Raw genomic sequence first — 115343 nt, 5'->3', positions numbered from 1 at the left:
TGACAGTCTTTTTTTGTTTCACCTGCTGCCTTTCAACATACTTCAGCTGTTCTCGCAGTTTCGCTTGCTCCTGATGATGCCCCTGTGCTTCATCATATGCTTTTAGGGCGGCTTCTTTCTCTTTTCTATCGCTGTTTTCTAGGATGGCGGATGAAGCGGCATGAACGGCCTTTTCCGCATCCTCCAGCTCTTGGCGGGCAAGCTCAAACGTCTCATCAAGCTGCCGTTTTCTGTCTCTTGCCTGCACATATTGCTGCGCCGCCTGCTGAAGCTGCCATTCATAGTCATATGACGTGTTCATATTCAGGAGCTCATTTTCATCCGTTTGATTGAGCTGTTCCAGTCCGGCCGCTGTCTGTGCGGACGACTGGCGCAACTGTGCCTGAATGGCGGCGAGCTGTTCTCCGTAGGATTGATACAGATGGAACGCTGCCGAAAGTTCTTGTATCAGCGCTTCTTTCGCCAACATTTCTTGATCTGGGTTAAGCTTTTGCATCTGTTTGTCCAGTTCCGCCATCTTCACCCGAAGCGCCTCAAGCTGCGCGGATTTCGGGTGAAGGTGGGATTCATATTTTTCAAGCTGATGCAGTCCGTCAGCAGGAAATTGTCCCGCATGCTCCGGATATTGTGCCATCGCCTGTTCGAGAGCCGCTTTTTCATCTAGCAACGGTTTCAGCTCAACCGCTCCCTCAATGGTTCGGATATGTCCTGCCGCTTCTTTCCATTCGGTTTCTGCAGCTGCAAGACGGGCTTCGAGCGTTCTTTTTTTCTCAAGGAGCTGATGATAGCCCGCTTCCTCTGCTTCAGCCTGTTTTAGCTTCGCTGCCAGCTGCTTAAGCGTTTCCAGCTCCTGATTTAATTGAGGATTCCGCCCGTTTGGTTTATAGAGCCTTTCGCTTTCCTTTGTCAGCTTTGAATCAAGCTTAGATACAGCTTCAGCGCCAAACAAACTGGAAAACAGCAAAAACTCCCCAATCTTGTCCCGATTAAAAGCGTGAATTTCCTGCAGCCCGAATACATCAAATGAATAAATGGCTTTGTACAGCGCCCTGTCCGTGCCCAGAAACAACTGCTTTAAAACATCTCCCTGCTTCACTTCGCCCTTTTCTGTGTACACTCTTAGCTTTTCGGCGGTCCCTTTCGTCCTTTCGATCTTCAACACCCCATATTCTGGATGTTCAGTTTCAAGAAAACCTCCGTAGACACCGCCTGTTTTCGGTTCATATTTTTTCGTTTTCGGAAAACCAAACAGCATGCTTTCAATAAATGACATGATCGTCGTTTTTCCTGCCTCATTTAATCCGTAGATTAATTGGACAGGTGAGGCGGAAAAGTGAAAGGTGCGGTTGGAAAATTTCCCGTATTGGTAGATATGTAAAGATTTAATTCGCAAAGCGTTCACCGCCTCATGTTTCAAGCACCTTAAGCTGTCTTTTCAATAAAATCTGTGCCTGCTCTTTTATTTCCTTTACCTCCTCTTGGCTAAACCGGTCCGCATGCCTTCTATACACAGGATGCCGCTCAAGCCCTTCCAGCACAGCTGACAGATCGCCGCGGTCAATATCTGCAAATAAATCGCCAAAAAAAGGATCAAGGTTTGTAAGGTTTGTTTCATGCTCTGTCTCGTCTTCCAATGAGAGTGGCCAAATGAAGTGTTCCTCCTCGGCCTCTTGCTCCTGAAACGCTTCAAGAAGCTCATCCAAAGTGCCTCTTGGCGCCTCCAGCAGCCATTGTGGCGCGGTCCCTTGCAACACAAGCCTGACACAAACAGGGCTGCCCTTTGTCCGCAGCTTCGAAAACGCGTCTTCAACCATTTGGAAAAGGACGGTCATATTCTTAGCCTCCGTCACATCAACTGCCGCTTTTTCCCACAGGACATCGTGCGCTTGCTGAAAGTCATACGATATGTCTCCGTTTGCCACACGAACGAGATAATAGCCTTTATCCCCGGCCTCCTTCATATGGCGTGCTTGCGTGTTTCCCGGATAGATGACCGCGGGGTGCTCGGCAGAAAGAATCTGGCGTTTATGAATATGGCCAAGCGCCCAATAATCCATTCCGCTCTTCACGAGATCGTCATGTGTAAACGGGCAATACGGATCATGTCCTTCAGCTCCTGATAGCGTACCGTGAAGCATACCGATATGAAAAGGCGCGTCAGTCGACCTCCGATAGCGGGCGGCTTGGTTTTCCGTCACGGCTCTTTCCTGATAACTGAAGCCGTAAATGCTTGCTAAGCGCCTGCCTTCATTATAAAACGATTTTTCTTCTGGAACAGCGGACGAAAAGATGTGGACATTCTCAGGCCATTCAATCGGCGTCCACTCCCCGCCCAGATGATCGTGGTTCCCAAAGATCACATAAACTGAAATCCCGCTTTCTCTCAGTCTTTCAAACTGTTTCTTCAAAAAGAGCTGCGCCTTTAAGCTACGATTGGCTTCATCAAACAAATCCCCCGCAAGCAAAATGAAATCAACGTTTTCTCTCACTGCGGCGTCCATGATATGTCTCACGCTTGCAAACGTGCTTTCTTTAATCCGGGCAAAAATCGGTTCCGGCAGATGCGATATTCCGTAAAACGGGCTGTCGAGATGAAGATCTGCCGCATGAATAAAGGTTAGATCAGTCAACATTCTGCTCCTTTCCAGGATGAAGTACCCTTATTTTAGCACCGAATTCTTACGAATGCACGTTCTGTCAAAAAAGAAACAGCCTGAGGATTCCCAGGCTGTTTTTTAATCAATTTTTCGCTAAACGAAGCGCTTGTTTGATTGCTTTGAATGCGCTTGAATTGCTGTAAACCAACACACCGCCTTTGTAAATTCTGGCGCCGATGACGGCCAGTATGACGATGGTAAGCAGTGTGATTCCAATTCCAGTAGCTGCCTGCCAAAACGGAATATCAAGCATGCCAACGCGTAAGAACATAATCATTGGCGTAAAGAAAGGAATAAACGAGGTTACCGTAATAAATCCTGCGTCAGGTGTACTCAAGCCAAACATCGCGATCATAAAACCGGCGACAACCAAAAGCGTCATCGGCGTGATCGTTTGCTGCACGTCCTCTATTCTGCTGACGACACTGCCAAGAAATGCGGCGAGTGTCGCGTATAAAAAGTATCCGAGCAAAAAGAAAATCACAGCATAGACAACAGTGGTTGCGGAAACGTCGGTCAGATTAAGAAAACCGCCGACAGATGAAGCTGTTTCACCCGTTTTGTTCAGCTTAAGGGACAGAGAGCCGACAGCAATAATGACAGCAAGCTGCGTAATTCCGACAAGCCCGATGCCAAGCAGCTTTGCAAACATCTGCTGAATCGGCGGCATGCTTGAGATCAATATTTCCATGACGCGCGAGGATTTTTCGGTTGCGACCTCCACCGCAATCATGCTGGCATACATAATGACTGAGAAATAAATGACAAACAGCATAATGTAAACAAGCCCTACTGTCTGGCCAAGCTCTTCCTCAGACTTCGCCCCCTCTTTCAGTACCTCCTGCCCGACAGCAACAGGCGCATAAAGGTTGCTGATCGTTTCCTGCGAAACGCCGAGCTCCGCTGTTCCGACAGCTGTTTTGGTTTGCGTCAGCGCCTGCTGCAACGTTTGATACGTGCTATCATCAGAAATCGTTAACGCTTTATATGTTCCTGTAATAGCACCTTTTTCATCTCGTTTGATGATCAGCATGCCATCAAGCGTTTCATCTTTGACTTGCTTTGTGACCTCGTCAGCCGATTGCTTCGACTGCTTCACATCAAGATCACCGTTTGTATCCACCGCTTTCAGCTGCTTTGAGAAAATTGGATATAATTCGTTTGTTTCATCAACAACGGCGATTTTTTCTTTCGCATCATTACCTTGAAACGAAGAAATGATCGACTCCAGATTCGTTACAACTAATACAAGCAGTACCGTGATGACAGTCGAGATAATAAAAGATTTTGACATTATTTTATTTTTGTATGTATGAGAAAGCATGAGCCAAAATTTATTCATAGACGGCGCCCACCTTTTCTATAAAAATATCGTGCAGTGACGGCTCTTCAAGCTCAAACTTTCTGATAAACCCTTTTCCTTGGAGCATAGCAAAGATCTCTTGAGACATGTCTTCATTAGCGATCTGCAGCTTGACGCCGCCAGCCGTTTCCTTCCATTGGAGAATGCCTTCATGAGACTGCAAAAAACGCAGATCGTCATCGGAGTGAATGGTAACATTCTTTTTTCCGAAGGAACGCTTAATCTCCTTCAGTTTGCCTTGCACAACCGGCTTTCCTTTCTGCAGGATGCAAAGATTTTCACAAAGCTCCTCCACATGCTCCATCCGGTGGCTGGAAAACAAAATAGAAACGCCGCTGTTTTTCAGTGAAATCACAGCCTCTTTTAACAGCTCAACATTGACAGGGTCCAGGCCGCTGAACGGTTCATCAAGAATCAATAGCTCCGGCTTATGCAAAACAGCCGAAATAAACTGGATTTTTTGCTGGTTTCCCTTCGAAAGCTCTTCCACCTTCTTGTTCTCGTAATCTGTTATATTGAATCGTTCAAGCCATGTGCCGAGCTCTCTAACAGCCTCCTGCTTCTCCATTCCTTTTAATCTGGAAAGGTAGACAAGCTGATCCTTTACCTTCATTTTCGGATAAAGGCCCCGTTCTTCCGGCAAATAACCGATTTTGTTGCTGATATTGTAATTCACAGGACGGCCTTTCCAGCTGATTGAGCCCTCCGTAATGCTTAATAAACCAAGAATCATGCGAAACGTCGTCGTTTTTCCCGCTCCGTTTGCGCCTAAAAGACCGAACATTTGCTGTTCCGGGATGTCTAAGTTCAGTCCGTCAACAGCTTTATCAGCTCCAAATGTCTTTGTTACGTGATCAATCTTAAGCACCGTATCTCCTCCTTCCTTGACCCATTATATACTAGTTTTGGATCAAATTTAATAAAGGATTTTCATTTCCTTATTAGAATATAAATGTAGATAGATTGATAAACCTTAAAATGGAGGGGAGACCCGATGGCTGATTATTTCCTTACAGCTTTTGATCCTTCTGGGGACATACTGATGAACGAGCAGTTCGAGGCGGAAAATGAAGAAGCGGCTAAATGGCGTGGTGAAGCCCTGCTAAAAGAAAAAGACCTTTACAGTCATACCCATCGTGTGGTCAATGCAGCCGGAAAGCTGATTTTGTTTCAAAGATGATCAGCTTTCCGGCTGATCTGTTACGCTTGAAACCTCGGCTCTCGTTTTTCCAAAAAGGCACGGATTCCTTCCTGATGATCCTTGGTTCTTCTCATTTTCTCTTGAGCGCTGCGTTCAAGGGCAAGCACCATTTTCAGTTCTTCAAGCTGGAGGCTTTGAAAAATCGCTTTCGTTTCGATCATCGCCAATAAAGGAGAGGCCAACAGGGTTTCGATAAATGGTCTTGCACCTTCCGCTGGGTCTCCGGCAAATGTTCCGTCAAGGAGCCCCATATCGGCGGCTTCCGCGGCGGAACATTTTTTCCCGCTCCAAATCAGCTTTTTCGCCTTCGCTTCCCCTATTCTTTTCTTCAGCAAATAATGCCCTCCGCCGTCTGGAACAAGCCCAATGCCGATAAAATTCATCGCGAGAACGGCGTTTTTTTCCGCGAGCACAATATCAGCGCAGAGCGCCAAACTCAAGCCCAGTCCCGCAGCAGCGCCGTGAATAGCTGCAATTGTCACTTTCTTCATCTGATATAACGACAGCGTGACAGCTTCAATCGTATCCATCAGCCGCTTAAATTGATCAGGGTCATGCTCTGATGTCATCATCCGGATATCTCCTCCGGCCGAAAAACCTTTCCCGCTTCCTCTCAGAAGGACGATGAGCGCCTCGCTTGCACCCGCCTTTTCAACTGCCTCTTTCAGTTCAGACAGCATCTGTTCATTCAAGGCATGGTGGGCATCAGGGCGATTCAGGATAATCTCCGCAACGGCTCCATTCACTTCATACTGAATAAACTCCATATGAAACACCTCCATGTATGCGTTTGCTTTTTTCTTTCTCCTATACATTCCCCGCCATCCTCAAATAAACCTTTTTATTTTTCAAGATCAATAGATACTGAAAAACGCATATTATTTGAGTGGAAACATAAAGTTTTATATAGTGAAAGAAAGGATATGAGGATAAGAAAAGGAGGAGAGGAAGCATGGATAAATTGATAGTCAGTTTCCTGTTAAGTTTATTTGTGGTGTACTTTCCCCCTTCGGACGTGGTTCTGCCTTCCCAGCTTGAAGAAACCACCGACAGCTATGTGCCTATGTCCTCATATCCTCAGGAAACACAGTCGGCCAAAACACCTTCGCCGGGCAGCCTGTCCATCGCAGAGCTGAACAAAGAGTACAGTTCGCTGGCGCATTCTATCCGGCAGCTGTCTGTGAAGCCTCTTGACGAACCGCTGATAAACAGGCTGGAAAAGGTTTGCGCCGTCCCTGTCAAATACCACTCTAATTACCTCCGACTATAAATGATCAAGTTTTGTTTGTAACAGACCCACTTGGCCAACACTACATTCGGAGGGATTTTCATTGAATATTAAAGAAAACGATCTGCCGGGCATCGGCAAAAAATTTGAAATCGAAACGAGAAGCCACGAAAAGATGACCATTATCATTCACGATGACGGAAGAAGAGAAATTTATCGCTTTCATGACCGCGACCCGGATGAGCTTCTTTCCAATATCTCATTGGATGATTCTGAAGCAAGGCAAGTTGCCGCTATTCTAGGTGGCATGGTCTATAAACCGCAAACACTGGAGTCCATTGAAATGGCTTTCAGCGATCTCATTATTGAATGGTTTAAGGTCGAAAAAGGCGCCAAATCGATCGGGCGCACACTCGGGGAGCTTGATATCCGCCAAAATTGCGATGTCACTGTCATCGCCATCATCAAGCACAGCCAAGAAAAGCTTTTGCACCCCGGAGCCGATTCGGTCATAGAAGAAAATGACACCCTTGTCCTCTCAGGTGAAAGAAAGCATCTGAAGAAGCTGATTCACGATTTTCTTTCTGGAGAGGGCGTGTGAACGGCCGATGGACCATCTTGTATTTGAAGTCGGGACAGCGCTTGTGCTTGTGGCGATTGCCAGTGTGATCGCCAATAAAATTAAATTTTCGATTATTCCGTTTCTGATTGTGCTGGGCATGCTGCTTGGACCGCATGCGCCCAAAGCGGGGATTATTGACCTTACATTTATAGAAAGCAGTGAAATCATCGCGTTTTTCGGGCGAATGGGCGTGCTGTTCCTGCTGTTCTATCTCGGACTCGAATTCTCCGTCGGAAAGTTGGTTAAGTCGGGAAAATCAATCGCGGTCGGCGGAACGATTTATATCTTGATCAATTTCAGCCTCGGACTGCTTTACGGGTTTATCACCGGGTTCTCTTTTCTGGAAGTCCTCGTCCTCGCAGGCGTCATTACGATCTCATCAAGTGCGATTGTCGCAAAAGTGCTCGTCGATTTAAAAAGAACGGCCAATCCGGAAACCGAGCTGATCCTCGGCATCATTATGTTTGAAGATATCTTCCTTGCCGTATATTTGTCCGTTGTTTCCGGCCTTGTGTTAGGTGATGCGACTTCAGTCGGGAGTGCGCTCTTGTCCATTTTGATCGCCTTCGGTTATATGATGCTGTTTTTTATCGCAGCAAGAAAGCTCCCGCCGCTGTTGAATAAACTGTTGGACATTCGCTCAAACGAAGTGTTTATTATCGTCATTTTCGCCGCGCTCTTTTTTATCGCCGGGTTTTCAGAGACGATTCATGTAGCGGAAGCGATTGGCGCGCTGCTGCTCGGATTGGTTTTTTCGGAAACAGAGCATTCTGATCGAATTGAGCATCTTGTCGTTCCGTTTCGTGACTTCTTCGGCGCGATGTTCTTTTTCAGCTTCGGCCTCAGCATTGACCCGTTTTCACTTGGTGACGCGGTTTGGCTTGCATTGGGTGCAGTGATTCTGACCATTCTCGGAAACTTTATTGCCGGAATGGCGGCAGGACGACGCGCAGGGCTTTCTCATAAGGCTTCGTCCAATATCGGACTGACGATCGTATCACGGGGAGAGTTTTCGATTATCGTTGCAAACCTCGGAATAGCCGGCGGCCTGTCAGCCACATTAAAGCCGTTTGCCGCCTTATATGTCCTCATTCTTGCGATTTTAGGACCGCTTTTAACAAAGGAATCAAAACGAATCTACCGCCTGCTGAACAAAGTATTTAAATGGAAGCCCGATGTTCAGCCTGCAAGAAAACAGGGATAAAAAAAGCAGCACTGTGATCAGTGCTGCTTTGTCGTTTTCACAAAAATCTGCTCTAAATAGTTGATTTTTTCGTCCGTGTAGTGCTCAAATCGCTCATTGTACGATTTCGGATCTTTCGGATTGGCAAAGTGCGTGATCTTCCCTGTACCGCGGTCAATAAATTTACTTGCCGCACCGCAGCCGATTCCGATAATCGTCTGCACCTCTTCCATAATCATGATGTTGTAGATGCTTTCTTGTCCCGGCAAAGAGTATCCGACGTTTTCAAGGTTTCCAAGGATGTTTTTCTGGCGGTATAAATAATAAGGCATGTATCCATGTGCTTTCGTCCAGGCTACCGCGTCATCCATCATTTGAGAAACCTCTTCCCTGCCGGCGACCTTGTACTTATGCTTGTTTCTCGTCATTTCTGACGCCCGTTTAAAGGAAAGCGTATGAACGGTAAGAGATTCCGGCATCAGCTTTTCCGATTCTGCAAGGCTGTGTCTGAACTCCTTCACGCCTTCTCCAGGCAATCCGATAATCAAGTCCATGTTGATATTATTCATGCCGTGCCGGCGGGACAGATGATATTTCTCAATGGTCTCTTCCACCGTATGATGCCGTCCGATCGCCTTTAGCGTTTCGTTTTCATAGGATTGCGGATTGATGCTGATTCGGTCAATGTCATATTTGTTTAAAACGGCGAGTTTTTCTTCTGTAATCGTGTCAGGGCGGCCAGCTTCCACCGTAATCTCGCGAATGTGTTTCACATCCGGGAAGGAGCGGACCATTTCTTCATACAGCAGATCCATTTCCTCCGCAGTAATGCTTGTCGGCGTCCCGCCGCCAAAATAAATGGTTGTTACCTTCACATCATGCTTCTTCAGCCATTCGCCGATTTTCTGCATTTCGTAATGCAGCCCCCATAAGAATGAGCCGACTCTGCCCGCCTGCCCTTGGATGGCATACGCAGGGAATGTGCAATACGCGCATTTTGTCGGACAAAACGGAATGCCAATATAAATACTGACTTCATCTTTCACTTGATACAAATCAGGCACTGCCGCCAGCTGCCGGTCAACAATGTCCTGCATTAATTCAATTTTCTCATCGTGAATTAAATAGTCTTTTCTCAATTCTGCATGCGCTTGCTCCTTCGGCATTCCGCTTTGCAGCTTTTTATGAAGCAGCTTTGTCGGCCGGATTCCTGTAAGGATTCCCCACTTTTGCGTGATGCCTGTGTGCGCTTGAAGAAGGTTGAGATACACATACGAAATCGTGTTTTTCACTTGCTTAAAGGCTTCTTTTTCAATCATGTCGGGAGAGAAAATTTTTGTATGCTGTTCCGTGATGCCAGTTTCCTTCACCTCTCCCAAAACCGTCACACGCTCTTCTGTTTGTAAGCAGTCTAAAGAAATGACAACATCTGCGTGCTCCTCTCCGCCGTACACAAGCTCGCACTCTTCATAAAACAAATTTGCAATATTTTGCAGAGGCCGATGCAGGCGGTCATCATGTATGCCTTCTATTTTAATTTGCAACTTCATCACCTAATTTATCAAATTCAAAACTTTCTTTAGTGTACAGAAATAAACCGCTAAAATCAATCCGGCAAAAAAGCCGCCGCACCTGTCAGAGCGCGAGCGGCTTTTTTTACACACGTTTCATGTGGAACTTATCAAGAAATCCTTTTCGCTGCTGCATTCGGAAGTATTCCTTCATCATGTAAGCGACACCCTGCTCATCATTGGATCTTGTGACCCAATCGGCCTTTCTCTTGATCTCCGGAGCGGCGTTTCCCATCGCTACCCCAAGACCGGCAAGTTCAATCATCGGAAGATCGTCATACTGATGCCCAATGACCACGACATCATCCATGGTCAGCCCAAGTTCAGAAGCGACAAGGGCCAACCCCGCTTCCTTCGAGACACCTTTCGGGACGATATTCACCTTCTCGTCGCTTACACGGATCACGTCAACCGCCGAAAAAGCTTTCGTAATCGTTTCTGTCATATCATGCTGAATATCGTGCTCCGTATACACCTCGATGACGGGCGCACTCACCGGCTCATCCATGAGAAGATCGCTTAATGATTCAACAAACTGGACGGGATAAAAGATCGGATCAGAGGGATGAATCAGTGCTTTCCCCAATAAATTAGAATTCACCTTTTTCTTGTTTCCAATGGAATACTTCTCGTGAAGAAGCCGAATATTGCATTGATAGCTCTCCAGCACTTGAACAATATTAAAGGTATGATCATCAGAAATTCTTTTCTCGAAAAACGGGGCGTCTATTTTCTCAGCGATGTATGCTCCGCTATGGGTGATCAGCTTGGCATCCAGCTTAAGCGATTTCGCTATTTTCTGTGCTGAACGAAAATGGCGGTTGGTCACGAGTGTGACGTAAATCCCTTTTTTCTTTACATATTCTATCGCGTCTTTCGTTGCCTGATGAATCTTCCCGTTCGACCTAAGCAGCGCTCCATCTATGTTTAAGGCAAGCAATTGTTTTGACACAGAGATGTCCCCCTCCTTGATGACTGTACTTGTGTATAGGATATGACCCTGTCTCTGTGTTTAGAACAACCTTTTCCGCCAAGCAAAAAAAGCCTGGCTCAGCAGACTTTATGTATGGCATGATGATAGGATACGATCGAAGCTGCCATTCTCCCTAATATCGTTATTTCGATTTACGAAAAATCATGTATCAGGAACCCCTTGTTTGACCAATGACGCGCTCCGAACACTTACTCTCTGTTGCTTATCCCCTCTATATAACGGCATGATATGCGACCGTATCCAATTGAAATCAGGTAAGTGTAGGCGCTTTCAATGCTATTATCTCAGTTTTTCTTGCTGATGACAAGGGTTTTTTTAACTAAAAAAAGTAACCAAGTGATGTATACTAAGGTAGGATTTGTTGTTAATTTTTAGGATTAGCCACTTGATGCAGAACTTATATTCTCGTACGATATAAACAATTAAACGAAAAAGCGGTGATCAGATGGCTGATTTAAAAGAAATTTACAATGAAAAACTGATATCTCAATTGATACACCATATAAAGGCATCTTGCCCTGATTTTGATCAAGGCCGCTTCGAGGAACAGTTGCTGAAGGAAGACTGGCCTGAACTCGCTTTAAAAGAGCGGATACGCCGCATTACAGCTTCCTTATACGAAACACTGCCAAAACCGTACAATGAAGCACTCGCTATTTTACGGGATGCAGCCCCTCATTTTAAAGGGCTCAGCGGCATTCTATTCCCTGATTATGTGGAACAGTACGGGTTAGCGCATTGGGACGAATCCATAAAGGCATTGGAATACTTTACACAATATTCCACCTCAGAATTTGCTGTAAGACCTTTTTTGCTTTTAGATCAAGAAAAAATGATGGCGCAATTGCTAAAATGGTCTGAGCATGAAAATGAACACGTGAGAAGATTAGCGAGCGAAGGAAGCAGACCCCGCCTGCCATGGGGAAAATCGATTCCCGCTTTGAAATTGGACCCTTCCCCCGTTCTGCCAATTCTTGAAAAGCTGATGCAGGACGAGTCCTTGTATGTGAGGAAAAGCGTGGCCAACAACCTTAACGATATATCAAAAACGCACCCTCACTTGCTGAGAAAAGTCGCAGACCAATGGTACGGAACACACCCTTATACCGATTGGATTATCAAACACGCCTGTCGAACCTTATTAAAAAAGGGTGATCAACAGGCCTTAGCGCTTTTTGGTTATGAACATGCTGATTCGATACAGTTACATGATTTCACATGTCAACCCAGCCGTATAGCCATTGGCGAAAGCCTTGAATTTTCACTCTCTATTCATTCAGACAGGGATCAAAAAGTAAGAATTGAATACGCAATTGATTTTGTAAAAGCAAAAGGCCAGCGTCATCAAAAAGTATTTAAAATAACAGAAACAACGATCAGAAAAAACGAAACGAAGTCATACACAAAAGTTCAATCCTTTAAGGATCTAACCACCAGAAAACATTACAAAGGAATTCATACATTATCAGTAATCATCAATGGAGAGGCAAAAGATTCATTGGATTTCCAAGTTTGCTGACTGCATAAAAAATCCCTTCTTTTCCAAGAAGGGATTTCAGATTGTTGACAAAATCCTAAAACGGTTTTTGTTTTAGGATTTTGTCATCTTTTCAGCGTGATTGAAAACCCTTGAAGTCTAGGAAGGACGAGCATTGGAGCACAGCGAATGTAGTCATTCGTGAGCACCAACGCGCAGGACTGACAACGAATGCGAGGGTTTGTCGACACGCTGAAATCCCTTCTTTTCCAAGAAGGGATTTTGCTGATTAGCCTTCGACACTGCCGTAAAGCTCTTCCAAAGGCTTCATAATGATTTTGTTCAATTCGCCGATCAGCATGCTCATGCGCTGCTCCGCTTCCATCAGCTGAGAAATTTTTTCGTGCTGCTGTACAAGCGCAACTGTTTTTTGAGCCTGCGTCACTTCTTCTTCTGTAATTTCTTCTCCTGCCATTTGTTTTTGCTGGAGTCTAAGCTGCACATCACGGAAGTTTTCGAACATGCGCTTTGCAGATTCATCTGCGTTTACTTCATCATAAAGATTTTTTAAACGGGTGAACTCTTCGCTCCCGCGTAATGATTTTTCCAGGTCATATGCTACATCATAAAAATTACCAGCCATTGTAAATAGCTCCTTTCATCATTGCCATTTGACATACCACTCCACTATAACAGACTATGGAGCTCCTTTCATTAATCAAGGGCCATTTCTTCTTAAAAAAGAGTGACAAACAACGCTTGAACCGCACCTATGATTCCGCCGAGAAGGCCTCCTAAATAGGTAATCATTTTAAATTCTTTTTTTGAAATAGACAGCACCATTTCTTCAAGACGCTGCACCGGGAATTGATCCACCTGCTCCTTGACGATTTCCTCAAGGCGCATCCGTTTTAAGACGCTTTCAAGATTGGCTGAAACGCCTTCAAGCAATTTGTCTAACAGTGCCGGCAGCATTTGCTGGGTCAATTCAGATTCATACCGGAGAGTAAGCGTTCCGATCGTCTTATCGAAGAAAGGGGCAGTCGAAAATGTTTGCAGCACTCTTCGTTTCAGGCTGAAAATGAGCGTCTTGGCATTCCATTTTTCGTCTGCTTCATAAAACGTATACTCCTTCAGCTTGCCCCATTCGTTTTTCAAAAGGTCAGAAAGCAGCCTTTTTGTCTCGTCATTCCGCAAAAACTTCAGCAGCTCCGGCAACACGCGATCCGCGAGGCTGGTATTGCCCAAAAACATTTGCACCATGCTTCCAAGCATGCCGCGCTCTTTTAAAAAGTCATCAATCATATGGCCGAGACGGATTTTCCCTTCATCACTTTCAAAATAATTGATGCCGCGTGACAATATATATTCTGAAATCATCGGAATCTTCTCCTCAAGCTTTTCCTGCACCTCCAAAGGCACCAGCTCTTTTAACGATCGGTGTTCGTATTGGCGGAAAAGCTCATTCAGCTTATCATCCGTCCAGCTGCTGATCCATGCGTCTGCCGCTTCATCGGGACGCTTGATCCCAGCTCTTTCAAGCGCTTCTTTTACTGTCATTTCAGAAAGTGACAGCTTTTGAATCAGCTGTTCACCGACTTGAAGAGCCTGCTTTTTGGCTGTATCAGAGACGAGCCGCTTTTTAATGCCTTCAGGGGTTAAGAGATGATTGACGACCATCAGTCCCATTTGTTTTGCAAGCTCATCCCGTCTTCTCGGAATCAGTCCAGGAGTAAAAGGGACTCGTTTCCCAAACAAATAGTGCGCTTTATATGGCCTAAATAGCATTTGAATTGCTAAATGATTCGTCACCGCACCAATGGCAGCGCCGATCACGATCATAAAAATAAAGGTTCCTGCAATACCCATTCCTATTCATCTTCCTCCATCTGTGCTTCATCTTTTTTCATATCGTTCATCATGTACCTATTCGTATTATAGAGGCTGATGCAATCACTTAGCAAACGAGGAGACAAATTCCTGTTGTCAGAAAATCAGCTTGTCTATCTGGAATAGGGCAAGGTGAAGAATCGTAATCTGTAAAGTAGAATACCGTCAGCCGCGTTCGTCCTGAATGATTTTACCGTAAAGCTGCTGACACCCGCCGGCAGCTTTTGAATAAAAGGGGGAGTCTCATCATGATAACACTCGGTTTTATGTCCTTATCCCGCCAGCATGAAGCGGATTATTCCGCAGAATTGGCCAAAAGAGCACCCGAATTCGGCATCCGCTTCATCCGATTTACACCGTTCGATATTTCACCTGACACGTTGCGTGTCAAAGCCTCGGTCTATCATTCGACCAGCAGCACTTGGAACGAAACTGAATTAGCCATTCCAGAATATATTTATGACCGCTGTTTTTATGGCAAGGATTCACAATCCCAAAAAGCAAAGCCGATCGTTGAATGGCTCAAAAAATATCCGAAAACAGAATTCATCGGCCGAGGGCTTCCTGATAAATGGACTGTCCTTCATGATTTGCAGCAGCACGCTGTAATCAATCCTTATATTCCGGAGACGATGAAGGTAAGCCGCTATGAGCAAATCCATTCCTTTTTATCCAAGGAAAAAGCCTGCATCTTAAAACCGGCGTTCGGCGCAGGAGGCAGAGGCGTTATTCTATTGGAGCTCGGCAAGAAACACATAACCGCCACGTATCACATCGGAAAGGATAAGCAGACAAAAACCTTTTCCAACCATGCTTCTTTTAAAACATGGTGCAAAAAAGTGCTACAGCATCACTATTTGCTTCAGCCTTATTTAAATATTCAAGATAAAGAGCAATACCCATGTGATATCCGCCTGTTCATGGAAAAAAACGAAGCAGATGAATGGAATACAGTTGGAAAGGCCGTGAGACGCGGATATAAACACGGACTGCTAGCCAATTTGTCAGGCGGGTCTGATGTGCTGACATTCGATTCTTGGTTTGAAGATATACCGAAAAAACAGCAAGTGGTCTTACTTGATGACGTATTCTCGATTACCCAGTCGGTTCCGTATTATCTTGATGAGCGCTATGGGCCTCTGTTTGAACTAGGCCTCGATATATGCCTTGCGAAGGACGGGAGAATCTGGATATTGGATATTAATTCCAAACCGGGCAGAAAGTCAATTTTACGAGTCTCTCCCGAGCAAAAAGAACAAATGTACACTTGTCCCCTAAAGCGCTGCCAATATCTGTTTTCTGAGCAAAGCCGGAAAGGAGTTCTTCCGCGTGAATCATAAACGGTTTTTGATCGGCATAGACAAAACCAGTGAAAACACCTTATTTTTGCCCTTTTCGCTGAAAAGAGACGGTCTCTTGCATGCCGCGTTTGGAACGAAGGTTGTCAGATGCCACGTTTCTTACAGACGGCATTTAGAACAAACCGTCCTTCTCTCTGAAAATCTGTTTCACGAGCTTTTTCTTCCCCATCGAAGCAGAGCTGACATTCTGATTCATGATCATACGGTACATATCGGGCCGTTAATCGGCATCTTTACGGCGGGGTTTACCGTATCACTTGAACGCCCATTTAAGGATCGCTCCCTCTTTTTTTCTAAGCTTGTCACATTACACGAGCAAGCAGGAGGCTACTGCTTCGTGTTTGGCGCTCACCAAATCAATTGGGCGGAAGGTACGATTGAGGGGCTCCTTTACAGGGAAAACGGCTGGGAGAAAAAAGTCGTTCCGCTGCCGAACGTCGTTTATGACCGTTTGCCAAACCGAAAAATTGAAGATTCGCTTCTCTTGCAACATACAAAAAAAAGGCTGATCGATGAATACCAGATTCCATGGTTTAATAAAACGTTTTTTAATAAATGGAGCGTTCATCAATTGCTCGAAAAAGATCCGAGAACAGCCCCTTTTCTGCCGAAATCCGCGCTGGCACCGTCTGAGGAGCGGATCGATGAGCTTTGTGACGCATACAAAAAAGTTTATATAAAACCGGCCAACGGAGCACTCGGAACCGGCATTTATCAGCTGACAAAAACAGACGATGGCCTGACGGTGAAACATACGAATGATGCTAAAACGTTTTCTTCAGTTGAATATTCCGATGCCGCTTCATTTCTGCAAGAATTTCAAAAACATCACAATCTGTCTGATTTTCTCATTCAGCAAGGTGTCGATTTGATTGAGTTTCAAGGCAAACCAGCGGATTTCCGTGTCCATACCAATAAAAACAGAAAAGGAAAATGGACCGTGACAGCAATCGCCGTGAAAATTTCCGGAGAAAACAGCATTACAACACATCTTTCTAATGGCGGAATCGTCAAAACACTTGCAGAAGTATACGATGATCCCGCTGAAAGAATTGAGGTCATTAATAAGCTTTCTGCTGCAGCACTGACAGCAAGCCATGTTCTTCACGACCATATCGAAGGGTTTATCGGTGAGATCGGTTTCGATTTTGGCATAGATCAGAACGGTAAAGTATGGATGTTTGAAGCGAATTCACGTCCGGGTCGCAGTATTTTTTCTCATCCGAATTTGCATCATGTTGATTCTCTGACAAAACGAAGAAGCTTTGAATACGCGTCATATCTCTCCGAGAAGGCGATTATCTCCCCTGAAGGGCTATGGCCTTCGTAATCTGCCCGCTTTTTGATAAGCGGGCTTATCTTTATCCAGCGCTGGGACAAACTGCCTCACAATTAGGCCTACAATGATGTTCTGAAACAGTGGTACAATAAAAATAATTCGTTCGTCACCAGGTCATTTGATATCAATAGTAAGGAGCGTGGCCGCCATGATTTCTCATTTCAGCTGGAAACCGTTGTTCCAAAAAGAAAAGCTGCCCGGATGGAGAATTTCGTTTTATTATAAAGGAACTCATTATGAAGGCATCTATCATAAAAGCGGTGAAATTGAATGGGGAGATTTGTTTCCCGCCCGCGCTGATGAGCCTGCTCTTACAAACGAAATACATGAACTGATGCTTTTTCATATCTATGACTAGCTTAGCCTGGACGGCTAAGCTTTTTTTATGCCTTCTCAACATTTACCACTCAATTTTCCGCATGCGTACCCGGCCATTTTAACATAATACTAGTAACAAGCCGGCAAAGCATTGGGTTACGCCGAGGCGGCAGTGACACCCGAGACGGGTCCACAGACTGGTGCAACTCCAGTTAACCCAACCATACTAAACAAAAAGGAGATTTTACACATGGCTAACCAAAACTCTTCAAACCAATTAGTAGTTCCTGGCGCAGCTCAGGCTATCGATCAAATGAAACTTGAAATCGCTTCTGAGTTCGGCGTTAACCTTGGAGCGGATACAACTTCCCGCGCTAACGGTTCTGTCGGTGGAGAAATCACTAAACGTTTAGTCTCTTTTGCTCAGCAGCATATGGGCGGCAACGTACAATAACAACTCAATATCTGGCTATAGAGGGCGCGGTTTCCGCGCTCTCTTTCTATTTGTCACCCTTTTTTCCCGCTTCACATATCCTAGAAAAAAAGGGAGGGAATGAGGGTGGCATTCATCGCCTTTGTGAATTGGGAGCTGGTTCAGTTCGTCAGTATATCCATGCTTCATGAATATGTTTCCCATCGGTCTGCCTATATGTACAGGTATTCTTTCCCGCGCTGTTCAAACTGAAAGCATCCTTTTATAATGAGGGGCAAGGAGGTTTTTTGATGAGAATCGCTTTATTAGGAGCCAGCGGGCGCGTCGGACAAGCTTTTTTGAAACAAGCGGCCGCAGATGGACAATTTGATATGTACGCTCTACTCAGAGCTCAGCATTCTGGGCTTCCCCTTCCAGAAGACCGGCTCGTCATGGGAAATGCGCGCCGCCGGGAAGATGTGGAAAAAGTTGTGAAGGATGCTGAAATCGTGATCAGCTGTCTCGGCACAGATGGTGATGATACCTTGTCTGTAGCGATGGCAAATATAATCGCCATTATGAAAGAACAGCATATCAAACGGGTGATTACGATCGGTACCGCAGGCATTCTTCATTCCCGATATGAACCGGGAAAGTACCGGTTTGAAACAAGTGAATCAAAACGAAGGCTAACCCGAGCAGCCAAGGAGCATGCAAAAGTATACGAAATGCTAAACGAATCATCTTTAGACTGGACAATCATCTGCCCCACTTACCTCCCGGACGGAGCAGCAACCGGCGAGTACCGTGTGGAGCGTAACGTTTTGCCGGAGGGCGGCACAAGCATTACGGTCGGCGATACAGCTGATTTTTTATATCATGAGCTCATTACAGGCGAGTATGCCGGATATCGTGCCGGACTGGCCTATTAACTACATAACAACCCCAAAACACGATTGTTTTGGGGTTGTGAGCATTATGCGATGGAATCTTTCTTGCCTTTTTGCAGCTCATACATTTGATAATATTGTCCTTTGACCGCCATTAATTCCTCATGGTTCCCTCTCTCAACAATTTCTCCTTTATCAAGGACCAAAATCTGATCTGCGTTTCTGATTGTTGAAAGCCGATGGGCGATGACGAAGGTGGTGCGTCCTTGTTTCACGACATCGAGCGCCTTCTGGATCACGGCCTCTGTCTCTGTATCAATATGCGCCGTTGCTTCATCTAAGATCAAAATAGCAGGATCAAAGGCCAGAGCTCTTGCGAAAGATATTAATTGCCGCTCTCCAGAAGATAGCGTGCTCCCTTTTTCAATCACCGGTTCATTGATGCCTTGGGACAGCTTTTCCAAAAGGTTCTCGGCCCCGACTTGCCGCAGCGCTTTTTTGATCTTTTCATCGGTTATTTTTTCATCATCAAGGCTTACGTTAGAACCGATCGTGCCCGAGAATAGGTAAGGGTCCTGAAGGACAATGCCCATGTGGGATCTCAGTTCCTGTCTTGACATGTTGTAAATGCTTTTTCCATCAATCAGAACATCTCCTTTTTGCGCATCATAAAAACGAAACAAAAGATTCAAAATCGAGCTTTTTCCTGATCCTGTATGGCCAACAAGCGCTACAGTTTCGCCTTTTTGCGCAGTAAAGGAAATATGTTTTAATACCTCTTCACCGTCATGATATGCAAATGACACATTACGAAATTCAACCCGCCCCAGCGCGCGCTCCTTCGCCGGTTCACCCGCTTCTTCCGTATTCTTTTCTTCAAGCAGTTCGAAAACACGCCCGGCGGAAACCCGTGCCAGCTCCAGCTTTGAAAACTGGTTGACGATGCCTGTGATCGGCTGAAATAACCGGTTTAAATAATCAACAAACGCGTACAGCACGCCGACAGAAACAATTCCGGCCGCATTCAGGCTCGCACCGCCAAAGTGCCAGATCAGACTGACAAACGCAAGGTTTCGGATCACATTGACAAGGTTATGGGACATTAAGGAGTTTAAATTCAGCATCCTATTTTGAAAATAAAAATGAGATTCATTTAATTTCTCAAATTCTCTCATCGTTTCCTTCTGGTGGCGGAAAGCCTGAATAATGGTCATGCCTTGAATGGACTCATTCATCTTTGCGTTAATGTCACTGTTGATCGAGCGGATTTTTCGATTGTAATAAGACGCGTATTTTCGGTAGATAACTGACCACAGACAGATGATCGGCACAATGGCCAGGCACACTAACGCGAGCTTCACATCAAGCAGAAACAAAGCTGCGAATATGCCGACCATATAGATTCCGCTTGTCACAAATGTTGACAGCACTGTGACATATAAATCCCTGACGGCTTCCGTATCATTCGTAATCCGCGCAACCACTTTGCCTGCGGGAAGGTTATCAAAATAGCGTATCGGCATTTTCTGTATATGCGAAAACACGTCCTGCCTCATCCTCTGAATAATCCGATTGGCGCTCATCTGCAGCAAATAATGCTGTCCGTATTGAAAAAATAAAGAAAAGACGAGCAAGCCTCCATAAAGATAGATCAGAAACATCATTCCCTTTATTTCCGGCTGATAGAACTGGAAAACTTCCTCTTTTGTCAGCTTTTCGGCAGCATATGTCCGGCTCTTGTCTCCGTTTGTGATTGTCAGCTTTCCGTCAGAAACCGTTCTGTTCCCGTCAAAGCTGACAGCCTGATCAACAAAATAGAACGCCATCCCCACTTGATAAATATGCGCTTCTTTTTCTTGAGAAACAGGTTCCTGCATACGGTCCTCTCTCACATAAGAGGTGCCGTGGAACTGAACGGCGTTTTTATCTTTTTCCGCAGCTTCATACCAAGTTTTCTCAATACCGAGGATATGATCGTCAATCATTTTTTTGCCGATAAACGGCCCAGTCAGTTCTGCTCCGACGGCGACAGCTAGCAAAACGACGGCTATGATCAGCAATTTCCGATAAAGGAGTGCGTATCTCCATAACGTTTTTCCTGTTTTCATGCCCCTGCTCCCCCTTCTTCCGCAGTGAACAGCTGCTGTCTTTCATATTGTTCCCGGTACCACCCATTATTGGCCATCAGCTCTTGATGGGTGCCTCTCTCAGCAATCACGCCGCCGTCCATCACAAGGATCAAGTCAGCATGCTCTACCGCGGATAAACGGTGCGTCAAAATAAATGTCGTTTTTCCTTTGCGGTTTTCTCTGATATTGCTGATAATCGCCGCCTCTGTTTTGGCATCCACAGCAGAAAGCGAATCATCCAGGATCAAAATCTCCGGATTCGCCATAAGGGCTCTCGCAATCGAAATTCTTTGTTTCTGCCCGCCGGACAGCGCCACGCTTTTTTCGCCGACCATTGTCTCCAAGCCGGACGGAAGCATGTGTACATCCTTTTCAAAATGTGCTTCGGCAATGGCTTGCCGAACCTCTTCATCACTCGCATCCTGTTTTCCGTATAGAATATTTTCTTTTACCGTCCGCGAGAACAGCAAATGATCCTGCGGCACATATCCGATCCACCCGCGGAGCCGGTCAAGGGGAATCTGCTGAATCGGTACACCTGAAAATGTAATGCTTCCTTCACCAGCGGGATACTGGCGCAAAAGCTGCTTAATAATCGTCGTTTTTCCGCTCCCGGTTTTCCCGGCAATCCCGACAGTCTGCCCTTTTTGCACCGCAAATGAAACATCTTGAATATTGCTGTTTGTTGAGCTTGGATATGTAAAGCTGACATGGCTGAAAACAATATCTCCAGGCTCTTTCAGTTCAGCGGGCTGCTTTGGATCTGTCACGTCCGGCTCATAAGAAAGAGTTTCATTTACCCTGTCTAATGACGCATTGCCGCGTTGCATCACATTAATGAGTTCACCGATTGCAAACATCGGCCAAATCATCATGCCGAGATAAACGTTAAAGGAAACAAGCTCGCCAAGCGTCAGTTCATTCCGAAACACAAGAAACGCTCCATAACCGAGCCCGATCAGATAGCTGGCGCCGACAAGCAGCTTCACTGTCGGCTCAAACAGCGAATCTATAAATGCCACTTTCATATTTTTCTGGTAAACATCTGCGGTCATTTCATGAAACCGGCGGACATCGTTTGTTTCCTGTACATACGCGCGAATCACCCGCACGCCTGAAACGGATTCAAGCACCTTATCATTCAGCGCCCCGAACGCATTTTGGGCCTCCGTAAACCGCTCATGAATTTTACTTCCGTATAGACTGATGGCAATCGCCATAATGGGAAGCGGGAGAATGGCGGCAAAGGTCAGCTTCCAGCTGATCAGAAATCCCATCGTCAAAAAGATCGTCATCATAAACATCGTAGAATCGACTAATGTCAAGATGCCAAACCCCGTCGTTAAACTGACAGCCTGAAGGTCATTCGTCCCCCGCGCCATCAAATCGCCTGTCCGGTTCTTTTCATAAAACGGCGGAGACATGGCCAGCAGATGCCCCATCAGCTTCGTACGAAGAATTCTCTCCATCACATTCGCTCCGCCAAACAGCTGGTGCATCCAAAAATAAGACATGATATACACGACCGCCGTCAGCACAATAAAGATACCGATATAAAACAGCAGCCCGTCCGCAGTAAACGCCCCAGATTTCATATCATCTATGGCGTTTCCCAAGAGCTTCGGCGGAAACATTTCAATGACATTGACTCCTAATAAAAGCACAATCGCAATCGTATAGCGCAGCCAGTATGCTTTAAAAAACCAGCCAAGCTTTTTCAATACTGAGAACATCAATCCTCATCTCCTTTATCTCATCAGCCGCCTTCTATTTTTTCCTTGCTTCCTTTTTCGTTCAGTTTGGTACAAGTTGGTCTTGTCTCTGTATTTTTCTTCACATCCCATACACCTGTCCTTCCTTGATTTTGTATATAAAAAAGGCATGAAGCGTCAGCTCCATGCCTTTTTTAACCAATATGATATGCACAGCGCTTTTCAGCGCGCGGCTAGACTTAAAAAACCGTTCAATCAAACAGAACATGGGGTTTGCCGCGCCAATATAAAGCTGTCTTGTAAACACGCAAATTCCTTGGCATAGCAAACCCTCCTTCCATTTTTCGTCTTTTTTTCATCATATAAACAAAACCTTTTTTTGTCAATCATTTCTTCATAAGAAAAAGGTTAATTGTACTTGGATCCGGGTATTGTCTTGTAAGACGTTTTTGAAAGGGTGAGAATGATGTTTCATGCTGAACGTATTATTGTTGCGTTTGACGGAAGTGAAAACAGTAAGAGAGCGCTTCAGACAGCCATTGATTTTGCTAAAACCGTAAATGCCGCCATTACCATCGCCCATTCACATGATGTGAAGGACACTCAGACCATCATCGACCCGCCAAGGCCCGAAGCGGGAGCAAGCTATATTGGCGGTGGCATGACGAATGTTCCTGATCCTCTTATATCAGATGTCGCACCAACTCAGCCAGTCATCTACGAAGACCGGACGGAAGAAGTCATCGCCGAAGCCAGAATGATGCTCAATGACCAGCAGGCCGATGGAGATATTGATATAGTAGAAGGCGATGCGGCAGAGTCCATTATTGAGCATGCAAACCGCGTTTCCGCAGATTTGATCGTAACCGGAAGCAGAGACCAAAACAAGCTGAAAAAGTTATTATTTGGAAGTGTAAGTGAAAAACTTTCATCGAAATCAGATATACCCGTCCTGATTGTAAAGTGAGCACGCCCTGTGCTCACTTTTTTAAATTCAAAATTGTGAAAAAACATAGATTTTCGGTTTTTTCTGTTATAATACTTTCGTGCCCAAAAGCACAAAAGCATTAAAGATCATATGGGGTGTTATTTTGGATTCTCAAAAAAAGCTGACGTTTCCGTTAGCCGTCGGTTTATTTATATTGATGTTAGGCATTATTATTTCTTGCTTGTTTTTGCTTCATATAGAACCGCATATCCCGCTGTTTTTATGTGTTATCACGCTTTCAGCAGCCGGTTTATGGTTCGGGTTCCCTTGGAAGACCATAGAAAAAGGAATGGCCGATGGGATCAAGAACGGCGTACAGCCGATTATCGTTCTGGCGCTGATCGGCATCTTAATCGGCGCTTGGATGTACAGCGGTGCCATACCGTCCGTGACAGTTTATGTCCTGTCCTTTATTGAACCCAGCCATCTTCTTTTGACTGCTTTGTTTTCCTGCATGATCATCAGCACGCTTGTCGGCTCAAGCCTGACAACTGTGAGCACGATTGGAGTCGCACTGATCGGCGTGGCGAGCGCGGCCGGTGTTCCGCTTGAATGGGTGGCAGGCGCGGTCATATGCGGCGCATGCTTTGGTGATAAAATGTCGCCGATGTCGGATACAACCAATTTTGCCGCCGGTATAGGCGAAATACCGATTTTTGAACACATTCGCCATATGATGGGCACTACTATTCCAGCTTTGCTTATCACCGTCGTGCTGTTTTACTTTCTCGGTCTATCCGTTTCCGCGGACACTGCATCTACCGATGATATTCAACATGTCATAACCGGAATCAAGGATGCTGCGAATGTGACGCCATGGGCGCTTCTTTCACCGCTCTTAGTCGTTTTGCTGGCGGTTAAGCGTGTCCCCGTCATTCCCGTTCTGACTGCCGGAATTATTTCCTCGGGAATGTTAACGGCTATATTTGTCCCTGACAGCAGCATACAAGGGTTTATGACAGCTTTGCAACATGGCACGGCGTTCGAAACTGACAATGAGGCTGCCGCTAAAATCATCAACAGAGGCGGACTGCAATCCATGATGGGCTCAGTTTCGCTCATTATCATCGCTTTTGCACTCGGCGGATTGATGGAGAAAATCGGATTGATTTCCGCGCTGTTGGAGGGTGTCATGAAAGGCATCCGCTCAAAAGGCCAGCTGATTGCGGCAACTGTCTGTTCAAGCATCGGCATCAATTTGGCAACCGGTGAACAATATTTATCGATACTAATACCGGGACAATCATTTAAAACCTTATACGACAAACAAAACATCCAGCGAAAATTTCTTTCCAGATCCTTAGAGGACGGCGGGACATTAATGAATCCATTGATCCCTTGGGGCGTATGCGGAGCCTTTATGGCAAGCGCGCTTGGCGTTCCCGTCATAGACTATATCCCGTTTGCATTCTTCCTTTATATATCTCCGATGCTCTCAATTCTGGTTGGATTTATTAAAAAATAAAAAGAGCCCCGCTTGCAAAAAGCGGGCTCTTTTTTATGCTTCATTCCGGAATGATCTCTGCCTGCTGAATGCTTTCTTGAAAAGCAGCCTGAAGCTGTTTTGTCACCGGTCCGGGTATGCCGCTTCCGACCGATTCTCCATCGAGCGTCACAACCGGAATGATCTCTGCCGTCGTTGATGAAATAAAGATCTCTTCCGCCTGTTTCAGTTCTTCCTCACTGACAGGCTTCTCATCAAACTTGATGCCGTTCTTTTCAATCAGCCCTAAAATATTCATCCGTGTAATGCCATTAAGAATGAGCCTGTTAGCCGGATGCGTTCGCACCGTCCCGTTGATAACGGCGTAAACGTTAGAGGATGTACCTTCCGTAACAACACCGTCTCTAATTAAAATGGCCTCAAATGCTCCCGCTTCATACGCCTTTTGCTTCGTCATCACATTATACAGTAAATTCAGACTTTTAATGTCACATCTCAGCCAGCGAAGATCCTCATCAGTAATGGCTGCCACTCCGTATGCCTGTTCTTGCTGGGGGTTTTTCACAGAAAATGTGTAAGCAGTCGTCTGCGGCTCAAGTCCAGCTTCATACTGATGCTTTCGCGGCGCCACACCTCTTGTCGTCTGAATGTATACCGCTCCCTCACTGACCGCATTCTCCTGTACAAGCTTTTGCAGGTCCCACTCGAGGTCTTCTCTACTAAACGGCAATGATATTCCAATTTCAGCCGCACTTCTGAAAAAACGCTCAGCATGCTCACGCAAGCCGAACAAAACTCCTTTGTACACCCTGATAACCTCATAGATCCCATCGCCAAACTGATAACCGCGATCTTCCAAATCGATCGAAGCTTCGTTGCGCCCAACCAGCTGGCCATTGACTAAAACCTTCATAAAAGCACTCCCTTTGCGAGATTTCCCTAGTGTTTTTCAAGCTGCCATTGTCACTTATTCTACCATATTGGATGAGCTGAAAAACAGAAAGATCAAGAGATCTATAGCGGGAAGGCGTTTAATTTTTCCTTAAAATCTGACATTTCGACAATTTTTCTATGTTCTTTCCATTTTTGTTCCTGTATACTTGATTGGTAATACATAGGTTGTAAACATATGGCATCTTTCTAAACTGCCTGTTGTACAGCGATATGTAGAGATTTTATGCCAACGGAGAGATTGTTATGCGACAAACGAGAGGAGACACTTCTCCATCTGCAGTTTCGCTTGCTTTTAAATTTGCAAGTTTAGCAGTTTTATGTGTACTGCTTTTGGTGATGGTGATGTTGGGTTATTCCAACAGCTCAACGAAAGCAAAGGAAGTCACTGTCACAACAAACGGCCAGCTTCGCAATGAGAAGGAAAGCTTGAAGCTGAAAAGCGACTCCCCCGATCTGCTGATCAAACATCTGCAGACGAAACAGAACATGGGAGACAAAACGGTTTACCTCACCTTCGATGACGGCCCGTCAGCCTATACAATCCGCTTACTCGACGTACTGAAACAAGCTGATGTCAAAGCGACATTTTTTATGCTGTCACCGCGGATGATTGAATTCAAACAAGCTGTGAAAAGGTCGGAAAAGGAAGGCCATGCACTCGGTTTACACGGCGTCACCCATAATAATAAATTATTCTATCAAACACCGACGTCTCCGTTAAAGGAAATGCAGGCGGCGCGTGACACGCTGCAAGACATTACAGGATATAAAACCGATCTTGTCAGAACGCCATACGGCAGCAAGCCGTCACTGACCGCCTCACAAGTCCGCAATCTTGAGAAAGGCGGTTTTGTGTACTGGGATTGGACCATTGACAGCATGGACTGGAAATACCGGAATTCAAAATATGTGACGGCCGTACTACAGCAGCTGGAGAATATGGAGCATAGCCATTCAAGCCGGCCATATGTCATTCTCATGCATGATCTTCCGGCTACTGTGAACGCGCTGCCGGCACTAATCCATAAGCTAAAAGAAAAAGGCTATTCCTTTGGAGTGTTAGAGGACACAATGGTTCCTGTTCACGAATAAAAAAGTGAGGCGCGATCACGCAGCCTCACTTTTTTATTCCCAAACTTCGGGCAAACTCTCCAATTTTTTGATGAATGACCATGTCAAACAAGCTGTCGCAATACGTCGGTTCTAGGTTAATGATAACTTTCTTCATGCCGGGAATCCGGCTTGCGTCCTCAGGCACAAACCTTGCCGGAGCGACTTCGAGAGACGTGCCGATGACCAATAAAAGATCTGCTTGATCCAGCTTTTCATAAAGGGCCTCAAAGTGCAAGACGGCATCGCCAAAGAGAACCACATCGGTTTTTAATACCGTTCCGCAAATCCCACCATCTTTTCCGGCCGCCGTACACTCCGGCACCTCCCGCTCCAGCAAATGAGGCAACTCATACTGTGCCCCGCATGCCCGGCAGGCTCCTGTCTGAATAGAACCATGCAATTCGTACACATGTCTGCTTCCGGCTTTTTTATGAAGTCCATCAATGTTTTGCGTAAAGATATCGACCTGCTTCCCTTGCTTATCCAGCTCAGCTAAAAGCAAGTGCCCTTCATTCGGTTCAAAGCTGCCGCTCATTTTCATCTGGAACAATTCTTTAAATTTGGGCCAAAACAGACGCGGGTGGCTCAAAAAATACTCAAGGCTCATCGCTTCCATTCTTGAGGCATCCTCCGTCCAAATCCCCCCTGCTGAACGAAAGTCTGGAATTCCTGATTCTGTACTCATTCCAGCTCCGGTCAGCACGACAATTCGCTGTGCTTCATTTAGAATATGTTTGAATGCTTCCAACTCAACACCGCCTTTTTCTCTTATTTTACCACGAAAAAAACTCCGCCTCTGTCAGACGAAGTCTTTCCCTTTTTAAGCCCGTTCCTTTTCTTCTTTACTACCATTCACTTGGAACGGATCATTTTGATGTTTTTGCTTTACAAAAACCATTTGGCCGGGATATGCGAACTCGACGCCTTCTGCGGCGAGGATTTCAATGATTTTATAGTTAATATCCTCTCTAACATCGAGGTTTTCAGCCCAAACTGCTGTTTTTGTATAGAAGTTGAAAAATAAATTGTAGTAGCTGTCGGCAAACATATCAAAGTTGACCATGATCGTTTCATTATCAACGCCCTCATGTTCTAAAAGCATGGTTCTGAGAGAACGAATGGAGCGATCGAGGTTCTCAATCGGCGTTGCGTAAGACACATGGATGGAAAACGTGATCTGGCGTTTGGTCATTCTTGTCCAGTTCGTGATCGCTTCCATCGACAGCGTAGAGTTCGGCACCGTTACAAGCGCCCCCTGTGCGGTTCTGAATCTCGTGCTTCTGAAGGTAATATCCTCTACTGAGCCCGTTACCGTCGACGTCTCCACCCAGTCACCGATGGTAAACGGCTTTTCGGTAATAATAATGATTCCGCCGAAGAAGTTGCTGATGGTATCCTTCGCTGCAAGCGCAAAAGCAAGTCCGCCAAGGCCGAGCCCTGCCACAAATCCATTGACATCATAATTGAATTCCTGAGCGATCACACTGACACTGAGCGCAATGATGACAAAACGAAGCAATTTGGACAAAAACGGCGCCAGAATATCATCCATGTCCAGCTCGAAGCGCTGATTCACCTTATGGAAGATAAACGACGACGCTGCGGTCAAATTACAAAGCCCCCAGCACAAAAGCGCCACAATTAGTGAGCGGTATATGTTGCTGATGAGAGGCATTTGTTCGTCTAAAAACGGTGAATACCGGATCGCTAAAAACATCCCTAATGCCACAAAAAACCATCTGGCCGGCTTTTCAAATGCCACAACCACCTGTTTGAAAATTTCTGTTTTCCGCCGATTCGTGAGGTTAAAAAGCAACTGAAAGAAATATCTTGTAAACAGTTTTCTTAGTATAAGAAACACCAGCAAAATCGCTAAGCTGATGCCGATTTGTATCATTTTATCGAGTGTGAAGTATTGCTGCAGATCATCTAGCATAAGAGTCTCCCTTCTATTGAAATCAAATGTTTATTATACTAAAAGATTCGTAAAGATGCTCATCTAAATGTCTATTTTTCAGCACAAAACCCCGGCATTCCGCCGGGGCCATTTCTCAAATGATCTATTCAGCCAGATTCAATAGGGACAGTCACTTACTTTTTTTCGTTTGTGTCTGATCAAGGAGAGTTGCTTTTTGCATTTCAGCGTCCGTTTCGGCTTTGATTCTTTCCTCCACTCTGATTCTCCCTTTTCCCATGATCTCGCCTCCTTTTTTGCTATTATAAAGTAACAGAGTGTTTTGTGAAGATGTCGAAAGCCCCAAATTCTTGACGAAAAAGGTTCTGATACGCTGAGTGTCTTTTTTTTAGTTATACGCGATTTCCAGCCCGGACCATTCCGATATGGCAGAAAAAATTCACCAGTTTGTATCGCTCCGCATATATGGATTTGATACAATAACAGAAATGCCCATATGAGGAGCTGACTTAGCGTGTACACCATTGCCCACCGCGGAGCATCAGGTTACGCTCCGGAAAATACGTTTTCCGCTTTTGACCTTGCGGCGGAAATGAATGCAGATATGATCGAACTGGATGTCCAGCTTACAAAAGACAGGCAGATTGTTGTGATACACGATGACAGGGTTGACCGAACAACAAACGGATCGGGCTTTGTTAAGGATTTTACATTGGAGGAATTGAGAAAGCTAGATGCAGGAAGCTGGTACGGCCCCGCTTTTCAGGGAGAGCGCATTCCAACCTTGGAAGAGGTCCTCAAGCGCTATCACAAAAAAATCGGCCTACTAATTGAATTAAAAGGCCATCCATCTCAAATCGGAATTGAAGAAGAAGCGGGACAGCTGTTACGGCAATATTCTTTTTCTGTCGATAATATTGTTCAATCCTTTCAGTTCCGCTCCGTCCAGAGGTTCCGTGAGCTTTATCCATCATTTCCGACAGCTGTTATTACAAGGCCCAACTTTGGCATGCTGCCCAGAAATCAGCTGAAGGCCTGCCAATCTATCGCAAACTATGTCAATATTAAATACACACGACTCAATCGTCTGATGATCGCTTCTGCCCATAAACATGGCTTAAAAGTATTTGCATGGACTGTTAAAAACCAAAAAACAGCAGCGAAATTACAAGCCATGGGCGTGGACGGTATCGTAACAGACTACCCGGATTTCATCAAAAAGGATGGCAAACATGAAAATGTATAGCGCGGTTTTTATCGGAGGCGCGCTTGGCGCCCTTCTCCGGTACGGAATAAACATGTGGATACAGACCGATCAGTTCCCGGCAGCAACCTGGCTCGAAAACGCGGCAGGCAGCCTTCTATTAGGCATTCTGACCGGTTTTTTTATGATCAGGGCAAAACGGCCTCTTCTGTCGGCTATTATAGGCACTGGCTTTTGCGGCGGCTTTACAACAATGTCCACATTTTCTAAAGAAACGGTGATGCTTTTGCAAGCACAATCCTACCTGGCTATTTTGTATGCGGCGGTATCATTGACAGCAGGAATCGTTCTTGCGCTGATCGGCGTTCTGGCGGGACGGCGCATAGCAAGCACTCAGCAAAGAAAGGAGATGCGGAAAAATTGACACTGGCGGGTATTTTGATAGCGGGCGGCCTTGGCGCAATGCTGCGCTTTTGGCTTGGCAATGTCGTCACCGCCAAAACCAAAGGTCTTAGCCTGCCCATTGGCATACTAACAATTAATATTCTGGGAGCTCTTGGGCTGGGAATGTTTACAGGGCTTCACATCGCCAATGATTCGGCCTCCCTCATCATTGGCACGGGATTTTTCGGCGCCTTTACAACCTTTTCCACTTTCAGCGTTGAAAGTGTCCAGCTCCTGCTGGCCAAACGCGTTATGGAAAGCATCCTGTACATCACCCTAACGCTTTGCGGGTCAATGTTGGCGTTTTGGTGCGGCTGGACAATTGCAACGTAAAAAAACCTTGAGCTTATTTCTCGCTCAAGGTCGCATTGTTCAGCATCACAGGCTCGGGCAGCGGCAGCGTGTGGTGCGCCGTAACCCCGGTTGTGCTGCCGGCTTCTTCTTTTATCTCGATTTGTTTGATTAATCGGCCGTCCATCTTCAGCACTCTTATTGTATAGGAACCGATGCGGATGGATTCACCGGCCTCAATATCGATGTTTTCTTTCAATATCAGCCCGCCGATCGTATCGACGTCATCTTCTTGAATCGATGCGCCGAGAAGGCTGTTCACCTCATCAATCCGAACCTTACCGTCCATGACATAATGGCACTCGCCAAGGTTTTGGATCAGCGGCTGTTCATCCTCATCAAATTCATCTCGGATTTCGCCGACAATTTCTTCAAGGATATCCTCTGTGGTCACAAGCCCCGAGGTTCCTCCGTATTCATCCGACAATATGGCCATATGAATGCGTTCACGCTGCATTTTAATCAGCAAGTCATGGACCGGGATGGTTTCAATCACTTCGATTACAGGCCGTACATACGGATGGATCGTCATCTTCATTCGTTCCTCTTCTGTCATAAACAGCAAATCAGAAAACAAATGCTTCGTATTGACCAAACCGATGACACTGTCTTTGTCCCCATCTGTAACAGGCCAGCGCGTGTATTTTTCCTTCAGCATGACTTCAAGCATCTCTGCCATCGTCATTTCTGTTGACACAGCGGCTATTTCCTTCCGCGGTATCATAATTTCTTTGGCGATCCGATTATCAAATTCAAAAATCTTATTTACATATTTATATTCAGACGGATTAATCTCTCCGTTTTTCAAACTCTCAGACAACAGCATTCTGAGTTCTTCCTCAGAATGGGAGCCATCATGCTCTGACGCAGGCTTTAAACCGAACATGCCGCATAAAAGCCGCGCAGACCCATTGAGGATCCAAATAAACGGAAACAGGAGCAAATAAAATAAACGCAATGGACCCGCTATCAGCAAGGTCAGCTGTTCTGCCTTTTGAATCGCGACCGTTTTCGGGGCCAGTTCGCCCACAACAACGTGCAGGAACGTGATCATGCCGTACGCGACCGCAAAAGAGGCCCCATGAGAAACCGATTCCGGCAGGCCAAGCGGTTCAAACAATGGATGCAGCAGCCTTTCGAATGCCGGCTCCCCCAGCACGCCGAGCCCGATTGATGTCAAGGTAATGCCCAGCTGGGATGCGGATAAATACTCATCCAAATCTGTAATGACACGCTTTGCGAGTATCGCCCGTTTGTTTCCTTCCGTGATAAGCTGATCAATTCTGGATCTCCTTACTCTAACAATCGCAAACTCGCTTGCAACGAAAAACGCGGTTAAAGCAATGAGCACACCAATTAAAATCAGACTGTCAATATCGTCCATTTAACCTTATCCTCTCATAAAAGGATAAGGAGTCACCTCCTGATATAATCATTTTTCCTTAACATTGAGGTACGCGGTGTATTGTTGCCTAAGCAGAGGGCCCCATCATACCACCTCCAAGTCAAAGTTTGATTATAAATTGTATATTATATTGTAACACAACTCATTCCAAAAATGATTTTTAATTTTTAGACTTTTACTGCAGGGCAGGCTTTCATCGCAGGCACAGCCTGTCATCATGTTGTGAATATGAAAACAGAAAACAGCATTCAAAGCCGTTTTCGTTTAAGCAAAATCTTTATATAAGGAAACGAAAATGTCCCGTGAGTTTTTGATCTGCTCGATCGGCACACTGAAGGATAAACGGAAGTGCCCTTTCATTCCAAACCCGCTGCTGGGCACGATTAGTAATTTGTATTTTTGAGCGGCATGCACACAAAAAGCAACTTCGTCTTCTATTGGTGATTTCGGAAAAACGAAGAAACCGCCCTTCGGCATTTCGAATTCAAAACCGGCTTCCTTCAAAATGCCAACCATTAAATCCCTGCGCGCTTTATAAGCGCTAGCATCTACCCTTACATCATCCATTCTTGCCACAGCCCGCTGCATCATGACTGGCGCATTCACAAACCCAAGCGTGCGATTACAATACACAAAAGCGTTGATCAAAAGGCCAGAATCAGGCATCTTGCTGTCCAAACCGATATACCCGAGCCGCTCCCCCGCTATGCCGAGATCCTTACTGAATGAGCTCGCCAAAATCACACGGTGGTACGATTGAAACGGATTTGCAAGCTCTGCATCATAGATTAATTGGCTATATGGTTCATCAAACAGCACATAAATCGTTTGGCCGTTCTTCCCTTCTATTTCGTTTAATAAAGCGCCTAAATCATCTATATTTTTCTGGCTGAGTACAGTTCCTGTCGGGTTATGAGGTGTATTGAGGATCAGCCCTTTCGTCTTTGGGGTGATGGATTGCCTGACCGCTTCAATATCAATCTCAAACCTGGGCGTTAATGGGCAGCTGACAGCCTTTCCCCCATAGTTCTCAATATACAATTTATACTCGGCGAAATAAGGCGCGAGAATAATGACCTCTTCCCCCGGATTTACAATGCTTTTTAACGCGACATTTAAGGCGCCGCCCGCGCCCACCGTCATGACGACGCGTTCCGCCGCGAACTCCGCTTCAAAACGGGACCCCAGAAATTGCGCGACTTTCTCTCTCGCTGCCGGAAGCCCTTGGTTTTGTATGTATCCATGATTGCCTTTTTCAACTTCTTCTCGTAACGCTCTCTTAAAAGCTTCAGGCGGTTCCACAATCGGGTTGCCAAGCGAAAAATCAAAGACCTGATCATCCCCGAACTCTTTCTTCAGTCTTGCACCTTCATCAAACAGCTTGCGAATCCATGACCCTTTATGTAAGTTTTCTTCAATTTCCCGGGATAACCCAGCCAATTTCATCTGTCCCTTCCATATGAAAAGTTTTGAAAATTCTTTCTTTACATGTTACTTCAATAAAATGAAGAATTCCACCACTTCCAGTGCTAATCTAGGGAAAAACAATAAACTTGTGCAAAACACCGTTCATATATTAAACTATTCTCATAACTATAACGTGATGGTTGGGAGGGATATCGATGGGGCTGGGACTTATCGCATCAGTGAACTAGCAAAACTTGCGGGAGTAACGAAACGAACAGTTGATTATTATACGAATATCGGTCTGCTTACGCCGGCCAGATCCTGTTCAAATTACCGTTACTACGATGAAAACGCACTCAAACGACTCATATTTATTGTAGATTGCAAGAAGCAGCGATTGGCCCTGTCCGATATTAAAGATCGACTGGAGAACCAGTTTCCCTCTTCAGCTAAACTTGATGATGAAATTGGTAAACTGGCATTGGAAATTGATCATATGAATCAAAATATCTCCGGAATCTTGCATCGGTTTGAACGGCTGAAGCCCGAGGATCGTGACAAGCTGAAGAACAAGCTCCCACCCGAAAAGCTCGCCGTGTTCCAATCATTTATGCTGCTGTTACGTTAAAACCATTTTATCTAACAGGAGGTGTTACCTTCATTCTCAATGCTAGAGTGAAGGTTCTAATTGGACATAGTGAATTTGATTTTAGTTGCTGTTTTAATCGCCCTGACGGCATTTTTCGTGGCATCTGAGTTTGCCATTATCAGAATCAGAGGCTCACGAATCGATCAGCTGATCGCGGAAGGAAATAAAGCAGCAATAGCCGCAAAAAAAGTGACCACGCATCTTGATGAATATTTATCTGCGTGTCAACTCGGAATTACATTGACTTCCATTGGATTAGGGGTTTTAGGCGAGTCCACAATTGAAAGGCTGCTCCACCCCCTTTTCGTACAATTGAATGTGCCAGGTTCCCTTTCACATGTCATATCGTTTATTTTTGCGTATGCCATTATCACGTTCCTGCACGTTGTTGTCGGAGAACTCGCGCCTAAGACAGTCGCCATCCAAAAGGCGGAAGCAGTGTCTATGCTGTTTGCGAAACCGCTGATTTGGTTTTACCGCATTATGTTCCCGTTCATTTGGCTTTTGAACAATTCCGCACGGTTATTGACAAAAGCATTTGGCCTGGAGACTGTTTCAGAAAATGAACTGGCTCACTCTGAAGAAGAGTTGCGAATCATTCTGTCTGAAAGCTATAAAAGCGGTGAAATTAACCAGTCAGAGTTTAAATATGTGAATAAAATCTTTGAATTTGACGACAGGCTCGCGAAAGAAATTATGATTCCGCGGACTGAAATTGTCAGTCTTCCGCATGATATCAAGATTTCTGAAATGATGGACATCATTCAGATTGAAAAATATACCCGCTACCCTGTAGAAGAGGGCGATAAGGATAACATTATCGGGGTCATTAATATTAAGGAAGTGCTGACCGCCTGCATCAGCGGCGAGGTATCTGTTGATTCCACCATTTCTCAATTCGTCAACCCGATCATTCATGTCATTGAATCCGCGCCGATCCAAGATCTGCTTGTCAAAATGCAAAAAGACAGGGTCCACATGGCCATCCTGTCCGATGAATACGGCGGGACTGCCGGACTCGTGACGGTTGAAGACATCATCGAAGAGATCGTCGGCGAAATCCGCGATGAATTTGATATTGATGAAATTAACGAAATCCGTAAAATCGGCGAAGACCATTATATTCTTGACGGAAAAGTGTTAATCGACCAAGTAAACGACCTGCTCGGCATTCATTTAGAGAACGAAGAAGTCGATACGATCGGCGGCTGGTTCCTTACCCAAAAATACGATGTTGAAAAAGATGATTCTATCATCGAAGAAGGCTGCGAATTCATTATTAATGAAATTGACGGCCACCATGTCGCTTATATTGAAGTCAAAAAGCTTGCGGCAGAAGAGCTGGTTGAAGCTGGAGAATCGAAAGAGGCTTAATTTGTAAAGACACCTTTTATGGAGGTGTCTCAGATTGTTGACAAAGTCCTAAAACGGTTTTTGTTTTAGGACTTTGTCATCTTTTCAGCGTGATTGAAAACCCTTGAAGTCTAGGAAAGACGAGCATTGGAGCGGAGCGAATGTTATGATTCGTGAGCACCAACGCGCAGGACTGACAACGAATGCGAGGGTTTGTCGACACGCTGAGACACCTTTTATGGAGGTGTCTTTTTTATTATGTTTTGTTTTCACCTTCCCATTCTTCATCAACAAAAACTGCTGCTAATAAAACGGTAATCCTCGGGAAGTCTAATCAAGGGGCTCGATCTTATTTACAACAAGAAAAAGGAGTGAAAACATGAAAGTAGTGGTAACTGGAGCAGCAGGGAAAATAGGGCGGTGGGCCGTCAGAACATTATTGGAGGCCGGCCACGATGTGACAGCATCAGATAGAGTATTAGCAGAGGAATCAGCATCAAAAACATTTATCCAGGCCGATTTGCGGGATTACGGCCAAGTATGCCAGCTTATTATGGGCTGTGACGCTGTAGTCCATCTCGGGAATATTCCGACCGATGTCAGAAATCCCTCCCAGGCGATATTTGAAAATAATATGCTTGTCAACTTCAATATTCTGGAGGCTTGCAAAGATTTTAAAGTGCGTAAGCTTGTATGGGCTTCGAGCGAGACGGTGCTGGGATATCCGTTTGTGCCGAAAGAGCTCAGTTACCTTCCTGTAGACGAAGAGCATCCAACCATTGTCAAGTCGTCTTATGCAATGGCAAAGCGCCTGACCGAAATCCTTTCAGATATGTTTTCAAAGCTGATGAATACACAAATTGTCACCCTCCGCTTTGCAAATATATATGAACCTGATGAGTATGAAAAAATTCCTGGCATGCATTGGAACGAAAAGCAAAAGGATATTCAAAAGAAAAATGCATGGGCGTATTGCGATGTGAGAGATGCGGCGCACGCTTGCTTGCTTGCAATCGAAAAAAACAATATCGGCAATGAGGTCTTCCACATTACGGCGCCGGATACCATCATGAAAGAACCGAGTGAAGACTTGGTAAAACGGTTTTTCCCAGAAGTCTCTTTAAAGCGCGATGTAAAAGGATATGAAACACTAATGGCAATCGATAAAGCGAAAAAGATCCTTGGATATGAACCCCGTTATACATGGCGGTCTGTATTAAATAATGACGGCTCACTTAAAGCGCTGCCAGAGGATCAGCTTTCATTATCCAAAATCTAAAACAAAAAGCAGCAGATAGTCAATAAACTTCTGCTGCTTTTTGTATATCATAATCTTCTACATCAATGTCTACATCCATTCTGAGAGCCAGCTTCGCCAACTGCTGCCCCATATAAGGCCCCATTGTCAAACCAGACGATCCAAGGCCATTTGCGGCTATGATCCCGTCCCAGCCGGGAAGAGGTCCGATCACAGGCACGTCCCCCGGTGTAAAAGGGCGCAAACCGACTCTTGCCTCTTGAAAGGTGCTGTTTGCTAAACCAGGGGCCATTTCCAATCCTTTGTTCAACAATTCCTGCAGCCCGCCGGCCGTGATCCGTACATCATGCCCTTCTATATCTTCCCGAGTCGCTCCGATGGCCATTCTCTTGTCAGCATAAGCTAACAGATATTCCTTAGAAGGCGGCATGATAGCAGGCCAGCTGTCCATATGGTTTGCGTCCGGAATCTGAACGTATATGATTTGCGCTTTTTGCACACTCACTTTAAAGCGAATGCCTAAAGGCGCCAGTAATTGGTCTGCCCATACGCCGGCACAAACAATCACCTCGTCAGCAGCATAACTTTCATCGCCAACGGTTACGCCTGTCACTCGTTTCGAATGATATTGAAGCTTGGCATCACCTGTTAAAACAACGGCTCCCATTCTTTGAGCAGCACGCAATAATGCATCTCTCAGCATCTCGCCATCCACTCGGGCGGCTCCGCTTATATGAATGGAATGGTACCGTTTAGCCAGCAAGGGAAACATGCCGGCGGTCTTGATTTCAGAAAGAAAAGAAATGTCTCCGATTTCCGGGGCGTATTGTTTCCGCTCTTGCACCCGTTTTTCAATCTTTTCAATCTTTTCTTTCTCGTGATGAATACTAAGAGCACCAACAGGGGCATAACCCGTTTCTATCTCGCCTTCTTTTCTAAGCCCCTCTATGAAACCGGGGTAAAAGTGCGCTCCTGCTTTTGCCATCTTGTACCACGCCGGATTTTGCCTCGGTGACAGCCATGGACAAATAATGCCTTTCGCTGCATGGGTGGCCCGTCCCTTATCTTTTCGGTCTATCACAAGCACCTCGGCCCCCATTTTGGCTAATTGATATGCTGTTGACGCTCCTAGAATTCCAGCGCCTACTACGATCATTTTCATCTTTTTCCGTACCTTTCCCAATAATCAATTCCTTATGTAGTATAGCTAAGCCAAGGAACTTATAAACAATGGGGAAGTCGCGAGTTTAGCACTGATGAATTATAGCTGTTCCAGCTTGTTTTCAAGCTCTTTAATACTGTTATTTAAAGCCTCTGTCATGGCTGCAAGTCTTTCCTTTGACGGCAAGTGGGCAAAATCAGCCTGCTGAAGAGGCTCACCGATAATGAGCTTCATTTTGCCTTTTTTGAATAATCCCTTTCCGCTTGAAGGCCCTTTATATGCAGCGGGAACAAGCGGCGCTTTCCCCATTTGCGCAATTGTCACCGCGCCTCTTTTTAAAGGCACGTCCTCAGAAGTTCGTGTTCCGCTCGGGAAAATACCGACGATCTCCCCTTCTTTCAGCAGCTTAATCGGTGTTTTAATGCTGCTTGGCCCTGGATTTTCACGATCTACCGGAAAAGCATGAATTTTCTTCAAAAACGAACCGATCCATTTATGTTGAAAAAGCTCTTTTTTCGCCATGTAGTGTATTTGATAAGGAAGAATCCCGACTCCGAGTGTGATCACATCAACCCAGCCGGAGTGTGTACACGCGATGACAAAACCTGAATCGGCCGGAAGGTTTTCTTTGTTATACACCTTCACTCCTCCGCGAAGAGAAAGAATAACTTTTAAAGCATTTGCACAAAACTTATACATATCGCACTTCCTTTGTCGTATTCATGATTCTATCTGCTATCTATTATAACAACATTTTTTATTACCTGGTACTAATTTTTAAGATTTCCTCCTTGTAAACGCCAAAAAGCTGAGGATTCACCCTCAGCTTTTGTTATATTTCCTCCCTGGCCGGCGGTGCCATAAACTCCGGCCCGACCGGGTCTGATATCGTATGTTCCAATATGGCATTGATGTCTTTATGATCTTCACTTGTCAGCGTCCAGTCTGTCATCTCTGATACCGCTTCAAGCTGCTCAGGCTTTCTTGCCCCCCAAAGAGTGATATCCGCTCCCGGCTGATCTAAGATCCATCTAACCGCTAAGTGAATCACTGATTTTCCATAACGTGCCTTGGCCAGCTCATCCAATTGATGAACAGCAGAAAGATATTCTTTAAAACGGGGATGCTGGAATTTCGGATCATGATTTCGGAGATCGTCGCCCTCAAACGTGTAATCTTCGGTTATTTTACCTGTGAGCAGCCCTCTGCATAAACTGCCGTATAATAACGTTGTGATTTGTTTATCTTTCACATATGGCAGAACATTTTCTTCAATTTCTCTTTCAAACAGATTATATGGAGGCTGAATGGCATGCAGCGGCGCAATGGCGCGAAATGTATCCATTTGTTCAATTGAAAAGTTACTGACACCAATCGCCCGGATTTTGCCGGCGTCATATAATTCCTTCATGACTTCAGCCGTTTCTTCAATTGGCACAAGCGGGTCTGGCCAATGCACCTGATAAAGATCAATATAATCTGTTTGAAGCCGCTTCAAAGAAGCTTCGACTTCCTCTATGATTCTCGCTCTGTTCGCATGGCGGAAGAGCTGGTTGTTTTTCCAGTCGAGAGCCGTTTTCGTTGCGACAATCACCTGATCTCTTTTGCCGTGCTCCTTGATCGCCTTCCCTACAGTTTCCTCGGACTGCCCGAAACCATAGGCCGGAGCGGTGTCAATCAGTGTGATCCCCTGATCAAGAGCGGCGCGGATGGTTTTGATTGATTGTTTTTCGTCAGTGCCTCCCCACATGGTTCCGCCAATCGCCCATGTGCCTAGGCCGATTCTGGAGGCTTTTATGCCGGTGTCTGCTATACTGGTATATTCCATTGTGCCACTCCTTCACTTTTTCACTCTCTTTTCCCCGCTGGCAAACATGTTAAACATTTCTCGGCACTATCATTTGCGCCCATTTTTAGGTACTATATAGGAATGGTGTTTGATGAGGTATAAAAAAGCCGTTTGCATGTAATGTGCAACTTTAAACCTTTCTTATGCGTGTATAACATAGAGGGGAGAAAAGGCAGTGACGATCGATGAAATTTACCAAATGTACATGAATGATGTTTACAGGTTCCTGCTCTCCATGACAAAAGACAAGCATCTTGCCGAGGACTTGCTGCAGGAAACCTTTATGCGGGCATACATACACATTCACTCCTATGATCACAGCAAAGTAAAGCCCTGGCTTTTTCAAGTGGCGCGAAACGCCTTCATTGATTACGTCAGAAAGCATAAGAAGGAAGTAACCATTTCTGATGACCTAATCGGAAGCCTCTTTCAAAATGCTGTTCAGAGCCCTGCCCATCAGGTAGAGATAAAGGAAGTGCTGACTGGTTACATGTCCGAGCTCCCCGAGAATTATCGGGAGGCCTTAACGCTATATTATTTAAAAGAGTTAAATTACAAAGAAGCATCCCATATTATGAATATTTCAGAGGCGAATTTTAAAAGTGTTTTATTTCGTGCCAGACAGCGGCTGAAAGCACTTTATAATAGAGGTGTTAATGATGAATGAAGAATTTAAAAAGCGTTTTGATCAATATAAAAATGGGGAAATGAACGACCAGGAAATGACCGCATTTGAGGAAGAATTAGAAAAGCTCGAAGTATATCAGGAACTGATTAACAGCGAGCTAGAGGACGATAACGATTGGGATGTCAGCATCAGTCCAGAAAAACAAAAAGCGATTTTAGCCTATGGCAAACGCAAGTCTTATTTACGAATTTCTGTGCTTGCCGTTATTTCGACCTTGATGATTTTGCCGCTTTGCACGCTGGGAAGCTACCTCTATTACGGAATGGGAGGAAAACAAAGCACCGGCAATGAGTTTATGGAAACCGCCGCAGTCACTGTAGCCCTGACCAGTCCGAATGTTTTAGTCGATACATCCGGACTGAAAAGCCAAGTGAAGCTGTTTGGCATGAATACCGAATTCCCGCTGCAAAAGCAAATCGGCACGAACACGGTCGCAGTGGGGAATGAACGGGTTGAAATGTTTTATAATAAAGTGAAAGCGCCGGCCGTTAATTACTACGACCTAGAAGTGCATTCAACCGGCCATTACTTTACACACCCATCAAATGCGTCTGAACAATCAACCGCAAAAGCAGACCAAACGTTAAAGATATTACCCGAAGGAACGGTATCAGAGGTCTACCTTTCCTATGACCGTGCATACCCGACAAAAGAAGTGTATAACAAATTCAAAGGCTATGATGTGAGCTTTTTATGGAACGCAATCGAAACTGAGAAAAACACAAATGAGACCGTATACGCAGAGCCGCTTGGCTATCCTGGGAAGGATTCAAAGTTTTTGGCTGCCCTTAATACAAAAGGCAGTTCCAATGGCGATCAGTTTATCAGCGCCTTGAAATTCATGTCCAAGCACGAAAAATGGGCGCAGGTTATATCAAAACGAAAAGACCTGAATGTGGATAACCGATTGGATTATGTCGAGAAAAACGGTGTTCATGTATACGGTTCGGTCGTGACAGGGCCAACGAAGGAAATCCAACGCATGCTGAAAAACAAGTCTGTAAAATCAGCGAATGTCGGCGAGGTGGAATTATGGAACTGGTAAGAATTTTTAAAGAACACAATGTATTCGGCTGGATCTCTGTCGGGACAGCGATTCTGTCCCTGCTCTTGCTGAATTTGGCGATTATCAGCAACGTCACATTTTATTCCTATCAAATGCTTCCGTTCGCTATGGCCGCCGTTCCGTTTGGCGTGATCGAACTCTTCATCAAGAGGGGGCGCACAGGCCCCGGCCTGCTTGGCGTCATCCTCAATCTCTTTGTGATCATTTGTGTGTATACCATTGTATCTGTAGATACCAATTTACAGTTTGGTTTTTAAAGAAAGACGCCTGAAGGGGCGTCTTTCAGATTGTTGACAAAGTCATAAAACGGTTTTCGTTTTATGACTTTGTCATCTTTTCAGCGTGATTGAAAACCCTTGAAGTCTAGGAAGGATGAGCATTGGAGCACAGCGAATGTAGCAATTCGTGAGCACCAACGCACAGGACTGACAACGAATGCGAGGGTTTGTCGACACGCTGAAAGACGCCTGAAGGGGCGTCTTTTTTGGATTACACCGTCTTTCGAAACAGGTAGCTTTCTATCGTAAAACCCATTTTGCCTGTATAAAACCGGTGTGCGTCTTTACGCTGAAGGCCAGATGAAAGGCTGACAAAGCCAAGTCCGGCTTTTCTCGCCCAGTCTGCGGCATAATCTAAAAGCAATTTGCCGTATCCCTTTGACCGACAAGGCGCGGTAGTTACTAGATCTGCAATCCATAAATACTCCCCTTTATGAATGGAAACCCTCGGCACCGCCCCGCACAGCGCCCTGATTGCTGTCCCTTCGTATAAGGCAAACAGCATATACGATTCTTTTTGCACACAGGCTTCAAGCCTTTGTAAATACGTCTCTTTATCAAGATCTGTTCTCAATTCACTCATGACTGAATACGCCTCGGCCCATTCTTCTTTTGTGGTTAATTGTTTCATATGAATCATCTTCTCAATCCCCTTTCCTTTCGTTACAATGATCATAGCGAATAAATGGCACTTCCCAAATAGCCAATATCAGAAAAAATGACCATGCCAGATATAAAGGAGACTCGAGATGGATATCACGCCGTTTCTTGATAAAAAAAGCAAAACACCGCTGTATGAGCAGCTTTATACCTTTTTCAAACAAGAAATTTCACATGCGCGGATAACGAAGGGAACAAAGCTTCCGTCAAAACGCATGCTCTCCGGCTTGCTCGGTGTCAGTACAGCAACAATCGAACGTGCTTATGAGCAATTAACTGCTGAGGGCTATGTCAAAAGCAAACCGAAAATCGGCTGGTTCGCGGCGGGCGTAGAAGCAGACTTTCCGGCGGCTCCTGACCATGTTCAGCAGTCTATGCAACATGTCTTACATGTAAAGAACGCCCCTGCCATTGACTTTCATCAAGGCAATGTTGATCCGGCCCACTTCCCCTTTAACGCATGGAGAAAAAGCATAGTAAAAAGTCTGGACCGCTATGCCGGCCACACCTCCGGAGACCCTCAAGGAGAGCCCGAACTCAGGCGCATGATTGCCCGTTTCGTCAGGCTGTCACGGGGCGTTAATTGCGATCCCGGCCAGATCATGATTGGCGCGGGAACAACTGTGCTTCTGCAGATGCTGTGCCTTACGCTAAAGCCCGGAACAAAAATCGGTTTTGAGGAACCGGGCTTTCACCGGTCAAGAAGAATGTTTGAAGCAAATCGCATGAATGTCATTCCGATTTATTCTGATGAAGAAGGCGTCCTGCCAGTTGAGCTTAAAGCGAAACATCCCTATCTCGTGTATACAACCCCCTCGCATCAGTTTCCGCTCGGGGGCATTATGACAATAACCCGAAGACAGGAACTGCTCTCTTGGGCAAAGGAAGCAAATTCGTTCATTATTGAGGATGATTACGATGGAGAATTTCGCTACAGCGGCCAGCCTATTCCGTCTTTGCAGGGTCTTGATCCGAATGGCAGAGTCATCTATCTCGGCACTTTTTCAAAGTCACTGCTTCCTTCCTTGCGGCTCAGCTACATGATTTTGCCCCCTCTACTCATGGAATCGGTCAGAAAACACGCTCACTTAATGAAGCAAACAGTCTCTTCCCACTCTCAAATGGCACTGGCAGACTTCATCGAGAGCGGAGAGTGGCAAAAGCATATAAACAGAATGAGAGGCCTCTACCGAAAAAAACACGCTGTCCTGTTAGAGGCCATACGGTCTGAACTAGGGAACAGCGTTGAGGTTCTCGGAAAAAACTCCGGGCTTCATATCCTGCTGCGGCTTTTGTTTCCGGCAAATGAAGAAGAAGCGATTAACGCTGCTGCCGATCACGGCGTGTCCGTCTATCCCGTATCGCCCTCTTATATAGGGCGTCCTCCATATGTTTCTGTTTTAATCGGTTATGGCGGGTTGCCAGAAGAGGACATCAGACTTGGTATCCAAAAGCTGAAAACGGCGTGGACACCGCTGATCTCAGCTTGGTAAACAAAACAGGCCCCGGGAACGGAGCCTGTTTTGTTAAAATGATAAAATACCCATTAAATTTAAGAATACAATAATAATCGCCAACGGCACGAGAAAACGAAGCAAATAAAACCATGTATAAAAAAATGCTTTACCTGCATTTGATCCGTTTCTCATTTCTGCCAAGAGCTCGCGCTTCGAAATTTTGAGCGGAATAAAAAGCGAAATGAACAGAGCGCCTAATGGCATCAAAACATTGCTGACAGTAAAATCGGCAATATCAAAAAACGTTTTACCGAATAGGCTTACATCGCTCAATACCCCATAAGATAAGCAGCATGGGATTCCGACCAAGAAGATCAATAGCCCGCTCGTCCACGACAGTTTTTTTCTCTTCTTCTCGTCCCCTTTTCCGATTGTGGCGACAATAATTTCAACCATCGAAAACGCTGAGGTCAAGGCTGCAAATAAAAACGCAACGAGAAAGCCGATAAAAAACAACGTGCCGAACGGAAGCTGTTCAAAAACGGCTGGAAGCACTGTAAACAGCAATGTCGGCCCTTCATTTGGCTGAAAACCGAATGAGAAAACCGCCGGAAAAATGGCCAGGCCCGCCAAGAGTGTCACAATGATATTCATCACGACAATGGAGGCTGCCGAACGCGGGATGTTTTGTGTTTTCGGCAAGTAGGAGCTGTAAGTCACCATCACCGAAACCCCCAGTGTTAACGTAAAGAAGGCCTGTCCCAGCGCGAATAATATCGATTCCGGAGTCAAATTGGCGAAATGCGGCACAAGCAAAAATTTCATGCCCTCCATCGCACCATTAAGCGAGAGAGACCGAAGAACGAGCAGAATAAATAATAAAAACAAAATCGGCATTATCACCGCGCTGACCCGCTCAATCCCTTTTTGAACCCCTCTGGCGACAACCGTAACAGTCAGCACCATAAAGACAAACTGAGCCGCGAGCGTCTGTACCGGATTTTGGATAATTGAAGAAAACAGGGTTCCAAACTGCGCTTGAGATAGCCCGGTAAGTGAACCAGATGCTGTTTTCACGATATACAGCAAAATCCACCCTCCGATTACACTGTAAAACGACAGCACTAAGAAACAGGCTGCTACGCCGATCCACCCCGTGAGAAACCAAGCTGTTCGTGGCGCTTCTTTTTTATATGCATCAATGGCATTCGTCTGGTTCCGTCTTCCAAATATAAACTCTCCCACTAAAAGCGGATAGCCTAAGAGGATGGTAAATAACACAAAGATAAGAAAAAAGGCGCCTCCTCCATTGGTCCCTGCTACATAAGGGAACTTCCAAATCGCGCCCAAGCCGATGGCCGAGCCGGCGGCAGCCATGACGAAACCGATTTTCGAAGCCCATTGGACTGGTTTTTGCTCAGACAATAAACGTCACTTCCTTTCCAGCCTATATTATCTCTTATTTTTGTTTTCATTTCTATAGATTCATTTGCCAATAACAGAAAAGAGAGCGCGTCCTGTTTGACCGCTCTCTTGATTACTTTCTTATTGGTTTAATTTTGAATGCTTTCTTGAATACCAGAAATAGATTGCCAAGCCGATTAACAGCCACACAAGAAAACGGACAATCGTCACCCATCCAAGATTTAAGATTAAGAACAAGCAGAACACAATCGCCAGGCCTGGAATCACCGGAACCCCCGGACATGTAAAGGCTCTCGGAAGATCAGGCTGTTTCTTTCTTAATACGATCACCGCCACAGAAATGAGCACAAATGCTGACAGCGTCCCGATGTTTACCAGTTTTGCAAGTTCATCCAGCGGAACAAGTGAGCCGAGGAGCGCCGACAGCGTTCCGAAAAACCAAGTGGCGACATAAGGTGTTTTGTGCTTTGGGTGCACCTTAGAGAGCGAGCCCGGCACCAGTCCGTCACGCGACATGGCAAACATGACACGAGTCTGTCCGTAAAGCATGACAAGCATGACCGTTGTCATGCCCAAAACGGCGCCAATATCAATGATGCCTGCCACCCAGTTTTGCCCAGCGCTTTGAAGAACCAGAGAAACCGGATGATCCACGCCCGCAAACTGGGCAAACGGGATAACCCCTGTCATGATCGCTGATACGGTGACATATAAAATTGTGCAAACCAACAAAGAGAAAATAATGCCTTTAGGCAGATCCTTCGCAGGATTTTTTGTCTCTTCCGCAGCAGAGGAGACAGCGTCAAATCCGATAAAAGCAAAAAATACAAGCGCCGCCGCACTGAATACGCCGCCAAAGCCCATTGGCATAAACGGCTGCCAGTTATGCGGCTTCACGTAAACGGCTGCCACCGCGATAAACAGCAGAACAACCAGCACTTTCAAGATGACCATGATGTTGTTGACTCTTTTTGATTCTTTGATGCCTAAATAAAGCAAAAACGTTATCGCCATCACAATCACGAATGCAGGCAGATTAAAAATGGTGAATGTGCCCTCCACCGCCCCCGGCGCCGCTGTTAAAGCAACCGGCAGATGAATGCCGATCCCTGACAAAAATGATTGGAAATAACCGGACCAGCCGACTGACACCGCGCTAACCGCCAGCATGTACTCTAAAATTAAATCCCATCCGATAATAAAGGCCATAAGCTCTCCCAATGTCGCATACGTGAATGTATAAACCGAACCTGAAACAGGCACACTTGAAGCAAATTCTGCGTAAGACAGGGCAGCGAATAAACAGGCAAGCGCCGCCACAACAAATGAAATGGTCAGCCCGGGACCTGCCGTGACTGCTCCTGTTCCCGTCAGCACAAAAATCCCTGTGCCAATAATGGCGCCGATCCCAAGCAATGTTAAATCGAATGCCCCTAATTCTCTTTTTAAAGATTTTTCACCGCCCGTCGCAGCGATTAAATCTTGAATGCTTTTCTTTCGAAATACGCTCCCTTTCATTCCCCTTCACCCCTAGACTGATGATCTATTTATATATTTTTATTTGAATTTTCTGAATTAATGAGTGACAATGGCTTATTTTCTTTTTTTTCACCCTATTTGTACCAGTGAGCGAATCATTCCTTTCTCCTACACAATATTATATATAAAATCACAAAACGAAAACAGAATTATCAGAAAAATATATAATATTTATCATGAAATATCTCCTCACATAAAAAAACCAGCTATTATGCTGGTCGTTAATCATGATGAAATAAAACGCCCGCCATTCACATGAATGGTCTGCCCTGTCATGTAGGAAGATTCGTCAGACGCCAGCAGGACATAGGCGCCCGCATGCTCAACCGGCTGACCCGGTCTTCCCATTGGGGTATCCAAGCCGTGCTGTTTCACTTTTTCCTCAGGGAATGTCGCCGGAATAAGAGGTGTCCAAATCGGGCCGGGCGCCACCGCATTCACTCTGATGCCTTTATCCACAAGCGACATCGCCATGGACCGCGTAAAGGAGACAATCGCACCCTTTGTGCTGGAATAGTCAATTAACGCCGTATCCCCTTCATAAGCGGTAATTGATGTTGTATTAATGACGGCACTCCCCTCTTTCAGGTGAGGCAAAGCTTTCTTCGTCATATGAAACATAGAAAAGATGTTTGTGCGAAATGTCTTTTCCAGCTGTTCTGTTGAAATATGGAGAATGCTGTCCTGCGGATGCTGTTCAGCGGCGTTGTTCACCAAGATATCAAGTTTGCCAAAATGGTCTACGGTTTGCTGCACAGCTTGTTCACAATGTTTCTCATCCCCGACATCTCCCGGGATCAGCAAGCAGCGGACATTTTCCTTTTCGATCCGTTTACGCGTTTCCTCTGCGTCCGAATGCTCATCTAAGTAAAGAATCGACACATCTGCCCCTTCTTTAGCAAACGCAATAGCTGCTGTCTCCCTATTCCGCTGTCGCCTCCAGTGATGATGGCGACTTTCCCTTTCAGTTTTCCGCTACCTCGATAGTTTTCGTCTTCTGACAAAGGCAACGGATTCATTTCTGACTCTATGCCCGGCTGTCTGTCCTGATGCTGCGGTTCTTGTCCTTCTGTTTGTCTATCCATTGGGTTCATATTCATCACTCCTAGACATGTGTTTGATACTGAACGTTACCACGTCATAGAAGCAAATAAACGGCAAAAGATGTTATGAAAGAACTTCTTCAGGAATGGCGCCTGTATATTTCGCCGATGGGCGGAAAATCATGTTGTTTTCTGCCTGTTCCAGCACATGGGCGCACCACCCTACCATTCGGCTTGCTGAAAAGGTTGGTGTAAACAATTCATCATCAAAATCGATCGCCTTCATCACAGCCGCCGCATAAAACTCAACATTTGTGTACAGCTTGCGTCCCGGTTTGTAGATATCAAGCAAACGAATTGCTTCTGCTTCCACATGCAGCGCAAGATCAAGATCGCGGTCATGGCCGGCCACCTCTTCTGCTTTTTGTCTCAAAGCTTCTGCCCGCGGGTCCTTCGTCTTGTACACCCTGTGGCCGAATCCCATCAGGCGCTCTCCATTTTCGAGTTTTTCCTTCAGATATGCTTCAGCATGTTCTTTTTCTCCAATGTCTTCAAGCATTTTTGTCACCGCAGAAGGGGCGCCTCCGTGGAGCGGGCCTTTCATCGTGCCAAGAGCGGCAGTAACGGCTGACACTAAATCACTCTCTGTAGATAATGTGACACGTGCCGAAAAAGTGGATGCGTTCATGCCGTGCTCCATGGCCAGAATCATATATGTTTCAAGCGCTTTCTTTTTTGCCTTTGAAGGCTGTTCACCTGTGAGCATATAATAGTAGTTTTCGACATGTCCGTACTCGGAAGATGGTGCAATGGCTTGTTCACCGCGCGCCCATCGTTTTCTATACGCAATAATGGAAGGCGTGATGGCAATCAGCTGGATAGCTTCTTCTATTCTAGGATAGAACGTGTACGTATTTTCCCCCAGTGCTGAAACAACCGTCCGCAGCACCGACATGTCGTCCATGTTGTTTGGCAGTGATTGAATCAAACGCTCGATGTGTTCCGGCAGATGCCGCACAGCAGCCAGCTGATCTTCAAATGTCTGTAATTCTTCCGATACAGGAAGCTTTCCAAATAAGATCAAATAAGCGGCTTCTTCAAAGCTGTGATTGAGTGCGATGTCTCTGGCATGATGGCCTCTGTAAATCAGGCGGCCTTTTTCACCGTCAATATGGCTGATCGCTGTTTCCACACATGTAATTCCCTTTAATCCGTAATGTACCATTTGTATTCCCCCTATCCTTTTCTGTTATTATAGTAAATATAATATTTAAAAAATATTGAATATTTTAAAGGGAATTAATTAAAAATATTAATCAGAGGGAGAATAGAAATGGATTTCAAATGGCTTCACACCTTTGTAACCGCTGCGAAATATGAAAACTTCCGGAAAACGGCGGAAACGCTTTTTTTATCTCAGCCCACTGTAACCGTACATATCAAGCAATTAGAAAAAGAAATCAGCTGCAAACTGTTCGAACGAAAGGGCAGGCAGATCCAGCTGACTGATGAAGGCAGGGCTTATTTGCCGTATGCGCTCAGGCTGCTTGATGATTACGAAAACAGCATGGCAGAGCTTCACAGAGTGAGACAAGGCTACTCTCAAACCTTGCGGCTCGCGGTTTCTCCCCTTATCGCAGATACTGTGCTTCCATCTGTCATGAAGCGATACACAGCAATAAATACAGAAACAGAAATCGCAGTTACGATTTTTGAGTCGGCGGAAATCGCGTCGCTGATTAAAGCCGGGGAAGCAGATATTGGACTGAGCTGTTTGAAGGTACAGTCCTCCTCTTTAACCTGCCACTGCTTATATCAAGATCCTGTCGTCCTTGTCGCTCCGCCTGATCAGCGTTTTATGGCAGACAAAGAAATTGATGCCAAAGAGCTGCTTGAGCAATACCTGCTTTTGACCCACAATCATCCTGATTACTGGGACGACTTGCTCCGTCAAGTCAGAGTGACATTTCCATTTGTGAGAACAATGAAAGTCACTCAAACACATATAACGAAACGGTTTATCAAGGAAGGACTCGGAGTTTCATTTCTGCCCTTATCTACAGTAAATCGTGAATTAGCAGAAAAACAGATGATCAAAATCCCTTATCAATCTGTTTCTCTGCCCTATGCCGGCGCTTATGCAATCGCCCTCTATGAAAATAAGAAAGAAAAAAAATTCTTGGATTTTTTATCACATTTTCATTTTTAGAAGCAACCAAAGCGAATGTGCTCCGTCTAATGAAAAAAACCCGTTCCTATGAACGGGTTTCCTTTAACATTAGAATCTTTTCGCTCCAAGGTAGCGAGGCTTCCAGTAGCTGTTGTCCAGACTGCTGATTTGAACACCATTAGATCCTGCATGAACGAATTTGTTGTTACCAACATAAACCCCCATGTGAGAAGGGCCTGATTTATATGTTGTGAAGAAGACAAAATCACCGACAGACGGGCTGGAAATGCTCTTCATAGAACTCCAGTATCCCGCAGTGCTTGTTCTGCTCACACTTGTTTGTTTATTCAGCACGTACCAGATAAATCCGCTGCAGTCAAAGCCGGAAGTCGTTGTTCCGCCCCACTTGTATGGCGTTCCGATTAACGCCTTTGCATCAGAAACCAGCTTGCTCACATTAAGTGATGTAGTAGATGATGCTTTGCTGCTTGAAGATGATGAGCCGGAAGAAACAGTTTTTGAGCTTGTGCTTGTTCCTTTCACTTTCAACACTTGGTTGACATAGATCATATCTGATTTTAAGCCGTTCAAGCTTTTTATATGACTAACTGTCGTGCCGTATTGCTTTGCGATTTTAGACAGACTGTCCCCGCGTTTCACTTTATAAGTGGAAGTGGACTTGGAAGACGTTGATACCTTCGATGGACTAGAGCTGCTTGAGCTTGTTGAACCTTTCAGTTTCAGGACTTGTCCGATACGAAGCAAGTCTGACTTTAATCCATTCATTTGTTTCAGTTCACTGACTGTCATGCCATATGTTTTCGAAATTTTCCAAAGGCTGTCCCCGCTCTTTACTTTGTATGTAGAAGATGAAGAACTGGAAGAACTGCTGCTTTTTGAACTTGACGTTTTACCGTTAATCGATAAAGTCTGCCCCACATAAATCGTGTCTGAACGTAGGCTGTTCTCTGATTTAATCTTACTGATGGTTGTATCGTATTTTCTCGAAATTCCCCATAACGTGTCGCCTTTTTTCACCTGGATGCTTTGTGCAGATGCCGCTCCTGCAAATAATGTCGATCCTAGAACCACTGCTGTCGTAGCTGTAACGATTTGCTTTTTCATATTTTCCTCCCCAAATAATTATATCTATATATGTATCTCTTTTTTAAATTAATCTTATTGCTTTCTATTATAAGGATAGACTCCCAACAGAAATAGTCTTGACTTCATATGACAAATTACTTAATTATTCGTTTTTAAAAAAAGTTTTTAAGGGTATAAAATATTTCATTTTTATTTCAAAGGTGACAAAAAACGCGAACTTTTGTCATGTTCATTAGGCTATTGTTCACGATGGAGGAAATTAGTGGGAATATATGAGGAGTAACTCACATGCGGAAGAGTGAGACATAAAGAAGATTCGAGGAAAGCTGCGGTTATTCGCAGTTTTTTTATTTAAATAAACTTATCACGCAAGAACAAAGAGGTAAAGATTTTTCAGAAAAACGAATGGTTTAAATGAAAAAAGGCAAGATAACGAAACAGCAGTTTTCATTTCCTTACAATGCTTTACTTCATGTTTACACGATGAATAACCATATTAAACAAAATTCCCCTAACGTGACAAATAGAATACATAAAAGGGAGGCATGTAAAAAATGAGTTTGTTTCAGAGTATGAAATCTAAAGTGCTGCCAATCGCAGCTGTTTCTGTGCTTACAGCCGGAATATTCGCCGGGGCAGAACTGCAGCAGACCGAAAAAGCAAGTGCTAAAAAACAAGACAAAGATGAGATCAGAAATGTCATTGTGATGATCGGTGACGGCATGGGAACACCTTACTTAAACGCCTACAGATCCATGAAAAATAACGGGGAAACACCAAATAACCCGAAGCTGACCGAATTTGACCGTAACCTGACAGGCATGATGATGACGCATCCGGATGATCCGGACCATAACATTACAGATTCAGCAGCCGCTGGAACAGCATTAGCGACAGGCGTAAAGACTTATAACAATGCCATTGGCGTCGATAAAAACGGAAAAAAAGTGAAATCTGTGCTTGAAGAAGCCAAACAGCAAGGAAAGTCGACCGGGCTCGTCGCAACGTCTGAAATGAATCACGCTACACCAGCCGCATACGGCGCCCACAATGAATCACGGAAAAACATGGACCAAATCGCCAACAGCTATATGGATGACAAAATAAAAGGCAAACAAAAAATAGACGTATTGCTTGGCGGCGGAAAATCCTATTTTAATCGCAAGGACAGAAATTTGACGAAGGAATTTAAACAAGCCGGCTATAGCTATGTGACAACAAAACAAGCCCTGAAGAAAAATAAAGATCAGCAGGTGCTCGGGCTTTTCGCAGACGGAGGGCTTGCCAAAGCGCTAGATCGTGACAGCAAAACACCGTCTCTCAAAGACATGACGGTTTCAGCAATCGACCGCCTGAACCAAAATATAAAGGGATTTTTCTTGATGGTCGAAGGCAGCCAAATCGACTGGGCGGCCCATGATAATGATACAGTAGGAGCCATGAGCGAGGTTAAAGACTTTGAAAAAGCCTATAAAGCTGCGATTGATTTTGCGAAAAAAGATAAACATACACTCGTTATCGCAACCGCTGACCATACAACCGGCGGATTTGCGATTGGCGCAAACGGCGAAAAGATTTGGCACGCAGAGCCGATTCTCGCCGCGAAAAAAACACCTGAATTTATGGCAAAAAAAATTAGTGAAGGCAAGCCGGTCAAAGATGTGCTCGCCCGCTATACAAATCTAGAATTCACACCAGAAGAAATCAAAAACGTTGAAGCCGCTGCGCAGGCTGACAAAAGCAAAGGCGCCTACAAAGCCATCATCAAGATGTTTAACACACGATCTAACAGCGGCTGGACGAGTACCGATCATACCGGTGAAAAAGTGCCAGTTTACGCGTACGGCCCCGGAAAAGAAAAATTCCGAGGACTGATGAACAACACCGATCAGGCAAACATTATATTTAAGATTTTGAAAACAGGAAAATAAAGAGGATGCAGAACGCTGCATCCTCTTTTTTTATAAATACCTGCGGTGAACACCTTTTCCGTCGTACGAAAACATGACTTCCTTATCCTCAAGCACAGACTCGATGTGCACACTTCTGCCCCATAGCTGGAATAAGTAAGGGAGCACCTTCTCTACATATTTCAAATCCAGCTCTATGCCCTCATACCAATGCTTAATATAGAGCTCGTTATTTTTCATATAGTCGCCGTCGTTTACTGTCAAATACGGAAACCCGCCGTTTACCCGCATGCTCACGAGCTGGTCGCGCACCGACCTCCACGCTTTATCGACGATTTTATAATCTCTGCCCTGTTTTTGAAACAAATAAAGATCCTCGCGCATGACTAACTCTTTTGTTAAATAATTGCGGATGAAAGAAATATCGGATTCAATTTCCCTGACCTCAAACATTTTCTCCCGGCCCGAGTCAGACTGAACGCCCATTTTCTTCATTTCATCCGTCGGGTTATTGTACCGCTCCTCGATGTCTTCAAAAATTTTCAGCCCTAAATAATAAGGATTGATGCCTGTTTTGGATGGCTGAACAACCCCGGCATTGAGCTTGGCGAACTCGATCGCTTCATCAGAGGTTAAATCAAGCTCCCGTATAATTCGCTGGTGCCAATAGGAAGCCCAGCCTTCATTCATAATCTTTGTCTCCAGCTGAGGCCAGAAATAAAGCATTTCCTCTCTCATCATCGTTAAAATATCACGCTGCCACGGCTCCAGCTCCCGGGAATGCTCCTCGATAAAAAGCAGAATATCCTTTTCCGGCCGCGGCGGGAAAGGTTTTTTCGATTTTTTCATCTGTTTTTTCTGTTTCTTTTCATCCAAAGACCATAAATCATCGTACGGTGTTGCTGCCTCTTCCATTTCATCTTCCTCATCATCCACACTCCATAGGAGCTTCGGACGGACCAATGAAGGGTCGATATGCTCCTGAATCGATAGGATCGCGTCTAAAAAAGCCTCTACTTCCTTTATCCCGTGAACCTGTTCATAATGCTTAATCCGCTCGGCCGTTGCCGCCATGCTTTCCACCATATCGCGCTTCGTGTTTTGGAAACGGCAGTTGTTTTTGAAGAAATCACAGTGGGCGAGAACGTGAGCGACAATCAATTTATTTTGGATCAGTGAGTTGCTGTCCAGCAAAAAAGCGTAGCACGGATCTGAGTTAATGACCAGCTCATAAATCTTGCTTAATCCAAGATCATAATGCAGCTTCATTTTATGAAACTGCTTGCCGAAGCTCCAGTGGCTGAATCTTGTCGGCATCCCGTACGCGCCGAATGTATAAATAATTTCAGCCGGGCAGATTTCATATCTCATCGGGTAGAAATCAAGGCCGAATCCTTTTGCGATTTCGGTAATTTCCTCAATTGCCCGCTGTAATTCCTTCTTCTCCTCCGCGTTCAACCGAATCCCCCCTACTTGGACTTATCTATAATGTATGAGCCCGCCTGGCAAAAGATGATAGCCGCACTTGGGCAAGACAAAATTCACCCAGCACATTCAGCTGTTTGCCGATTTTGCCAATGGGTAATAACACACCATATTACGAAAAAAGGAGCGATACCAATTGAATGTAGCAGACATGCTTTCTTCTTATCTCAGTAAGCTGCCAAACTTAATCATTGCACTACTCGTTTTATTAATCGGATGGGCTATCGCTAAAATCATTGAAAAAGCGGTATACAAAGGGCTCAGAAAAACAAGAATTGACGACAAGCTTTTTGCTGGGAAAAAGCCATCACGCTATTCCTCTGAAAAAGTCATAAGCAAGGTCGTCTATTTTATCGCATTGATTATCGTCTTTATTTTATTCTTTAACATTTTGCACCTGACAACAGTGGCATCACCGTTTGTCAGCATGCTTTCCGCCATTACCGCGGCTATCCCAAGCGTGCTGAAAGCCGGACTCATTCTGCTGTTAGGATGGGCTGCAGCCTCTGTTTTGAGCTACCTCGTCAAAAAAATGGGGATGAAGCTGAACACGAGTGACAAGCTGCGCAAGTGGAATGTGGTCTCTGAAGGAAAAGATATTCATCAGGCAGTCAATGCCGCTTCACAAGTTGTCTTTTATCTCGTGCTGCTTGTTTTCCTGCCGGGGGTCTTATCTTCTTTAAAAATCAGCGGCATCTCAGATCCGTTTACAAATATGATAGAAAGCGTGCTCGCTTTTCTGCCGAAATTATTTGCAGCCGCGCTTATCGTTTTAATTGGCTGGCTTGTAGCCCGTCTTGTTCGTGACATCATTACAAATTTCCTTGCAAGCATCGGAACGGAACGATTCGCCGCACGCATGGGTTTATCTGTTTACTTAAAAGATACAAGCCTTTCTGCGGTCATCGGAACAATCGCTTATGTGCTGATTTTAATACCGGTTGTCATTTCAGCGCTTGATCAGCTGGATGTCGCCGGCATTTCGAAACCGGCTGTCTCTATGCTCAATAGCATTTTGAACATGCTTCCGAACATCATCATTGCCATTGTGCTTGTTTTAGCGGGTATATGGGCAGGAAAATGGGTGAACAGCATGGTGTCCCGACTGCTCCATCGCGCAGGCTTTGATTCTATGTTAGGAAAAATGGGCATGGGAACGGGAACATCTGCAAAGCTGTCCCTGTCTCAAATTGTCGGTATGATTGCGCAAATCATTGTCATCCTGCTGTTCACAGCCGAGGCCCTGCAAATTGTTCAGCTCCATTTCCTCGTAGAGATTGCAACTGGCATTATCGCATATCTGCCGAATGTCCTTGTCGCCGTATTCATTCTTGGAATCGGCCTCTACGCTGGAGAATTGGTGCGAAAAGTGCTTTCGAGCATCATTAAAGGTCAAGAATTCAAGTCTCTGGCAGCGATTTCCAAATATACAATTATCGCACTTGCTTTCTTTATGGCCTTGGATCAGCTTGGTGTCGCTGACACGATCGTCAATTCCGCGTTCATCATCGTGCTTAGCGGCTTCTCCCTCGCTTTCGGTTTATCCTTCGGCCTTGGCGGAAAGGATTTTGCATCACGTTATCTGTCTGCATTTGAACGCAAAATGCAAAACACTGAAATCGATAAAAACGGCAAAAACCAAAATCCGCCGCATAACATGTAAACCAAAAACGTGCGCCCAAACTGGGTGCACGTTTGTTTAAATTCCTTTTTTTTCATTCTTCAATCGATTATGATAAGATATAGAAAATGTCTTATGCCGAGGTCTTATTATGAAATTAACGAATTATACAGATTATTCATTAAGAGTGCTGATTTTTCTGGCGGCAGAACGTCCGGGAGAACTTTCAAACATAAAACAGATTGCCGAAACGTATTCTATTTCAAAAAACCACCTCATGAAAGTCATCTACAGGCTCGGCCAGCTCGGCTACGTAGAAACGATACGCGGACGAGGCGGCGGCATACGATTAGGCATGGCCCCTGAAGACATCAATATCGGTGAGGTTGTCAGAAACACGGAAGACGATTTTAATATTGTTGAGTGTTTTGATGCGAACAAGAATCTCTGCGTCATTTCTCCGGTGTGCGGCCTGAAGCATGTGTTAAATGAAGCGCTTATGGCCTATCTTGCGGTTTTAGACAACTATACACTGCGCGACCTTGTCAAAAACAAGGAAGATATCATGAAGCTTTTAAGAATGAAGGAATAATATAGATTCCTTCTTTTTTTATGTCCTTTTTCCCCCTTTTTGATAAGAAAATTGGGCTGTTTTTTAAAAAAGGCAAAACGATAAGACGAAGCTGCCGATATAAAAAAGAAATAGCAAATTCAAATCAGTGGGGGAAAAAGGAGAGCTCAGATGAAAAAGAAATTAGCAGCAGGGCTGACAGCTTCTGCGATTGTCAGCACAACCTTAGCAGTCACACCAGCTGAAGCAGCAACGATTAAGGTCAAAAGTGGAGATTCTTTATGGAAACTGGCCCAAAACTACAATACAAGCGTGGCAGCCATCACATCCGCCAACCATCTTTCGACTACCGTTCTGTCGATCGGCCAGACGCTTACCATTCCAGGCAGCAATTCCGGAACTTCATCTACTTCAAGCTCAACAACCAAAAAGAGCGGAAGTTCTGTTTACACAGTGAAAAGCGGTGATTCACTTTGGCTGATCGCAAATGAGTATAAAATGACGGTGCAGGAACTAAAAAAATTAAACGGACTCAGCAGCGATATGATTCGTGCAGGGCAGAAATTAAAGGTGTCCGGCACGGTTTCTTCAAGCTCCAGTTCTAGTTCCAGTACAAAGAGCAGTTCCACAAAGAGCTCTAGCTCTTCATCTTCTGCCGGAACATACAAGGTGCAGCTTGGCGATTCGCTTTGGAAAATCGCAAACAAAGTCAACATGTCCATCGCCGAACTAAAGGTCTTGAACCACTTAAAATCAGATACCATTTATGTGAATCAAGTGTTGAAAACAAAATCAAGCGGCTCTGATACGTCTTCCAAAGACACTTCATCTCATTCGAGCCAACCTTCAGCAACAAAGACTTATACTGTAAAAAGCGGAGATTCACTTTGGAAAATTGCAAACAACTATAACCTGACTGTACAGCAAATTCGAAACAGCAACAGCCTGAAATCCGATACGCTATACGTCGGACAAGTGCTGAAGCTGACAGGTAAAGCATCTTCAGGCGTTTCCACACCGTCATCGTCTTCTTCGTCAAATGCAAGCTCTGGCACGGCGACAACTACATACACGGTGAAAAGCGGCGACTCTTTATGGGTGATTGCCCAAAAGTTTAACGTAACAGCGCAGCAAATTCGAGAAAAAAACAATCTAAAAACGGATGTCTTGCAGGTTGGCCAAAAGCTGGTCATTAACGGGAAAGCTTCCCACTCTTCCTCATCCGGTTCTTCAAACACGTCCAGCTCAACAAGCGCGAAGATTAATACAATGATCGCCGCCGCTAAAGAACAGCTTGGCGTTCCGTATCGCTGGGGAGGCACGACACCAGCCGGATTCGACTGCAGCGGTTTCATTTACTATGCACTGAACAAAGTCACATCCGTATCAAGATTAACGGCAGCCGGATATTGGAATACAATGAAGCCTGTCAGCCAGCCTGCTGTCGGAGACTTCGTGTTCTTTTCAACATATAAAGCCGGCCCTTCTCATATCGGAATTTATCTCGGTAACGGGGAATTCATTAACGCCAATGATTCTGGAGTTGTCATTTCCAATATGAACAACTCTTACTGGAAACAGCGCTATCTCGGTGCAAAACGATATTTCTAAAGCAGAAACTGTATGGCCTTAGCGGCTGTACAGTTTTTTGATTAGAGCCGGAAAACGTTAATGCTGATCATATGTTTTGTCACCGGATGAAAATAGACTTCGGCCCGAACAGAAAAGGTGTCGTCATTCTGTCTGACCGTCACCCGAAAGACATCTTTTGTTTGCTGATCATTCACCTCAGTCCGCCCCATATAAGCGTAATCAGAAAATGAAGCATGCTTATATTCATCCTGAATTCTGCTCCAGGCGAGCTGTTCCCACTTTTGAACAGATTCGTTTGTGTCCGCTGATTGCCCTTTTGCAGCCATTGATACAATGATCAATCCGCAAAAAAGCAGCGCAATGGAATACGGCAGAGATTTCATATTTTCAGTCTCCTGTGCCTAGATTACGTTCTCTCATAGGTTTTCCAAAAGCAATGGCTTAATTCAGGCATTTTGATTTTATGTCTCCCTCTTATTGCTACCCTGTACTGCCGCAGACGCCAAGTTTTGCAACGTCAATAACATGGGATGCGGCATAAACTAATCATGAACTTCTCACACAAGAAAGGAGAAGCGATTCATGGATTATGCCGATTACGATAAAGCGCTGTATTACACCCACCGTTCTCAATGGGATAATTTGTTAATTTTAATGGTGCGTACAGAGGATGATTTGTTATCAAAACGAATCGAGCATTTTCTGCACGCTTATCATTTTGAACAGGATTACGCCGTCCTGGAAAAGATGCTGTATTCCCTTCTCCGTTATATTGATCATGCCACAGAGCTGACATACGAAGACCAATTAGCCTTGCTCACATAAACAAATCCCGGCGTTTAAACGCCGGGATTTCCTTTTGCAAACATGCTAAGTTCTTGGATGAGCTCTTTTATGATGTTCATTATAGGTTCCGTCAATGCAGCCTTTTCAATATCAATGTCCACCGGATCAACCACAAGCTGCTTCGGAATCACATTGGCGTAAACACCCCGCATCACAGTTCGCATATTGTTCAGGGCGTTAATGCCGCCTTTTCCGCCTCCCGCCACTGCTAATAAAGCAACAGGCTTATATTTGAATTGTTCGCTGCTAAGAAAATCCAACGCATTTTTTAAAGAACCGCTCATTCCGCTGTGATATTCAGGCGATAATAAGACAATCGCGTCCGCTTGGGCAACCCGCCGCTTTAGCTCCTGTACCTGTAAATGTTCTAATTGCTCCGCTTCACCGTTAAAAATCGGCAATATAAACCCGCTTAGATCTATCAGGTCCGTGTGATACAGCTTAGAAATACAAAATGCGGTTATTCTTGTTCTGCCATATTTTCTGGGTGAGCCATTTATCACTAACATGTTCATGTCACGATCTCTCCATTCAGGTTATATTTCACTGCGAAAAGCGCTGCTTGCGTGCGGTCGGCCACTTCAAGTTTTGCTAAAAGATTCGACACATGGGTTTTCACTGTTTTTTCTGAAATAAACAAGGCTGCCGCGATTTCTTTATTGCATTTCCCGTTCGCAATTTCGTTCAGAACGTCCTTTTCCCTGCGTGTCAATTGATAAAATTTTTCTTTTGCCGGATCATGCTGATTTCTCATATGTGTCAACACATGGGGCATAATAGCTGAAGAAAGCTTGTATTGGCCGGCATGCACTTGCCTTAGTGTTTTCAACAATTCCTCGGGCTCTGTATCCTTTAATTGATATGCCTTCGCTCCCGCCTGAAGCGCGGGGATGACGTGATCCTGATCGGAGTAGCTCGTCAGCACAATGATATTGATCCCCGGAAATTGCTGCACTGCTTTTTTTATGGCTTGTATCCCATCCATTTCGGGCATGGACAGATCCATCAGCACAAGGTCGGGTTTTGTTTCCTCAATGACACGAAGTCCTTCTGTTCCGGTTGCAGCCTCGCCAACAACTTCAATATCACCCTGGGTGGCAAAGAAAAAACGAAGCCCCTTTCTGACAACATGATGATCATCTGCAATTACAATTTTCATTGCTTAGCCCTTCCTTTCTGATCGGTTAGCGGAAGCCTGACAGACACCTTTGTCCCCGCTTGAAGGTCTGACTGAATCAAAAATGCCGCGCCCGCTTGTTCCGCCCGTTCTTTCATTCCCTTAATGCCAAATGAAGGCAGACCGGTATGCGCTTCATAGCGAAACCCTGCCCCGTGATCGGTTATATCCAGCTCTGCCTGGCACGAAGAAGCAGTCAGGCTAATATACGCCGTATCAGTTCCGGCGTGCTTTTTACAGTTATTTAAAGCTTCCTGTACGATGCGCCACAGCATATGCTCCTGCTCATCAGTAAGAACCGGACAGCCTTTTTGTGTAAACATGACATTTAAACCGATGAGCTCGCCATAGCTTTTAATGGCTTCAGACAGCCCTTTTTCCAATCCTCCGGGGCGGAGCTGCCAAATTAACGCTTTCATTTCTGCTAGCGCGTCCTGTGATAGGTTTTGAATAAAATCAATCATCTGCTGCAAATCTTCATTTTTTGTTAGCGTCTTTGCCGCTTTGGCTGTTAAACTGACGGAAAACAGCATTTGATTGACAGAATCGTGCAGTTCCTGAGCGAGGCGGTTGCGCTCCATTAACAGAGCATTTTTTTGTTTATATTCAGAAAGCTTCATGCGCTGAATCGCCGTTCCGATCTGATAGGCGACAGACTCGAGCAAATGCAGCTCTCCTTCATCAAACATGGTTTTTCCGGCCGCCGCTACATTTAACAATCCGAATCTCCTGTCTCCGTCTTCTAAAGGCACCGTTGCATGATGCGTAATCCCTTCTGTGTCAAAACAGTGGAGCTCTTTGGCTGACTCTATGCGTTTGCAGTTCATAATATTCGCCGCCCTTCTGAGCCCGCCTGTATTGAATTTCGTCAGGCAGTAGCACTCGCCTTCGCACATCAGAACTTTTTCCTTGCGGCTTAAAGCCGGGGGCAGATAGGCGTCAGCCGCTAACGTATATGAACCGTCTTCTTCGATTAGAAAAATCCAGCCGGATTGAAGGTTCGTGAGACTCAGCAATTCTTTTAAAACCTCATCCAGTGTCGCTTTGACATCGTGCCCTTGGTTTAAGGTTTCGGCAATCGTTTTCAGCGTTTTTAATTTTTCCATCCTCGTTTTGGTCACGTCTCTCACTCCGGCATTGGTCTTGTTATTTAAGATTATACCAGTTTATGTCATTCGTTACTTCGCCTGGGGGATGATTTTCTTTCAGACTTTTGGATGAAAAAAAGCCGGATCATATACAATGATCCAGCTTTCCTTATACTATTTAGCTGTAGCCTCTACAATGTCGTCTACCGTCTTCATGACATCGTCAGAAAGAGCGGCAAGACGGTTTTCACTGTCTTCTAAAGATGTTCCTTTTACGGCGAAATAGAATTTGACCTTCGGCTCGGTTCCGGAAGGACGAAGACAGAACCAAGACCCGTCTTCCAGGAAGTATTTCAGTACGTTCGATGTTGGCAAGTCAATCGCTTCTTCTTTGTTTTCCGCCAGAAGCATCCGTTTGCTTACAGCGTAATCTTCGGCTGTCACAACCTGTTTGCCAGCCATCGTTTTCGGCGGGTTTTGCCTGAAGGATGCAAGGATCGCTTCAATTTGCTCTGCTCCCTGTTTTCCTTTCAGCGTCAGGGATTTCAGCCCTTCACGATAAAAACCGTATTCGTTAAAGAGATTGATGAGCGCTTCATATAACGACATCCCTTGTTTTTTATAGAATGCGCAAACCTCAACTGCCAAAAGCGCCGCTTGAATGGCGTCCTTGTCACGGGCAAAATCGCCGATTAAGTAACCATAGCTCTCTTCATAACCGAATTGGAACGTGTACTGGCCTGATGACTCGTATTCCTTAATCTTTTCACCGATAAACTTGAAGCCTGTGAGCGTATCAATCGTATCAAGACCGAATGAAGAAGCGACCGCGCGCCCAATTTCACTTGTGACAATTGTTTTGAGGACAACGCCGTTTGAAGGCAGGGTGCCTTGTTTTTTCTTTTCAGAAAGCAGGTAATGAAGCAGCAGCGCTCCGGTTTGGTTGCCTGTCAGCACTGTATATTTGCCTTGATCGTTTTTCACCGCGATGCCGAGGCGGTCAGCGTCAGGGTCTGTCGCGATGAGAATATCTGCGTTCCGCTCTTCCCCGAGTGTAATGGCATATTCGAAAGCCGCATGCTCTTCCGGATTTGGAGAGGTAACAGTAGAGAAGTCTGCATCGGGCAGCTCCTGTTCTTTGACAACCGCTACATTGGTGTAGCCGAGTGCATCAAGACCTCGTCTGACAGGCTTATTGGCTGTTCCATGCAGCGGTGTGAAAACAACATTTACATCAACTTCTCCGGATAATTTAGGATGGACGGAAATAGAAGCCAGTTTTTCTGTATAGACTTTATCAATATCTTCACCGATGATCTTGATTAAGCCCTTTTCATTTAACGTATTTTCATCGTCGACTGTGATTGTCAGCTCATTTTCAATCGCGTTTACCTGCTCAATGACGATGTCCGCTTCCTTTGGAGGCAGCTGGCCGCCATCATCTCCGTATACTTTGTAGCCGTTATATTCAGGCGGGTTATGGCTTGCCGTCACCACAATCCCTCCGCAGGCATTCAGCTGTCTGACAGCGAATGACAGCTCCGGCGTCGGGCGAAGCTCATCAAAGACGTATGTTTGGATGCCTTGTGTCGCAAGTGTTTTTGCCGCTTCCATCGCAAACTCCGGCGATTTATGGCGGGAATCATAAGCAATGACAACGCCCCGTTTTTTCGCTTCCTCACCTTGCTGGGAGATGTATGCCGCAAACCCGGCTGACGCTTTGCGCACAGTGTAAATATTCATCCGATTTGTTCCGGCCCCAATTTCTCCGCGCATCCCGCCAGTGCCGAATTCAAGGTTTTTATAGAAACAGTCTTCAAGAGCCTGTTCATTCCCTTCTAATTCAGTGAGGCGATCCTTTAGCTCCGGATCTAAATGTTCTGTCTGTTTCCAGCGTTCATAGCTCTTTCTCCAAGTCATATTCGTCCTCCTATGTATTAGCTTATGCCGTTATTTTAATATGAAGCGAGTGCCTCTGTCACTTGAAATCCTTGGATTCGGCGCTTTCGGCCTTAAACAGAAATAACGGGCTGAGAGACAGCCCGTTATGATTTATCGTTCGAGCGGCACAACCGCATCGTGTAAAAGCTTGTTGAGGTTTTCTGTATGTTTGTTTTTCGTCTGCTCATCCCATTGGAAACGCTCGCTCATAAAATCAATAACGGCATCTTTATAGGTTTTTACCCAATTGATATCAAAAAATAAACGTCCCGTTCTGCGGACAAAGAAGTCAGCAGGTGTTGCGGCCAACTCTTCTTCTATACTGTATTCTGCCTCAGCAAGAATATGAACCGGAATGTGGCGTTTCGCCGCCTCATCTTTCAGCGGTTCCACTCGGTTAAAGACTCGTTCTACGTTGGAGCCGTATCTGATCGCCAGCTGTTTTGCGTCTTTTTCTGATAAGCCGGCTGCGATTCCTTCTTTTGTTTTCGTCGTCACGAAGGACAGGAGATTTTTTGAACCGCCGACGTGTCCGCCTGAAATTGGCATGTTTTTTGTTTTACATGGACCAAAGTCCGTTTCGCCTTCTTCTTTCAAACGATCATTCACAAGATCGACGATATGCTCCGCCATTTTTCTGTATCCGGTCAGTTTCCCGCCGGCAATGGTGATTAAACCTGAGTCAGATGTCCAAATCTCGTCTTTCCGTGAAATTTCAGAAGGGTCTTTGCCTTCTTCATGAATCAGTGGACGCAGCCCCGCCCAGCTGGATTCAATGTCATTCGCAGTGATATTCAGCTCCGGGAACATGTAATGAATTGAATTGATGACGTAATCGCGATCCTCCGTTGTCATTCGCGGATGCTCCAGCGCCTCTTTGTAAACGGTGTCTGTCGTTCCCACGTATGTTTTGCCTTCACGAGGGATCGCAAATACCATACGTCCGTCAGGCGTATCGAAGTATACCGCCTGTTTCAGCGGAAAGACAGACTGGTCAAATACAAGGTGAATGCCTTTTGTATGCTGCAAATGCTTTCCGTTATTCGAATGGTCTTTTTCTCTGAGCTGATCGACCCAAGGGCCTGTCGCATTGACAATTTTTTTGGCGTACACTTTATATTCTTTCTCTGTCAGCACATCTTCAATTAATACACCGACTGCTTTGCCTTTTTCGTAAAGAAGCTCCTTCACCTTGGAATAATTCACAGGCTCTGCCCCGAATTTTACCGCTTCCTTCATGACTTCGATTGTCAGTCTCGCATCGTCCGTACGGTATTCCACATAATACCCGCCGCCTTTTAAGCCGTCTTTTTTCACCAATGGCTCTTTTTGCAGCGTTTCCTTTGCAGAAAGCATGCTTCTTCGTTCTGACTTTTTCACACCTGCTAAGAAGTCATACACTCTTAAACCGATAGAAGTTGTGAATGAGCCGAATGTGCCGCCTTTATGAAACGGAAGCAGCATCCATTCCGGTGTCGTGACGTGCGGGCCGTTTTCATAAACAATCGCCCGTTCTTTCCCGACCTCGGCCACCATTTTCACTTCAAATTGTTTTAAATAGCGCAAGCCGCCATGAACAAGCTTCGTTGACCGGCTTGATGTTCCCGCCGCGAAATCCTGCATTTCGCTGAGCGCGACCTTCATTCCCCTTGATGCCGCGTCAAGAGCCGTTCCCGCTCCTGTAATTCCTCCGCCGATAATAAATAAATCGTATGTTTGTTTCGTCATGTCTGTCAGCATGCGATCTCTTTCAAGACTAGAAAATTGATGTTTCATTATTGCTCCTCCTTGTTGTCACGGTGTGTAAATAGAAAAAGAGACCACAACAGCCAAAGTGCATACGTACACTTTGGTGCTGTGGTCTCTCCTCATCTCAGGACCGTTCTTATTAACTTGTCATCAGTATATCATACTCTCATTCTATTTAAAAGCCATAGCTGCTTTCACGGCTTTTTGCCAGCCTTTATACAGCTCATTTCGTTTTTCTTCTTCACAGTCAGGTTCAAACCGTTTATCCAGATTCCACTGGTTCGCGATTTCAGAACGGTCCTTCCAGAATCCCACAGCAATACCTGCCAAATAAGCCGCGCCAAGTGCAGTTGTTTCATTAATTTCCGGTCGTTCCACAGGAACATTCAGAATATCTCCTTGGAACTGCATCAGGAAATTATTTTTTACAGCTCCTCCATCTACACGAAGCGTCTTTAATGAAATGTTTGAATCAGCTTCCATTGCGTCAAGCACATCTTTTGTCTGATAAGCCAACGCCTCCAAGGTCGCACGGATAAAATGTTCTTTTGTTGTGCCTCTTGTCAGTCCGAAAACCGAACCGCGCACATCGCTGTCCCAGTAAGGTGTTCCCAATCCGACAAATGCGGGAACAACGTATACACCGTCGGTTGAATCCACTTTCTCCGCGTAAGATTCACTTAATGAGGAGTCCTGGAACATTCTCAATCCGTCTCTGAGCCATTGGATGGCGGAGCCTGCGACAAAAATACTTCCTTCTAAAGCATATTCAACTTTTCCATCAATGCCCCATGCAATTGTCGTCAAAAGCCCGTGTTCGGACTTAATTGCTTTTTCCCCTGTATTCATCAGCATGAAACATCCTGTGCCGTACGTGTTTTTCCCCATGCCTTCTTCAAAGCACGCCTGGCCGAACAGTGCGGATTGCTGGTCGCCTGCCGCTCCCGCAATCGGGATGTTTTTTCCGAAGAAGTGATAATCAACAGTTTCCGCGTACACATGGGAGGACGGCTTCACTTCAGGAAGCATGGATTTCGGTATGTCGAGAATATCTAGCAGCTCATCATCCCATTTCAAGTCGTAAATATTAAACATAAGCGTTCTGGACGCATTGGAGTAATCGGTCACATGCGCTTTTCCGCCGGACATTTTCCAAATGAGCCATGTATCAATCGTTCCAAACAGCAGCTCGCCTTTTTCCGCCTTTTCTCTCGCGCCTTCCACATTGTCTAAAATCCATTTTACCTTCGTGCCGGAGAAATACGGATCGATTAAAAGCCCCGTTTTTTCTCTGAACACATCTTGATATCCTTTTTCACGAAGCTCCTCACAAACACCGGACGTCTGTCTGGACTGCCAAACAATCGCATGATAGATAGGCTTTCCTGTATCCTTATCCCACACAACCGCCGTTTCGCGCTGGTTTGTAATACCGATGCCGGCAATTTGAGAAGCGCTGATTCCTGACTCAGAAATCACTGATGCGATAACAGCGAGAACAGAGCCCCAAATTTCATTCGCGTTATGCTCAACCCAGCCTGGGTGCGGGAAGTATTGTGTAAATTCCTTTTGAGCGGAGTGAACGATTTTTCCTTCTTTATTAAACAGGATCGCTCTTGAACTTGTCGTCCCTTGATCTAAGGATAAAATGTAAGTTTCCATAAGATGTCTCCCCTTTGATTAAATATATTTTGAATTTGATAATGTTTTAGCTGAATGTGTTTTCGTATAGCCATAGAGCCCTAACAATACCACAACCAATATAACGCTTACAATCCAGAAACTGCTTGTGATATGCCCTTTAAATGCGGCGTTGTAAAATACGCCCCCAAACGAACCGCCTAAGATCGGACCGACTACCGGTATCCAGGCGTATTTCCAGTTTGATGATCCCTTCCCCGGTATCGGAAGAAAAGCGTGGACAATCCGCGGACCTAAGTCGCGGGCCGGATTAATCGCATAGCCGGTGGTGCCCCCCAGAGAAATACCGATCGCCACAATGAGAAAACCGACGATTAAAGGGTTAAGCCCTTCTGTAAATTGATTTGCCCCAATGGACAAGATGCCAAGCACAAGAACAAATGTCCCGATCACTTCACTTAAAACGTTTGAAAATGTGTGCGGAATGCTGGGTCCGGTTGAGAAGACACCCAGCTTGGCAGCGGGATCATCCGTTGCCTTCCAATGTGGAAGGTAATGCAGATAGATAATCACCGCACCGATGATCGCTCCGATCATTTGCGCCATAATATAAACCGGAACCTCTTTCCACGGAAAATCCCCGACAAATGCAAGCGCTATCGTTAGCGCTGGATTCAAGTGAGCTCCGCTGATGCCGCCAACCGCATAAGCCCCCATGGCAACACCCAATCCCCATCCGAATACAATAACAATCCAGCCAGACTGGAATGAAAGCGATTTCTTTAAATTGACACCCGCACAAACACCTGCCCCAAAAATGATCAGCAGCATCGTACCGATGACTTCTCCCCAAAATGCTGTCATAGCACATTCCTCCTAAAGTCACGATTAACAGTATGATAGAGAAGAAGAGAATAAAAAAAACCACAACAAACCGCTTTACTGGTGCATAGACATGTACCGTAAAGAGCTGCTGTGGTCTCCGAGTTCTCCATCACAATGTATTAACCTAGTGCAATTGTATCAGTGGATGTAAGCGGTGTCAATCACTTTCCGTCAAAAAGTTTTCATATTTCTTCCATAATTTGGTGTTTGATGTTGTGACGGCCACAGCCCCCGCTTTCAAGGCCCGTTCCACATCCTCTTCCGTGCGGATGAAACCGCCGGCAAAAATAGGAATCCCCGTTTTCTCTTTTATTTCTTGGATGAGTGACGGAACGATGCCTGGCAGCACTTCAATGAAGTCAGGTTTATGCTTGCCGACAAATTCCATGCTTTTCTCCATCGCGCTTGTATCAAGCAGAAATAAGCGCTGAATCGCATAAATCTTCTTTTGCTTCGCTTTGGCAATCACGTTCGATCTTGTGGAAATAATCCCGGCGGGCTTAATGTCCTGGCAAATAAACTCCGCTCCGTATTCGTCATGCTTGATTCCTTGAATAAGATCGACGTGCACCATCATGTTCTTTCCGTGCTTTTGTGCCTCTCTGATCACGCCCTTCAGCTGGCCGAGATGAATATCAAGAATAACACCGTAGGAAAATGAACTGTTCAAAAACTCATCAAATTGCTTCATATTGCGAATAGCCGGTAAAATTGGCTGGTTGTGAAAACTCATCGTGTGCTCCTTTAATCATTCACTTTTATGTTAAATCGTCTGAAAACTATCTTTCACCGTTTTCACGATAAAGGAAAGGTCCTCTTCTGTCAGGCAAAATGGCGGCGCGATCTGGATGACGTTGTTGTAGCCGGCGACTGTATCGCCGTTTTTGCCGATGATCAGCCCTTTTTCTTTACACGCCGCAACCACTTGGTTTACCTTATCTGCGTCAGCCGGTTCTTTTGTCAATTGATCTTTGACAAGCTCAATTCCGATCAGCAGCCCTTTTCCTCTCACATCTCCGACTGCCGGGTGTTCTCTCAAGGCTTGAAGCTCACCCAAAAGCGTTGCTCCAAGATCGCGGGATCGCTGAATCAGCTGTTCGTCCTCCATGATTTGCATGTTTTTCAACGCCAAAGCACAGGCAGCCGGGCTTCCGCCGAACGTGTTCACATGGCGAAAACGGTCGTAAGGCGCTTCCCCCTGATACGCTTCGAAAATGTCCCGTTTAACAGCAGTTGCTGACAATGGCAAATACGCACTGGTGATTCCCTTTGCCATCGTAATGATATCAGGCTTCACGCCGTAATGCATAAACCCGAACGGCTCGCCTGTCCGTCCGAACCCGCAGATGACTTCATCGCAAATCAATAGAGCGCCGTGGCGGCGGCAAATGTCCTCCACCTTTTTCATATAACCGTCCGGCGGCATTAAGATGCCTCCTCCTGTAATGATGGGCTCCATGATGACCCCGGCAATCGTTTCGCTTAACTCCCATGTCATGATGCGGTCAATTTCATTTGCGCTTTCAAGCGTGTCGGCATCCTCCGGGTTCCGGTATACATCTGGCGGAGCTGCATGCAGGAACCCTTGGCTTAATGGCTCATATTTATATTTCCGCTGCGCCTGTCCGGTAGCTGAGAGCGCTCCCAATGTGTTGCCGTGGTATGCCCTGTATCTTGAGATGAATTTATAACGGCTGTGGCCGCCGTTTTGCAGATGGTACTGGCGGGCGATTTTAAAAGCAGTTTCGTTTGCTTCAGATCCGCTGTTGGAGAAAAAGATGACATAATCGCCGCCAAGCCATTCATTCAGCTTTTCCGCCAGTTGAATCGCCGGCGCGTGACTTTGTGTTAACGGGTAATAAGGCAGCTCCTTTAGTTGTTCATAGGCAGCCTCAGCAAGCTCCTTTCTGCCATAACCTATATTGACGCACCACAAACCGGACATCGCATCCAAATAGCGGCGTCCGTCTATGTCCGTCACCCATGCCCCTTCGGCCTTTTGGGCAATCAGGCTGTCCGCTTGATGCGCTCCCTTCATGGCATGCCACACAAATTGCTCATCTTTTCGCTTTAATCCCTGATGTTGCTGAATGTTTTCCATCTCCATCATCTCCATTTCATTAGCGATCACTAAAGTGCCAATTCAATTGAAACAGACCTTCTCTTATGTGATGTCTTGGTGATGATTTCCCTGCCTTCAATATAAAGCCAGACGGGGTTCGAGTCAATAAACCGCGGAAAGAATAAAATATCCGCAGCAGAACAGGCATATTGTTCTTGTTACAGGTGCATGGAGAGCCTATCAAACGATCGTATTGATGGAAAGACATTGTGAAAGATTTATACCTATTCACATGTTACTGGACTGCCCACACGTCTCACACATTGGATCAACCATTTTAAAGGTGGAGACTAAATATTTAGCTTTTAACTAACAGAGCAGAATAACGAGAATAAGAAAACGTGATAAAACGAGAACATCTTTGACGATATTTTATCACTAGCCTATTCTATTCAAGAAGGCTTTGGAAGACGAAGTATTAAAAATAAGGAGTACAAAGCAGTGAATAAATTTTATAAGGCATTACAATATGTAAATAAACTGTTTTATGAACCAAATCACTTCACTATACATGCGATTCGAGAAGAAGCTCAGAATTCAGATTACGGAGCGGGTATATTTCAGCTACAGTCAAAGTCAATAAGATTTAGAGTCGCAAAAATAACACCTAACAAGATCGGGCAGTTTGTTGCTTTTTGGGAAAAAGATGGGGATTATAAAAACCAAGCCTTTACATATGAAAAAGCTACTGATTTATTGGTTATCAATACGTTTTCCAATCATAACAAGTTTGGACAATTCGTTTTTCCAAAAGAAGTTCTTGTCAAACAAAATATCTTAAAAACAGCCACTACAAAAGGAAAAATGGGAATTAGAGTTTACCCTAAATGGGAAACCCCCACTAGCAAACAAGCTATCGAAACACAAAAATGGCAGTTAGCGTATTTTGTCGAGGTGAACAATACAAACCGTTTTTCAGTGCAAGAATTATTACAGCTATATTCTAACTAAAATCGGATACAAAATGTAACAGATTTTTCAATTCCACTTATGATAAAAAACCCGCCAATTCAGGCGGGTTTCAGAATTATTTTTTATATTGAATATGATAAATATCACGGCGTCTGTCTTTTAGCTGGCGTACTGTACCGTTTTGGCGCTGCCTTCTGAGAATTTCCAGATCAACATCACCGATGACGACCATCTCGATATTTGGATTTGTTTCGCCGACAATGCCGTCTCTGGCGAATTCAAAATCAGATGGTGCGAAAATGCCTGACTGAGCGTATTGGATATCCATATTTTCCGTTTGCGGAAGGTTTCCAACCGTCCCGGAGATGACCGTATAAATTTGATTTTCAACCGCTCTTGCCTGCGAACAGTATCTGACACGCAAGTAGCCTTGGCGGTCTTCTGTACAAAACGGCGTAAAAATGATTTTTGCGCCTTTTTCAGCCGCAATCCGGGCAAGCTCAGGAAATTCAATGTCATAACAGATTTGAATCGCGATTTTTCCGCAATCCGTATCAAACACGCGCACCTGGTCTCCGGCGCTGATTCCCCACCATTTGCGCTCATTCGGCGTAATATGGAGTTTATATTGCTTTTCGATCGTCCCATCCCGCCTGAACAAGTAAGCGATATTATAGATCTTGTCTTCCTCTTCGACAAAATGAGACCCGCCGATTATGTTGACGTTGTACTTTACAGCCAAATCAGTAAACAGGCTGATGTAATCTTCTGTATACTCGGTAATTCTCTGAACCGCCAAGCTCGGTGACCGTTCCTCGAGGAAAGACATCAGCTGGGTTGTGAAAATCTCCGGGAACACCGCGAAATCTGAGCGCGCGTCGGAAGCGACATCGACATAGTATTCTACTTGATTGGCAAATTCCTCAAAGGAATAAATTTTCTTCATTTCGTATTGAATGACACAAATTCTTACAGGGAAAGCCGATCTATAATAGCGTTTTGTCTGTTGCGGAAGATAATCGACATTATTCCATTCCATCAGCGTCGCATATTTGATCGAAGCCGTATCATCCGGGAGATAATTCGGGTTAATCCGCATAAGGGTAAAGCCGTTCATCAGCTGAAAAGATAGGACCGGATCGTAAATCTGGTGGCGTGTCACCTGTTCCACATACTCTCTCGCCGTCATTTCATCCGCATATTTGTGAAAGTTCGGAATCCGTCCGCCTATAATGATGCTTTTCAGATTTAAACGTCTGGCCAAATCCTTTCTCGCCTCATACAAACGGTGGCCGATCTTCATCCGTCTGTATTTCGGATGCACCATGACCTCAATGCCGTACATATTCAAGCCATCCGAATTATGATTCGTGATATAACCGTCATCTGTAATGTCCTGCCACGTATGGCGGTCATCATATTCATCAAAATTAATCAGGAGGCTTGAGCACGAACCGATAATTTCGCCTTCGAATTCTGCACAAAACTGCCCGTCGGGAAAATGCTCCAAATGGCTGATTAAATGCTCCCGCTTCCAAGGCTCCATCCCCGGAAAACAGTCCTTTTGAAGATCAATAATCTTGTCGAGATCTTTCTCTTCGATATTGCGAATAATCATTTTCTTTTCAAAACGGGTCAAATCCAATTTCTCAGACATCTTCTCGCTCCTTTCTAGTGTTGCGCGTTCAGGTGATCAAGCAATAGGGCGAGTTCCATTTCCGCCATTGATTCAAGCCGATGATCATAATCTTCAAACAGTAAGGTGCCAGTTACTTTATTTGGGACGATGACACACTTCATCCCCGCCCTTTTCGCAGCAATCGACCCATTGACAGAATCCTCAAACGCGAGACATTCAGATGGCGATACCCCAAGGTTTTTAGCCGCCAATATATACAGCTCTGGATTCGGCTTCACCTCTTCTACATCATCCGCCGTTTGGATGACCTCAAAATGATCAAACAGACCGAGTTGCTTCAAATGGCCCGACACCCATTTATAGTCAGAGCTGGAGGCAAGCCCTACTTTTAAGCCTAAATCCTTTGCCGCATTCAAATACGCTTCGACACCGGGTCTCGCTTTTTCTGTTTCCATGCGTTTCGTAAACCGCTCTCTTCTCAAAGTTGTCAGCTCTTCATGGTTCAGCTTTTGGCCGATCTGCTCTTCTAAATATTCAAAAGGCTGAAATCCCGCGGCTGTTCCGATGACCTTTCCCCAAACGGATAGCGGCAGGACTGAGCCGTGTTCCTCAAATATTTCCTGAAGGACTTCATATTCGTGTGTTTCTGTATCAAGAATCAGTCCGTCAAAATCAAAAATCAACGCTTTAATCACTGCGTACAACTCCTTTAGCCCAAATTGAGACTTATGTATACACTCACTATACCCCGAAACAGGCCTGCATTCAAAAAGTAAGGTTTATGTGAAGAAAGAGCTTGCACACCGCAAGCTCTTTCTGATTAATGAATGTTTTGATGAGAAATGTTTGTCAACGCTGCTCCCGCAGATTCGTTCGACATCTGATTAACTGCCAGATCTCCAAGCGCAACGATCCCGACTAGATTGTTTTGATCTACAATAGGAAGGCGGCGGATTTGGTGCTGGGCCATCAGCTGTGACGCATCTTGCAGGCTCATATTAGGATTTCCTGAGATGAGATCTGTTGACATCACTTCTGAAACGGGTGTCTGGCCATTTCGACCCTCTGCTGTGGTTCTTAATGCAATGTCGCGGTCAGTCAGCATTCCTTTTAAAGCACCTTGCTCTACAACGGGAATCGCCCCGACATTATATTGATTCATAAGAGCAGCCGCTTCCTGAATCGTTTGATTCGGAGAAACGGTCGCCACCTGCGTTGTCATTGTATTTTTAACTGAACTCATAGTCAGCACCCCTTTCACCCATTAGTATGTTCAGACACGTGCTGATTAAAAAGGGAGTTAGAGGAAAGGTTTTATGATATGATTTCTTTGATGCCAAAAGGAGCCTTTCTGAAAACGAAAAGCTCCTGCCGGCGGATTATATCAACCTTCTGTACCGGAAAAGGCTTGATTTGCCTTCAATTCAAAGTCAGAAAAAGCAAACGGAAAATAAATTCCAAAATCATTCAGCATTTTGCTGTTTTTCTCAAAAATCGCCTGATTGTTTACATCAGTATGCGGGGAAGGCTTTGTCAGAATAATATGTATCATTTGCAGACAAGCCATAATTTGAAATGCTTCTTTTAATGTTCCTTGGTAATCATGGTTATTATTTAAAGACAGAACGCCTTTCTTTTTAAAGCGCTGAATGTCCAGTTCGGAGAAATAAAGAGGAAATACATCATGAAAAAGTTTCATTGACAATTCCTTGATAAAGCTCTCCTGTTCTGCAGTTGCTGCGTTCACAATTCTCACGTCAATCACCTTTCTTGCCATCGAATATCCTAACTCTTACTCAAGAATAGCACAGAAAAAAACCCGAAAGCTAAGGTAAGTGTTTCCTATGAGAAACAGCGGCCTTCCGCTTTGAAAAGGAGTCATTCATATGAAACAAAAAAACAGAGGGCTTGAGCTCCTCTTCAATGACAAACACGATGGCCAATGGCTGTTTGCTGTCCTGAAACAAGAGCTTAACGCCTCTAAACCCGTGATTCAAGACTGGGTGACCCATCATCGAATAAAAGTCAATCACGATTCCGTCATCAACAATGTGATCGTAAAAAAAGGAGACCGCGTGTTCATTGATCTTCAGGAAAGTGAAGAGTCCTCCGTTATACCTGAGTATGGAGAGCTTGATATTTTATTCGAGGACAATCACATGCTCATCGTCAATAAACCTGCGGGCATCGCGACACATCCAAATGAGGAGGGCCAAACCGGCACACTGGCTAATGTCATCGCGTATCATTATCAGGTGAATGGCGAAACATGCAAGGTGCGGCATGTTCACCGCCTTGATCAGGATACATCGGGCGCCATCGTGTTTGCCAAGCATCGTTTAGCACACGCCATCCTTGATCAACAGTTAGAAAAAAAGACGCTGAAACGCACGTATACCGCCATCGCTCACGGAAAGCTAAAGATGAAAAAAGGAACAATTGATTCACCGATCGGCAGAGACCGATCACATCCGACTAGACGCCGGGTTTCACCGGGCGGGCAAGCGGCCGTCACCCATTTTAAGGTCATTGCCCGCAATGCGAAAGAGCAACTGTCGCTCGTTGAATTAGAGCTTGAAACAGGCAGGACCCACCAAATTCGTGTTCATATGGCGAGCATTGGCCATCCGCTGGCAGGAGATACGCTTTACGGGGGAGGGAGCATGCTGTTAAACAGACAGGCTTTGCACGCCAGAAAGGTCCAAGCGATTCACCCAATAACCAGCGAGCTGATTGTTGCGGAAGCGCCTTTCCCAGCTGATATAGAAAACCTTTGCCACTCATATTTTTCATGAAGAAAAGCCGCAGGCATTGCCTGCGGCTTTTAAACAACCCGTTTTCCATAAATAATATAGCGCTTCGGGGCATTGCCCACATATGAAAATGGATAGCAGGTCGTCAGAATGAGCTCTTCCTTTTCATGCTGGAGCGTAATAATGGATGTATCATCCTTATCGACAATTTTTGTTTTGATGATTTCATACGTAAAATCTCCATATGAAAGGAGAATGCGAAGCCTATCTCCCTTTTCAAGCTCTCCCGTCCGGCGAAACACGGTATCCCGATGTCCCGACAATACAATTTGTCCGTTCTCATCAGGATAATAGCTTTCCTTGTAGTGCCCGACCCCTTTTTCTAAATCATCTGGATCGGTGCCCTCCACGATCGGGAGCTCCGCTTTGATTTTTGGTATTTCTAAAATGCCGCTCGCATCTCCGGTCTCAGGCTTAAATGATGCTTTATTCTCTGCTTGATTCGCGCTTTTTTTCGCGCTTGAAGCTTCTCGCGGCTTATCAGCCGCGAGTTTTGCTTCTTTTAATGTCTGTTCGGTCTTGATATTCGTATCGATCAGTTTAAGGCCTCCATAGCCTGCGATCATCAGACCGGCCGCGATGATGGCGAGTGGAATTACTTTTTTCACGTTCTGGAGACGCTCCTTTTTCTTCTGACATAAACATACGTTCCGGACAGTGTCATCGCCGCCCCGATCACGATAAAGTTATAGTAGCCCGCAGATGTATCCGGAAGCTGATGATCAGACCCGCTTTCGGCAGTCCCGTTTTGTACTGGCAATGTGCTGATATTGCCATCAGTAACAGCGGTTTTTTTCGGTATTTCACCGATTCTCAAAATGGCAGAAGGCGGAAACTGATGAACTGGCACAGTACCCGAAGTCTCTTTGATATCAGTCTGATCCTCCCCAGGTTCTGGGATTTCATTTACCGGCTGATCCGTCCCTGGTCCATCCCCCGGCTTTTCTGTAACTGGAGCTTCTGTAACAGGGTCTTCAATGCCACTGGCTTCAGCAAGCTTAATTCTTCCCTCTTTTGTATACGAGATAGGTTCATCAAAGCTTTTCACGTACTCAACTGTCGCGTCCAAATCCTCAGGCCCTGTCACAGGATGTTTCCCAAGAAATCCGATTGGCTGATATTTGGTACCTGTCGCCGTCGCCATAAAATTGTTAACAGTCAGTGTATATGTGGCATCGGGCTGAATCTCGGTGCCATCTGCCATTTTTATCTCGACAGCTTTTCCGGTTTTTTTATCCCATGTATATGTAAAGCCGCTGATACTGTAGTCAGGCCCAAAAACCGGCGAGATTTGCGCATTGATAATCTCTCTTACATCTTTTCCTTTAATCTCAAGCTTTGTTAACACATTTCCAAACGGCTGGATATTGTACAGATCTCCCCATGTAATGGGTCCTTTCTTCAGCGCTTCGCGTATTCCGCCGCCATTCATAAGGGCAAAATCCGTTTTCATGGCCGCTCTCATGCCATCCGCAATCAGATTTCCTAGAGGCGTGTCCCCATCATTCGAATATCCGCCTTCCATATCAACAGCCGCTTCACCGACAACCTCGCTGATAATCGGCTCAACGAGTGTTTGATATTTCTTCAAAATGGCTGAGGCGCTTGGATCCGGGTCTATTTTACTTTGATCGACATATACGATATCCGCCGACTTTTTCACGATGTCTTTTGTCGTTTTATCGATCTCTAGATCTACAACTCCTATCGCTTTTCCATACTCAAACGCCTGAACAATCAGTTTTCCATTGACTTCACCGTTAACAACCTTATGATTATGCGCTGCAAAAATCACGTCAATTTCGGAATCTGTTTTTTTTGCAAGGTCAGCAGATTCACCGGTAATTGCGGTGCCATTTTGATCGGCTGACATATGCGCGAGGACCGCCATGGCCTTCACGCCTTTTTTCTTCAGCTCTTCAGCCGCCTCATTCACCGCTGTGACCTCATCTGTAAACTCGATGTTTTTTATCCCGTCAGGCATGACCATACCCGCTGCCGACTGCGTGACAACCCCGATAAAGGCAACCGGTATGCCCTCAACCTCTATGATGTCATATGCCGGCAAAAAGGGCTCACCAGTAGATTTCATCTTACAATTGGCGCACACAAGGGGAAAGTTCTGCCCATCATATCCGCTCGTGCCATTCGGGTGATCTCCTCCGTTTAAGATCCTCAGCAGTTCATCCGTACCTTCATCGAACTCGTGATTGCCGACCGTTCCGACATCAAAACCGATATCCTCCATCAGTTCCACAGTTGGTTCATCTTGAAGAAGAGATGAAACTGGAGAGCTGCCTCCGATCATATCACCAGCATGAACAATGAGCGTGTTTTTCTTTTCAGCCTTTTTTTCTTTCAAATATGCGGCGGCATAGTCCATACGCCCAAAGACGCCGTCTGCAGTTCCGTTTCCATCAAGATCTAGCTCATATTGCTGATCAATCTTGCCATGCAGATCGTTCATACTGAGTATTCTAAGCGGTACACGTTCTTGCGGTGCCGTGTTCTTTTTTTTATATCCTGCGTTTTCCGCTTCACTTGCAGAGGCGAAGAACATTCTATTTTCCACAGCTACCTGTTTCCAGTCTGCCGGCTCCACATACGTTTTATTTGACGAATCTCCCACATATCTTGTCAGGCCTTTTCCTTGCTCTCTGGCTCTAAATTCAAACGGCATTTCCAAAAGGGGATCGTCTTCATTCCAAATTCCTTTTTGCTCTTGTTTCGCAGCAGCTGCAGCAGCCTGAAACTGCTGATAATCCTCTTCATTGTCAACCGGCCAAATAAAATACGTCGGAGCATAGCCATTTTTCACAAGCTCTAGGTTCACATTTGAACCCGATTCCGTTATGACCTGCCCAAGAAGTCTGCCATAGCTGTCCTTCGCTTCTCTCCCGACCTTGACAGTAATCCTCTCTCCTGGAGACAATATTGTTTTTAGATAATCAGATGCTTTTTTGCCAAACCTTAATTGATTTTCGTCTGCTTCATTTTTTGGTGTTTGATACGTTTCAGGTGTATCTACATGTACAAACCGGATTTTTGTCGTTCCAAGAACGGGAGATTTGAGATGAATGGTATCACCATCAACAACCCTGTCAACAATACCTTCATATTCACCTTCCGCAGATGGAGGAGCGGGCTGTTCTTCAAGCAGCTTCAAGTCAGACGTTTTTCGCGGAAGAAGCTGAAGAGTTTGGTATCTGCTTAACACACCGGTAAATTCATGCCATTTGCCCTCATCAAGTTCGTCTATGACCCCTGTTTCATTCATTACTCGAAGTGTCATAGCATGGTGATCTCCATCAATCATCGTTACATTGAAGCCGCCGCCGGCAGGAGAATGCGGAATTGAGGAAACAAACGCTTTTAGTGTCACAAGCCTGCCTTCCAACTGGTCACCCAAATTGCTGTTAACCAGTTCATTGATTGTTGATTGTTTCGGAGCCGGTAGGGGTTGTTTTGTCTGGTTGATTTTGATGCCTGATGATTTTGGAACAATTTCTGTCAGCCCTTGGTACGTCGTGATTTTTCCTTCAACCGTGATTTCCATGCCTTCTTTTAATTCAGGAAACAGTTCAGGTGAAGGCGAATATATGTTAATGCCCCCGGTTCCATCCTGCATAAAGGTCGACAGCTTCCCGCCTCCGACCGCGCTTTGATCAGCTGTGACGATCCCTTTTGTCGTCACTGATTCATTCAGCCGTCCCCGCGCTTCATTTATTGTCACTGGCTGTTCAGGCGGCGGAGTTTTCATGCCATCAGTTAACGCCATCGACTGAACGTTTTTAAGTCCTGTCGTGTTAAAATAGCCGTCAAGCTGTCCTTGAACAGTTATCTTTTTTCCAAGAAGAAGCGGGTTGGTTTGCAGCCCAAATTGGCTTCTAAAGGCGGATGGGATTTGCACAGGAAGGATGTGATCCGGCGATGTCTCGTTTTTACTATCTGCCAGCGCAACATGATAATCATTAGAAAAAGGGCTTGTCAGTTTATACCGCTGCGCTGAGACAGCCTGACCGACAGCATACCCTTCAACAAGCGCCTGTCCATCTTTTTGCTGTATTGCCTTATCAACCGATATCGGCTGTTGTGGCTCAGCTGCTTTTACAGCTTCGCACGTATACATCACGTTCAAGAATATCAATGCAGTGATCAACATCATATGCAGAATACGCCTCATCATTTTTCCTCCCTTAATATACACCTTATGACAATGACTTTGTCTGCTTATCATTTCGACAGACTCCATATAATTCCTTTCAGGCTTCTGCATAAAACGAGGCAGACTGTCACAACATATAGTCGATCTGAAAAAAAAAGGAGGAATTCGGTTTGGATCAGTTAAATCAGCAGCAATCCCAAATGGGCAAAGGTATCCCTGGCAAGCCTCATAAAAATCACGGCGGACATGAAATGTTTGATATGCACGAGGTGCTTTCAGGTACACTTAATGTCCTTGACCAGTTTACGATGCTGAAACAATTTTGTAAGGATCAGGAATTAGTAAACATCCTTGATCGTCAACATCAATTCATTGCGTCTCAATATAACTTAACTGCAGAATGCTTTAAAACAGGAAACGAGCCTTCACAAAAAACTGCAACTTATATGATGAAGGAAGACAATCAGACTGTTTACGGCATGCAGCCGTCAAAGCCTAAAAAACCTGTTCAATCCATGAATGATATTGATGACAGCATTATCAGCCGACAAATGCTTTGCACTGTTAAAGCACAGGCTTCCATGCTGACAATGGCTTCTCTGGAAATGACGAATCCAGCCGTAAGACGCGTATTGTCCGCTCAGATTCAACAGTATGTTGAAATGGCTTTCGAAATTTTCCTATACCAAAACAAACACGGCTATTACCAAGTTCCTCAGCTAGATGCGCAAGACATGGAACAAATGAAAAACTCATTTGCGCCTGCACAAGGACAAATGCCTCCAACTCAAGGCGGTATGAGCCAACAAGGACTTCATTAATAACAAAGGCATTGGATAGGATCTATCCAATGCCTCACTGTTTTCATCAAACCTTTTCTTGAAATCTTTTTCAAATTGATCAAGACTTTCATTTGTTGCCGATTTAAACCCTTTTGTAAAATCCCCTTTTTTTGCCGTTTCCTTTATCACTTCAGAAATAATGTCTTTCCCGTATTTGTCCGTCAGCTCATTGACCATATAAAAGCTTTGCAAATAGACATCAGTGTCATACTCGACGCGGGCTTCCTGCCAGTCTTGGTCTGTCTGCAAACGGTCAAAGGGCACGACAGAAAACGTGACCGGGTCTATGAGCAATTCATAGTTCGCAATCCACTCGCTTAACCCTTCATGAAACCATAACGGAAACGCTTCTGGATCTGCCTCAAGCTCCTTCAATTTCTGATGAAACGCATGATGCGTATATTCATGGATCAACAATCTTTGATACAAATAAACCGCTACCTCGTCACCTTCTAAAAGCTTCTTTTCCTCTTCAGGCAACAATCCGATCAGCTGCTCCCGCTCAGAATAAAAACCGACAACATCCAATAAACCGGAGTAATCCTCCATCAGTTTTTCATTAGGAAAAAAAATAATATCAATAGGCTTTTGATTCGAATATCCAATCATAATCTGATTAATACTGACCGCATATTCAAGCGTTTCTTTCGTCAACGGCAATAAGGACTTTTCCTTGGAAGTGTAATAAATATCGGCCTGTTTGAATGACTCTTTTTTCATGTGCTTCGTCACTTGTTCTTTCGTTATACCAGATGCCTGCCCTGGCAAAGACAGTATATACAACGTGCTTGATACGATGGCCGAGCTTACAGCCAGCATCACAAGGACTCCGCACAGGAATAGAGCGGATGCCGCACGCTTTCCTATGCCATCCCGCAAACGTCTCCCTCCCTGAGCCGGTCCGTCTTGTACCTTTTATTTTCACTCTATGCAGCAAGAGTTTGCGGTGTGCCATTCACGCCAAAAAAGCCGCACAAATTGTGCGGCTGCTTTGTTCATTCTTATTCAGGTTGCGGGAATATACGCTGTACAGTTTCACTGAATTCATCGAAAAACCCTGCAACTGGATCGCCATTTTGTATCCGTTCGCCATATCCCTGCATTCGGTCTACAAAGTCTGGGTTGGCTGAAACATAGACATTATCCATGTTTTTATCAGTGTCTTTTACTTTTTCGGAAATTTTCTTTTTCAGATCCTGTCCAACTTCTTCTTTTCCATTTTTCAATACAACTGCAACATACGCTTGATTTCCTGCAACGATGACATTTGCTCGCTCTACTTCTTTCATATCAGAAATTTTATCAGCAGCATCGTCAGCAACTTCTAATTGCCGATTATCATTCCCATTGTTATTGCCGTTATCGTTAACATTATCGGTTACATTATTATCGACATTGTCACGATTGTTATTGACATCGTTAATATTTCCTCTGCCATTATCGTTCACTGGATTGCGGTAGTTAACGTTTTCTGGATTTGCTTGATCACGTCCGCCCTCACCCTGATTAGCCATACCGCAGCCAGTCATAAGCAAAGGGATAAGAAGCAAGGACGCAAGGGCTTGTTTTTTTCCAAGCATGTGAATTCCTCCTTTATCACTTTACCTATAGGTTTTTCTAACCAGCCTTAATTATGCATGTAAATCTGAAGGAAATGCTTTCCCGGGAAATAAAACGGTTAATTTGTCTAATGAAGGGGAACATATGAATACACCAAGAAGGAGGGATTATGTTGTTCAATCGGCGAAAAGGAATCAGTCCCGCAGCATTGGTGATAGGCTCAACTATGCTTATTGCTGCTTTATCACCTCAGATCCGGAAAAGAGTCAGCGGGTTTATCACAGGACAAATGAACAGACGGAATTCTGATAATAAGATGTTTGATGCTGCTAATGTAGGAAACATGGTCAAACAAGTATTGGGCGGCGGTAATCAACAGGAACGTTCGCAACATCAAAGCCAGCGGCAAAATGGCCGGCAGCATCAGCATGCCGAACAGCAGAAAACACAGCATCAGCACACACAGTCACAAACTAGGCAAACGGAGACAGCTGCGAAAAAAAGACAGCCTCACTACGCTGAACCCGTTCATTTCGACCAAAGCGCAATGAACGTTATGGATGATAACACCATGATGGGAATACTCGAGGATTTAGAACCCGGCCGTTAAAAAACGTGTCATTCAAGATAGATTGCATAATGGTTCAAATCGTTAATTTTGCTTTTCATTTTCTTGTTTTTTATTTTCCTGCCTGTTTCAGAGTACAATGGGTAGCATTTAAAAAAATCCTTCTTGCGTGAAATAAACGTTTGAAGGATTTTTTATTTATGCTGCCACTGAATCCAAAGCAATCTTTATCGATCCATGTTACTCCCGACATTAAAAAGTGAAGCAAGAACACTAGATAAAACTGTTACTGCTAATATAACCCGTCTGAGTTTCATTAATTATATTCACTTTACGTTGATATTCCTGTTTCTGATGAAAAACTGCGCTACTTCAATCGTATTCTAAACGTTCATTCATTTTCATTGAATCAAAATATACATATGTCCATTAAATAATTCATACAAAAAGTCGCTTTCCCTTACGTAAGGAAAGCGACTTTTCAGGTTGATTTCCCCCTTGTTATCAAGCTTTTACTTTTGAAAATATTGTTGACTATTCAGTTGAACTGTATTACGCTTTTATTAAGTTGAACTATATAGTTGAACTGAAGAGAGGGTGAGAGTATGAAACATAAATTATTACCGTTGTCTGAAACGATGCATTATATTTTACTAGCTCTGCGTGAACCACTCCATGGCTATGCCGTCATGCAGAAAATAGAAAAGATAAGTAACGGTACTGTTATGTTAGCAGCCGGTACACTATACGGTGCAATTGAAAACTTGAATAAGCATGGTTGGATTGAACCTGTTGGAGAGTCAGGCCGGAGAAAAGTTTATATGATAACTGCGGAAGGAAGCACCATTTTGAAAATGGAACAAAACAGGTTATTGCATATTTTATCCCTGTACGAAGGAAGTGAATCAAATGAAGAAAATGAAGATGTTTTTTGATATTGAAAAAGAGGAGCAATGGCTGAACGAGCAATTACAAAAGGGTTATCGTTGTACCAATATTAGCGGATTAGGCATATACTCTTTCAAAAAAACTGACAAGAGATATGTGATGCGACTTGATTATCAGGATTAATTACCTAAGAAAAAATTGGTCGAATACAAAGGGATATATGAAGACTTCGGTTGGATGTATATAAATGGATCCTGGCTTAGTGGAATACGATATTGGCAAAAAGAGGATGATGGTCAAACTGAAATCTTCTCGGATCGCCAATCAAAGTGTCATTATTATAAAAGATTGATGAATTATTCTTCTGGTTTAGGTTTACTGTGTTTGTTTTTTTCTTACATGATTTACAAGGATTCAGGTTTATATTTAACTGAAGGTCTTTGGAGTATGAAAGGTGCATGGTTTTGGAAAGCATTTTTATTTGAAACTCCATTTGCTCTTTTGAGGTTGCTTCCCGCCCTTATGTTTGCTTTCTTTGCCAGCAGTTTCTACAAAGCGTATCGAAAGCATTCAATGTTAAAAGAACAATAATGAGAACATGCATTTACCACAGTCAGGCGCGCTTCTTTCATTCGTGGCTGAAATTCAGAAACCACAACATATCGCCGAAAGCCTCTTCAAGAATGTCTTGATCATGATCTAGACGAAATCCTTCTGAACCCAATTACTTCTGGACAGTGGAATAAAAGCATAAAAAAAGAACCCATGAACCCTTTACATGACAGGGTTCATGGGTCTTTTATTGAAATGAACATCAAAACGAAGCGGGTTACACGCTGTTACGCTTCTTCAGCTTCAATCACTCTGGATTGATCATTGAATACATCTGTATCAATTTCCTTTGTGATCTTACTCGTAATAAGGCCTGATGTCATGCTGCCGCTGACATTCAGAGCAGTACGCCCCATGTCGATTAAAGGTTCGATTGAGATTAATAAACCGGCGAGCGCCACAGGCATATTTAATGATGATAAAACAAGAAGCGCTGCGAATGTCGCTCCGCCGCCAACTCCGGCAACACCGAAGGAGCTGATGGCCACGACTGCGATAACTGTGATGAGAAACACCGGATCAAACGGATTCTGGCCGATCGTCGGGGCAATCATCATTGCCAGCATCGCAGGATAAATGCCGGCGCATCCATTTTGCCCGATCGAAAGGCCAAACGAACCGGCAAAGTTGGCGATTCCTTCCGACACGCCCATGCTTCTCTGTGTTTTAATATTCAGCGGCAAAGCACCCGCGCTTGAGCGTGATGTAAATGCAAATACAAGTACAGGCAGCGCTTTTTTCAAATAAACAATCGGGTTCAAGCCGCTGAACGTCAGCAACAGCAAATGTATGATAAACATTGCGATTAACGCGGCATACGAAGCAACCACAAACATACCTAGTTTCAAAATGCTGTCAATATCACTCGTTGCGATCGTTTTGGTCATAATCGCCAGCACTCCATAAGGCGTCAGGCGCAAAATAAGGGTGACGACACGCATCACAATGGCATAAACGGCATCAACCAGCTTTTTAAACGTTTCCGCCTGTTCCGGCTGTTTACGTTTTACGCCGAGGAATGCCATTCCAAGAAAAGCCGCAAAAATAACGACAGCGATCGTTGAAGTCGGTCTAGCTCCTGTAAAATCTAAAAACGGGTTTCCTGGCAGCAATTCCACAATCTGCTGCGGCAGCGTTTTTGCTGCCATATCCTCTGATTTCTGCTCAAGCTCCTGTCCCCGCGAAAGCTCGGTATCTCCTTGGTCAACCTGGATCGCCTGCAAATCAAAAGAAAGCGCGGACGCAATACCTACAGCTGCAGCTACAGCTGTTGTTGCCACTAAAATCCCGATAATTAAACCGCTGATTTTCCCAAGGTTTTTTGTCAGCTTCAGCTTTGTAAATGCACCGAGGATTGAAATAAAGACGAGCGGCATAACAACCATTTGAAGCAATTTGACATATCCGCCCCCGGCAATATTAAACCAGTCGGCTGTTTGAATGACTATATTTGAAGTCGGGCCGTAAATCAGCTGAAGCGCAAAACCGAATACAATCCCCAGCCCCAGCGCAGTAAATACACGTTTAGAGAAGGAAACATGTTTTTTCTGCATAGCAAAAAGCCCTAAGATAAGTAACAATAAAATAATTACATGTAATACGACTAGTAAAGTCTCCAAAGCAGGTAAACTCTCCCTTCAAATTTTCTTTTTTACTATATTACACTAATTCCGATAGGTCAAGTACGAATTATTCCAACTTATGTTCCAAGGAAAAAAAACCTTATATAATCCTTTTTTGTTCTTTTCTTTCCCTTGTATCTTTAGTACCTTATATAAAGGTGATAACATTTGCTGAAAGAACTGTTTGTAAACTTGACCATTTTAATCACATTTAATTATTTATTCACCCACCTGTTTAAAGAAAGGTTAGTGCATAAAAAAGACAGCATATCCTTCCAAGCTGTTAAAGGACTGGCCTGCGGTTTGCTCGGGGTTATTCTGATGTTTTTCGGATTGGATTACCAGCATTCAATCATTGATCTTCGACATATCCCTATTATGATTGCCGCTCTTTATGGGGGCTGGGTTTCAACGGCAACGGCTTTGGTTGTGATTGCCGCAGGCCGTATGCTGATTGCTCTAAACACATCTGCGATATTTTCGATGATTATCATTTGTATCGCTGCCATCCCGCCACTCATTGTTTCTAGAAGAAAAAAAGTTCAATTAAAACACGCTTTCTATCTTTTAATGATCACAAACAGTATGATCTCCTTTTTCTTTTATTTTCTTATAGATCTGCATTCATATGAACTTCACTTATATTTTTGGGTCACCTCATTAGCGGGCGGCATGCTCAGTTTATACATTATTGAGCATGAAACAAATGCACATCTGCTTTTTAAGCAATATAAATTTCAAGCGCACTTTGACTTTTTGACGGGCATTTATAACCGAAGGAAATTTGAAGTGATCACAAAATCCCTGTATGAACAGGCGGCCAATAACCCGCATTTTCAATTTGCGCTGATTTATATAGATATCGACCACTTTAAAACCATCAATGACCAGTACGGACATCATGAAGGAGATCAGGTGCTAAAAGAACTGGGGTCTCGTCTGAAGCTGAGCATCCGAAACACTGATCCTGCCGCACGGATTGGCGGCGAAGAATTTGCCGTGCTCCTGCCAAACTGTACGCTTGATAAAGCAGTCAAAATCGCGAAACGGATTAGGCGCAATGTCAGTGATACACCGATTGCATTAACAAATGGCGAAGAACTGTCAGTTACGATATCATTAGGAACCGCTCATTACCCCAATAATACGAAGCGTCCTGAATCTCTGACGATTCTTGCCGATCAAATGCTTTACAAAGCGAAAGAAACAGGGCGGAACAAAGTATGTTTCTCAGAAAAAAAAGAATGAATTCAATGTACGAATTCATTCTTCCAATCTGAAAGACGTTTCAAAGGCAGAAAAGCCGGGACAAGGTCCCCCTGATATTTTTTTTCTATCAATGCCGCTGTATCATCAGCTTGATAGAGCTCGAGAATGGTTTGCAGTGCTTCCCGATCCTGATCCTCCGTTCTGACAACAATCAAATTCATCTCTTCCTCAGACATGAACCCGCCGCTCTTTATAGCATGTTTCCCCTTCTGCAGCCCCGCTTTTTTAGCTTCAGAAGGTTTCATGACAAACACGTCGGCGCTTCTCACAGCATCCTGTTGCCGGACTGCCTTCAATTCCAGGTGTCTCGGATTGTTTTTGATCATATCGGCTGAACCTGTTCCGTTAAAGCCGTTTTTCAGCGTTAGCAATCCCGCCCCCTGAAGCACCGTAAGCGCCCTGCCAAAATCGAACGCCTTATCCGGAACAGACACCACAGCTCCGCGCGGTATATCTTGAATTGAGCCAAATCGTTTTGAATAAATGCCCATAGGCGTTATGTATGTTGTGCCAAGCGGCGCCAGCTTATGTTTGTATTTTTCAGTGAACGACCGAAAATATGAAATGGTTTGCAAGGCATTGGCATCAATTTCTTTGTTGGCAAGCGCGATATCAGACTCCGCATAATCAGAAAAAAAGATCAGTTCAATATCCAGCCCCGCCTCTTCTGCCTTCTCGGCAATATAATTCCATATTGCCTCGTCAGACTCAGCAATACCGATTTTTATCGATTCATGTTCTGCCGACGGTGAGCATGCAGTGACTGAAACGAGCAGAATAAAAACAAAACTGCATATAAGCCACTTTTTCATTGTGACCATACCCCTATCTATGTATTAGAGCATGCAATCAATATTAGACCTAAAAATCGCTCTCTTTAGTTGATAAACATTGTCATTTGCCATATTGATAACTTTTACCTTACGCATATCCAGTAGGGTTGTCAATTCCTATTATATTCTCTTCCCATAAAGAAAGCATACCCAATACAAACGTTTGATCACGTATCGAAAAAGCAGATGAATCTCCGTGAATAAATATCAAATCGAAAAATAAATATGTTGTTTTCCGAAAAAGTTTCATTTTGCAGTTGTTTTTTCTGAAGATTACTGGTAGAGTAAAGGTAATTATTTTTGTTCGAACTATCTTTAAGAAGAAAGTTTTGTAAGAGTTTTCGTCTTGAAAGTTTGTTAAGAGCAAGAATAGTGAATTTAAGCGTTATGATCGCTTTAGGAGGAAATTTCATGTTAGAAGGTAAAGTAAAATGGTTCAACTCTGAAAAAGGTTTCGGATTCATCGAAGTAGAAGGTCAAGACGATGTATTCGTTCATTTCTCTGCTATTCAAGGCGAAGGCTTCAAAACTTTAGAAGAAGGCCAAGCTGTTTCTTTTGAAATCGTTGAAGGAAACCGCGGACCACAAGCTGCTAACGTTACTAAAGAAGCGTAAGCATAAATTGATATGAAAAACTGCAGGTGCAAGCCTGCAGTTTTTATTTCGATAAAAAAGCTGTTTTGCTTATGCAAAACAGCTTTTTTCATTAGTTCGCAATATCCCGTTTCATAAAGATTCCAAAAGCAAGCAGCAGGAAGACAACAAAGTAAACTGCCAGCATCACAATGGAGAAAGTCAATGTCATCCCTTCTACCAACGGTGAGCCCTCTACATATTGCATTAAACTAACATTGGCAAATAAAATATACTTCGCCCAGTCAAATTTCAACGCAATAAATGCAGTGGCTGTCGTACCCGTTACCAACAAAAAGATGGAAAAGCCTACTGCTAGAGAGCTGTTTCTAAAGACAGCCGACAGCATAAACGCCATCGTTGCGATCATTAAAGCTGCAACAGATTCTGAGAGATACGTTTTCGCCAAATATCCCATCATGTTTTGCTCAATGACATGGCCGTCCTTGTAGATTAAATGAACATTCGCAGCAGTGTCCCCGCCTGTCCCGAAGAAGATCAGCCCTAATAAAGCAGACCCCATAAATAAAATAAACAGCAATAAAAACCCAAACAGGAGAACTGTAATATATTTAGAGAGCAAAATCTGAAAACGGCTGAGTGGCCGGATCATTAACAGCTTAATCGTTCCCCAATTAAATTCGTTCGCGACAATTCCGGCTGCGATAATAATGGTGAATAGACCGGTAAGGATTGTAAAACCCGCTGAATCCGTTACATAAGACCAAACAGTATACCCTGCGTCATCAGGGATGTTATGTTCAATACGATAGTTGTTGACTGTAATTGTTTCTTCATAGCCATCTTTCAGTGAAGGATCTTCTTTGATTTCTTTTTTCAACGCGGCATTTTCCGCCTGAAGCGTTTGTTTCCATTTCGGATTTGCTTCATCGGATGTAAAGTGGTTTGTTAAAAACGCCCAGCCAATCATTGTTAAAGCCAGAATCCCAATCATTACCCATGTTCCGGCACGGCTGAAAATTTTGACCCATTCATTATAAATCAAATTAAGCATGTTGAACCTCCTCTTTTGCTTCTCCTGTTACTTCTAAGAAACGGTCCTCTAATGATTTAGCCTTTACTTTTACTTCATAAATCCGGATTTGCTGCATCACTAGCAATTCAATGGCCGCAGGAACTTCGTCTTTAGACAATTTGACTTCTATACCGTTTGTCTTGCCAACCAACTCATACTCCTTTAGAACAGAAGCAGCTTCATTCGGCTGCTCAACATTGAAGAAATATGTATCTTTTTCATCAGTGAGATCATCTTTTACATTTTGAATATCGATAAGCTTCCCTTTTTGCAAAATCGCAATTCGGTCACACATCAATTCCATTTCTGAGAGCAGGTGGCTTGAAACGATGACAGCCATTCCTCTTTCTCGCGTCAGTTTTTTTAAATGATCTCTGATTTCCCTGATTCCGGCCGGATCAAGGCCGTTTGTCGGTTCATCCAAAATGAGCACTTTCGGATCATGAAGAAGACATTGCGCCAAGCCTAGACGCTGTCTCATCCCTAGTGAATATGTTTTCACCTTGTCATGGATTCTGTCCGTTAAACCGACTAGTTCAATGACTTCATCAATTTTTTCCTTCGTAACGCCCTTGACCATCCTTGCGTATTGCTGGAGATTTTTATATCCACTTAAGAATTTATACAGCTCTGGGTTTTCTACGATCGCCCCAATATGCTTAATCGCCTTGGCGTACTCTTTCGTAATGGATTGGCCGCAAATAAGCACATCACCTTTTGATAGTTTCATTAATCCCACCATCATCCGGATGGTCGTCGTTTTCCCTGCTCCGTTCGGCCCCAAAAAACCGAATACTTCGCCTTCACGAATCGAAAAACTCAGATGATCAATAATCGTTCGGCCTCTGATGTTTTTTGTTACATTTTTTAACTCTAACACTGTCTTCATCATGTTCCTCCTCATTCTTTTCTAGTAAACTTCCATTTTTGATTGAAACCACTGCAAAACAGACATGCCTTCCTGCTCACGAATCTCCTCCACATCACGCTGCGCGACTTTCTCTCCATTGGCAAGCACGATGACTTCGTCAAGCAAGGTTTCTATTTCATCAATCTCATGTGTGGCGATGACGACAATCTGCTGCTCAAAATCAATGTACGAAACCAGACTGTTTACGATAGAGTCCCTGACCATCGGATCAAGCCCGGAAAAGGGTTCATCAAGCAAGATGACGGATGCCCTTCTTGCTAAAGCAAGGACGATTTTCAGCCTTCCCCGATTTCCTATTGATAACTTTTTGATCTTTTTTTCTGGATCCAGCTGCATCTCATTCAACAGCTTATACGCTTGGTCGATTTGAAAATCAGGAAATTGTGACTGATAAAAATTCACCATATCCTTTACAGTAAAGTGCGGATAAAACATATCAAGCTCTGTAAGATATGCCGTTTGACGCACCATATCTCTCGTAATTGGCTCTTCATCCGCTTTCACGAATCCTGAAGTCGGAAAGAGAAGGCCAGCCATCATTTTTAAGGTCGTTGACTTTCCGCTGCCGTTTGGACCAATCAAACCATAAATCCGTCCGGATGATAAAGAGATCGATACATCTTGAACAGCGGTGTGGCGGCCGTATTTTTTTGATACATGTTCTAAAGTGATTTCCATCTCAATCTCCCTCAGTGAATGTTTTAATCCTTTCCACCATATCTTCTTTCGTTAGCCCCAGCTCTGTCATTTGCTTCACAAAGCCTTCCAGCACTTCTCGTGTCAGCCTGTCTTTCAGCTCATCTACGATGTCTGCTTTCTCCGCAATAAACGTCCCTTGACCTCTTCTTGTCTCCACAATACCCAGCCTTTCCATCTCACTGTATGTTCTTTGAATTGTATTGGGATTTACCTTGGTTTGAATCGCCATTTCTCTTACAGAAGGAAGCTTGTCTCCTGGAAGCAGCTCCTTCCTGACCAGCCGATAAAAAATCTGGTCAGCAATCTGCAAATAAATCGGTTTTGAAGACTGGAAATGATTGTCCATATTCACACCTCAATTTTACGATCAAGCAGTTTAGAAGCCGCGATAAGCAGCAGGATTGTGATAACGATGGCGATAGGAAACCCAAGCACGGATAGATGTATCGGTTTTAATTCCACACTCCAAACGTCACGTAATTGGAAATCAAAATCACAATAAACGGTTACAGGCCAGAAATGCTTTTGAGATACCACTAGAGGGCTTATGATGTATTCATCGAAGAAGTACCACACCCCGGCCAGCAGTCCCATCGCAGCCCAACGCAACCCGCGCCAATTTTTAAGCGAGTGAAAAACACTCCAAAACACAATCACTGTCACTGACATATATAACGAAGAAATAAGACCATATATATTCAGCAAAATCGGTGTACTTGTTAAATCAGCTTGATGCACCAGCAGGTTTTTCACAGAGAGCATATGATGAATCCATATGCCATAAGCGGTTAATGCCAATTGAATGAGAAACTGATAGAGCAAAGATGCAGCCAATTTGGAAGAAAGCAGCCGGAAGCCGCCATTTGGATTGTACAGCCAGAGCTGTGATTTCCCTTCTTTGTGGAGGTGCATATACACAAAAACAGGGGATAAGAAAAGCAGAAAAAAAGCAACTGCAGCAAAGAAACCTAAAATGACAAGCGGTTCTTTCGTGCGAGAAGCTATGATATGACCTGTCCCCAAACAGAATATGATTCCGCAACTCCATACTAGCAGCCATATTCTCGAAAGTTTTATATCTTTCTTTAGCAGGCCTATAAAAGAACCCATGTCTTTCCCTCCCCGGAAACCACTTCAGTGTATGAGTAACATAGTACACTAGATCTAGTCAAAATACAACTTATTCCATGGATTTATTTGATAAAAAATCATAATCCATACATGCTAACAGCAAAAAAGGCAAATCCGCAGAATAAACGGATTTGCCTTTTTTATCACTTATTCTTGTTTTTCATGGAAAGCAGCACATTTCGATAGCTGCTGTCCTGCATTTTGTCACTTGTCTCAGTGACCTCTTCTTCTGCCTGATCTTCATCAGAATGCTTAAACTTTTGCAGCGCCTGCCTGTAAATATCATCACCCATTGCGTCCCGTTTCTCTTTTGGAGAATCGTTTTCCACAACGGCTGGTGTATGCTCGGCCGCTCTTGCTTCAGCAGGGTATTGCGCTTCGCTATTCCCCTCTTCTGGAGGGGCGATTCTTTCGGTTTTTTCTTGCTTCTCGGGTCCAGCTGAGGCGTTGCGGACGTTAAATGTAATAAGAGCCGCAATGACTATGACAGCAGCAATAATTGCTAGAATAATGGCCATTTTAACCTCTCCTTACTGTCCTGCTGTTAGGTTTCCTGTGACTTGGCTGACGCGTCTTCCTAAGGCGCGTCCAAGCTGAATACCTTCCTCAGACATTAACTCATCACTGTCAACCGGACAAGTGACGCCTGCCCCGTAATAAGAGCCGTACAGCGCGTTTTCCGGCACGTTTCCAGGCAGGCCGACAACGATCATGCCTTGGTGGAACATCGGTGTCATCAAGTTGTGCATTGTCATTTCCAAGCCGCCGTGTGTTGTTGCCGTTGTGCAGAAAACAGCGCCGACTTTGTTGATTAGCTCGCCTTCAGCCCATAAGTAGCCAAGTCTGTCGATCCAAGCCTTCAGACCGGAGCTAATTGTCCCGAAATGACCAGGGCATCCCCAAATAATCGCATCCATATCTTTCAGCTTGCGGATATCAGCCTGATCGACATGGTCGATCAGCACCTCAGCCGCCTCGTTTTCTTTCGCGCCTTCAGCAATCGCTTCTGCAAGAGCCTTTGTGTGTTCACCTTCACTATCATACACTACATAAATTTTCATTCAGGAAACCTCCTTGTACAGATTAAGATTCCTTCACTTCTTTAGGAGCCGGAAGCAATGAAAGCTCCTCTTTTTTCTTTTTACGCAATTTATCTTTTCTGACGTCACGCAGGAAGATACTTAAAATTAATCCTGCTACGCAGAATAATGTTGCCCACATAAAAGCGTCATTAATCCCCATGACGTTTGAATCGAGTGTCGCGTGTTTATAAATATGAGAGTAGACATACGTTTTCGCTGTCTCGTAGGAAACATTCATATTCACCATAATATTCGAAACTGCATTTTGGAACGCATGGAGGAAGTTCGGGTCCGCCGTGCTTGTTTTATCTGCAATTTGTGAGTAATGGAGTGTCGTACGGTTTGTATAAATCGTCGTGATTAAGCTTGTACCGATTGATCCGCTGATTTGGCGAAGCGTGTTGCTCATCGCCGTACCGTGGCTGTTCAGGCGGGCAGGAAGCTGGTTCATCCCCGCTGTCATAACGGGCATCATCAAGAGTGACATACCGAAGGCACGGATTGAGTAAATCAGCATGATGTGTGTATACGGTGTATCAATCGTTAATTGCGTATATTGATATGTTGTAACCACTGTCACGAGAAGTCCGATAATCGCGAGCGGTCTCGGGCCGAATTTATCAAACAAAATACCTGAGATCGGTGACATGATCAGCATGACAATCGCACCCGGAAGCAGAAGCAGCCCGGATTGCAGCGCCGTAAAGCCGACAAGATTTTGCAGGTAAATTGGCAGCAGGAACATACCAGTGTACAGCGCTACTGTAATGATGATATTAATGACACTTGATAGTGAGAAAATATCATATTTAAACACTCTGAAATCAAGCATCGGATCGTCATGGCGCAATTGCTGAACAACAAAAGCAACAATGGCTATGACACCAATAATAACTGTAGACAGGACGATCGGATCTGTCCAGCCGTCAGAACCTGCTTCACTGACTCCGTATAGCAAGGAGGCGAATCCGACAATGGAAAGAATCGCTCCAAGCGTATCGAGCTTGATTTTTTGCGGCTCCACCATGTTTTTAAAGATGAAGAAAGCCACAATAATAATAATGGCACCGATCGGCACAAGGCCGTAAAACATAATGCGCCATGTATAATTCTCAATGATCCACCCAGAAAGAGTCGGGCCCACCGCAGGAGCAAACATCATCGCAAGTCCGAAGATCCCCATTCCTTTCCCCCTGCTTTCAGGAGGGAAGATAAACAGAATGGTTGTCATCACGAGCGGCTGCAAGATACCTCCGCCCACGGCCTGAATCAAACGGCCGACCAGCATTGTGGAAAAGTTAGGTGCGATACCGCAGACTAATGTTCCGAGTGTAAAACAAAACATGGCGACGAGAAAGAGACTCCGTTGGCCAAATCTTGTAATCAAGAAGGCAGATAATGGAATCAAAACACCGTTAACAAGCATGTAACCTGTTGTGAGCCACTGAATCGTCGTTGCACTTACACCAAATTCAGTCATTAAGTGCGGCATTGCGACGTTAAGCAGCGTTTGGTTGAGTATTGCCAAAAACAACCCTGCCATTAGCACAATCAGCAATGACTTTGGGCTTTTTGCTTTATTTTCTTTGCCTATAGCCATCTAAGACAACCTCCTTTCATGGTTTGATGACTGATCTGTTTTACTCAGAAATCTTAACAGATGCATTCATACCAGGAAGCACCTTATCAGATGGGTTTTTGATTGAGATTTTCACTGGAACCTTTTGTGTAACTTTTGTATAGTTTCCGCTTGAATTTGTAGATGGAAGCATATCAAAAGTTGAATTTGTCGCATAACCGATCTCTTCTACAGTCCCGTCAAATGTTGTATTAGGATCTCCATCAACGACTACGTCTACACTATTACCTACTTCAACATCAGCAATATCTGTTTCTTTAATATTCGCAGTGATGTAGAGGTGGTCCATGTCAATTGTTTGGGCAATTGTTGTGCCAGCTTGTACTGTTTGTCCGTTTTTCACTTCGTTTTTCACAATTGTTCCATCCATGATGGATTTTACGTCAACAGATTGTTCACCTTTAATTTTTGCGACTGTGTCTCCTTTTTTGACTGTTTTTCCTTCTTCAAGGTCCCAGTCAGATACTTTGCCTGCTGCTGGTGCTGTAATGGCAGCCATATCGCCGGCTACTTTCGCTTCGTCTGTTTTGATAAAGTTTGTGCTTTGATAATAGTAATAAGCACCTCCGCCTATAATTGCAAGAACAACAATCAAACCGATAATGTTGGTCAGAATTAAACGTCCTCTATTCATTTTGTTTTCTCCTTTCGTTTCATCCTCTATCATTTTGCGGAACGCTGGTGAAATATGTGAGAAGTTTTTCATTACCGCTTTTCTGAACAGCCTTCAGCAAGCATCGTTAAGCTTCCGGCAAGCTTACGCAAATATTGAAGCTGGGATGTATCAAGCTTTTGGTACAAACCCGCGCCCATTTTTGCATATTGTACAGCGGCTTTTTCGATCAGTTCTTCCCCCTCTTCGGTTAACTGAATCATGACGATACGACGGTCATCCGGGCTGTCAAATCGATTCATCAATCGGCGCTTATATAAAATATCTGTCATCCGCGTCACTGAAGCAGGTTTAAGATCAAGCGACACCGCCAGCTTGCTTAGCGGGGTGCTTCCGCTTTGATGAATTTTAAACATCAGCAAGTATTGAAGGACTGTAATATCAAAAGACTCAAGCACAATCTCCAATATCTTCTTCTGTTTTTTATAAATCGCCCGAGACGTATCGAAGAGCTGTTCAAAAGTGAGCAAAGCACGTTCTGATTCAGTCAACTCGTTTTCACCTCATTCCTCAATAATAGTTCACAAGATAAAATATTAATAAATGAAAGGAGATTTGTCAAAGGAAAAATGTCTTTTCTTCTCGTATTTTTTTCGCAACCGTTTTCTTACTTTTATTAAATTAAAAAAAGCCCTGGAATGGGCTTTTCATTACGAAAATTGGCGGCTTACGCCAGGCTCTTCATTTTTGAAAAAGTTCTTCAATGCCTGAAACACATCAGACTTCTGTTTTAAAATATAGTACTTAAATTTATCGTCTTTCACATTTTTGTATGCAGACATTAACGTTGAATGCCTGTTGTACTGATTGACCTCTCCGTAGCAGAAAAGATTCGCTTTCTTCATAATATCATTGACCAATTTCACACAGCGCGCGTTATCAGATGTGAGGTTGTCACCGTCAGAAAAATGAAACGGGTAAATATTATAGCGGGCGGGATCGTACTTTTCATTAATCAGTTCAAGCGATTTTCGGTATACGGAAGAACAGATTGTGCCGCCGCTTTCTCCCTTTGAGAAGAAGTCCTCCTCCGACACGACTTTTGCTTCTGTATGATGGGCAATAAATTCAATTTCTACAGTCTCATACTTCGTCCGCAAAAAACGGGTCATCCAGAAAAAGAAGCTTCTGGCCATGTATTTTTCCCAAACACCCATACTGCCGCTTGTATCCATCATCGCTAAGACGACAGCTTTTGACTCGGGCTTTGTTATGTCATTCCACGTCTTATACTTCAGATCCTCCGGGTAAATCGGATAGAACGATGGCTTCCCTGACATCGCGTTTCGTTTAAAAGCTGACATCATCGTTCTTTTCTTATCAATATTACCGGTTAACCCTGTTTTACGGATATCATTAAATTCAATATCTGTATGAATGATATTGTCCCGCTCTTTTTGCTGGAGATTCGGAAGCTCTAGTTGCTTAAAAAGCGCTTCTTCTAAATCCATTAATGAAACTTCTGCTTCATAATAATCCTCGCCTGCCTGGTCACCGGCGCCCTGCCCTTTTCCAGGTCCCTGTTTTTTGTCTGACCCATCCCGGGCCACAACATCCCCAACCTGGCTGTCGCCTTCTCCTTGCCCCACATGTTTATTTTTATCATAGTTATAACGGATTTTATACTCATCCAGTGAACGGATTGGGATCTTCACTACATCTTTTCCATTAGACATAATAATGCTTTCTTCAGTCACGAGGTCAGGAAGATTGTTTTTAATCGCTTCCTGCACTTTTTTCTGGTGGCGCTGCTGGTCGTCAAAACCTTTGCGATGGAGGGACCAGTTTTCCTCAGAAATCAAAAAATGGCCGCTGTCATTTTGGGACATGAATTCCCCTCCTTACCCATTTGTGGTCGTGATACATACGTATTCCTGCTTGTTTCAGATTATGAAACAAGTCTTTCAAAAGATTTATATTCATCATATGCACTCAAACACAGTTCATTGACAAACTATTTAGAAAATGGGACAAAATAACCCGCCCTATTCGGACGGGTCACGTTGCTTATCGGTTCAGCAGGCTGCCGACATATTTCAGCAGTTCATTGGCGCTCGTCGAGTTGTAGCCGTGCTCATCAATTAAACGGGCGACGACTTCATTTACCTTTTTCAGCTGCTGCTCATCCGGCGTTTTGGTTGAAGTCGTAATTTTAACAACATCCTTCAGATCAGCAAACAACTTTTTCTGAATGGCTTCACGCAGTCTTTCATGAGAATTGTAATCAAACCGCTTTCCTTTTCTCGCATAGGCCGAGATGCGGATTAAGATTTCTTCGCGAAACGCTTTTTTGGCGTTTTCCGAAATGCCGATCTGCTCTTCGATAGATCTCATCAGCTTTTCGTCAGGGTTCATTTCTTCTCCCGTCAAAGGATCGCGCAGCTTGTTTTTATTGCAGTAGGCCTCTACGTTATCAAGGTAATTGTCCATAAGTGTTTTTGCTGATTCTTCATATGAATATACAAACGCTTTTTGAACTTCCTTTTTCGCAATGTCGTCATATTCCTTGCGGGCGGCAGAAATAAAATTCAAAAATCTCTCCCTGTCCTCACTCGAAATGGAAGGATGCTGATCAAGACCTTCTTTTAAGGAACGAAGAACATCAAGTGAATTAATCGATTCCATATTTTTTCTGATAATGGTTGAAGAAATCCGGTTGATCACGTACCGCGGATCAATGCCGCTCATGCCTTCATCATGATATTCTTTTTTCATATCCTCAACGTCGACAGAATTATAGCCTTCTACACTTTCTCCATCATACAGTCTCATTTTCTTGACCAGATCAATATCTGATCGTTTCGGTTCTTTTAATCGGGTGAGAATCGAGAACATCGCAGCGACCTTCAACGTATGCGGGGCAATATGAACATCCGACACATCGCTTTCCGCGATCATTTTTTCATAAATTCTCTCTTCCTCAGACACTTTCAAATTATAAGGAACCGGCATCACAATGATTCTTGAGTGCAGAGCTTCATTCTTCTTATTAGAAATAAATGAGCGATATTCCGTTTCATTCGTGTGAGCTACGATCAGCTCATCAGCAGAAATTAACGCAAATCGCCCGGCTTTAAAATTCCCTTCCTGTGTCAATGAAAGTAAATGCCAAAGAAATTTCTCATCACATTTCAGCATCTCCTGAAACTCCATCATCCCACGGTTCGCTTTATTCAGCTCTCCGTCAAACCGGTAAGCGCGCGGATCCGATTCTGAACCGTATTCAGCAATGGTTGAGAAATCTATACTTCCCGTCAAATCGGCAATATCCTGAGATTTCGGATCAGACGGGCTGAATGTACCAATTCCCGTTCGTTTATCTTCTGAAAAAAAGATGCGCTCAACCTTCACATCCTCAATTCTTCCTCCGTATTCTTCCTCCAGTCTCATGACATTTAATGGAGATAGACTTCCTTCTATTCTAATGCCGTATTCTCTGTAAAAGTCATCACGCAAATGATGGGGGATTAAATGCAAAGGATCCTCGTGCATCGGGCAGCCTTTAATCGCATAGACAGCCCCATTATCCGTCAGGGTGTATGCTTCGAGACCTTTTTTAAGCATCGTGACCAGCGTTGATTTACCGCCGCTCACAGGTCCCATCAGCAATAGGATCCGCTTTCTGACATCAAGCCGTTTCGCGGCCGGATGAAAATACTCTTCCACAAGACGCTCAAGTGATTCCTCAAGCCCAAACAGCTCGCGGTCAAAAAAGCTGTACTTCTTCCGTCCGTCAACCTCCTCTATCCCGCTGTCTTTTATCATATTAAAAACACGAGAATGAGCAGATTGCGCAACCATTGGATTTTCTTTTATAATCTGCAAATAATCGGCGAATGTTCCTTCCCATTTCAGCCGCTGCTCTTCCTCTCTGTACTGTTCAATTTTCTTTAATATATCCATAAGGACCTCCTCCATCATGTTTGTTGCACTATGCAAATAAGGTACTTTGATACAATCTATGCCGCCATCCCGTGATACATGCTTTGGTTTCTTAAAATAAAGATCCTTACACGGGCGTTGACAAGGCAGACTGTGACCGTTCATAATAAAGAAAATAACAGAATCATCCAGACTCGGGCATCACGGAAAAATTGAAGAGGGGGAGAGACGGTGAAAACAATCATCATGATGGGTGTCATTGTCACTTTTTTAGTATCAATTTTTACCGCAGGATACGAAAGCAAGCCGGGGAAAGAATAAAAAAGGGTGCTCTTCATAAGAGCATCCTCAGGCTGTCCAGAAAGCCTAGACAGCCTTTACCTTATAATCCATTCTGTATTAAAATAAAAGATAGACTCCAAAAGGACTGTATTTCTCATGTCCCATACAAGAAATACTTATCAAAACGCAGCCGAATTGTTCCCCTCGTCCCACTTGTCGAAGAGAATCATCTGCTTCGACAAATTATTAAGCACCTAAACTCCTTTTGTCATTTGAATAAGTTAAAACTAGCTACAGTGAAAACAAAAGCCGCCCCTCCACTTTACCGATTTTCAGACCTTCGATCATGCCATAGGGGCAGAAACGCCCCCCCTATTTACCGATTCACTCACCTTAAAGCCACTGCCATCGAGCATAAAAACTCAAGAAAAAGAGATCCACCACAGTACAACTGATCCAGAAAGTGGATATCTATAAAGCTATATTTTTGGCGTCATTGCCCTTAGATGAAATTCCCTTACGAACAGTGAAAAAAGACAATACTTTTTTCAAACTAGCAAACACTTACGCACTAAAAACAACTGATCACAAAGGGCTATCGTTCATAATAAATCAATCCCCAAATATGTTCCTCATGCCCGCCTGCTTAAGAACTGCATAGACTCAAAAAAACGAGAACATCATTACTCAACATGTATGGGTAGACCGTAAAGAAAAGGTCAGACAAAATCACTTGTCTGCCGCTTTAGGAAAATCCCTATATAATAATAAAAAAGAACAAAAACTTTGCGGATTTAAAACAGCTGCAACGGCTTCGATATTGCGGGTTGAGGGAATAACGGAATGTGAACAAGCAAATTCTCCCCAAAGCAGCATGCCGCAATATGAAGATGGTGAATTGATGTATGAAAATTTATATAACAAAAAAGCTCGTAGAAAAATATAGTTTTTTCTACAAGCTAGGAGTGCATCCTGATAACAATTTTTTGTATTGATATAGCGGACTGATGACAAGTAGTTAGTACTAAATTTCACCTAAATCTCACAGCGGACGATCTTTAGCCGTCCATCTTCTTCACTCTTAACGCTTATATTAAACACAACCCTACTCCTGAGTTTAGAAGTTGTTGTTGCATCTAATGTTTTCGCTATCCTGCTTCTCTGTAATAATCATCATACAATTGAAAAAAATTACCTAAAAGCATTTTATCTGTTATGGCATCTCAGTTAACAAGCTTCAAATAAATGAAATTCTGCAGCAGTATAATACTCATAATTGTAATTAGTTTATCCCTATTAACCAAAACAACTGAGTTAAAGAATTTTGTGTATACGAAATTAGACACCAATTAACTTTTTAAAAACTTTTTTTCACACACCCAGCTATATAGTTTATAATGATGTTTGCAGCTATATGTGAGGTGAATTGTTGAGATCCCTCAAGCCAAGGACTTACTTCCACAATATCCATACCTACTGTTGGTACAGATGAACAAATCTCAAATACACTATCTATGACCTCATAAGGAAAGAGACCATTAGGATTAGGTACACTGCATCCAGGAGCGTAAGCTTGATCAAAAACATCTATATCAATCGTAAAATAAATCGCGTCAGATTTCTTGAGAATATGATTGACAGCCTGCTCTATTACCGCTCTTCTTCCTTCTCTCCGCAAGTCGTATACGGTTTTAATCAAAGCACCTCTTTCTTCTAATTCACGCATATAATAATCTGAATAAATAGGGGCTCCAATTCCGATCAACACTAATGATTCATAATCTATTGAATCTTCAAGGGTTTTGAGCCAATGTCCTGAATGTTCTTTCCCTATAACCGGTTCACGAAAATCAAAATGAGTGTCAAACATAATGACACCAAATCTCTGATCTATCAGTCTGGTTTTCATTCCTCTAATAATCGGATCTGTAATCGAATGATCACCTCCCAAAAAAATCGGTGTCACACTTTCTGATATACCACTTACAGTCCGCTCAATATTCTGATAAGATTGTTTAATGTCATGAACAATATCTACAAAACCTAAATCGACAAATCTTGTATTTTCGATTGACACTCGTTTATCTGAACAATATAAACTGTAACTATTTAAAGTATCCATAATCATCTGAGGCCCAATTCTCGTACCTGGTCTATGGCTGACAGCGTAATCAAAAGGAATACTCAAAAATTGAAACTCAGCCTTGCCTTTCTTATTCTCTAAATTCCAATGATCTGAAATCCATTTTACAGTCTGATCGTTGACAACACGAGTTTTATGAATCTCCATTTTATTATTCACTCCTATTTAGTGTCTGATGTTGAATCCAAAATGATCGGGCTGCTAAAAATATATCAGTATTTGAGATGAACGCCGCCTGCAGGTTGTATTGATGAATAGAAACGTCTCCAATTTCCATTGTAAATTCTCTTTCTATATGCTGACGTGCTTTTATATCAATTTTTTGAATAGGATGATCTATTTTAAAATTATATTTTGCACTTCTACGTACAGCCAATAATGCATATCCCTTGTATCCATATTCAGAGTCATTGACAATCTTGATTTTCACTTTCACAATACTTTTTCTGCATGCCTTATCTTTCAATAAAATGTGCAAAGATAATAAAGAACTGGGCTTATCTTCTATTCCGCCACAGTTTGTGCATATTCGTTCCATCCGATAAAGTGATGGTTTCATAATATGTTCTAAATATCGATCAACTAACACTTCTCCGCATATATAGCACATACCGGTTGTTTCTGCAGGGCGGAGAAGAAAACTTTTTTGATAATGTTCTGAAAATCTAAAAGAATGATTTACAAGTGCGTTCTTCATTTCTTCGGCTATTTCTAAGTCTATTTGATCAACTTCTTTTAAAAACTTATGACAAGACTTGTATAGTTTGTCAATACTAAAGTTATCCGTAAACGAAACTTTAAATAGGCGTGAAATGTTTAATAGCCGATTATCTAAATTTTTTTTCGTCCTTGCAACACTTTATTCGGATATAGTTTAGCAAGGCCTAGAGAAGGAGATAGATTTTGTTCAATTCGCCTATAAGCTCTCGAGATAAATTCAAAAATATCATTGAAATTGATAATTTGAACTTCGGCTTCAACTTTCTGTTCTTCATATCCATAAATAAAAATATAAAGAATCTTGGAGTTATCTGAAAGAACAACAGAAACAAAAAAGTTCTTTACACTCACCTTAACAATAAGCAAAGACTTTTTATAAGCCTCAATAACTTCCTCTGAAGTAGATTGAAAAACACCAAAGCCTGATCTTATCTCCACCATATTACTTCCAAAATTCAGTTCTTCGGTTGGTGAAATATCTGTTTTTGAATAAGGCCGTGTTTCAGGATCTCCAATTAAATGAAATACCCCTTCGGATGGTTCATATTGGTTGAAAAATAAAGATTTATTCAACAGGTAGATTGTTTCTCCAAGCGAAAATCCTGCCTTTATTAACCGCAAGTAAAAGAGATTCTCTACTCCGTGTCCATCTTTCCATCTTACTGCCCCGATAAAGCTTTCGGCTTTTCCCTCCAAAATCGAATACGCTATATTAAAAATCGAGTCAAAATCACCATTTTTAAATCTAAGTGAGCCGCACGAATTCATAAATATATGACGAGCCTTTATGGAGTACGCCGATAATGCGATTCCGTCTCTTTTAAAAAAACAAGCTTCGTCTTCTTCCATACAGGAAGGAAGTGGTCCTTTTATCAAGTGATGCTCAAGATTTAAAAAATAACTTTTGCCACATATATAGTCATTATTCAGATGAACAAGATCACTCATTCCATGGGAAGTAATCGCTAGTATCCCTACTTGATTACAGCGTTCCACAAACTCTTTTGATAACTCTTTATATGGCGGTACAATAAGATCCTTCGGAACAGTGAGCGAATCATTTAAAAACGCGTCACATAACAGAGCTTGAGGAGATATCTCAGATTTAGCATGATAATATCTTTGTTTAGCATCCAAGAATGTCATGATCTCTAAGTTTCTTGCATGTAAAAAACCAAAACTTTCTGTTTCTAAATCAGGAAAAATACTTTTTTTTCCTCGAAACTTTTCAGAATTATCACGTAACACAGCAATATCATAATCATCCACTTCTTCTGAAACAATATAAAAACTCTCTGCACCTTCAGGGAATGAAGTATTGGATATGTCATGAATACAATCTAAAGCAAAAAACTGTCTTCCATAAGCCAAGGCCCTTAATCCAGCTAAAACTGATCCGCTCCCTACTCCCACTACATATGACTTTGACAGCTGGTGTTTCTTTAATTGTTTGAATAGCTTATATATATGTGATTCAAGATCTTTGAACTTCTTCGTTTTGATATATTGATATAGTTCTAAGGATAGATCCATGTATTCATGACCAACTTTACCTCTATAAATATCCCAAGAGAATCCATGCATCGTTAATAAGGAGCCCATTGTATCAGGGTGAGTTGTGAGCACAGGAAAAAATTCTGATTCATTTTGTTCGATAAGAGATTTAAGGTAAAGTGCATAGTATTCGATTTCGTTAGTAATCAAAATAAAATGGCGCATCAGTATTGTCCCCTATTCGTGATTAACAATTAGTTTGGCAACCTGCGCAGCGTCATAAGCCTGCTTTAATGCTTCTTCAGGAGAATCTGCTTGTGTGATAATATGGCCTACGATATCTCCATTCGATGTTGGAGGCGAATAAACACTTCCAATTTCACCCGTTATTTCAAGAAATGCGACTCCTTTCCTTCTTAGAATTTCTTCAGGATTTTCAATGCCGCCAAAAACCCCTCTCTCCTTCACCCACAATCCATAAAGAGCCCCTGCTTTTTTAAAGTTTGGGCGCCATTCAACATTGCTGCCAAGGGCTATCTCAACAACATATTTTAAAGGACTGATACCATAAGCCAGTTCAATAACATGACTCCCTACTTTATCACCTATCAGCCTCGGATTTATCTCTATTATTTTCACATTACCATTTTCAATGCGACACTCTGTATGGATAACTCCACAGTCAATTTCAAGACATTGCAGAGCTTTTTTCACTTCATCAAAAAGAGACTTCGTTTCTTCATCGTCTGATGGAAAAGAAGCAGCAACTTCTGCAAAGTGCCCTCTTTCCACTCCTTCAAGTACATTTTTAGTAATACCTATTAACTGAATCTCCCCTCCTTTATGCTGCATTGTTTCGACACTGTACTCCCCTCCATTAATGTATCCCTCTAACAATACTCCTGCCGCAATTGACTGTCCCGATTCATTCACCATCCAAGAAGTCGAATGTTCCATATAATTTAGCAGTTCTTTTTCCGAGTCAATCAGTTTTACATGTAAAGAATCATTTAAATCCTGGGGTTTGGCTATAATGGGATATCCCCATTCATTAGCTATTTTCAATGCCTCATGTTTTGTTTTAACCAATTGAAAAGCAGGGTTCAGGTGGGGATAACATTCACTTAATTTTTTTCTCATTTTATATTTATTTCGAACATTTAATGCTGCTTGAAACGATATTCCGGGCAATTTTAAAGTCTCAGCTGCAAGAGCTGCTTGAGGAACATAGAAATCTGCAGTAGTGGTAATTCCATCAATTTGCTTTTCTTGATTTAGGGAAAGAACATTGTTTATCAGGTCTTCATAATCATTAGTATTGCAGACAATAATATTATCAGCTGTGTTCAAAATATCAGCTGAATATTGATTGGGATTTCTAACAGCCAAACTTACTGTATACCCTTGGCTTTTTGCGTAATCATTTGCTTTTGCCCCTGCTCCGGTCGTACTGGCTTCAATAAATAAGATATGTTTAGACATTTTTTTCACCTCTGTTTCCATCAATATGATATACATTTTGATTTGAGAATAAGTTCCTGTAACCCCATAAAGATACAATTAGTAGAATAAGACCTGAATAGAAAATAACCCAGTTTGCAGTAATTGAGAAAAGACTAATTAAGCTTCCAGCGACCAATGCTCCAACAATAGAAGCAGATCTTGATAAGATTGATTCTAGAGCAAACACATGAATCACTTCCTCTTTTTGAACACTTGTTTGCAATAGAGTTCGCACTGCTATGCTATACATCATGTTGAATAAACCTATTATTGCCATTAAGAGATACACTAAAGGAATGGAAGTTGTTATTCCAATAACTATCATACATATTCCCATTCCTAGATAACCACATACTCCCAACGACCGCTCAGAAATACGTATAAAGTTCAATGCTATTAACATGCCTGTACATATTGCAAATATAGACTGAATCATCTCCATATGACCGATTGTAATACTATCGACTTGGAGATATTGCTTAGCATAAACTACAAATATAGCAATAAATATCCCAACAGCGCCTCCTGCTAATGCTTCTCCAAATACTAAAAAGGAAGTTTGCTTTTGCTTGGATACTCGAATACTCATCTTCCAAAAATAAGACAGAGTGAACTTACTATTATTTTCTGATACATCCTTAGTCGACTTTATTGATTTGATCATTAACATTACAAAACCTGATACAAAAAAAGTCAAAGCGTTGCAAAAAAAGATCCACTCAAGAGAAAGGTAGTGGTACGCATATCCCCCTAAACCTAACCCAATCGCCATTGCTGTAGCTTCAAAGGTCTGATCAAGTGAATTAAATTTCTTCAATTGACTTTTGTCAACCAATTGAGTGATTAACTCTATTCTTGTAGGCCTAAAAAACGTAGAAAAGATATTGATTAAGAAAAACATACAATATATGAGATACGTGGAATTATATCCGTATATCTCCACAACAGTAAGAAATAGCAATATGAAAAAACGACCCGCATCATAAAGTATAACCAATTGTTTAGGACTGAAATATCGACGTAACACGCCTGAGAAAAAACCAAAGAAGTTTGGCAATTCTGTTAGAATAAACACCACGCTTACTTCAAAAGCAGATCCAGTCAAATCAAAAACTAATAAAGGCAAAACAATAAGTAGTAAACTGTCTCCTGCTATAGATATACTTTGACTGCCTATTAAAATCCAAGCAGCTCGGTTAGATTTCACAGCTTCACCACCAAAATATACTATGGAGAGAGAAGCTGTAAGAAACTTCTCTCACTATAATTTACTTATCTTGCGAACTGTTCACAAGCTCGTTTTTATTTTCCCTATGATATAGCCCCTTTAAAAGCACTTCATCCACAGCATTGTTTTTTATTTCCCACTCTTTATATTCTTCTAATTTACGGTCAAAACCTTTCAGCTCAGTTTCATCCCAGACCCTGCTGCGAACTTCACAGTGCCCCTCTTGCTCTTCCTCTCGAACATGCTTTGCATATTTAGCATTCCAAATTTCTTCAAGTGTATTCACTCTTATGTGTCCCAAAAAACGACCTAAGCCATTACAATCGTAAACTTCTCCATACAAATTCACAAACAATCCCACATTCACTTGTCTGCATTTATATCCGCCTGCCATTGGCAGCGAAGGAGTATAATCTAACCCAAACTCCTCCCTATCAATCTGATAAAAATGTTCAATAAATTTTTTTGCTCTGTTTTTTTCATAAAGCTTGGATTTTCGGTCTGCTAGCCCTTCTGGTATTAATGTAGAAATATAATGATGAACATTATTTCTTCTGCACCATCGATAAATATGGCTTAAATCATCTATATCTTCGTTTTGAGGCGCAATTACAATATCTATAGCAAGTCTTGTAGGTATACTTTCGGTAAACCCTTTTTTTACAAGCTTATTTAGTATTGTTTCTACATATGCTCCATATCCTTTAACTTTAACAATTTTGTCGTTAACCTCATGACTTGTCGAGTTGTATTTTAGAAAAATAGTTGCACCTAAGTTATATAATCTGTCTATAGAGGCATCATCAAGATGCCATCCGCTAGTAAAGATAACCGGCGTCATACCGTTCTCATACACAAATTCCATTACCTCCCAGAATCCTTCATCTATCATTGGCTCACCAGATCCTGGGAATTCGACAGTCCGTGCTCCAAGAGCTTTTGCTTGCAGAATCAGATTTTTTCGATCTTCAGTTGTTAATTTTGTGCGCCCCTCCTGCTGAAAACGGTCTGGCGTTCTGTCACAGTAGTAACAATGCAATTGGCATTCACTTGTAAAATCCATGTCCAAAAGTAATAAACGGTTGTTTTTTTTCGCTTCCTCTACCTCTTGTTTAGAAAAATCAATCCCGTTTGCCCATAAAGATTCAATTTTCTTTTTAGCTTCTCTAAGGTGCAGGTCTGTAGTTAACACTTCCTCAAGCATTTCCACTACCCCCTTAAAAATAAATCACATAAACATATTATACATTTATTACAATTTTTTCAATGAAATTAATGTGACAATATTTAGACTTATCCGAACGTTTCTAGAAAACACTTTTTGGGGCTATCTTGACATCTCTCCTGTGAAAATATAATGAAACAGTTAAACAGTAGTCACAATAGAATTGATAATTAGCTGTTTCTTAAGCATTTCTTGCAACACAAAAAAAATCCGCCCATCATCATGAGCGGATTTACTACTACTTCAAGTCACGGTAATTTTGCTGGCGCAGCGCTTCATAAACAAGAATGGCCGCGGTGTTGGACAGGTTTAACGATCTCACGTGCTCTGTCATCGGAAGACGCAGACAGCGGTCCATGTTATTTTGGATTAACTCCTTTGGCAAACCGCTTGTTTCTCTTCCGAACACGAAGAAATAATCCTCGTCAAGATCAGTGTAATCAAACGATGTATGAGGCTGCTCGCCAAATTTCGTAATAAAGAAAAACTGGCCTTTTTGATATGCCTCAAACAATTCCTCTAACGAATCATGATACACAACGTTAACAAACTCCCAATAATCGAGCCCGGCACGCTTCAGCATTTTATCATCCGTTGAAAAGCCGAGCGGACGAATCAGGTGGAGCGTTGTATTGGTTGCTGCACAAGTACGTGCAATATTCCCTGTATTGGCGGGAATTTCTGGTTGATATAAAACGACATGTAATGCCACAATGTTCACCTCTGATTTTCTTATCCGCCCACCATTATAACATTAATTACTCTTTTGTCGTATCATCAATGATATGAAAAAATGTATATCGGATGGATGGCGTGTATGCCGTAGAATCCTCGTATGACCAATACCTCATTCTGCTGTCATAGGACTGGGCGTTAACAAGCGGCATATTGCCTTTGTCCTTCGCCACGACAATCGTTGTATGATTAAACCGGCCGTCTCCTTCAAAGTCATAGCAAATCACATCACCCGGCATCAGTTCCTCCGCTGATTTCACCCGCACCGCACGCAGGCCGGCCTTTGAATTCGACAAATACATTTTCATAGAATGAGCTACCGTCCAGCTGTAGCTCCATGAGCTTTGTTTCATCCACCAGCCTGATCCTCTGTTCGGATGGCCGCGCATCGGCGCGCCTCCCGCATGAAGACATTGAGAAATAAAATTCGTACAGTTATCGCTGAAATTTTTATAAGCCGGGTTGCGCTTGTTCCAATGTTTCTCAGCATATTGCACAGCGCCGAGACGATCGTATTGAAAGGCCCTGCCAAATGCTTCCCTTTCCTCTTGAGAATAGTCAATAATACTGGTCCCTTCATGAAATCCAGCCGGCTTTTTCGCAATTTCCTGATCACGAATCAAAATATGATCATAAAGGAAAGCCATCCGCTCCTCTATGTGCTCTTCCATATACAAGCTGTCGTCCTGCTCCTTATACACGTATTCATAATGGATGGTATACGTAAGGCAGGTCGTTCCGTCATCCTCAACCCGCGTATGGCCAATGACCGCCTTCGCTTTCGCTTTTACGATGTCAACTTTACGTTTTTCCAGAAGCCTCTTCTTCCGCTCCATAACTTCAAGGTCCCCGACTTCAGACTCCTGTCTCATCGCATACCCGTTAACCAGATAGCTCAGCCGCTCCTCTGCCAATTGTTCTAAAATGTGCTTCAAGCTCACCCCACCCGCCATACTTTTTGTAGAGAAAAAACACTTGGATGCATCTCATCTCAAGTGTTTTTTCCTTCTGTTCTATACGTATGTCAGGACAAGCCTTGTTTAGTCATGCCCGAAGCGTTTAGCAACCCAATTCCTTTTTCAATTTCCAGCTTCGCCTCTTCATCCTTCTCTTTTTCCAGCGCTTTTCCAAGCTCTTCCGCGTATGCGCGGTCTCCAATTTTCCCGATCGCCCATGCAGCTGTTCCTCTGATCACAGGACGCGGGTCCTTATGCATCAAATCCGTCAATTCAGGCAGCGCGGACTCATCTTTAAAATGGGCAAGAGCGAGGATGGCGTTTCGCTGTATCGGTTTCTTCCCTCGCCAAGAACCCGAGACATGCCCGAATTTCTCTTTAAATTCCCGGTTGCTGATGGTTAAAAGCGGCTTCAATAACGGCTTGGCAATCTCAGGGTCAGGCTCCATTTCCGGATGAAGATGAAAATCCTTCCCTTTATTAAGAGGACACACCGTTTGGCACGTATCGCACCCGTACAGACGATTTCCAATCTTTGTCCGGAATTCATCAGGCAAAAATCCTTTCGTCTGGGTCAGAAACGAGATGCAGCGCTGCGCGTTCAGCTGTCCCGGATTTACCAGCGCCCCCGTCGGGCAGGCGTCCAGACATTTCGTGCAGGATCCGCACATATCTTCAATCGGCACATCAGGCTCAAAAGGTATATTGGTAATCATTTCTGCCAAATATACATAAGAGCCATACTCAGGCGTTGTGATCATACAGTTTTTCGCACTGAATCCGATGCCGGCCCGCTCTGCAACGGCCCGATCAGATAATTCGCCAGTATCGACCATTGACTTCGTTCTGATATCCTCATGCTTGCTTCTCAAAAATTCCTCGAGCTGATCAAGTTTTCCCCTCAGCACATCGTGATAGTCTTTGCCCCAGGAAGCTCTGCAAAAAATGCCCCTGCGCTCCGTTCTCGTGCTTCTCGGCGCATCCTTCATTCTGGAAGGATATGCGAGGGCAATCGCCACAATTGATTTCGCTTTCGGCAAAAGCAGCGTCGGCGTCACCCTTTTCTCGATATCTGGCTCTTCAAAGCCGGAGAGATAGCCTAGTGATTCTTGAAGAATCAAACGGTCTTTTAAACTGTCAAATGTATCAGCGGTCGTAAAACCAATCTTGTCCACGCCAATGCTTTTCGCATATTCAATTAATTCTTCTTTGAGCTGATAAACGTTCATGTTTTGCACAGCCTCCTTTCTTTGTGATAAAACGATACAGCGTTTATAATAGGTTGATATCCCGTATCTGGAGTGAATGCTTGTGAATATTAAACTAGATTCTGTTATTACTGAACGTGCGGCCGGCTTACATGCGGCAGCAGTGATTTATGAGAATATCGAGGTCGGCTCCTCACCGCAAATGCTGAAAGGCAGGCTTCGCCTATTTCAAGAATCCCTGTTTTTCGATTATGCGGACGGCGGAATATCTGATGCCCCCTTTGTCAAGGAATGGCAGGAACTCTTTAAACAGCTGACCCCTGCATTTGAGGGAGAAACAACACCAATGGAGGACATGCTGATCCCAATATCTAAAGAACAATTCAAAGAAAGCAAGGATTCAGCCCATGACACCACCGATTTTTTCGCATTAAAATATTCTATGCCCATTATGATTTATGATGCCGGAAAGCTTCATGAGCCTGTCCGAATCTCATTGGGAGAAAAAGAAAACATCCTGCTATTCTCTGATGAAAACGGCATATTCGGCGATTTTAAAAACAGCGTCAATCGCTTTCCCGTTACTAACGAGACCAAGAACATGCTGCAAATCATCTTTTTCCCGCCTTCCATTGAAAAAAGCAGCGCTGTTAAACTCTTATCATCATTAACAAAAATGTTTGAACAAATTCATGGCGGCACCCATACAGTACATTGGCTTATGTAAAAGAACACAGTGAAAGTGTTCTTTTTTACATAAAAAAACGCAATACCTCGTTTATCTAAGAAACGAAACACTGCGTTAATAACGTATGTATGGAGCGGGTGATGAGAATCGAACTCACGACATCAGCTTGGAAGGCTGAGGTTTTACCACTAAACTACACCCGCATTTTTGATTGTCAGCAACAGTATCGCTCTGACTTTTTTTATATTACATGTTTATTGCTTTTTCGTCAAGGGAATATAAAAATTTTGTCGAAAAAATGTCTTCTTTTTGCAAATATGTTAAGTCACATTTACAAAATGTTAAGTGTACTATACAATATAAGCAAATGAGATTGTGAAGGGGACAGACGTCATGATGAAAAACAAAGTAAAAGAGCTGAGGGCACGTTTGGGATATTCTCAGGAAAAACTCGGAGAAACAGTCGGCGTCACAAGACAAACGGTAGCAGCTATCGAAAAAGGCGACTATGTCCCCTCACTGCTGTTAGCACTGAAAATCTGTAAAGCCTTCTCCATGAAAATGGAGGATATCTTTTGGTTAGAGGAGGAAAACTAAGATGAGCATGAAAACAAAAGCAGCTTTTCAACTTGTATTATTTGCCCTTGCATGCTGGACGCTGATATCATACTTTAAAGCCTCGGAAGGCATAGCAGCCTTTTCCCGTACAAAGAGCGGTGAAATGGTGTTTGAATTAAACCTCACTCCCTTTATTCTGTTTGTTGCGGCGGCTTCGGTTTATTTGTACTTGCATAAGAAAAGCCGTCCTGCCAGAAAGCAGCTTCTACTGCCTGATGAATTTGAGGAGCAGGATGAAAGAGAGCAAATGTTGACGGCAAAAGCATGCCGCGCATCCTATATCGCCGTCTACTTCTCGCTTCCTGCCGCAGCAGTTCTTCTCATTTTTTATCCGCTTTTTCAATCACGTATTCCGTTTTTCCCTATTATTATTGTGTTCATCATCATGATTATCCAGCACCTATCCTATGTCATCTCTTTCAAGAAAAACGAAAAAAACTCCGGCTCGCTGTAATGGGCCGGAGCTTCTTCTTACCAGCTCGATTTTTTCACACCGGGAATCTGGCCTTTATGGGCCAGCTCCCTGAAAGCGATTCTGGACATTTTAAACTTTCTCATATATCCTCTCGGGCGCCCCGTTACCATGCAGCGATTGTGGAGCCTCCCCGGTGCTGAATCTCTCGGCAGCTTGCTGAGTGCCTCGTAATCTCCTTTTTCTTTCAGCTCGCGTCTAATAGCCGCGTATTGTTCAACAAGCTGCTGGCGTTTTAACTCTTTTGCCACTTTGGATTTTTTCGCCAAGATATAGCCTCCTTTATTAAACAAATCGAAATAGTTACGATTTAAAATATACCATGCACGATTCAAAAAAAGCAAGCACACTGTTTTACAAAACAGACGGCCAAAAGCCGTCCGTGTTTAATCGTGCAATTTCACATAATAAAGCAAGACATCTTGATATTTAATTAAGTCTTTTTTACGGTCAGAGGTACTCATGGTTTCTTTGGAATCTTTTATACTGCTGCCGATCAATACAGGTTTTTCAAAAGAAATCGGCTGAGCCGATGAAATATTCTGAGCCATCTCCTGTACCGTGCTGCCATCACGCCGAAACGACGAAGCAGCCGCAATATTCCCTTGTTTATCCACAATCCCAAAATGAACGGTGGTCAATTTATTCTTCCCTTCTCCCTCCTCATTCTCAAAGTAAACAAATTGTAATGAATCGGGTTTTTTCTCAGAGTAGTCTTCACTTACCGGTCCGATAGTTTCAGTAAGCTTTCCGTTTTGATAATGCTCTATATACATTTCGGCTCCAGAAATGTTATTGCTGATATTTGCAACCTCGGCAGTGAATGTTTGTGAGGCTGCAACATCTATTCTGTTTTTTTCGAGATCTGACATATCCGCCTCTTTGATTTCCATTAGTTTTGTATCTTCGCATGCTGACAGCATAGTGAACAGGCAAATGATTGTTGCGCTAATCAATGTTTTCAGAAAAACCGCTCCCTTCTTTACATAGCATACCATGTTTAGAGGCTGTGTTTTCCTAAAACCGCAACCTATTTATCACTTACTCTGCTTGTTTCGCAAATAGAGAAGAAAAAAATCAATCCCATAATTTTTTTCACCCTCCCTAAAAGATTGATATGACAAGGGCTCACCTGTATTTTCAATATTAGATATCGCTTAATAGAGATATTTATTTTATAATAATTATAAAATAATATTGACTTTTTTATTGGAGATGATATTATATTTTTATAAATTCTAAGAGGTGATCATATGAGCTCAAACAAACTGACAACTAGCTGGGGCGCTCCGGTTGGAGATAACCAAAATTCAATAACTGCCGGTTCTCGCGGACCAACTTTAATCCAAGATGTACATTTACTTGAAAAATTGGCCCATTTCAACAGAGAACGTGTTCCTGAACGTGTTGTACATGCCAAAGGAGCAGGCGCTCACGGATATTTTGAAGTGACAAACGATGTCACAAAATACACAAAGGCCGATTTCCTTTCTGAGGTCGGCAAACGCACACCGCTTTTCATTCGTTTCTCAACCGTTGCCGGTGAACTTGGCTCGGCTGATACAGTTCGCGATCCGCGCGGATTTGCAGTTAAATTTTATACTGAAGAAGGAAACTACGACATCGTCGGGAACAATACACCTGTATTCTTCATTCGCGATGCGATTAAGTTCCCTGATTTCATCCATACACAAAAAAGAGATCCAAAAACACACTTAAAAAACCCTACTGCGGTTTGGGATTTCTGGTCACTTTCACCAGAATCACTGCATCAAGTGACAATCCTGATGTCTGACCGCGGGATTCCTGCGACACTTCGCCACATGCATGGCTTCGGAAGCCATACATTCAAATGGACAAATGCCGAAGGCGAAGGCGTGTGGATTAAATATCACTTTAAAACAGAACAAGGCGTGAAAAACCTTGATGTCAATACTGCGGCAGAAATTGCCGGTGATAATCCTGATTACCATACAGAAGATCTTTTCAATGCGATCGAAAACGGAGATTTCCCTGCATGGAAACTATATGTGCAAATCATGCCTTTAGAAGATGCCAATACGTATCGCTTTGATCCGTTTGATGTTACAAAAGTTTGGTCTCAAAAAGACTATCCATTAATCGAGGTCGGACGTATGGTTCTCGACAGAAATCCTGAAAACTACTTTGCAGAAGTAGAACAAGCGACATTCTCGCCTGGAACACTCGTGCCTGGCATTGATGTTTCTCCTGATAAAATGCTTCAAGGCCGGCTGTTTGCTTATCATGATGCACACCGCTACCGTGTCGGTGCAAACCATCAAGCACTGCCAATTAACCGCGCACGCAACGAAGTGAACAATTATCAGCGTGACGGACAAATGCGCTTTGACAATAACGGCGGCGGATCTGTATATTACGAGCCAAACAGCTTCGGCGGTCCGAAAGAGTCACCGGAGGATAAACAAGCAGCATATCCGGTAGAAGGAATCGCTGACAGCGTAAGCTTTGATCACAACGATCACTACACACAAGCCGGTGACCTCTACCGTTTAATGAGCGAGGATGAGCGTGCCCGCCTTGTTGAAAATATCGTTAACGCCATGAAGCCGGTAGAAATTGAAGAAATCAAACTTCGCCAAATCGAGCATTTCTACAAAGCGGATCCTGAATACGGAACACGCGTGGCTGAAGGCCTTGGATTGAAAATCAAATAAAATTATTAATAGAATTGCAAAAACCCGCTGTACATAGCGGG

General features: G+C 43.8%; 112 protein-coding genes, 1 tRNA gene and 2 pseudogenes (1 of these 115 running past the window's edge). 43 read left to right on the top strand and 72 right to left on the bottom strand.

The annotated features are described in order from the left end of the window. The 4 genes from SC79_RS00685 to SC79_RS00670 all read right to left on the bottom strand — a co-directional run. A protein-coding gene (locus SC79_RS00685; RefSeq protein WP_082022492.1) for an ATP-binding protein crosses the window boundary here: on the bottom strand, positions 1–1402 show its beginning. It extends 1496 nt beyond the left edge of the window; only the first 1402 of its 2898 coding nucleotides appear in the window; it begins with the start codon at positions 1400–1402; its stop codon lies beyond the left edge, outside the window. Between the two features lie 4 nt (positions 1403–1406). Then, positions 1407–2633, bottom strand: coding sequence for a metallophosphoesterase family protein (locus tag SC79_RS00680; RefSeq protein WP_039073436.1), 1227 nt, complete (start codon positions 2631–2633; stop codon positions 1407–1409). Between the two features lie 106 nt (positions 2634–2739). After that, positions 2740–3999, bottom strand: a complete 1260-nt coding sequence (locus tag SC79_RS00675) for an ABC transporter permease (protein ID WP_039073435.1) — start codon at positions 3997–3999, stop codon at positions 2740–2742. Beyond that, complete coding sequence (locus tag SC79_RS00670; protein ID WP_039073434.1) at positions 3992–4888, bottom strand: ABC transporter ATP-binding protein; 897 nt, start codon at positions 4886–4888, stop codon at positions 3992–3994. Before SC79_RS00670 ends, SC79_RS00675 begins: the two co-directional genes overlap by 8 nt. A gap of 126 nt (positions 4889–5014) precedes the next feature. Here SC79_RS00670 and SC79_RS00665 point away from each other — a divergent pair, with 126 nt between their 5' ends. Then, positions 5015–5200, top strand: coding sequence for a YhzD family protein (locus SC79_RS00665; RefSeq protein ID WP_039073433.1), 186 nt, complete (start codon positions 5015–5017; stop codon positions 5198–5200). 20 nt (positions 5201–5220) lie between these two features. Here SC79_RS00665 and SC79_RS00660 read toward each other — a convergent pair whose 3' ends face one another. After that, positions 5221–5988, bottom strand: coding sequence for an enoyl-CoA hydratase (locus tag SC79_RS00660; protein WP_039073537.1), 768 nt, complete (start codon positions 5986–5988; stop codon positions 5221–5223). 185 nt (positions 5989–6173) lie between these two features. Here SC79_RS00660 and SC79_RS00655 point away from each other — a divergent pair, with 185 nt between their 5' ends. The 3 genes from SC79_RS00655 to khtU all read left to right on the top strand — a co-directional run bounded on the left by SC79_RS00655 (position 6174) and on the right by khtU (position 8275). Then, positions 6174–6491 carry a hypothetical protein gene (locus SC79_RS00655; RefSeq protein ID WP_039073432.1) on the top strand — a complete coding sequence of 106 codons (318 nt, stop codon included), beginning with the start codon at positions 6174–6176 and terminating at the stop codon, positions 6489–6491. Between the two features lie 61 nt (positions 6492–6552). Next, the gene (gene khtT / locus SC79_RS00650) at positions 6553–7050 is read left to right on the top strand and encodes a K(+)/H(+) antiporter subunit KhtT (RefSeq protein WP_010329234.1); all 498 of its coding nucleotides are present in this window, start codon (positions 6553–6555) and stop codon (positions 7048–7050) included. 7 nt (positions 7051–7057) lie between these two features. Continuing rightward, on the top strand, positions 7058–8275 hold the full coding sequence (khtU, locus tag SC79_RS00645) for a K(+)/H(+) antiporter subunit KhtU (RefSeq protein ID WP_039073431.1): 1218 nt from the start codon (positions 7058–7060) through the stop codon (positions 8273–8275). A 17-nt stretch (positions 8276–8292) separates the two neighbouring features. Here the strand turns inward: khtU and SC79_RS00640 are convergent, their stop codons facing one another. Together SC79_RS00640 and SC79_RS00635 are read right to left on the bottom strand one after the other, a co-directional pair. Then, positions 8293–9798, bottom strand: a complete 1506-nt coding sequence (locus SC79_RS00640) for a coproporphyrinogen III oxidase (RefSeq protein WP_039073430.1) — start codon at positions 9796–9798, stop codon at positions 8293–8295. Positions 9799–9910: 112 nt separating this feature from the next. Continuing rightward, positions 9911–10777 (bottom strand): Cof-type HAD-IIB family hydrolase, encoded by an 867-nt coding sequence (locus SC79_RS00635; protein WP_039073429.1) that lies wholly within the window; start codon positions 10775–10777, stop codon positions 9911–9913. A 487-nt stretch (positions 10778–11264) separates the two neighbouring features. Here SC79_RS00635 and SC79_RS00630 point away from each other — a divergent pair, with 487 nt between their 5' ends. Next, on the top strand, positions 11265–12338 hold the full coding sequence (locus SC79_RS00630; protein WP_039073428.1) for a DNA alkylation repair protein: 1074 nt from the start codon (positions 11265–11267) through the stop codon (positions 12336–12338). A gap of 247 nt (positions 12339–12585) precedes the next feature. Here the strand turns inward: SC79_RS00630 and SC79_RS00625 are convergent, their stop codons facing one another. Both SC79_RS00625 and SC79_RS00620 read right to left on the bottom strand, forming a co-directional pair. Next, positions 12586–12939 carry a YlbF family regulator gene (locus SC79_RS00625; protein ID WP_039073427.1) on the bottom strand — a complete coding sequence of 118 codons (354 nt, stop codon included), beginning with the start codon at positions 12937–12939 and terminating at the stop codon, positions 12586–12588. Positions 12940–13031: 92 nt separating this feature from the next. Further along, positions 13032–14165 carry a DUF445 domain-containing protein gene (locus SC79_RS00620; RefSeq protein WP_039073426.1) on the bottom strand — a complete coding sequence of 378 codons (1134 nt, stop codon included), beginning with the start codon at positions 14163–14165 and terminating at the stop codon, positions 13032–13034. Between the two features lie 269 nt (positions 14166–14434). Here SC79_RS00620 and spaC point away from each other — a divergent pair, with 269 nt between their 5' ends. The 6 genes from spaC to SC79_RS00595 all read left to right on the top strand — a co-directional run bounded on the left by spaC (position 14435) and on the right by SC79_RS00595 (position 18548). Next, a complete protein-coding gene (spaC, locus tag SC79_RS00615; protein WP_039073425.1) occupies positions 14435–15526 on the top strand; it encodes a spore coat associated protein SpaC in 1092 nt (363 codons plus the stop codon). Further along, positions 15516–16877, top strand: coding sequence for a YheC/YheD family endospore coat-associated protein (locus SC79_RS00610; protein ID WP_039073424.1), 1362 nt, complete (start codon positions 15516–15518; stop codon positions 16875–16877). Before spaC ends, SC79_RS00610 begins: the two co-directional genes overlap by 11 nt. 148 nt (positions 16878–17025) lie before the next feature. Then, the gene (locus tag SC79_RS00605; protein WP_082022484.1) at positions 17026–17244 is read left to right on the top strand and encodes a YheE family protein; all 219 of its coding nucleotides are present in this window, start codon (positions 17026–17028) and stop codon (positions 17242–17244) included. A 210-nt stretch (positions 17245–17454) separates the two neighbouring features. Beyond that, on the top strand, positions 17455–17658 hold the full coding sequence (gene sspB / locus SC79_RS00600) for a beta type acid-soluble spore protein SspB (RefSeq protein WP_039073423.1): 204 nt from the start codon (positions 17455–17457) through the stop codon (positions 17656–17658). A 105-nt stretch (positions 17659–17763) separates the two neighbouring features. Continuing rightward, entirely contained in the window at positions 17764–17889 is a 126-nt protein-coding gene (locus SC79_RS20320) for a hypothetical protein (RefSeq protein ID WP_082022483.1), read from the top strand. Between the two features lie 38 nt (positions 17890–17927). Beyond that, positions 17928–18548: an NAD(P)-dependent oxidoreductase gene (locus tag SC79_RS00595; protein WP_039073422.1), complete on the top strand. Its 621-nt coding sequence runs from the start codon at positions 17928–17930 to the stop codon at positions 18546–18548. A 44-nt stretch (positions 18549–18592) separates the two neighbouring features. On the opposite strand, the gene SC79_RS00590 is transcribed toward SC79_RS00595, so the two are convergent. The 3 genes from SC79_RS00590 to SC79_RS00580 form a co-directional block, all read right to left on the bottom strand. Then, on the bottom strand, positions 18593–20614 hold the full coding sequence (locus tag SC79_RS00590; protein WP_039073421.1) for an ABC transporter ATP-binding protein: 2022 nt from the start codon (positions 20612–20614) through the stop codon (positions 18593–18595). Further along, positions 20611–22368, bottom strand: coding sequence for a multidrug ABC transporter ATP-binding protein BmrC (bmrC, locus tag SC79_RS00585; protein ID WP_039073420.1), 1758 nt, complete (start codon positions 22366–22368; stop codon positions 20611–20613). Before bmrC ends, SC79_RS00590 begins: the two co-directional genes overlap by 4 nt. Before the next feature lie 100 nt (positions 22369–22468). Continuing rightward, positions 22469–22615, bottom strand: coding sequence for a hypothetical protein (locus SC79_RS00580; RefSeq protein WP_442852857.1), 147 nt, complete (start codon positions 22613–22615; stop codon positions 22469–22471). Between the two features lie 198 nt (positions 22616–22813). Between SC79_RS00580 and SC79_RS00575 the strand changes: the two genes are divergently transcribed. Continuing rightward, complete coding sequence (locus tag SC79_RS00575; protein WP_039073418.1) at positions 22814–23314, top strand: universal stress protein; 501 nt, start codon at positions 22814–22816, stop codon at positions 23312–23314. Positions 23315–23438: 124 nt separating this feature from the next. Next, positions 23439–24800 carry a Na+/H+ antiporter NhaC gene (gene nhaC, locus SC79_RS00570; RefSeq protein WP_039073417.1) on the top strand — a complete coding sequence of 454 codons (1362 nt, stop codon included), beginning with the start codon at positions 23439–23441 and terminating at the stop codon, positions 24798–24800. 40 nt (positions 24801–24840) lie between these two features. On the opposite strand, the gene dat is transcribed toward nhaC, so the two are convergent. Next, the gene (dat, locus tag SC79_RS00565; protein WP_039073416.1) at positions 24841–25692 is read right to left on the bottom strand and encodes a D-amino-acid transaminase; all 852 of its coding nucleotides are present in this window, start codon (positions 25690–25692) and stop codon (positions 24841–24843) included. Positions 25693–25976: 284 nt separating this feature from the next. Here dat and SC79_RS00560 point away from each other — a divergent pair, with 284 nt between their 5' ends. Further along, a complete protein-coding gene (locus SC79_RS00560; RefSeq protein ID WP_039073415.1) occupies positions 25977–26825 on the top strand; it encodes a polysaccharide deacetylase family protein in 849 nt (282 codons plus the stop codon). A 25-nt stretch (positions 26826–26850) separates the two neighbouring features. Here SC79_RS00560 and SC79_RS00555 read toward each other — a convergent pair whose 3' ends face one another. The 3 genes from SC79_RS00555 to SC79_RS19665 all read right to left on the bottom strand — a co-directional run bounded on the left by SC79_RS00555 (position 26851) and on the right by SC79_RS19665 (position 29041). After that, positions 26851–27594 carry an NAD-dependent protein deacylase gene (locus SC79_RS00555; protein ID WP_039073414.1) on the bottom strand — a complete coding sequence of 248 codons (744 nt, stop codon included), beginning with the start codon at positions 27592–27594 and terminating at the stop codon, positions 26851–26853. A 72-nt stretch (positions 27595–27666) separates the two neighbouring features. Next, positions 27667–28782, bottom strand: coding sequence for a mechanosensitive ion channel family protein (locus tag SC79_RS00550; RefSeq protein ID WP_039073413.1), 1116 nt, complete (start codon positions 28780–28782; stop codon positions 27667–27669). A 151-nt stretch (positions 28783–28933) separates the two neighbouring features. Next, positions 28934–29041: a YhdX family protein gene (locus SC79_RS19665; RefSeq protein ID WP_003224203.1), complete on the bottom strand. Its 108-nt coding sequence runs from the start codon at positions 29039–29041 to the stop codon at positions 28934–28936. Positions 29042–29275: 234 nt separating this feature from the next. Between SC79_RS19665 and SC79_RS00545 the strand changes: the two genes are divergently transcribed. From SC79_RS00545 to crcB, 3 genes are read left to right on the top strand one after another with little or no spacing between them, the layout of a single operon-like run. Then, positions 29276–30007 carry a glycerophosphodiester phosphodiesterase gene (locus SC79_RS00545; protein WP_039073412.1) on the top strand — a complete coding sequence of 244 codons (732 nt, stop codon included), beginning with the start codon at positions 29276–29278 and terminating at the stop codon, positions 30005–30007. After that, positions 29994–30389 carry a fluoride efflux transporter FluC gene (locus SC79_RS00540; protein WP_039073411.1) on the top strand — a complete coding sequence of 132 codons (396 nt, stop codon included), beginning with the start codon at positions 29994–29996 and terminating at the stop codon, positions 30387–30389. Before SC79_RS00545 ends, SC79_RS00540 begins: the two co-directional genes overlap by 14 nt. After that, positions 30386–30742 carry a fluoride efflux transporter CrcB gene (crcB, locus tag SC79_RS00535; RefSeq protein WP_039073410.1) on the top strand — a complete coding sequence of 119 codons (357 nt, stop codon included), beginning with the start codon at positions 30386–30388 and terminating at the stop codon, positions 30740–30742. Before SC79_RS00540 ends, crcB begins: the two co-directional genes overlap by 4 nt. A gap of 13 nt (positions 30743–30755) precedes the next feature. Here crcB and SC79_RS00530 read toward each other — a convergent pair whose 3' ends face one another. Together SC79_RS00530 and SC79_RS00525 are read right to left on the bottom strand one after the other, a co-directional pair. Next, on the bottom strand, positions 30756–32144 hold the full coding sequence (locus SC79_RS00530; RefSeq protein ID WP_039073409.1) for a hemolysin family protein: 1389 nt from the start codon (positions 32142–32144) through the stop codon (positions 30756–30758). A gap of 285 nt (positions 32145–32429) precedes the next feature. Next, positions 32430–33611 (bottom strand): pyridoxal phosphate-dependent aminotransferase, encoded by a 1182-nt coding sequence (locus SC79_RS00525; protein WP_039073408.1) that lies wholly within the window; start codon positions 33609–33611, stop codon positions 32430–32432. 157 nt (positions 33612–33768) lie between these two features. Between SC79_RS00525 and cueR the strand changes: the two genes are divergently transcribed. The 3 genes from cueR to SC79_RS00510 all read left to right on the top strand — a co-directional run bounded on the left by cueR (position 33769) and on the right by SC79_RS00510 (position 36853). Next, positions 33769–34200 (top strand): Cu(I)-responsive transcriptional regulator, encoded by a 432-nt coding sequence (cueR, locus tag SC79_RS00520; protein ID WP_039073536.1) that lies wholly within the window; start codon positions 33769–33771, stop codon positions 34198–34200. 60 nt (positions 34201–34260) lie between these two features. Continuing rightward, positions 34261–35595 carry a hemolysin family protein gene (locus SC79_RS00515; protein ID WP_039073407.1) on the top strand — a complete coding sequence of 445 codons (1335 nt, stop codon included), beginning with the start codon at positions 34261–34263 and terminating at the stop codon, positions 35593–35595. Positions 35596–35953: 358 nt separating this feature from the next. After that, positions 35954–36853, top strand: coding sequence for an NAD-dependent epimerase/dehydratase family protein (locus tag SC79_RS00510; RefSeq protein WP_010329206.1), 900 nt, complete (start codon positions 35954–35956; stop codon positions 36851–36853). Positions 36854–36872: 19 nt separating this feature from the next. Here SC79_RS00510 and SC79_RS00505 read toward each other — a convergent pair whose 3' ends face one another. From SC79_RS00505 to SC79_RS00495, 3 genes are all read right to left on the bottom strand, one after another. Beyond that, complete coding sequence (locus SC79_RS00505) at positions 36873–37994, bottom strand: NAD(P)/FAD-dependent oxidoreductase (RefSeq protein WP_039073535.1); 1122 nt, start codon at positions 37992–37994, stop codon at positions 36873–36875. Between the two features lie 99 nt (positions 37995–38093). Continuing rightward, positions 38094–38693: a 1-acylglycerol-3-phosphate O-acyltransferase gene (locus tag SC79_RS00500; protein ID WP_039073406.1), complete on the bottom strand. Its 600-nt coding sequence runs from the start codon at positions 38691–38693 to the stop codon at positions 38094–38096. 133 nt (positions 38694–38826) lie between these two features. Beyond that, the gene (locus SC79_RS00495) at positions 38827–39822 is read right to left on the bottom strand and encodes an aldo/keto reductase (protein ID WP_039073405.1); all 996 of its coding nucleotides are present in this window, start codon (positions 39820–39822) and stop codon (positions 38827–38829) included. A gap of 196 nt (positions 39823–40018) precedes the next feature. Here SC79_RS00495 and sigM point away from each other — a divergent pair, with 196 nt between their 5' ends. The 3 genes from sigM to SC79_RS00480 are packed head-to-tail and all read left to right on the top strand — an operon-like array spanning position 40019 to position 41854. Further along, positions 40019–40510 carry an RNA polymerase sigma factor SigM gene (gene sigM / locus SC79_RS00490; RefSeq protein ID WP_039073404.1) on the top strand — a complete coding sequence of 164 codons (492 nt, stop codon included), beginning with the start codon at positions 40019–40021 and terminating at the stop codon, positions 40508–40510. Next, positions 40500–41576, top strand: a complete 1077-nt coding sequence (locus SC79_RS00485; RefSeq protein ID WP_082022482.1) for an anti-sigma factor — start codon at positions 40500–40502, stop codon at positions 41574–41576. The genes sigM and SC79_RS00485 overlap by 11 nt, the downstream gene beginning before the upstream one ends. Continuing rightward, on the top strand, positions 41564–41854 hold the full coding sequence (locus SC79_RS00480; RefSeq protein WP_010329201.1) for an anti-sigma-M factor: 291 nt from the start codon (positions 41564–41566) through the stop codon (positions 41852–41854). The genes SC79_RS00485 and SC79_RS00480 overlap by 13 nt, the downstream gene beginning before the upstream one ends. A 232-nt stretch (positions 41855–42086) precedes the next feature. Here the strand turns inward: SC79_RS00480 and SC79_RS00475 are convergent, their stop codons facing one another. Then, positions 42087–42515: a GNAT family N-acetyltransferase gene (locus SC79_RS00475; RefSeq protein ID WP_039073534.1), complete on the bottom strand. Its 429-nt coding sequence runs from the start codon at positions 42513–42515 to the stop codon at positions 42087–42089. Between the two features lie 109 nt (positions 42516–42624). Here SC79_RS00475 and pdxR point away from each other — a divergent pair, with 109 nt between their 5' ends. Then, positions 42625–44028: a MocR-like pyridoxine biosynthesis transcription factor PdxR gene (gene pdxR, locus SC79_RS00470; protein WP_039073402.1), complete on the top strand. Its 1404-nt coding sequence runs from the start codon at positions 42625–42627 to the stop codon at positions 44026–44028. Positions 44029–44061: 33 nt separating this feature from the next. On the opposite strand, the gene SC79_RS00465 is transcribed toward pdxR, so the two are convergent. From SC79_RS00465 to citA, 4 genes and pseudogenes are all read right to left on the bottom strand, one after another. Then, on the bottom strand, positions 44062–45417 hold the full coding sequence (locus SC79_RS00465; RefSeq protein ID WP_039073401.1) for a sodium-dependent transporter: 1356 nt from the start codon (positions 45415–45417) through the stop codon (positions 44062–44064). Between the two features lie 120 nt (positions 45418–45537). Next, positions 45538–46935 (bottom strand): branched-chain amino acid transporter BcaP, encoded by a 1398-nt coding sequence (bcaP, locus tag SC79_RS00460; RefSeq protein WP_039073400.1) that lies wholly within the window; start codon positions 46933–46935, stop codon positions 45538–45540. A 246-nt stretch (positions 46936–47181) separates the two neighbouring features. After that, positions 47182–48050, bottom strand: a pseudogene (locus tag SC79_RS00455) (SDR family oxidoreductase). A 73-nt stretch (positions 48051–48123) separates the two neighbouring features. After that, positions 48124–49224 (bottom strand): citrate synthase CitA, encoded by a 1101-nt coding sequence (citA, locus tag SC79_RS00450; protein ID WP_039073399.1) that lies wholly within the window; start codon positions 49222–49224, stop codon positions 48124–48126. A 108-nt stretch (positions 49225–49332) separates the two neighbouring features. On the opposite strand from citA, the gene citR reads away from it, so the two are divergent. Further along, the gene (citR, locus tag SC79_RS00445; protein ID WP_039073398.1) at positions 49333–50208 is read left to right on the top strand and encodes a transcriptional regulator CitR; all 876 of its coding nucleotides are present in this window, start codon (positions 49333–49335) and stop codon (positions 50206–50208) included. A gap of 69 nt (positions 50209–50277) precedes the next feature. Here citR and SC79_RS00440 read toward each other — a convergent pair whose 3' ends face one another. Next, positions 50278–51294: a C40 family peptidase gene (locus tag SC79_RS00440; RefSeq protein ID WP_039073397.1), complete on the bottom strand. Its 1017-nt coding sequence runs from the start codon at positions 51292–51294 to the stop codon at positions 50278–50280. A gap of 536 nt (positions 51295–51830) precedes the next feature. Between SC79_RS00440 and phoA the strand changes: the two genes are divergently transcribed. Beyond that, on the top strand, positions 51831–53207 hold the full coding sequence (gene phoA, locus SC79_RS00435; RefSeq protein WP_039073396.1) for an alkaline phosphatase PhoA: 1377 nt from the start codon (positions 51831–51833) through the stop codon (positions 53205–53207). Positions 53208–53237: 30 nt separating this feature from the next. Here phoA and spoVR read toward each other — a convergent pair whose 3' ends face one another. Further along, positions 53238–54644 (bottom strand): stage V sporulation protein SpoVR, encoded by a 1407-nt coding sequence (gene spoVR, locus SC79_RS00430; RefSeq protein WP_039073395.1) that lies wholly within the window; start codon positions 54642–54644, stop codon positions 53238–53240. Between the two features lie 163 nt (positions 54645–54807). Between spoVR and SC79_RS00425 the strand changes: the two genes are divergently transcribed. The 3 genes from SC79_RS00425 (at position 54808) to SC79_RS00415 (ending at position 58474) form a co-directional block, all read left to right on the top strand. Next, positions 54808–56334: a mechanosensitive ion channel gene (locus SC79_RS00425; protein WP_039073394.1), complete on the top strand. Its 1527-nt coding sequence runs from the start codon at positions 54808–54810 to the stop codon at positions 56332–56334. 109 nt (positions 56335–56443) lie between these two features. After that, the gene (gene nsrR, locus SC79_RS00420; protein ID WP_039073393.1) at positions 56444–56884 is read left to right on the top strand and encodes a nitric oxide-sensing transcriptional repressor NsrR; all 441 of its coding nucleotides are present in this window, start codon (positions 56444–56446) and stop codon (positions 56882–56884) included. Positions 56885–57034: 150 nt separating this feature from the next. Continuing rightward, the gene (locus SC79_RS00415) at positions 57035–58474 is read left to right on the top strand and encodes a peptidoglycan endopeptidase (RefSeq protein WP_039073392.1); all 1440 of its coding nucleotides are present in this window, start codon (positions 57035–57037) and stop codon (positions 58472–58474) included. A gap of 41 nt (positions 58475–58515) precedes the next feature. Here the strand turns inward: SC79_RS00415 and SC79_RS00410 are convergent, their stop codons facing one another. After that, positions 58516–58839 (bottom strand): YqzG/YhdC family protein, encoded by a 324-nt coding sequence (locus SC79_RS00410; protein WP_039073391.1) that lies wholly within the window; start codon positions 58837–58839, stop codon positions 58516–58518. A gap of 199 nt (positions 58840–59038) precedes the next feature. On the opposite strand from SC79_RS00410, the gene SC79_RS00405 reads away from it, so the two are divergent. After that, positions 59039–59281: a YhdB family protein gene (locus tag SC79_RS00405; protein ID WP_003224139.1), complete on the top strand. Its 243-nt coding sequence runs from the start codon at positions 59039–59041 to the stop codon at positions 59279–59281. A gap of 14 nt (positions 59282–59295) precedes the next feature. Here SC79_RS00405 and SC79_RS00400 read toward each other — a convergent pair whose 3' ends face one another. From SC79_RS00400 to SC79_RS00360, 9 genes are all read right to left on the bottom strand, one after another. Further along, positions 59296–59817, bottom strand: a complete 522-nt coding sequence (locus SC79_RS00400) for an NADPH-dependent FMN reductase (protein ID WP_039073390.1) — start codon at positions 59815–59817, stop codon at positions 59296–59298. Further along, complete coding sequence (locus SC79_RS00395) at positions 59814–60461, bottom strand: response regulator (protein WP_039073389.1); 648 nt, start codon at positions 60459–60461, stop codon at positions 59814–59816. The genes SC79_RS00400 and SC79_RS00395 overlap by 4 nt, the downstream gene beginning before the upstream one ends. Further along, positions 60458–61600: a GAF domain-containing sensor histidine kinase gene (locus SC79_RS00390; protein ID WP_039073388.1), complete on the bottom strand. Its 1143-nt coding sequence runs from the start codon at positions 61598–61600 to the stop codon at positions 60458–60460. The genes SC79_RS00395 and SC79_RS00390 overlap by 4 nt, the downstream gene beginning before the upstream one ends. A 141-nt stretch (positions 61601–61741) precedes the next feature. After that, positions 61742–63487, bottom strand: a complete 1746-nt coding sequence (locus SC79_RS00385) for a phospho-sugar mutase (protein ID WP_039073387.1) — start codon at positions 63485–63487, stop codon at positions 61742–61744. 132 nt (positions 63488–63619) lie between these two features. Beyond that, on the bottom strand, positions 63620–65287 hold the full coding sequence (glpD, locus tag SC79_RS00380; RefSeq protein WP_082022481.1) for a glycerol-3-phosphate dehydrogenase: 1668 nt from the start codon (positions 65285–65287) through the stop codon (positions 63620–63622). Positions 65288–65428: 141 nt separating this feature from the next. Beyond that, positions 65429–66919: a glycerol kinase GlpK gene (gene glpK, locus SC79_RS00375; protein ID WP_039073385.1), complete on the bottom strand. Its 1491-nt coding sequence runs from the start codon at positions 66917–66919 to the stop codon at positions 65429–65431. 18 nt (positions 66920–66937) lie between these two features. Further along, positions 66938–67762 carry a glycerol uptake facilitator protein GlpF gene (gene glpF / locus SC79_RS00370; protein WP_039073384.1) on the bottom strand — a complete coding sequence of 275 codons (825 nt, stop codon included), beginning with the start codon at positions 67760–67762 and terminating at the stop codon, positions 66938–66940. Positions 67763–67940: 178 nt separating this feature from the next. Further along, the gene (gene glpP, locus SC79_RS00365) at positions 67941–68516 is read right to left on the bottom strand and encodes a glycerol uptake operon antiterminator GlpP (RefSeq protein ID WP_039073383.1); all 576 of its coding nucleotides are present in this window, start codon (positions 68514–68516) and stop codon (positions 67941–67943) included. A gap of 30 nt (positions 68517–68546) precedes the next feature. Then, entirely contained in the window at positions 68547–69899 is a 1353-nt protein-coding gene (locus tag SC79_RS00360) for an aspartate aminotransferase family protein (RefSeq protein ID WP_082022491.1), read from the bottom strand. A gap of 447 nt (positions 69900–70346) precedes the next feature. On the opposite strand from SC79_RS00360, the gene SC79_RS00355 reads away from it, so the two are divergent. Further along, positions 70347–70856 carry a MepB family protein gene (locus SC79_RS00355; RefSeq protein ID WP_039073381.1) on the top strand — a complete coding sequence of 170 codons (510 nt, stop codon included), beginning with the start codon at positions 70347–70349 and terminating at the stop codon, positions 70854–70856. 76 nt (positions 70857–70932) lie between these two features. On the opposite strand, the gene SC79_RS00350 is transcribed toward SC79_RS00355, so the two are convergent. The 4 genes from SC79_RS00350 to SC79_RS00335 all read right to left on the bottom strand — a co-directional run bounded on the left by SC79_RS00350 (position 70933) and on the right by SC79_RS00335 (position 74233). After that, entirely contained in the window at positions 70933–72474 is a 1542-nt protein-coding gene (locus SC79_RS00350) for a bifunctional GNAT family N-acetyltransferase/carbon-nitrogen hydrolase family protein (protein WP_039073380.1), read from the bottom strand. Positions 72475–72488: 14 nt separating this feature from the next. Further along, positions 72489–73151 carry an HAD family hydrolase gene (locus tag SC79_RS00345; protein ID WP_039073379.1) on the bottom strand — a complete coding sequence of 221 codons (663 nt, stop codon included), beginning with the start codon at positions 73149–73151 and terminating at the stop codon, positions 72489–72491. Between the two features lie 125 nt (positions 73152–73276). Then, positions 73277–73699, bottom strand: a complete 423-nt coding sequence (locus SC79_RS00340; protein ID WP_039073378.1) for a CBS domain-containing protein — start codon at positions 73697–73699, stop codon at positions 73277–73279. Positions 73700–73840: 141 nt separating this feature from the next. Further along, on the bottom strand, positions 73841–74233 hold the full coding sequence (locus SC79_RS00335) for a YhcU family protein (protein WP_039073377.1): 393 nt from the start codon (positions 74231–74233) through the stop codon (positions 73841–73843). 109 nt (positions 74234–74342) lie between these two features. On the opposite strand from SC79_RS00335, the gene SC79_RS00330 reads away from it, so the two are divergent. Beyond that, entirely contained in the window at positions 74343–75251 is a 909-nt protein-coding gene (locus tag SC79_RS00330) for an RluA family pseudouridine synthase (protein WP_039073376.1), read from the top strand. A 29-nt stretch (positions 75252–75280) separates the two neighbouring features. On the opposite strand, the gene srtA is transcribed toward SC79_RS00330, so the two are convergent. After that, entirely contained in the window at positions 75281–75877 is a 597-nt protein-coding gene (srtA, locus tag SC79_RS00325) for a sortase SrtA (protein ID WP_039073375.1), read from the bottom strand. After that, the gene (locus tag SC79_RS00320) at positions 75874–79521 is read right to left on the bottom strand and encodes a 5'-nucleotidase C-terminal domain-containing protein (RefSeq protein WP_082022480.1); all 3648 of its coding nucleotides are present in this window, start codon (positions 79519–79521) and stop codon (positions 75874–75876) included. The genes srtA and SC79_RS00320 overlap by 4 nt, the downstream gene beginning before the upstream one ends. An 83-nt stretch (positions 79522–79604) precedes the next feature. Between SC79_RS00320 and SC79_RS00315 the strand changes: the two genes are divergently transcribed. Further along, positions 79605–80255, top strand: coding sequence for a spore coat protein (locus SC79_RS00315; protein ID WP_039073373.1), 651 nt, complete (start codon positions 79605–79607; stop codon positions 80253–80255). Here SC79_RS00315 and SC79_RS00310 read toward each other — a convergent pair. Together SC79_RS00310 and SC79_RS00305 are read right to left on the bottom strand one after the other, a co-directional pair. Beyond that, positions 80187–81155, bottom strand: a complete 969-nt coding sequence (locus SC79_RS00310; protein WP_039073372.1) for a hypothetical protein — start codon at positions 81153–81155, stop codon at positions 80187–80189. The genes SC79_RS00315 and SC79_RS00310 overlap by 69 nt on opposite strands. A gap of 122 nt (positions 81156–81277) precedes the next feature. Next, positions 81278–81856, bottom strand: a complete 579-nt coding sequence (locus SC79_RS00305) for a YhcN/YlaJ family sporulation lipoprotein (protein WP_039073371.1) — start codon at positions 81854–81856, stop codon at positions 81278–81280. 149 nt (positions 81857–82005) lie between these two features. Between SC79_RS00305 and SC79_RS00300 the strand changes: the two genes are divergently transcribed. The 3 genes and pseudogenes from SC79_RS00300 (at position 82006) to SC79_RS00290 (ending at position 83883) form a co-directional block, all read left to right on the top strand. Beyond that, entirely contained in the window at positions 82006–82446 is a 441-nt protein-coding gene (locus tag SC79_RS00300) for a hypothetical protein (RefSeq protein WP_039073370.1), read from the top strand. A 563-nt stretch (positions 82447–83009) separates the two neighbouring features. Further along, on the top strand, positions 83010–83339 hold the full coding sequence (locus tag SC79_RS00295) for a PadR family transcriptional regulator (RefSeq protein ID WP_010327757.1): 330 nt from the start codon (positions 83010–83012) through the stop codon (positions 83337–83339). Beyond that, a pseudogene (locus tag SC79_RS00290) lies at positions 83314–83883 on the top strand (DUF2812 domain-containing protein). The gene SC79_RS00295 and the pseudogene SC79_RS00290 overlap by 26 nt, the downstream one beginning before the upstream one ends. Positions 83884–84131: 248 nt before the next feature. Here the strand turns inward: SC79_RS00290 and tcyP are convergent. Next, complete coding sequence (gene tcyP, locus SC79_RS00285) at positions 84132–85523, bottom strand: L-cystine transporter TcyP (protein WP_039073369.1); 1392 nt, start codon at positions 85521–85523, stop codon at positions 84132–84134. A gap of 171 nt (positions 85524–85694) precedes the next feature. Here tcyP and SC79_RS00280 point away from each other — a divergent pair, with 171 nt between their 5' ends. Then, entirely contained in the window at positions 85695–86774 is a 1080-nt protein-coding gene (locus SC79_RS00280) for a diguanylate cyclase (protein WP_039073368.1), read from the top strand. Positions 86775–86776: 2 nt separating this feature from the next. On the opposite strand, the gene SC79_RS00275 is transcribed toward SC79_RS00280, so the two are convergent. Further along, positions 86777–87607: a MetQ/NlpA family ABC transporter substrate-binding protein gene (locus SC79_RS00275; protein WP_039073367.1), complete on the bottom strand. Its 831-nt coding sequence runs from the start codon at positions 87605–87607 to the stop codon at positions 86777–86779. 432 nt (positions 87608–88039) lie between these two features. Here SC79_RS00275 and cspB point away from each other — a divergent pair, with 432 nt between their 5' ends. Continuing rightward, positions 88040–88243: a cold shock-like protein CspB gene (gene cspB / locus SC79_RS00270; protein ID WP_003224086.1), complete on the top strand. Its 204-nt coding sequence runs from the start codon at positions 88040–88042 to the stop codon at positions 88241–88243. Between the two features lie 91 nt (positions 88244–88334). Here the strand turns inward: cspB and SC79_RS00265 are convergent, their stop codons facing one another. From SC79_RS00265 to prkA, 12 genes are all read right to left on the bottom strand, one after another. Then, on the bottom strand, positions 88335–89276 hold the full coding sequence (locus SC79_RS00265; protein WP_039073366.1) for an ABC transporter permease: 942 nt from the start codon (positions 89274–89276) through the stop codon (positions 88335–88337). Continuing rightward, positions 89269–90186, bottom strand: coding sequence for an ABC transporter ATP-binding protein (locus SC79_RS00260; RefSeq protein ID WP_010327751.1), 918 nt, complete (start codon positions 90184–90186; stop codon positions 89269–89271). Before SC79_RS00260 ends, SC79_RS00265 begins: the two co-directional genes overlap by 8 nt. A gap of 21 nt (positions 90187–90207) precedes the next feature. Next, positions 90208–90906 carry an ABC transporter ATP-binding protein gene (locus tag SC79_RS00255; RefSeq protein ID WP_039073365.1) on the bottom strand — a complete coding sequence of 233 codons (699 nt, stop codon included), beginning with the start codon at positions 90904–90906 and terminating at the stop codon, positions 90208–90210. A 1-nt stretch (position 90907) separates the two neighbouring features. Beyond that, positions 90908–91273 (bottom strand): GntR family transcriptional regulator, encoded by a 366-nt coding sequence (locus tag SC79_RS00250; protein WP_010327749.1) that lies wholly within the window; start codon positions 91271–91273, stop codon positions 90908–90910. Between the two features lie 2 nt (positions 91274–91275). Further along, complete coding sequence (locus tag SC79_RS00245; RefSeq protein WP_039073364.1) at positions 91276–92037, bottom strand: hypothetical protein; 762 nt, start codon at positions 92035–92037, stop codon at positions 91276–91278. Between the two features lie 164 nt (positions 92038–92201). Then, entirely contained in the window at positions 92202–92576 is a 375-nt protein-coding gene (locus SC79_RS00240) for a hypothetical protein (protein ID WP_039073363.1), read from the bottom strand. 12 nt (positions 92577–92588) lie between these two features. Continuing rightward, positions 92589–93119, bottom strand: a complete 531-nt coding sequence (locus tag SC79_RS00235) for an NAD(P)H-dependent oxidoreductase (RefSeq protein ID WP_010327746.1) — start codon at positions 93117–93119, stop codon at positions 92589–92591. Positions 93120–93141: 22 nt separating this feature from the next. Next, a complete protein-coding gene (locus SC79_RS00230) occupies positions 93142–94740 on the bottom strand; it encodes an MFS transporter (protein WP_039073362.1) in 1599 nt (532 codons plus the stop codon). 40 nt (positions 94741–94780) lie between these two features. Beyond that, on the bottom strand, positions 94781–95446 hold the full coding sequence (locus SC79_RS00225; protein ID WP_082022490.1) for an HlyD family secretion protein: 666 nt from the start codon (positions 95444–95446) through the stop codon (positions 94781–94783). 38 nt (positions 95447–95484) lie between these two features. Then, positions 95485–95943: a MarR family transcriptional regulator gene (locus tag SC79_RS00220; protein WP_039073361.1), complete on the bottom strand. Its 459-nt coding sequence runs from the start codon at positions 95941–95943 to the stop codon at positions 95485–95487. A 159-nt stretch (positions 95944–96102) separates the two neighbouring features. Continuing rightward, positions 96103–97281 carry a sporulation protein YhbH gene (gene yhbH, locus SC79_RS00215; protein ID WP_010327742.1) on the bottom strand — a complete coding sequence of 393 codons (1179 nt, stop codon included), beginning with the start codon at positions 97279–97281 and terminating at the stop codon, positions 96103–96105. Between the two features lie 178 nt (positions 97282–97459). Then, a complete protein-coding gene (gene prkA / locus SC79_RS00210) occupies positions 97460–99355 on the bottom strand; it encodes a serine/threonine protein kinase PrkA (protein WP_010327741.1) in 1896 nt (631 codons plus the stop codon). Between the two features lie 994 nt (positions 99356–100349). Here prkA and SC79_RS00205 point away from each other — a divergent pair. Next, positions 100350–100562, top strand: a complete 213-nt coding sequence (locus SC79_RS00205) for a hypothetical protein (RefSeq protein ID WP_039073360.1) — start codon at positions 100350–100352, stop codon at positions 100560–100562. Between the two features lie 411 nt (positions 100563–100973). Here the strand turns inward: SC79_RS00205 and SC79_RS00200 are convergent, their stop codons facing one another. From SC79_RS00200 to queG, 9 genes are all read right to left on the bottom strand, one after another. Next, entirely contained in the window at positions 100974–101906 is a 933-nt protein-coding gene (locus SC79_RS00200; RefSeq protein WP_039073359.1) for an agmatinase family protein, read from the bottom strand. A 4-nt stretch (positions 101907–101910) separates the two neighbouring features. Beyond that, positions 101911–102456: a hypothetical protein gene (locus SC79_RS00195; RefSeq protein WP_039073358.1), complete on the bottom strand. Its 546-nt coding sequence runs from the start codon at positions 102454–102456 to the stop codon at positions 101911–101913. A 134-nt stretch (positions 102457–102590) separates the two neighbouring features. Next, positions 102591–104198, bottom strand: a complete 1608-nt coding sequence (locus tag SC79_RS00190; RefSeq protein ID WP_039073357.1) for a hypothetical protein — start codon at positions 104196–104198, stop codon at positions 102591–102593. A 12-nt stretch (positions 104199–104210) separates the two neighbouring features. Then, entirely contained in the window at positions 104211–105455 is a 1245-nt protein-coding gene (locus tag SC79_RS00185) for an ATP-grasp domain-containing protein (RefSeq protein WP_039073356.1), read from the bottom strand. Next, entirely contained in the window at positions 105448–106683 is a 1236-nt protein-coding gene (locus SC79_RS00180) for an MFS transporter (RefSeq protein ID WP_039073355.1), read from the bottom strand. Before SC79_RS00180 ends, SC79_RS00185 begins: the two co-directional genes overlap by 8 nt. Positions 106684–106744: 61 nt before the next feature. After that, entirely contained in the window at positions 106745–107908 is a 1164-nt protein-coding gene (locus tag SC79_RS00175) for a radical SAM protein (protein WP_052245544.1), read from the bottom strand. Between the two features lie 259 nt (positions 107909–108167). Next, a complete protein-coding gene (trmL, locus tag SC79_RS00170; RefSeq protein WP_082022477.1) occupies positions 108168–108650 on the bottom strand; it encodes a tRNA (uridine(34)/cytosine(34)/5-carboxymethylaminomethyluridine(34)-2'-O)-methyltransferase TrmL in 483 nt (160 codons plus the stop codon). A 37-nt stretch (positions 108651–108687) separates the two neighbouring features. Further along, positions 108688–109617 carry an amidase domain-containing protein gene (locus SC79_RS00165; protein WP_082022476.1) on the bottom strand — a complete coding sequence of 310 codons (930 nt, stop codon included), beginning with the start codon at positions 109615–109617 and terminating at the stop codon, positions 108688–108690. A 71-nt stretch (positions 109618–109688) separates the two neighbouring features. Continuing rightward, positions 109689–110849: a tRNA epoxyqueuosine(34) reductase QueG gene (gene queG / locus SC79_RS00160; protein ID WP_039073353.1), complete on the bottom strand. Its 1161-nt coding sequence runs from the start codon at positions 110847–110849 to the stop codon at positions 109689–109691. An 82-nt stretch (positions 110850–110931) separates the two neighbouring features. Between queG and SC79_RS00155 the strand changes: the two genes are divergently transcribed. Next, on the top strand, positions 110932–111555 hold the full coding sequence (locus tag SC79_RS00155; RefSeq protein WP_039073352.1) for a B3/B4 domain-containing protein: 624 nt from the start codon (positions 110932–110934) through the stop codon (positions 111553–111555). Between the two features lie 90 nt (positions 111556–111645). Here SC79_RS00155 and SC79_RS00150 read toward each other — a convergent pair. After that, a tRNA-Gly gene (locus SC79_RS00150) sits at positions 111646–111719 on the bottom strand. Between the two features lie 193 nt (positions 111720–111912). Here SC79_RS00150 and SC79_RS00145 point away from each other — a divergent pair. Both SC79_RS00145 and SC79_RS00140 read left to right on the top strand, forming a co-directional pair. Next, positions 111913–112113, top strand: a complete 201-nt coding sequence (locus SC79_RS00145; protein ID WP_010327733.1) for a helix-turn-helix transcriptional regulator — start codon at positions 111913–111915, stop codon at positions 112111–112113. A 1-nt stretch (position 112114) separates the two neighbouring features. Next, positions 112115–112588, top strand: coding sequence for a hypothetical protein (locus SC79_RS00140; RefSeq protein ID WP_039073351.1), 474 nt, complete (start codon positions 112115–112117; stop codon positions 112586–112588). A 17-nt stretch (positions 112589–112605) separates the two neighbouring features. Here SC79_RS00140 and rpsN read toward each other — a convergent pair whose 3' ends face one another. Both rpsN and SC79_RS00130 read right to left on the bottom strand, forming a co-directional pair. Beyond that, positions 112606–112875, bottom strand: a complete 270-nt coding sequence (rpsN, locus tag SC79_RS00135) for a 30S ribosomal protein S14 (RefSeq protein ID WP_010327731.1) — start codon at positions 112873–112875, stop codon at positions 112606–112608. Positions 112876–112992: 117 nt separating this feature from the next. Beyond that, complete coding sequence (locus SC79_RS00130) at positions 112993–113529, bottom strand: hypothetical protein (RefSeq protein WP_039073532.1); 537 nt, start codon at positions 113527–113529, stop codon at positions 112993–112995. A gap of 330 nt (positions 113530–113859) precedes the next feature. On the opposite strand from SC79_RS00130, the gene katA reads away from it, so the two are divergent. Then, positions 113860–115302 (top strand): catalase KatA, encoded by a 1443-nt coding sequence (gene katA / locus SC79_RS00125; protein ID WP_039073350.1) that lies wholly within the window; start codon positions 113860–113862, stop codon positions 115300–115302. The last annotated feature ends 41 nt before the right edge of the window (positions 115303–115343 follow it).

It is taken from the genome of Bacillus sp. MSP13 (assembly GCF_000815295.1).
Classification (GTDB): Bacteria; Bacillota; Bacilli; order Bacillales; family Bacillaceae; genus Bacillus; species Bacillus vallismortis.
Note: the sequence above shows the minus strand (reverse complement) of the source record. Positions and strands in the feature narration are given on the sequence as shown.

Excerpts from the sequence above, each read along its gene's own strand:
- SC79_RS00680 (WP_039073436.1), bottom strand. The coding sequence starts at position 2,633 with ATGTTGACTGATCTAACCTTTATTCATGCGGCAGATCTTCATCTCGAC.
- SC79_RS00675 (WP_039073435.1), bottom strand. The coding sequence starts at position 3,999 with ATGAATAAATTTTGGCTCATGCTTTCTCATACATACAAAAATAAAATA.
- SC79_RS00665 (WP_039073433.1), top strand. The coding sequence starts at position 5,015 with ATGGCTGATTATTTCCTTACAGCTTTTGATCCTTCTGGGGACATACTG.
- SC79_RS00660 (WP_039073537.1), bottom strand. The coding sequence starts at position 5,988 with ATGGAGTTTATTCAGTATGAAGTGAATGGAGCCGTTGCGGAGATTATC.
- SC79_RS00655 (WP_039073432.1), top strand. The coding sequence starts at position 6,174 with ATGGATAAATTGATAGTCAGTTTCCTGTTAAGTTTATTTGTGGTGTAC.
- khtU (WP_039073431.1), top strand. The coding sequence starts at position 7,058 with ATGGACCATCTTGTATTTGAAGTCGGGACAGCGCTTGTGCTTGTGGCG.
- SC79_RS00630 (WP_039073428.1), top strand. The coding sequence starts at position 11,265 with ATGGCTGATTTAAAAGAAATTTACAATGAAAAACTGATATCTCAATTG.
- SC79_RS00625 (WP_039073427.1), bottom strand. The coding sequence starts at position 12,939 with ATGGCTGGTAATTTTTATGATGTAGCATATGACCTGGAAAAATCATTA.
- SC79_RS00620 (WP_039073426.1), bottom strand. The coding sequence starts at position 14,165 with ATGGGTATTGCAGGAACCTTTATTTTTATGATCGTGATCGGCGCTGCC.
- spaC (WP_039073425.1), top strand. The coding sequence starts at position 14,435 with ATGATAACACTCGGTTTTATGTCCTTATCCCGCCAGCATGAAGCGGAT.
- sspB (WP_039073423.1), top strand. The coding sequence starts at position 17,455 with ATGGCTAACCAAAACTCTTCAAACCAATTAGTAGTTCCTGGCGCAGCT.
- SC79_RS00595 (WP_039073422.1), top strand. The coding sequence starts at position 17,928 with ATGAGAATCGCTTTATTAGGAGCCAGCGGGCGCGTCGGACAAGCTTTT.
- SC79_RS00590 (WP_039073421.1), bottom strand. The coding sequence starts at position 20,614 with ATGAAAACAGGAAAAACGTTATGGAGATACGCACTCCTTTATCGGAAA.
- bmrC (WP_039073420.1), bottom strand. The coding sequence starts at position 22,368 with ATGTTCTCAGTATTGAAAAAGCTTGGCTGGTTTTTTAAAGCATACTGG.
- SC79_RS00580 (WP_442852857.1), bottom strand. The coding sequence starts at position 22,615 with ATGTTCTGTTTGATTGAACGGTTTTTTAAGTCTAGCCGCGCGCTGAAA.
- SC79_RS00575 (WP_039073418.1), top strand. The coding sequence starts at position 22,814 with ATGTTTCATGCTGAACGTATTATTGTTGCGTTTGACGGAAGTGAAAAC.
- dat (WP_039073416.1), bottom strand. The coding sequence starts at position 25,692 with ATGAAGGTTTTAGTCAATGGCCAGCTGGTTGGGCGCAACGAAGCTTCG.
- SC79_RS00560 (WP_039073415.1), top strand. The coding sequence starts at position 25,977 with ATGCGACAAACGAGAGGAGACACTTCTCCATCTGCAGTTTCGCTTGCT.
- SC79_RS00550 (WP_039073413.1), bottom strand. The coding sequence starts at position 28,782 with ATGCTAGATGATCTGCAGCAATACTTCACACTCGATAAAATGATACAA.
- SC79_RS19665 (WP_003224203.1), bottom strand. The coding sequence starts at position 29,041 with ATGGGAAAAGGGAGAATCAGAGTGGAGGAAAGAATCAAAGCCGAAACG.
- SC79_RS00540 (WP_039073411.1), top strand. The coding sequence starts at position 29,994 with ATGAAAATGTATAGCGCGGTTTTTATCGGAGGCGCGCTTGGCGCCCTT.
- SC79_RS00530 (WP_039073409.1), bottom strand. The coding sequence starts at position 32,144 with ATGGACGATATTGACAGTCTGATTTTAATTGGTGTGCTCATTGCTTTA.
- SC79_RS00525 (WP_039073408.1), bottom strand. The coding sequence starts at position 33,611 with ATGAAATTGGCTGGGTTATCCCGGGAAATTGAAGAAAACTTACATAAA.
- cueR (WP_039073536.1), top strand. The coding sequence starts at position 33,769 with ATGGTTGGGAGGGATATCGATGGGGCTGGGACTTATCGCATCAGTGAA.
- SC79_RS00510 (WP_010329206.1), top strand. The coding sequence starts at position 35,954 with ATGAAAGTAGTGGTAACTGGAGCAGCAGGGAAAATAGGGCGGTGGGCC.
- SC79_RS00505 (WP_039073535.1), bottom strand. The coding sequence starts at position 37,994 with ATGAAAATGATCGTAGTAGGCGCTGGAATTCTAGGAGCGTCAACAGCA.
- SC79_RS00500 (WP_039073406.1), bottom strand. The coding sequence starts at position 38,693 with ATGTATAAGTTTTGTGCAAATGCTTTAAAAGTTATTCTTTCTCTTCGC.
- SC79_RS00495 (WP_039073405.1), bottom strand. The coding sequence starts at position 39,822 with ATGGAATATACCAGTATAGCAGACACCGGCATAAAAGCCTCCAGAATC.
- SC79_RS00485 (WP_082022482.1), top strand. The coding sequence starts at position 40,500 with ATGATGAATGAAGAATTTAAAAAGCGTTTTGATCAATATAAAAATGGG.
- SC79_RS00480 (WP_010329201.1), top strand. The coding sequence starts at position 41,564 with ATGGAACTGGTAAGAATTTTTAAAGAACACAATGTATTCGGCTGGATC.
- SC79_RS00475 (WP_039073534.1), bottom strand. The coding sequence starts at position 42,515 with ATGATTCATATGAAACAATTAACCACAAAAGAAGAATGGGCCGAGGCG.
- pdxR (WP_039073402.1), top strand. The coding sequence starts at position 42,625 with ATGGATATCACGCCGTTTCTTGATAAAAAAAGCAAAACACCGCTGTAT.
- bcaP (WP_039073400.1), bottom strand. The coding sequence starts at position 46,935 with ATGAAAGGGAGCGTATTTCGAAAGAAAAGCATTCAAGATTTAATCGCT.
- citA (WP_039073399.1), bottom strand. The coding sequence starts at position 49,224 with ATGGTACATTACGGATTAAAGGGAATTACATGTGTGGAAACAGCGATC.
- citR (WP_039073398.1), top strand. The coding sequence starts at position 49,333 with ATGGATTTCAAATGGCTTCACACCTTTGTAACCGCTGCGAAATATGAA.
- SC79_RS00440 (WP_039073397.1), bottom strand. The coding sequence starts at position 51,294 with ATGAAAAAGCAAATCGTTACAGCTACGACAGCAGTGGTTCTAGGATCG.
- phoA (WP_039073396.1), top strand. The coding sequence starts at position 51,831 with ATGAGTTTGTTTCAGAGTATGAAATCTAAAGTGCTGCCAATCGCAGCT.
- nsrR (WP_039073393.1), top strand. The coding sequence starts at position 56,444 with ATGAAATTAACGAATTATACAGATTATTCATTAAGAGTGCTGATTTTT.
- SC79_RS00415 (WP_039073392.1), top strand. The coding sequence starts at position 57,035 with ATGAAAAAGAAATTAGCAGCAGGGCTGACAGCTTCTGCGATTGTCAGC.
- SC79_RS00410 (WP_039073391.1), bottom strand. The coding sequence starts at position 58,839 with ATGAAATCTCTGCCGTATTCCATTGCGCTGCTTTTTTGCGGATTGATC.
- SC79_RS00405 (WP_003224139.1), top strand. The coding sequence starts at position 59,039 with ATGGATTATGCCGATTACGATAAAGCGCTGTATTACACCCACCGTTCT.
- SC79_RS00400 (WP_039073390.1), bottom strand. The coding sequence starts at position 59,817 with ATGAACATGTTAGTGATAAATGGCTCACCCAGAAAATATGGCAGAACA.
- SC79_RS00395 (WP_039073389.1), bottom strand. The coding sequence starts at position 60,461 with ATGAAAATTGTAATTGCAGATGATCATCATGTTGTCAGAAAGGGGCTT.
- SC79_RS00385 (WP_039073387.1), bottom strand. The coding sequence starts at position 63,487 with ATGACTTGGAGAAAGAGCTATGAACGCTGGAAACAGACAGAACATTTA.
- glpK (WP_039073385.1), bottom strand. The coding sequence starts at position 66,919 with ATGGAAACTTACATTTTATCCTTAGATCAAGGGACGACAAGTTCAAGA.
- glpF (WP_039073384.1), bottom strand. The coding sequence starts at position 67,762 with ATGACAGCATTTTGGGGAGAAGTCATCGGTACGATGCTGCTGATCATT.
- glpP (WP_039073383.1), bottom strand. The coding sequence starts at position 68,516 with ATGAGTTTTCACAACCAGCCAATTTTACCGGCTATTCGCAATATGAAG.
- SC79_RS00360 (WP_082022491.1), bottom strand. The coding sequence starts at position 69,899 with ATGGAGATGATGGAGATGGAAAACATTCAGCAACATCAGGGATTAAAG.
- SC79_RS00350 (WP_039073380.1), bottom strand. The coding sequence starts at position 72,474 with ATGTCTGAGAAATTGGATTTGACCCGTTTTGAAAAGAAAATGATTATT.
- SC79_RS00340 (WP_039073378.1), bottom strand. The coding sequence starts at position 73,699 with ATGAGTTCAGTTAAAAATACAATGACAACGCAGGTGGCGACCGTTTCT.
- SC79_RS00335 (WP_039073377.1), bottom strand. The coding sequence starts at position 74,233 with ATGGCAAGAAAGGTGATTGACGTGAGAATTGTGAACGCAGCAACTGCA.
- SC79_RS00330 (WP_039073376.1), top strand. The coding sequence starts at position 74,343 with ATGAAACAAAAAAACAGAGGGCTTGAGCTCCTCTTCAATGACAAACAC.
- SC79_RS00320 (WP_082022480.1), bottom strand. The coding sequence starts at position 79,521 with ATGGAGTCTGTCGAAATGATAAGCAGACAAAGTCATTGTCATAAGGTG.
- SC79_RS00305 (WP_039073371.1), bottom strand. The coding sequence starts at position 81,856 with ATGCTTGGAAAAAAACAAGCCCTTGCGTCCTTGCTTCTTATCCCTTTG.
- SC79_RS00300 (WP_039073370.1), top strand. The coding sequence starts at position 82,006 with ATGTTGTTCAATCGGCGAAAAGGAATCAGTCCCGCAGCATTGGTGATA.
- SC79_RS00295 (WP_010327757.1), top strand. The coding sequence starts at position 83,010 with ATGAAACATAAATTATTACCGTTGTCTGAAACGATGCATTATATTTTA.
- SC79_RS00275 (WP_039073367.1), bottom strand. The coding sequence starts at position 87,607 with ATGAAAAAGTGGCTTATATGCAGTTTTGTTTTTATTCTGCTCGTTTCA.
- cspB (WP_003224086.1), top strand. The coding sequence starts at position 88,040 with ATGTTAGAAGGTAAAGTAAAATGGTTCAACTCTGAAAAAGGTTTCGGA.
- SC79_RS00265 (WP_039073366.1), bottom strand. The coding sequence starts at position 89,276 with ATGCTTAATTTGATTTATAATGAATGGGTCAAAATTTTCAGCCGTGCC.
- SC79_RS00260 (WP_010327751.1), bottom strand. The coding sequence starts at position 90,186 with ATGAAGACAGTGTTAGAGTTAAAAAATGTAACAAAAAACATCAGAGGC.
- SC79_RS00255 (WP_039073365.1), bottom strand. The coding sequence starts at position 90,906 with ATGGAAATCACTTTAGAACATGTATCAAAAAAATACGGCCGCCACACC.
- SC79_RS00250 (WP_010327749.1), bottom strand. The coding sequence starts at position 91,273 with ATGGACAATCATTTCCAGTCTTCAAAACCGATTTATTTGCAGATTGCT.
- SC79_RS00245 (WP_039073364.1), bottom strand. The coding sequence starts at position 92,037 with ATGGGTTCTTTTATAGGCCTGCTAAAGAAAGATATAAAACTTTCGAGA.
- SC79_RS00240 (WP_039073363.1), bottom strand. The coding sequence starts at position 92,576 with ATGGCCATTATTCTAGCAATTATTGCTGCTGTCATAGTCATTGCGGCT.
- SC79_RS00235 (WP_010327746.1), bottom strand. The coding sequence starts at position 93,119 with ATGAAAATTTATGTAGTGTATGATAGTGAAGGTGAACACACAAAGGCT.
- SC79_RS00230 (WP_039073362.1), bottom strand. The coding sequence starts at position 94,740 with ATGGCTATAGGCAAAGAAAATAAAGCAAAAAGCCCAAAGTCATTGCTG.
- SC79_RS00225 (WP_082022490.1), bottom strand. The coding sequence starts at position 95,446 with ATGATAGAGGATGAAACGAAAGGAGAAAACAAAATGAATAGAGGACGT.
- yhbH (WP_010327742.1), bottom strand. The coding sequence starts at position 97,281 with ATGTCCCAAAATGACAGCGGCCATTTTTTGATTTCTGAGGAAAACTGG.
- prkA (WP_010327741.1), bottom strand. The coding sequence starts at position 99,355 with ATGGATATATTAAAGAAAATTGAACAGTACAGAGAGGAAGAGCAGCGG.
- SC79_RS00200 (WP_039073359.1), bottom strand. The coding sequence starts at position 101,906 with ATGGAGATTCATAAAACTCGTGTTGTCAACGATCAGACTGTAAAATGG.
- SC79_RS00195 (WP_039073358.1), bottom strand. The coding sequence starts at position 102,456 with ATGAAGAACGCACTTGTAAATCATTCTTTTAGATTTTCAGAACATTAT.
- SC79_RS00190 (WP_039073357.1), bottom strand. The coding sequence starts at position 104,198 with ATGCGCCATTTTATTTTGATTACTAACGAAATCGAATACTATGCACTT.
- SC79_RS00185 (WP_039073356.1), bottom strand. The coding sequence starts at position 105,455 with ATGTCTAAACATATCTTATTTATTGAAGCCAGTACGACCGGAGCAGGG.
- SC79_RS00175 (WP_052245544.1), bottom strand. The coding sequence starts at position 107,908 with ATGCTTGAGGAAGTGTTAACTACAGACCTGCACCTTAGAGAAGCTAAA.
- SC79_RS00165 (WP_082022476.1), bottom strand. The coding sequence starts at position 109,617 with ATGGCGGGTGGGGTGAGCTTGAAGCACATTTTAGAACAATTGGCAGAG.
- queG (WP_039073353.1), bottom strand. The coding sequence starts at position 110,849 with ATGAACGTTTATCAGCTCAAAGAAGAATTAATTGAATATGCGAAAAGC.
- SC79_RS00145 (WP_010327733.1), top strand. The coding sequence starts at position 111,913 with ATGAAAAACAAAGTAAAAGAGCTGAGGGCACGTTTGGGATATTCTCAG.
- SC79_RS00140 (WP_039073351.1), top strand. The coding sequence starts at position 112,115 with ATGAGCATGAAAACAAAAGCAGCTTTTCAACTTGTATTATTTGCCCTT.
- SC79_RS00130 (WP_039073532.1), bottom strand. The coding sequence starts at position 113,529 with ATGCTGTCAGCATGCGAAGATACAAAACTAATGGAAATCAAAGAGGCG.
- katA (WP_039073350.1), top strand. The coding sequence starts at position 113,860 with ATGAGCTCAAACAAACTGACAACTAGCTGGGGCGCTCCGGTTGGAGAT.